Here is a 115,343-nt window from a genome sequence, read left to right as displayed (position 1 = left end):
ACCGCCATTCAAAGTCCTTAAACAGCGACTATTGATCAATCATCCATTCACTAAACTCAAACAGCATGAGCATTCAAAATAGCTCATGCTCGCTCACCTTCTATCGGACATTCGGATGGTAGATTGCTCACTAGAGCATAATTCTCTCCACTGAACACAATAAAATGGACATTACCTACACTATAAATAGGTCACAGATAATGAAATCTTTAACCCTGAAAATAAGTATGGCTGTACTCAGCATGATTCCACTTGTAGCCAAAGCTGAATTAATTGTACTGGCATCGCCTCAAAGTAATGATGCTTATTATGCAAAAATGATTGATGATATTTTCGATTTTCACGTCGATTATGCAAAAAAAATTATTAAAAACGGAGACAACGTCGTTGTACTGACGGACAAACACCTCTACCCCGACTATGTCAAAGCCTTGGGAAAAAAGCATGTGGCAATCGCACCGATGCATGACATTTGGATGCGCGACTTCACCAGTGCCAACCCAGCTCAACCTGTGATGTTCCGCTACACTGCCGCAGGACAAGGTGGTGCTAAAAAAGGTCAGGCCATTTCAGATGAAGTGCAAGACGAATTTAAATACTACAGCCAAAAAGCAGGCTTACAGTTTACGCAAAGCAAACTGTTGAATGATGGCGGAAACTGGGTTGAAGATGGTTATGGCAATGTCGTCCTCAGCACTAAATTTCTAGCGGATAACAAGCTCACCGAAAGCGAAGCCCGCAAAAAATTAATGGCTCAAACAGGTGCAAAGCAGATTGCCTTCATTGAGGCCGATGAACAAGGGGGCTTGGAACATGCCGATGGTGTAGTCAGCTTTGTCGACCAAAATACCTTGGTGATTAACTCTTACCCTGAAGATCCCGACTATGCCAAGCAACTCAAAGCAGATTTAAAGCGCGGCATTCCCAATGTTAAAATTCGTGAAATCATCACCCCTTATGATGGCAGCGAAATTTACGATGAAAAATTTGGTTCTGCATGTGGCTTATACACCAACATGTTAGTCACGCCTGAACGGATTTACTTCCCACAGTTTGGCATTAAAGAGGATGCTGTCGCGTTACAGCAAATTCGTAGCGTAACCAAACGTACTGTTGTTCCTGTACAGTCTTCTAATGTCTGTCATATGGGCGGTGGTGTGCGTTGTATGTCTTGGCAAGTGCGTGGGAAAAATGCGGAATTGTTCTTAAACTATTTAAATAAAATCAGTAAGTAGTACAGCGCTGTTCCCCTATCAAAACATGGGGGGGGGTATGGGAACAACTTGATCCCAAAAGGCAGGTGAAAGAGACTTTCCTCCTGCCTTTTTCAATTTACTTCACTTTCATCTTACGAATCATTTTATACAACGTGCTAGGCGATAAACGAGACACCAGAACCCCCATTTTCTCTTTGCGACCGCCGACTACGATGTATTCTTCACCTTTGAGCAAAGCGCTCACCACCGTTTGCGCAAAAATATCGGGTTCTAAACCATTTTCAATCGCTTCGTCTTGATGACCCTGTGGTTTACCCTCACCATTTAAAGCATTAAACGAGACATTGGTTTTAACAAAGCCCGGGAAAATCACCGATACATCCACGCCCTCATTGGCCACTTCGGCACGCAAGCTATTTGCCCACATATGAATGGCAGCCTTAGCTGCTGAATAGCTGGCACGGTACTGCGTCCCCAATAGCCCCGCAACACTCGAAACAAAGGCAATACGACCTGATTTTTGCGCTAAAAATGTTGGTAGAACAGTTTTGGTTAAGAACACTTGTGAGAAATAATCCACTTCCATAATCGCACGTTCAGTCTGCATGCTGGTGTCAGCAATCAAGGCACGTTGGCTTAAACCCGCATTATTAATTAACCAGTCAATCCGACCTTTTTTCTGTAGCACTTGCTCATAGGCATGACGAACTTGAGCTTCATCGGTAATGTCAGCACAAATGGAAATATGTTGATCTGGATTGAGCAGCCCGACACGAACTTTTTCGAGTTCGTCAAAACGTCTTGCCGTGAGTACCACCTCAGCACCCTGTAAAGCACATTCTTTAGCCAGTGCTTCGCCTAACCCTGAAGATGCCCCCGTAATCCATACTACTTTAGCGTCTAAACTGTTTAACTGTGCCATGTCCTTATTGCCTCATACCGAAGTTTTATTTGCAGATTGATCATTTAAAAAAGTCAGGAAATGATCGAAATATTGACTCATCATCTGCGCATCATAGATACGCCCTAACTTATCAAAACGTTTATAGCCCAACTGGGTCGTTAAGTTAATCACCCCATTTAGTGTTTTATCGACCACCAGATTAAATTTAAGCATTTTTTTAGGTTCACGAACCAGACTGGTCACCCCTTGATCGACAATTTGCGTAAACACCTTCAAAGCTGGAGCAACATAACTGTTATTGCCCTTTTCCATCTGTTCCACACAACCCAAAAGTTCGGAAACTAAGGTTTTTTCGACTGGGTAGCTTAAAAAATGCATGCTCTCGGTGTCATACATCATTTGCTCTAGATAATTCACCATTGGAATTAGACGGTCATTTGAAAAAAAAGACACGGACCACGGCATGTACTTACGTATAGTGTCTACAATGTGCTGAATAATTTTCTCTGACTCCCCATCGCCTGAGGTAGACAAGCGCGCAAGATCGCCAAAGACTTGATCAATCACCTCACAGGAAATATCCGCTAAAACCTCCCCCAAAGGTTTGGCAAGACTTTGGCTTTCGCCAGCATTAAGCTGTTGATGAATGTGAGCAAAACGTTGGTGAGTTTCAGGTTTTAATTTTAATGATATTTGATAAGTCATAGTGATCCCCCCTTTTTTTGATTTTTACTGCGAACAAAGCGCACTCTAGGCTTAGACACATCATAAAGCGCTCCGCATCATGTCGCAATTGCTAGATCAACGCATTTGCTTTACATGCCCCCATTTGCGATTTCTTTGCTACAATAGATGCAATTTTTTATCTACTTTTGAACTGTTTGAACTATGACTGATTCAGCGCAAAATATCGCTACAACTTACGATCCGACCGAGATCGAGAAAAAATGGTACCAAACTTGGGAAGAGCGTGGTTATTTCAAGCCCTCTGAAAAAGGTGAGTCATTTTGTATCATGATTCCGCCGCCAAACGTCACCGGTAGCTTGCACATGGGTCATGGTTTTAACAATGCCATTATGGATGCGTTAACCCGCTACAACCGTATGTCAGGTAAAAACACCTTATGGCAACCAGGTACAGACCATGCGGGTATTGCAACGCAAATGGTGGTTGAGCGTCAGTTGGGTGCTCAAGGTGTCAGCCGCCATGACCTTGGTCGTGAAAAATTCATCGAAAAAATCTGGGAATGGAAAGAGCAATCAGGCGACACCATCACCCGTCAAATCCGTCGTTTAGGGTCATCAGTCGACTGGTCTCGTGAACGCTTCACCATGGATGAAGGTTTGTCGAATGCCGTAAAAGAAGTGTTCGTGAAATTACACGAAGACGGCTTAATCTACCGTGGCAAACGTCTGGTAAACTGGGATCCGAAGCTACAAACTGCGCTTTCTGACCTCGAAGTTGAATCGGATAAAGAAGAAGCAGGTTCCCTGTGGCACTTCAAATATTTTTTTGAAGATAAAAAACTCCGTACCCATGATGGTAAAGACCATATTGTTGTCGCAACCACACGTCCTGAAACATTACTGGGTGATACTGCTGTTGCTGTAGCTCTTGATGATGAACGCTATACGCACCTTGTTGGTCAGAATATTATCCTACCAATTACAGGTCGTGCTGTTCCAATCGTTAAGGATGAATATGTAGATAAAGAATTCGGTACAGGCTGTGTGAAAATCACCCCTGCACATGACTTTAACGACTATGAAGTCGGTAAGCGTTGCGAATTGCCAATCATCAATATCTTCAACAAAAATGCAGAAGTGTTGGCAGAGTTTGAATACATTTCAAAAGCTGGCGAGCAAATTTCTAAAACCATCCCTGCCCCTGCGGACTATATTGGTTTAGAGCGTTTTGAAGCGCGTAAAAAACTGGTTGAACAAGCTGATGCTGAAGGTTGGTTAGATCAAATCCAACCATATACCTTGAAACCACCTCGTGGTGACCGTTCAGGCGTAATCGTTGAGCCACTTTTGACCGATCAATGGTATGTGAAAATTGCACCATTGGCGCAACCTGCCATTGAAGCGGTTCAAGACGGTCGCATCAAGTTTGTTCCTGAGCAGTACAGCAACATGTACATGGCATGGATGAACAACATTCAAGACTGGTGTATCTCTCGCCAACTTTGGTGGGGTCACCGTATCCCTGCTTGGTACGATGCTGAAGGCAACATCTATGTCGGTCGTGACGAAGCTGAAGTCCGTGCGAAAAATAACATCCCTGCTGATGTTACGCTTAGCCAAGACGAAGACGTACTGGATACTTGGTTCTCTTCTGCGCTGTGGACCTTCTCAACTCTTGGTTGGACTGGCGATGCCAAGAAAGATGCGGAAAACTATTTCCTCAATACCTTCCACCCAACTGATGTGTTAGTGACTGGTTTTGACATCATCTTCTTCTGGGTTGCTCGTATGATTATGTTTACGATGCATTTCATGAAGAATGAAGATGGTACGCCACAAGTCCCGTTTAAAACGGTCTATGTTCACGGTCTAGTTCGTGATGGCGAAGGTCAAAAAATGTCGAAGTCTAAGGGCAACGTGCTTGACCCATTAGATTTGATTGACGGTGTAGACCTTGAGACCTTGGTACAAAAACGTACTACAGGTCTGATGAACCCGAAACAAGCGGCGAAGATTGAAAAATCAACCCGTAAAGAGTTCCCAGAAGGCATTCAAGCCTATGGTACAGATGCAGTACGTTTCACCTTCTGTGCACTTGCCAACACCGGCCGTGACATCAAATTCGATATGAAACGTGTTGAAGGCTACCGTAACTTTGCCAACAAAATCTGGAACGCAACCCGTTTCGTGATGATGAACTGTGAAGAGCAAGTGATAGGTACTGAAGTTCGTCAAGACCTTTGGGAATTGCCTGAACAGTGGATCGTGAGCCGTCTGCAAAAAGCAGAAGCTGCGGTACAACAAGCCTTTGCGACTTATCGTTTAGACTTGGCTGCACAAGCGATTTATGAGTTCATTTGGAATGAATACTGTGACTGGTATGTCGAACTGACGAAACCTGTTCTGAATGATGAAAACGTATCGGTTGAACGTAAAGCTGAAGTTCGTCGTGTACTTCTTGCGGTGATGGAAGCATCTTTACGTCTTGCACACCCAATCATGCCGTATTTGACTGAAGAAATTTGGCAAACACTTGCACCGAAACTTGGTATTTCTGGTGAAACCATTATGCTGGCGCAGTACCCTATTGCTAACCCTGAGCGTGTAAACGAACAGGCTGAAGCAGATATGCAATGGCTTCAAGGTTTGATTGGTGCGGTACGTAACATCCGTGGCGAAATGGGCTTAGGTAATGCGCGTTTATTACCGGTGCTTCTTCAAAACACGACAGAAGCTGAGAAAGCACAGATTGCGCGCATTGAACCATTGGTGAAAGCATTGGCAAAAGTTGAAAGCATTACGTTCTTGGCTGATGGTGAGCAACCACCATTGTCTTCATCAAGCGTTGTTGGTCACGCGTCTGTCTTTGTTCCAATGAAAGGTTTAATTGACCCGAAAGCGGAATTGGGGCGTTTACAGAAAGACTTAGACAAAGTGCAAAAGCAGCATGACGTCATTGCAGGCAAACTTTCGAATGAAGGTTTTGTGGCGAAAGCACCTGCGGCTGTAGTTGAAGGTGAAAAAGTAAAACTGGCTGAGTTTGCAGACCAGTTAGTGAAGATTAAAGCGAATATGGAGCAAATTGCTGCGCTTTAATATGTTGATAGTTTGATCTAATTTGTAGTATAAAGGGCTGATTATTCAGCCCTTTATTTTATTATGAGCAAAATTAGTTTTTTATACTATCAGAATAAAAAAATTGAGTTAAAAGAAAGAAATTTGATAATTACAGGGAAAAATGGCTCTGGAAAAACTCGTTTTTTAAGACAATTAGAAGACAACTTAATAAATAATATAAATTTTCAACATCAAGACTTAGAACGTGAAAATTTACTAAAAAATATTAAATATGGTATAGACAACTTCCCTAAGTCTCTAGATTTAAAAACTGAAGAAATTAAAATTTATTATGACTTAAGAAATAAAAATTTGAATGAAAATGATTTCAAAAAAAACTTATCTCAACTTTATTCTATATTTCTTAAAAAATTTAAAAATTTTCAACTAGATAATCAGAACTATATAATTAATACAAATGAGGATTTAAAAAAATCACATAGAGAGGAACTTAATCCTAATAAGATTAGTGAAGAGTATTATTATTACAACAATCCTGAATACATTAAAGATTTTATTAATCGTCTTACCATTTCCATTGATCAGTATCATAAAATATCAAAATTATTTAAAATATCTCCAAATAATTTTAATAAAGAACAAATTTTTATCTTTGATGCTTCTAGAGTACAAAATGATAGATTAATTATGAAAGTCTTCCAAGACTATGAAGATTATCAGTTAAATGAAAATCTCAATAATATTGAAGAGGCATTAGAAGCATATTTAATTGCAAATAAATCAAAACTTATCTTATTCTCCGAGCAACAACCAAAATTAATAAAAATGAATAATGAAGTTAAGAAACTTCTGCATTGGTTTAAAAAAGTAGAAAAAGATCTTAAATTTATATTAGAAAATCCTAATATTAGAATTTCATTTAATCACCAGAGTAATCAAGTTTTACTCATAGATAGTCAAAAAAATTATTTTTTTTCCTTTGACTCTTTATCTTCTGGATTTAGAGCAACTTTTAACATTTACGCTAATTTACTAATGCGTGCACAGATACAAAACTTAGCACCTGAAAATTTAGCAGGTATTGCGATTATTGATGAAATTGACGTTCATTTACATATTTCTCTACAAAAGAAGGTATTACCTTTTTTAATAAAAGCTTTTCCTAAAATTCAATTCATTGTCAGCACCCATTCTCCTTTTGTAATTACATCAACAGATAATGATACTGTTGTTTATGACATTTCAAGTGGTGAATTTTTTGAAGATGATTTAAGCCACTATTCACATGAATCAATAATTAAAGAACTATTTCATGTAAAAAATGAAAATGAAAATCTTAGAGTGCTATCAGATCATCTATTAAAATTCATTGGATCAGAAAATCAAACTCAAGATCTAAATTCAATTCAAAAATTATTAAATGAAATTAATAAAGATTTTGATAAACTTTCTGTAGAACTACAACTTCAATATATGATCGCAAAAGATAAACTTAAAAAGTTAAAACATGGAGATAATTAATCCATGTTTTCAATTATAAGACCAAGTGATTTCCCTAAAAGCTTAACAAAATCAACTAAAGATTACCGTGCAGCCGACGTAGTCGAAGTACTTCAAGAAATATTCTTTTCTAAATGTTATCTATGTGAAAGAAAGGGATTTCCGGACGTAAATATTGAGCACCGTGATCCACACGAAGGTGATCTTGTTAAAAAATATGATTGGTCTAATCTTTTTTACGCATGTGTTCGATGTAATGGTATTAAATCAAATATACATAAGAATATTTTAGATTGTTGCCAAACTTTGGATGTTGCTCAAGCTATAGAGTTGCACTGCCCGATTGTCAATAACGATGGCCATAAAGTAATCGTAAAGATTGGAAATTTAGGTAGTAATCATGAAATTGAATCTACAATTAAACTTCTTGATCTATGTTTTAATGATACGAATACGGCTCTAAAGGGTATTGGTAGGCACACATTAATACAACAGATACAGAGATATCAAACTAAATTATTGATTATCAAAGATGAGCTTTTAGATGACACACTAATATTAACTGCTTCAGAAAAAAATATGAGAATAGATAAGTTAAAGGTTATGTGTGATCCTGAATTTCCTTTTTCAGCATTTTGGAAATGGTATATTACTCGTGATGTCGATTTATCGAAAATTGTAGGTAATGTCTTTTAGTTTACCCTCACCCCAACCCTCTCCCATAGGGAGAGGGAGAAAAGCATTAAAGCACCCCATGCCCCAACAACATTTCTACCCCATTCACCTTTTTCATATGCTTTAACCGTTCTTTTTCCCACTTCAACTGCTGTTTTAGCTCAGTAGCATCCTTATCTATAACCTTATACACATCACTCATTTTGAGCTGTTTGGTATTGATATGACTGCTCAAGTGAAAAGACGCAAAGATCTCCTCTAACTGGCTTTGCAAATTCTGACTCTGTGCTTCCAAAGTCAACTGATAAAACTTCACTTGTTCAGAACTTAAAGCTTTTGAGCTTAAGCCATTATTGGTCTCTAGCTGTAATTGAAGTTTCAGTAAATAAAATAAATCCTGCTCTGCATGGGCTTCATTGACCTTCTGCAAAAGTTCAGTCTTATCTAACTTCTTCGCTTCATCAGGCTCACGGTCTGGGTGAATCATCGCGGTAATTTTTAAATATACGGTTTTCAATGACTGCGCTGCCATTTTGGCTGCTTGCTCACGTTTTTCTTGTTGTTTTAGCTGCTTGGCACGTTCTCGCTCTACTTCATATTGGGCAGAATCATATTCATAATTTTCCCAGTCTACATCCACGTTTTGTTCTACCGTTTCAGCGAGGTCATGATTTTGTATTGAGTTTGCTTTGGCTTTCTTCGCACGTACATGCTCTGCATGCTGCATATAGAAAGTATCAATTTTCTCTACCTGTTCTTTCTGCGCAGAAGTCAGCATCTGAGATTTTTTTAGCATCTTGGCTAAAGCGGCTATTTTGGTGTCAATCTGCGCCAAGTCCGCTTTGCTAAAGGCATCGCTGGCCAAGTGATTCCACACGGTCTCGAGCTGTCTAAATAGAACCGTGTGTAACTCACTATACACAGGTAAAAGCTTGCTGCGCGTATAGTTTTGAATATCAGCTTGCGCATTTTTCCATGCTGCCAGTTCTTGTTTTTGTTGTTCAATACGTTCAATCAAACGATTTAATTTTTTCTGCTGCGGACTGAGTTGAGCCTCTGGCTGAGCCGTCGTTTTTAACGCTGAAGACATAACCCATCCAACCCAGTACAAAGGAGAAATTATAGCGTGATCTTAGCGCACAAGCTGCGCTACTCTCTTTGAGCCAAGTTTAAAATCTGAGTGATTCAAATTTTGAGTGAAAAAATGCCCATCATTCGATGAGCATTTTATTTAGATAAATAGCTTTACCAATAGTTTTCGACCGCAATATTTCCTTCACCACGGCGATTCATAGTCAAACCGCGTGCTTTCAGGGCTTCTTTGGTGTCTTCGACCATTTGCGGATTACCACACAGCATCACATGGCTAGTTTCAGGGTTCAGACTCAAACCGACTGCTTTTTCCAAGTCGCCATTTTCAATCAGTACAGGTAAGCGGTCATGTAGTGGCGCATGCGGATCACGGGTAATAATCGGCACAAATTTAAAGCCTGTATGGCCCTCACCAAAGGTCTCTGCAATTTCTTGAATGCGTGTTGCATAGGCCAGTTCAGAGGCTGTACGTACACTATAAACCAGTGTAATCCTCTCGTATTTCGACCACGTCTCAAAGTCTTGCAACATCGAGATAAAAGGTGCAAGTCCTGTCCCTGTGCCCAGTAACCACAAGTCTTTTGGTAATGGCAACTGATAACGCGCCAAAGTCAAAAAGCCGTACGGGATCTTTTCGAGGTAGATGTCATCATCGACTTTTAAATGTTGTAAATTTGAGGTAAATGCACCTTCAGGCACCACAATCGAGAAAAACTCTAAAGTTTCATCAAAAGGAGAGGACACCACCGAATACGCTCGAACCACCAATTCATCGCCCACTTTGATGCCAATACGGGCAAATTGTCCTGCGGTAAATTTAAAATGTGCAGGACGCGTCATGGTGAAGCTAAAAAGTGTATTGGTCCAACGGTGTACGGATAAAACCTTTTCTAGGCTAAATTTTTCAATTGACATGATTTCAGCGTGGCATCAAAGACGTTGCTCATGTTAGCATGACCACATAATTTGTTAATATTTTTTAAATGTTAAGGCTATATTCATGCGCATGACTTTACGCCAGTTGGCGGTTTTTGTAGCAGTTGCTCAAGAAGGCACAGTAACCAAAGCCAGTGATGCGGTTCGACTCACCCAGAGTGCTGCGAGTATGGCTTTAGCAGATCTAGAGGACGGTTTAGGGGCTCCACTGTTTGACCGTCTAGGTAAGCGTCTTCAACTCAATGATTTGGGTCGTTTCCTACTGCCACAAGCTTTAGAAATTTTGGGTCGCTGTGATGCTTTCGAACAAGCCGCTAAAGGTGAGTTACAAAGCATTGATTTACGTTTGGGTGCAACCCTGACCATCAGTGACTACCTCATGCCTGACCTGATGGCTGACTTCTTACAAATTCAACCTCAAGCCCATTTACAGCTACAAGTCGGGAATACCCGTCAAATGATTGAGGCGGTGAATCAGTTCCAACTAGATTTGGCCTTGATTGAAGGCTCTTGTCACTTGCCACAACTCCAGTGTATTCACTGGCGTGACGATGAATTAGCCGTCTGCTGTGCACCAGACCATCCTTTGGCGCAGTTAAATCGCACATTAACGCCTGAAGACTTTAAATCGGTCGAATGGATCTTGCGTGAAGAAGGTTCAGGTACACGTGAAGTGTTTGATAATGCTATTTTAAAAGACTTGCCTGATGCCAATATCCGTCTGACCTTGGGTCATAATGAAGCGATTTTAAAAATCGTGGCGGGTGGTTTAGGGATGTCATGTATTTCAAAACTGGCAACAGAGCCTTTGCGCGAAAAAGGCCAGTTGGTGGTGCTTGATACGCCGTTTTGGTCTCTCACGCGTCCACTGTTCATGTTGGTGCATCGTCAGAAGTACCAAGGCCCAGGACTCAAAGCCTTTATGAAATTCTGCGAAAAATAAGTAAGTAAAAAGCACCCAAGGGTGCTTTTTTTATTTCCCAAATTGGCGCTCACAAGGCTCACCATCATTGTTCCCATCCATTTGGGTATTTGGACAGTTTCTTAAGAAATAAACCGCTTCTTCATAAGAACGCATTTGGGAGCAATGGGTTCGTCCATCGCATTTAAACTGTCCAGTGCTGACAGGTAAACGACCATTTTGTTTATCAATACTTTCCGTTACACGTTCAGTACGGGGTTGATTGGTCTGATGCAGACCTGCATCTAAATTACGCTTCCCTTGCTCAGATAAGATTTGATCGGGCAACTTTCCTAAAGCTTTACGCTGTTCTTCTACAATCTGTTGCTGCTCGAGCATCAACTGCTCAGCTTTACGCTGCTTTTCTGCACTATAACTTTGATATTTCCCATAGGTCAAAAAGCCCAATACCGCGACGATAATGATGCCAATCACGGTGATGATAGTACTTTTATGCCCTGCCTCATGGTAACGTGGTGAGGCTTGGGTACGTGCTTTTTTCTTATTTGATGATGTCGTGGCTTTGCTTTCTGAGGACAGACCGAGCCGCTGGATATTGCCAGCCTTAAACTTGCCTTGGTCTTCTACAATCATAAACTGAAGTGCTTCGCCAATCTTGGGTTCAATGTTGTGCTGTGGCAAATCTTTGATATGAAAAAACACATCATCAATATCCCCTTCCACCTCAATGAAACCAAAACCACGTGAGGTACTAAAGCTTTTGATTTTTCCTTTCAGAAACATAATCTGCTCTATTCAACTGTATTTTTTGTATTGTAATCAATAAAAAAGAGGCTAAAAAGCCTCTTTGCTTCAAAATACAAAGATTAATCTTTGCACGATTGAACGCTGAATCAACGCTGACTTAGCGTCGAAAATTAGACAATAAATCTGTGGTAATCGATTTATTATGGCTTGAGACTTTCGACTTCTTGGCTTTAGCAGAGTTGTCTTCAACTCGCTCAATTTTAATCGCTTTATTGCGATCGCCATTTTCAACCACATTAAACTTCACGCGTTCATTGCGTTTCGGCTCACCTGAGTCTGCAGGGAAATCCGAGATATGAAAAAATACGTCGCCTTCAGGTGAGGAAATAAAGCCAAAACCTTTGTCAGCGTTATATTGCTTAACTTTTCCTTGATATTGCTCGGCCTTCATAAACAGATCCTAATATGTACACGCTTTGTTGTAGTATATAAAAAAGAGGCTATAAAAGCCTCTTTTTGCTGGGGCTCAATCTTAATCTTTTTGAACTGAACCAAAGATTTTGTCGCCCGCATCACCTAGACCCGGCACGATATAACCATTGGCATTTAAGCCTTGGTCAATTGAAGCCGTGAAAATAGTGACGTCTGGGTGCGCATCCAAAACACGTTTAATGCCTTCAGGCGCTGCAACCAACACCATCACACGAATGTCTTTACAGCCACTTGCTTTCAATACATCAATCGCAGCAACCAATGAAGAACCTGTGGCAAGCATCGGATCGATGATCATCGCTAAACGGTTCTGTACATCTGGAACTAATTTTTTGTAATAAGTACGTGCTTCAAGCGTTTCTTCATCACGTTCTAAACCCAGTACAGACACTTTAGCACTTGGAATCAGGTTTAAGAAACCATCTAGCATGCCAATACCCGCACGTAAAATTGGCACAACCGTGATTTTTTTACCCACAATGCGGTCTACCGTTACTTTACCATTCCAACCATCAATTTCATGGTCGCAAACAGGTAAATCTTTGGTCGCTTCATAGGTCAACAACATGGTCACTTCTTGAGCCAGCTCACGGAAGTTTTTGGTGCTGATATCAGCACGACGAAGAAGACCAAGCTTATGACGAATCAGTGGATGACGAATTTCATGGATAGCCACGGGAGAGCACCTAAAAGGTAAAATAAAATTCCTTACATTATAAAGCTTTTTATCGTGCGATAAAAACAAAAAAGCCCCCAATTGATGGAGGCTTTTTTGTTAAAACGAAACGTTTTTAAAAATTAGTGCTGTTGAGAAAGCATAAAGTGGATTGGAGATAGAATCTCTGACTGAAGTGCTAGCTTGATAATTGGATCTGGATAGATACCAATCACAAGCACTGCTGCCGCAGCTAATAGCACCATAATACCACCCACTTTTTGGCCCCAATGATCGACTGCATCTACACGCGGTACATCTGGTGGTGTCATGTACATAACAACCATCACACGGAGATAGTAGTACAGACCAATACCAGAACCGACGATGATCATCGCAGCAAGGAACCAATGTTGAGTCGTTACCGCAGCCATGACTACAAGGAACTTACCAATGAAGCCCGCTGTCAATGGAATACCTGCAAGCGATAGCATCATCACGGTTAATACAGCAGTCAACACTGGACGACGCCAGAATAGACCACGGTAGTCCGCTAAGCTTTCTGCTTCGTCTACGTTGTTGTATGGGCTAGACATCAATGCAACCGCACCGAACGCACCAATCGTAGTTAACACATAAGTGATCACATAGACCGATACGTTACCAAGGCTTGCATAAGTCATGCTGATTAAACCAATCAACAAGTAACCAAAGTGCGCAATTGAAGAGTATGCCAAGATACGTTTCAAGTTCACTTGTTTCACTGCAAGGAAGTTACCCACCAAGATCGATAACACCGCAATCACGGTTAAGATCGTCACGATTGAGTCAACAAGGATCGCACCTGAAGTAAGAATGTAACGTACAAACAGACCAATCGTCGCTACTTTTGCAGCCGTTGCAAGGAAAGTTGCGATCGGAGTTGGTGCACCTGCATAAACGTCTGGTGTCCATTTGTGGAATGGCGCTAAAGACAGTTTGAATGCCACAGCAAAAACAATCAGGCCTAAACCTAAAAGTACCATTGGCTGTTGGATGTTTTGCATTAACGCTTGAACATTGTCATAGAACGACATTGAACCTGTGTACGCGTAAATATAAGCCATACCCATCAACAACATTGCCGAAGCTGTTGCTGAAAGCACCAAGTACTTCACACCCGCTTCTAAAGACTTAGAGCGCTGGTGTGTATAGGCCAATAAGCCATATACAGGAATCGACATTAACTCAAGGCTAATGAAGAACGATGCATAGTGAGAGCTTGCCACCATTAACATTGCACCAGTCACTGATGACAACATTAAGATATACAGTTCTTCACGGTTATCTTTATAGCTTTCGATATAAGCATGCGACAGAGTACAGCATGCCAAAGCAGCAATTAGAATAATTACTTGGTACAGCAAGGTGAACGCATCCACCATGAACATACCCATCACGTTCGCAGGTTTAAAAGCACCACCGAACATTGTGAATAGTACATATGCTGCTGCAAGGTTTAAGCCCACAACTGATGCTGTTGCAATTAAGTTATGGTTACGCTTAATCGCAGTAAGAATCATCACGACGATCGTTGTTAAAGCAACGATCATCACAGGAGCTAAAGGCATAAGCTCAGAAAATGACATTGTGAAGTTCATGACTTATTGCATCTCCACATTTTCGAGTTGAACAGTTGCTTGACTCGCAACATCAACTACTTCTTGTACAGGAATGTAGCTGTTCGCTAACCACGCCATGCTTGAATTTGAAATATCAAGGAAGCTTTGTGGGTACAAACCAAGCCATAACAGACCGAAAGCACAGATTAACAAGATCACTACTTCACGCGCATTTAAATCTTTCAATGGGTTGTTGTAGTGCGGCTGTTGTTCTTCGTTTGGCGTACCAAACAACGCTTTGTGGATCAGAATCAAGCCATAAAGACCTGCAAATACTAAGCTTACTGCTGCAAGAATAGTAAACACTGGGAATTTTGCATAAGAACCCATCAAGATCAGGAACTCACCAATGAAGTTACCTAGACCTGGAATACCCACAAGCGCCGCCACGAAGAACATGAGGAAGAATGCAAGATATGGGAACTGACCACGCATACCGCCCATCAAACGCATATCACGAGTGTGAACACGCTCGTATACTTGACCACACATAATGAACAATGCAGCAGATGATAGGCCATGTGCCAACATCATGATCATCAAACCTTGGAAGGTTAAGATGTTACCTGCGTAAATCGCAAGTAAAACAAAGCCCATGTGTGAAATTGACGTGTACGCAAGTAAACGTTTCATATCGGTTTGCTGGAAAGCACACCAAGCACCGTAGAAGATACCGATTAAACCGAAAATGATCGCGATGTCTGCAAACTGTGCAGAAGCCGCTGGGAAGAATGGAATCACAAAACGTAGTAAACCATATGCAGCGGTCTTAATTAAGATACCTGCAAGGTCAACCGAACCTGCTGTAGGGGCTTGCGCATGCGCATCTGGTAACCAGCCATGTAATGGGAAAACTGGAAGTTTTACCGCAAAACCGACGAATAAACACAGCATGAATGCAAAAGCAACAGCAGGTAATTCTTTGTCTAAAGTATTGGCTACAGCTAATAAATAGTTGTAATCAAAACCGATCATACCCGTCATCATGTAACCGTAAACCACAAGGCCTAGGATACCGATGAGCATGATAAGACCCGCTACTTGCGTGTAGAGGAAGAATTTGGTTGCAGCATAAACACGTGACTTCCCTTCTGCCCCTTTATGACCCCAAAGTGCGATCAAGAAGTAGATAGGTACAAGCATCATCTCCCAGAAGAAGAAGAACAAGAACATGTCAATCGCTAAGAATACACCGATCACACCACCCAAAGACCATAAAAGGTTTAAGTGGAAGAAACCAACATTCTTTTGAATTTCACCCCAAGAACAGCCGACAGCCAACACACCTAAAAGTGCAGTTAAGCCCACCATTAATAGAGATAGACCATCCACCGCTAAGTGAATGTTAATGCCTAAAGTCTGAATCCATGGCAACATGAATTCAGCAGACCACGATGGTACTTTCGCGCCAAGTTCGTAGTTAAATGTACCTGTCTGCCATAGCGCAACAGTTAAGCCCAAAGTAATGAGCATACCCACTAACGCGATATAACGCGGCAGTTTGTCGTCGAGTTTGTCGACTAACCAACAAATAAAACCAGCAATGAACGGAACTAAGATCAGCGCGGGTAGAATCCAGTTGTTTGTGATTTCCATCTTATTTCCCCACGATCTGAGTGACGATCAAGACCATTAGTAATACAAAGATACCTAATGCCATGCTTGATGCGTAATCACGCAATGAACCCGTTTGACGTGAACTTGTGAAGCTATGACCACCTTTTACAAGTGCGGGCAAGACTAACCACAAACGATCAATTGGATCACGACCTAAAATCTTCGCAATAAGCAAATATGGTTTCACAAAAACGATGTCATAAAGCGCATCGAAGCCCAGTGCATTACGGCAAATGTTTGCAAGACCTGCACCCAATGACGTTTTAGCAAAGCCTTTCACTGCGCTATAAGCAAACGCAAACAAGACCACACCAATCACTAAACCAACCAATGCAATACCCACAGCGGTATATTCTGCGCTGTGCATACCATGTTCTAAAGCTTCAGGAATCACAAATGCTGGAATTTTTGCTGCATTTAAAATGCTTTCCACTGGTGCTTTAAGTGCCGCACCGACGAAAGTTGAAAGTACAGCAAGAATCGCCAAAGGACCCCAGAAGGTAATGCCTTTAATCGCATGATACGGTGTATTTTCTTTACCAAAGAACACAACCCAAATGAGACGGAATGTGTAAATCGACGTTAAGAAAGCACCTGCTACACCCACCCAGTACAATGAGTTATACACTGCGATTGATTCGCCTTGCACCCAAACTGCACCCAAGATCGCATCTTTCGAGAAGAAGCCGACGGTAATGAATGGAATCGCGGCCAATGCACCGCCACCAATCGCGAAACAAGCAAATAGGAATTTGTTCTTGTAGAACAAACCGCCCATCTTGAAGATGTTTTGTTCGTGGTGGTAAGCCAAAATCACTGCACCTGAAGACAAGAACAATAATGCCTTGAAGAATGCGTGAGTCAGCATGTGGAACAGGCCTGCTTGGTAAGCTTCAGCACCCACTGCCATAAACATATAACCCAGCTGACTCATCGTTGAGTAAGCCAAAATACGTTTGATGTCGGTTTGAACCAATGCAGCAAAACCAGCCACTAACAACGTTACCGCACCAGTGATTGAGATAAACATCATCACTTCAGGCGCCATTTCAAACACGGTGTACATACGGCAGCACAGGTAAACACCTGCTGTTACCATCGTTGCAGCGTGGATCAATGCAGATACAGGTGTAGGACCTGCCATTGCATCGGCCAACCATGTTTGTAATGGGATCTGTGCAGATTTACCTGCTGCACCCAAGAACAACATCAGTGCTGTCCAAATGGTTAAAGATGAACTTTGTGTCATCACTGTTGGTGCAGCTGCAACCACTTCCGCAATGTTTAAAGTACCGAACTGTTGGTAAATTAAGAACAAAGCGATCAGTAAGAAAACGTCACCGACACGTGTTACGGTAAATGCTTTAATTGCTGCAAAACCATTTGCAGGGTTTTGGTAGTAGTAACCAATCAGCAAGTAAGAGCATAGACCTACGCCTTCCCAACCTAAGAACAATAACGCTAAGTTATCGCCCAATACGAGCAGCAACATGCTGGCAACGAACAGGTTGAAATAAGAGAAGAAACGCGCGAAGTCTTCTTCACCACGCATATACCATGATGCAAAAATGTGAATCAGGAAACCCACACCCGTCACCATACCCATCATGAGCAGTGATAAACCGTCAAGATGTAAGCTAATGCCTGGGCTTAGGTTACCTACATTGAACCATGTCCAAAGATGTTGAACATAAGTCACTTTGCCATTATTAACAAAGTCTAGACCAGCGATCAAAGCAACCAATGCAGAAAGGCCAACTGCCCCCACACCAATAATGGCAGCGACATTTTCAGGAAGCTTGTTACGACCTGCCGCTAAAAGGACAAAACCAATGAGCGGGAATAATACTGTTAAATATAAAAAACTCATCCGCGCATCTCACTAGCAGCATCCACATCCAAGTGATGGAAGCGATGGTAGAACTGAAGGACGATCGCAAGACCAATACAAGCCTCTGCCGCAGCAAGCGTTAAGATCAGAATAAACATGATTTGTCCGTCTGGTTGTACCCATGCACTACCAGCCAAAACAAACGCAAGCGCAGCTGCGTTCATCATGATTTCAAGGCTCATTAACATAAATAATAGATTGCGTCGCACCATCACACCGTAAAAACCCAGTGCAAAAAGAATGGTTGCAACAATCAAACCATGTTCTAAAGGGATGTTGCCCATTATTGTTTGTCCTCTTCTGCACCTGGTTCACGTTTGCCAAGATGGAATGCTGCAACCAACGCAGCAAGCAATAACATGGCAGCAACTTCAACCAATAATAAATAGTGAGTAAAGAGTGCTTGGCCAACGACTTTTGGACCCACAACTTCAGTACCCATAACAGGGCCAGCCGCTGTGTAGTCAGAGCCGAGCATCCACACCAACACCAAGCCCATTAAGAAGCTCATGAGTGCTGGATATGCCCAAGCAGACGATGTTAACCATTTACGCTCTTGTTCAACGGTGTGTTGACCAAGGTTTAACATCATCACTACGAATACGAATAACACCATGATCGCGCCTGCATAGACGATGATCTCAAGCGCGCCAGCAAATGGCGCACCCACGATCATAAACATGCCTGCAACTGCCAGAAGTGACACGATCAAGCTTAATAAAGCGTGTACAGGATTCGCGTTGGTCACAACACGAATCGTAGAAACGATGGCCACAAGTGCCATCAAATAAAATGGCCACATCATGGTAATAAGCTCCGTACATCAACTGGTGCGCTTTCACGCTGCGCTTGACCTTTGTCTTTTCCAGTTACAGCCATACCTGTTACACGGTAGAAGTTGTAGTCTGGGTATTTACCAGGACCCGAAATGAGTAAGTTTTCTTTCTCATATACCAAGTCTTGACGAACGTATTCACCCAACTCGAAATCTGGTGTCATTTGAATTGCAGTCGTCGGACATGCTTCTTCACACATACCGCAGAAAATACAACGTGAGAAGTTGATACGGAAAAACTCCGGATACCAACGACCATCTTCTTTTTCTGCTTTTTGTAGTGAAATACAGCCAACTGGACATGCAACTGCACATAAGTTACACGCAACACAACGTTCTTCACCATCTGGGTCACGTGTTAACACGATACGACCACGGAAACGTGGTGGAACAATTTGTTCGGCTGGCACTTCTGGGTAAAGAATGGTGTCACGTTTACGTGTCACGTGTGAGAAAACCATCCACAGTGAACGTACGATTGACCCGAACCCAGCTAGAATTTTATACATTTTATTCTCCCTGCCCTTACCACAGAATCACTGCGCCAGTAACTAATAAGTTAACTAACGCTAATGGTAAGCAAATCTTCCAACCAAAGTTCATCACTTGGTCATAACGCGGACGCATAAGTGAACCACGAGCCAAGACAAACATCATCACAAAGAATGCTGTTTTGATAATGAACCAGAATACTGGTGGAATGAACGGAATATCGATGTTAAATGGCGCTAACCAACCACCGAAGAATAGCGTGACGATCAATGCAGAGATCAGAACTACGTTGACGTATTCCGCAACGAAGAACATCCCCCATTTCATACCGCCGTACTCGACGTGGTAACCTTCCGCCAATTCTTGTTCTGCTTCTGGTTGGTCAAATGGGTGACGGTGAGTGACCGCAACACCTGCAACCACGAAGATTAAGAAACCTAAGAACTGTGGAATGACAAACCATACATCTTTTTGTGCTTCTACAATTTCACGCATGTTGAATGAGCCTGCAATTGCAACCACACCCATCAATGAAATACCCAAGAACACTTCATACGAAATGGTTTGAGCTGCAGAACGTAGACCACCAAGCAATGCATATTTGTTATTTGATGACCAACCACCAAACAATACGGCATAGACGGCAATACCTGCCATTGCCATAAAGAACAATAGACCGATGCTCATGTCTGCAACACCTAAGTATGGTGATACAGGAATAACCATGAATGACATCACTGCTGTTGCCATGGCAACAGCAGGAGCTAAACGGAAAGTCAATTTGTCAGCAAACTTTGGTGTCCAGTCTTCTTTGAACATGATTTTCAACATGTCGGCAACGATCTGGAACATCCCCCCAGGACCTACACGGTTCGGACCATAACGGTCTTGCCATAAGCCCAGTAAACGACGCTCAATAAAAGACATCAACGCAGCGATGAGTACTACAACGAGTAAAATCACAATCGCTTGAATGACTGAGTAGGCAATTGGCCAGTTCTCAGCCCAAAGCGGCGTTTGACGGATTAATTCTTGTTGCATGAATTACGCTCCTACCGCGACTGATACAGGCTCAGCAAGTGAAACCGTAGGTGCAAGACCAACTGGATAACCAATATAACCTGTAGGTAAATAATCAATCACTTGAACTGGAAGTACGATCGAAGTCTCACCTGCTTTCACAGTGATTTTTTGACCATCTTGAACATTCAAACGAGTTGCATCTTGCTCACCCACTGCAAAGACCGCTTCAGGAATACGTGATTCCATCGCAGGTGTTTTCACAGTAAATTCACCAGAAGCGAAAATGTGATGCATCGGCACTAAACGGAAGCTTTCAGGGTTTGCAACCACAACTGCTGGAGCAACGAAAGTACGTGCTGGGCGCTTCGCTAAACGATCGAATAAACGCACACCCGAATCACCACCTTTTAAGTGACCACCCACGTTATCTTGGAATTTATTCCAAGCTTGCGGTGAGTTCCAACCTGCTGACCATGCAAATGGTACCAGTGGAGACGGAGTCTGGTTCCCGACATAACCTTCCATAGAGAATGTTAATGCCGAGTCGATATCTGTCGGTTGTTTCGGTTCATGCACGTTTAATGGTGCACGCATAGAGGTACGACCAGAGTAACGACGCGGTTCACGCGCAACTTTCAAACCATGGACACGGAAGCCCGCATCTGGAGCCACATCTTGAATCGCAGCAAGTGCAGGTACGTTTTTCGCAACTGACTCGATGACATCATCAAGTAAGGTCCAAGAAATCGCTTTGCCCTTCACGCCTGTTTCAATGGCATGTAACCAGCGCCAAGATTCTTTAATCGCCAGTTCAGGTTTGTAGTAGCTCGGGTCATACACTTGGTAGAAACGTTGTGCACGGCCTTCTTGAGAGACAACCGTACCATCGCCTTCAGCAAATGACGCAGCAGAAAGTACGATATCCGCTTTCTTCACAGTTTCAGTTTCAGAGTGATCTAAAACAATCACGTCCTTACCAGAAAGTGCTGCTTCAACTTGTACCGCTGGCAAACGACGGAATAGATCATTTTCAACGATCACAACCGTGTCATAGTCTTGCGCAAACGCTTGTTCTAAGCTTTGACCACCGAAGATTGCTAAGCCCATAGAGTTCACTTCAGGAACCGTCAAGGTTAAGCCAGTATTTCCACCAAGGTTTTGCGCAACTTGTGCAGCAGCTTCCATGATGGATGCGTCTTGTAAACTTGTACCTGAAATGATCAGCGGTTTCTTCGCCGCTTTCAATGTATCTGCAATGTTCTGAGCAAATGCTTTCGCATCATCTGCCAGACCAAGAATTGCATCACCCTTCACAGCAGCAGCAACGGCAAAACCTAAACGAGCGATGTCGTTTGGAGAAGCAACCACTTCACCAGCAGCAACATCAGCTAAGCGTGTTTGCGTTGCAGCGAGGATGAAAATCGGTGATTTCGCATCTTGAGCAATACGTTGTAGCGGTTCTGCTAACCAGTCTTGGGTACGACGTTCCGCAGCCATTTCTTTGGCTTTGTTTTTCGCCGCTTGACGAACAGACAACGCCATACGTGGCGCAGTTTGCGTTAAGTCTTCACCCAAAATAAGCACAGCATCATAGCTTTCGATTTCACGCATACCCGGATTATATACACCTTCGGTTTGCATAATCGATGCAGCCAATTCAACCAAGTTTTGCTCTTTTTGAGACATACCTGTTGAATAGTTCTCTTGACCAACTAATTCGCGAAGCGCGAAGTTCGACTCAAGTGATGCACGTGGAGAACCAATACCCAAAACTTTTTTGCCTTGGATATTTGCAATCACGGTATCTAATGCCTGATCTACAGAAACTGTAGTTACTTCAGCACCATCACGGAACTGCGGTTGACGTGGACGATCTGCACGGTTCACATAGCCCGTACCAAAACGACCTTTATCACACAAGAAGTATTGGTTTACTTCGCCGTTGAAACGGTTTTCGACACGACGAAGTTCGCCATAACGCTCACCCGGAGAAATATTACAACCCGAAGAACAGCCTTGGCATACGCTTGGCGCATACTGCATGTCCCACTTACGGTTATAGCGTTCTGAGTGAGTTTTGTCGGTGAATACACCTGTTGGACAGACTTCAGTTAAGTTACCCGAGAATTCAGATTCTAAAGTACCTGACTCAGGACGACCAAAGTAAACACGTGACGCACTTGCATACACACCAAAGTCTGTACCACCCGCATAGTCGTTGTAGTAACGAACACAACGATAACATGCGATACAACGGTTCATTTCATGTGAAATGAATGAGCCCAGCTCTTGGTTGTAGTGCGTACGTTTAGTAAAACGGTAACGACGACGGTCGTGTTGAGTCATCACGGTCATATCTTGTAAATGACAGTGCCCACCTTCTTCACAGACTGGGCAGTCATGTGGGTGATTCGTCATCAAGAACTCAACAATTGACGCACGGAAGTCTTTCGCTTCTTTGTCTTCAATCGAGATGTAGGTATTGTCAGATGCAGGCGTCATACATGACATGACTAAACGACCACGCGTATCTTCAGCGTTCGCGTATTGAGTCACGGCACATTGACGGCAAGAACCGACAGAACCTAAGGATGGATGCCAACAAAAGTACGGGATATCAATACCCAAAGATAAACATGCTTGCAGCAAGTTCTCTGAGCCATTGACTTCGTACGATTTGCCATCGACATGAATTGTAGCCATAGTCGAATTCCTTAAGCTTGTTCTACGTTGCTAGTTTGCGCAGCAGCATTCACTACTTTTGCTTCAAACTCGCCACGGAAATATTTGAGTGCACCCATCAACGGTTCCATTGCACCTGGAGCATGCGCACAGAAAGTCTTACCAATCCAAAGCTTACGAGTAAGTTCTTGTAAGTGATCGATATCTTCTTTCTTACCTGTACCATCTTCCAATGCTTTCAGTGCTTTCACCGCCCACGGTAAACCATCACGACAAGGCGTACAGAAACCACATGACTCACGTGCAAAGAATTCTTCTAAGTTACGTGTCGCTGAAACCATACATTGCGTTTCATCAACCACCATCAGCAAACACGTACCTAAACGTGAACCTGCTTTCATGATGCTCTCAGCATCCATCGGTAGATCAATGTGTTCAGCAGCCAAGAAGTCTGTAGACGCACCACCCGGTAACCATGCTTTAAGCTTCAAGCCATCACGCATACCGCCCGCATAGTCTTCAATGACTTCACGCGCAGTTGTACCAAATGGAAGCTCCCAAAGACCAGGGAATTTCACCTTGCCAGATGCACCATAAATTTTTGTGCCTGGATCTTTCGACTTACCCGCAGATAAGCCGATATACCATTCAGGACCACGCAACATGATTGCTGGTAAGTTATTGTAGGTCTCTACATTGTTAACAATGGTAGGACGACCCCAAGCACCTGCAACTTGTGGGAATGGTGGTTTCGTACGTGGGTTTGCACGGCGACCTTCAAGCGAGTTGATCAATGCGGTTTCTTCACCACAGATATAACGACCCGCACCTGTGTGCACATGCAACTCGAAGTTCCAACCAGTTCCAAGGATGTTTTCACCCAAGTAACCTTTGGCACGAACTTGCTCAAGCGCTTCATTTAAGTAAGCAGCTGCTTCAATGTACTCACCACGAATGAAGATATAACCATGGGTTGCTTCTAGCGTATACGCTGCAATCAACATCCCTTCGATCAATTGGTGAGGAAGTTTTTCCATCAACAAACGGTCTTTGAAGGTCCCTGGTTCCATCTCATCGGCATTACAAATCAGGTAACGTGGACCTGAGTTGTCATTTGGCGCCATCAAAGACCATTTGATCCCTGCTGGGAAGCCTGCACCACCACGGCCTTTTACGGTCGCAGCTTTAATCACTTCAAGCACATCTTTCGGCGGCATGGTGATTGCTTTTTTCAGCCCCGCATAACCTTCAAGCGCTTCGTAAGCATCTGCATTACGAACGTGCTCTTGCTTACTCAAACGCCAAGTTAATGGATGCGTTTCTGGGTTACCTTCGCCATAAATTGGTTTTGGTTCGGTATTCATACATACTTCTCCAATAACTGTTTCACTGAAGAAACTTCAACCAAACCGTGAGTGTCTTCATTCACCATTAAGGTTGGGCCTTTGTCACAGTTACCTAAGCAGCAAATCGGCAGCAAAGTAAAACGACCATCAGCAGTCGTTTGACCAAACTGAATGCCTAACTCGCGCTGAAAAGCTTCTGCTAAAGTTTCCGCACCCATCAAGAAGCACGCGATCGAGTCACAAAGTAAAATGACGTTACGACCCACGGGTTGACGGTAAATACGGTTATAGAAAGTTGCAACACCTTCCAAATCAGCAACACTGATTGTCAATAACTGAGCAATGGCGTTTAGCTGCGCGTCATCTACCCAGCCATTACGGCGTTGTACACACTTCAAAGCATCCAAAGATGCTGCGCGTGGGTACGGGTAGTGACCAATGTGATGTTCAATTTCGTGGATTTCGTCCGTAGTCAAAATCCCTTCAACATTCACGCGTGGCTTTTTATCAGTCAAAATCATCATAATGCGTTTACCCCTTAGCGATCCACGTCAGCCATAACGACGTCAATAGTCGCTAAATAAATGATCAAGTCAGACATTAAGCTGCCGTTAATCACAGAAGGCATTTGCTGTAAATGCGTGAAGGTCGGTGTACGAATACGGGTACGGTAACTCATGGTTGACTTGTCTGAAGTCAAGTAGTAGTTCGACGCACCTTTTACCACTTCCGCCATCACAGATGCTTCACCTGCAGGCATGACTGGACCCCAAGATACGCTTAAGAAGTGCGTAATCAAGGTTTCAATGTCTTGTAAAGTCTTGTCTTTTGGTGGTGGAACAGCCAATGGGTGATCTGCTTTGTACGCACCTGAAGGCATGTTGTCTAAACATTGCTTCACGATTTTGAGTGATTCTTCAATTTCACGGAAGTGAACCATCACACGTGCATAAGCATCGCCTTCGTACTCAAGTGGGATGTCGAAGTCGTAGTTTTCATAGCCACTGTACGGGCGATATTTACGAACGTCAAAATCAATACCTGTTGCACGCAGACCTGTACCAGTCACGCCCCAAGCCAATGCAGATTTTGCATCATATTGAGCTACGTTACGGGTACGACCAATAAATACTGAGTTGCGTAATGCAGCTGTATAGTATTCATTCATACGCTTCGGCATCCAATCTAGGATTTCACGAATCAGATGCTGCCAGTTGTTTGGCAAGTCATGCGCTGTACCACCGATACGGAACCATGCTGGGTGCATACGGTAACCAGTGATTGCTTCAATCGCGTCATAGATTTTTTGACGATCCGCAAACATGTAGAAGACTGGTGTCATACCGCCGGCATCTTGAATCGCAGTACCGATATACAATAAGTGGTTATTGATACGGAACAATTCAGACATCATGACACGGATACATTGTGCGCGGTCAGGTACAGTAATACCCGCCATTTGCTCCACACCCATCACATAAGGCATGTTTTGCGCACAACCACCTAAGTAGTCGACACGGTCGGTATAAGGAATAAATGAATGCCAAGTTTGACGCTCAGCCATCTTTTCCACACCACGGTGGTGATAGCCAATATCAGGCACACAGTCTTTCACTTCTTCACCGTCCAACTGCAAAATGATACGGAAAGCACCGTGCGCAGATGGGTGGTTCGGACCTAAGTTAAGGAACATGAAATCTTCGTCGTCATTTCCGCGCTTCATACCCCAATCTTCAGGTACGAAACGAAGGTGTTCCTGTTCGTAATCCTGCTTCGCTTGGTTCTGCATATACGGTGTATATTCAGTGGCACGTGCAGAGTATTCTTTACGAAGAGGGTGACCTTCCCAATAGGTTGGCAACAAAATACGACGGAGCATTGGATGCCCTTCGAAATTGATCCCGAACATATCGTAAGCTTCACGTTCGTACCAGTTGGCATTTGGCCAAATGTTGGTTGCAGTTGGAAGATTTACATCATTTTCATTCAATGCAACTTTGATACGAATATCACTATTACGCTCAAGCGATAATAAATGATAGAACACAGTAAAGTCAGACGCAGGCAAACCGTCGCGGTGTGTACGTAAACGTTCATCTACCGCAGACAAGTCAAACAACATCACGTATGGACGTGACACTGTACGCAAGAACATTAAAACTTCTTGTACGCGCGCGCGCTCAACCCAGACTGTTGGAAAGTCTTCAAAAGTCGTTTGCACATAGAAGTTCTCGCCAAATTTGGTTTTGAGCTCTTCTACAATTGCAAATGCTGGGCGTGAATCAACTTGCGCTGACTCTGGCATAGCGTTTTCAGTTTCAGCCATTGGCTTGGCTTCCTATTTAATACAAATTCATTCAACCTAAACGACAACTACACCCAGACCGGGTGCATCAAAACAACTGTCGTTTAAATTATTTAATTTCATCCATAGAGCGTAAGTTTTTCACTGCAATACGTTCAGCATTCTTACGGTCACGTTCTGGCATCATCTTTGGCTTATACACTGGCTTAAGATCATCACCAATCACGGCAGAAAGTGGACGGCGCTCTAGTTGAATTTGGTCTTGTAACAACATTAATGCTTGGATTAATGCTTCTGGACGGGGTGGGCAACCTGGAATATAAACATCGACTGGGATGATTTTATCCACACCCTGTACAACTGAATAAATATCGTACATACCGCCAGAGTTTGCACATGCGCCCATTGAAATAACCCACTTCGGTTCCAACATTTGTTCATATAAACGTTGAATAACTGGAGCCATTTTGACGAAACATGTACCTGCAACAATCATCAAGTCAGCCTGACGAGGTGAAGCACGGATTACTTCGGCACCGAAACGCGACAAGTCATGCACGCCTGTTAAAGTCGTTGCATACTCTACGTAGCAGCAAGATGTACCAAAGTTAAACGGCCAAACTGAGTTCTTACGACCCCAGTTCACTGCTGTATGTGCCACGTCCTCTAAACGAGTCATGAACACATTTTTATTCACTTCTTCTTCAAGCGGATCCGTTACGATTTGACGCTCTTGAAGTGGATATTGATCAGCATCCGGATTCGCACGGGTTAATGTATATTTCATCCCGAGTTACTCCTTATCAGACGATTTAGCCGGTGACTTATCTTTCACACGACCAGATGATTGAGCTGGGATTTGACCTGTAGGGTCCATAACCAACTCTTCAATTGAATTAAAGCGAGTGATTTCTGCAAGATTCATATTTGGAGAACCAACTTTAGGTTTAATCCCTGCTGCTTTACGTTTGTCAGAAGGCGACCAGTTAAGCGCACCAGTAGACAATTCATAAACCAAACCAACGAGTAAAACTAAAATAAATACTGCTGCAGTGGTGAAACCCACCCAACCCACTTCACGAACCGATGTAGCCCATGCGTAAAGGTAAAGCGCCTCTAAGTCGAATACGACGAAGAAGATTGCAACCAAATAGAACTTTGCTGACAGGCGGATACGTGCGCCACCAGCACCAACCACACCTGATTCAAATTGCTCTTGCTTTGCACGACCCCATGACTTACCCCCAAGGAGTAATGGGACAGTGAGCATAAAGACGCAAAGAAATGTAACGCCGATCACGAAGGCAATAATTGCCCATTCGTATGGAGTAATGGCACTCATGCGGGGATAACTCCTGGCAGGCCTAATTTATTAACAAAGAATGCATGTATTGGCCTTCAAATACACCAAACACAAAATTAATCCCGCCAATTGTACCCGATTGCTGACGTAAGTTGCTAGCTTATAGACCTTCGTCTTTAGGATGATTTCTCTTCGTTTTTTGAGATTTTTTCGATGAAAGCCCTTTTATTTCGAAACCAATCGCTTTATCTAATAAAACACTACTATTCTATTATTTTTCCAAATTTTGACATTCAAACAAAGCCTATAAAGCATTTTTCAGCCTGATTCCTATAACAATCACACAATCAGCAGTTTAAAAAACTCAGCTCAGCAACCGTAGCATTTTGCTTATTTTAAAAGTACAAAAGTAGATTAAGTCACTCATATTTTTTGTATTTTTTTGCAAATCACTCCAATCAATTAATGCACTTGGCTTTTTCTTGTGCTATTGATAGAGACAACCAACAACAAAGAATAAGGAGCACCACATGAGTCTGGAATTCACCCATAAACCTAACTATTTTTTATTTGCCCAGTTGCTTATTCGCCATGTTGAAACTTATGTTCGTAAACACCCCGATGCCAATAATGCCATCTTTGATTTACGCGACATTTATGAACTTTTTCGCCAAGACAAAGCTTCAGCCACCACCAACCTTGATGGCATTATGAATATTGTGGATGAATATAAAATTGAAACGATTAATGGTGATCAAAAGCTCATTAGCCGTTATGGCATAGACACCCAAAACAACTCGTTATTGATTGACTTTAATGCAGATGCGCTTGAAAGCCTAAAACAAGGCAAGCAGATTATTTCTCCCGATGCCAGCATTCAAGAATAAGTCAGCATGAAAAATAAAAAAGCACCGAAATTCGGTGCTTTTTTAATGCTTAACTTTTTGAATCTGTACTATCTTTAACACTATACTTCTTTTTAGACTTACTAAAGCGATGTGCCGGCCATGTCATGGTAAAACGTGCACCACCGAGACTTGGACTCTGATCGACTTTAACGCTACCACCGAACCAATAGGCAATCCGGCTCACAATCGACAAACCTAAACCATAGCCACCCGATGCTCGAGTCCGACTATCATCCAAACGTGCAAAGGCTTCAAAAACGCGCTCTCGCTCGTCTTCTGGAATACCTGGCCCATCATCTTCAACACAAACATAGGCCATACCACTGTCATTAATACCACCACTGACCAGCACCTGATGGTCGCCATAACGAACCGCATTACCAACCAAGTTCTGCACCACACGGTGTAAATAACGGCGCTCAGCTTCAACTTTCAAGGTTAAAGGAGGAGCATTTAAATGAATTTCTTTTTGGGTCTTTAAAGCTTCCGTCTCAACCACCACCTGATCTAAGACTTCAAACAATACAATGTTTTCAATATCGAGTGAGGGCGTGCCCTGCTCCAACTTGGCATAGGTCATGATTTCATCAATTAAGGTATTTAAAGCCTCAATGTCTTTATCAATCATATCGACTTGCTGAAGACGGTATTCATAATCATCTTCTTCAGCCAGCATTTCCATACCAAAACGAATCCGAGCAACGGGCGTACGAAGCTCGTGCGATACCGCACGCATCAGCTCGCGCTGCGCCTCGATGAGTCGCTGAATATGGTCTGACATGCTGTTATAGCTATTTGCTAGACTGGCCATTTCATCCGTGCCATCGACAGGCAAACGTAGGGTCATATCACCTGCTTTCATACGGTTTAAACCGTAATTGACCTCTCGCAGTTTACGCTGCATCGGCACAAGCAAGCCATACACCCCTAAACTCAGCACAAACAGGCTCAACAAGGTAATCCCTGCTGCGAGCTGAAACGGCATCCAGTTGAAAATAGGTACAGGACCCAATACCAAAACCTTGCTCGGTGAACTTGGTAAAGGTGGAGACACAATAGAAATGGTGGTGCCACGCACAGAGGCACTATCACGATATAAGATCACGCTATGATCTAAACGTAAACGCCCTATCTGCTCCGACTCTAAAGCCAGATTTTGTACTTCTTCAATCTGCACAGGATAAGAGAAATGTTTCTGTACTTTTTCCAAGTACTCTTCTTCTTGACCTGGGTAATACACCAAATAATCTAGGATAAAAATCGGGAGTGCTTTCATTTGCAACTCGCCAATCTTATCTACTTTAATATACAGTAAATGTTTCGGATCATCCTTTAGACCAATAATCAGGTATGCGACTTGTGTCTGCGCATCATAACGCACAGCTGCTTTACGCTCACTGATCCGTTTTAATTCTGCACGACTCAAATCCACCTTATCGGTAGGGATCATATTAATCGGCAGTTCCAGCAAATCTGAAGCATCTGAAATCCAGTCTGCTTTTTGCTGTGCATTGGTCTGACGGGATACACCTTCACTAATAATAAAGGAAATCCCGTCCGTCAAAGACTCGCGATATTCTTGCACTCGCTGATAGTTAATAATTTGCACAAGCAAATATCCCATGAGGGCAACAATAGCGACCAACACTACCAGCCCAGCATAGATACGCAAGAATATACTGTGTTTGAACACTAAAAATGTCCCGTTTTAACGAATCAAATAAACGGCTTAAAGACCATTGGTTTCTTTTACAAATAAGTAGCCTTTACTACGTACCGTTTTAATACGTTTTGGATTTTCAGGATCATCACCAATTTTTGGACGAATACGCGAAATACGCACATCAATTGAACGGTCTTGACCGTCATATTCAATACCACGTAAGCGCTCGAAAATGTCTTCGCGAGAAAGAATGCGACCTGCATTTGAAGCCAACAACCACAATAAGTCGTATTCAGCGCTGGTAAAGTCAACCAACTCACCATTTAAAGTCACTGAACGACCGCCGTTATCGATCACCAGATCATCAAATTCGATACGCTGCGCAACTTCATCTTCTGGCGCTTTGTCAGTACGACGTAATAAAGCACGAATACGTGCAAGTAAAACACGTGGCTGAACTGGTTTTGCCACATAGTCATCTGCACCCATTTCTAGACCAAGCACTTGATCCATATCTTCAGTACGTGCAGTCAACATCAAAATCGGCTGGTGATAATGTGGACGAACTTCACGGCAAATGGTTAAACCATCTGCACCTGGAAGCATCACATCCAACACCACCATATCGGGTTGTTCTGCAATAATACGGCGAATGGCACGGTTACCATCGGGTTCTACCCCAACCTCAAGACCATTACGGATTAGGTATTCTTGAGTTAAGCGAGCTAGGCGCTCATCGTCTTCTACGATTAAAATTTTTGGTAACTTTTCTTCTTGGCTCATGGAGTGCCCCTTTATTTTGACGACTTAACGTATCCTTTAAAATCCAAGGGATACGCTCTGATATATTTTGCAATATACACACGTTTACATTGTAAACAAGATCTTGTTCACCAAACTGATACATCAAAGTAGCATTTTGTTATACATTTTTTTAGCCTCCAAATGAGCGCTTTCTCGCGTTTGCTGTATATCCAACCAAAGCAAAAGAAACGTTTCTTTACAAAATGGCGATTTTTCATACCAAGCCACTGTTTGAACAGTTTATAACTCACTCATTCGTCTGTTTTGAACTTATCCACAATGTTATCTATAAGCACTTAAACCGAGCTTTGTTATGCTATCGCCTTGTCTAATAAGGCTTAATACAAGAATCATAAAAAAGGGATCTTTTTGAGATCTTTTCGAGACCAGATCGATCAAAATATTTAATAAAATGTCAATATTGATCTACCCTGAATTTTCCCGTATCTTGTGTTCAATTAATTTTTAAACCACTAGGTCTTGTGTTTAAACCTCAAACACTGTGGCATAAAAATTGCCCAGTTCAAATGGTCCATAGACATAAAAATAGATGACAAAATGGAGCTATGCTAGCATGAGCGTATCGAATTCAACCCCTGGTCAAATTCAGGTGATTAAACGCACTGGAGATGTTGCCAGCTTTGACGCAGAAAAAATCTCTGTTGCCATTGGTAAGGCATTTTTGGCTGTTGAAGGCCAACAAAGTGCTGACTCAAGCCGCATCCACGATCGTATTTCTCAACTTACCGAGATGGTATTAAATACGTTCAGTCGCCGCCTACCTTCTGGCGGTACAATTCACATCGAAGAAATCCAAGACCAAGTTGAACTTGCGCTGATGCGTACAGGTGAACAGAAAGTTGCTCGTGCGTATGTCATCTACCGCGATCAACGTGCTGGCGCACGTAAACAAGCAGGTGAAAACCATCACCCAACCTTACAAATCACTGACGCGAATGGTCAGCTTCAACCGCTTGACATGCGTAAGCTTGAAGCGACTGTAACAAAAGCGGCTGAAGGTTTAGAAGGCATTAATGTTCAAGCGATCATCGATGAAACCATCAAAAACCTTTACAACGGTGTAAAAGCGTCTGATATCGCAACCACGATGATGATGGCAACACGTACCCGTATCGAACAAGAACCAAACTATACCTACGTGACGGCCCGCCTACTTCGTGATGAATTGGTCGCAACAGGTTTAACTTTCCTTGGTTTGTCTGAAGACACAACTGAAGGTGATGCTTTAGAAACTTTCCTGAAGAAAGGGATTGAGCTAGACCTACTTTCACCAGAGCTTCTTAACTTTGACCTTGCGAAATTGGCCGCAGCGATTCAACCAGAACGCTCAAACCAATTTACGTACTTAGGTCTACAAACATTATTTGATCGTTACTTCATCCACTCAGATGGCGTACGTTTCGAATTGCCACAATTATTCTTTATGCGTGTTTCGATGGGTCTTTCACTCAACGAAGCAAACCGTGAAGAACGTGCAATCGAGTTCTACAACCTATTGTCGAGCTTTGATTACATGGCATCTACGCCTACCCTGTTTAACTCAGGTACGCTACGTCCTCAGTTGTCGAGCTGCTACTTGACCACGATTGATGATGACCTGTATGACATTTATGGCGCTATGCGTGATAACGCAATGTTGTCTAAATGGGCAGGCGGTTTAGGTAATGACTGGACGCCAGTTCGTGCTCTGAACTCGTATATCAAAGGTACAAACGGTAAGTCACAAGGTGTAGTTCCATTCCTTAAAGTGGCGAACGATACTGCTGTTGCGGTAAACCAAGGTGGTAAGCGTAAAGGTGCAGTCTGTGCATACCTTGAAACTTGGCACTTGGACATCGAAGAGTTCCTAGAGTTACGTAAAAACACCGGTGATGACCGTCGCCGTACGCATGACATGAACACGGCAAACTGGGTTCCTGACTTGTTTATGCAACGTGTTTTTGAAGATGCTGAATGGACACTGTTCACGCCGTCTGAAACACCAGACCTACACGACTTAATGGGTGCAGAATTCGCTGAGCGTTATGCACACTATGAAGCAATTGCAAAAGAAACAAACATGTTGCACAAGAAAATCCGTGCAAAAGATTTGTGGCGCAAAATGCTGTCGATGTTGTTTGAAACAGGTCACCCGTGGATCACATTCAAAGACGTATGTAACTTACGTTCACCACAACAACACGTTGGTGTAGTTCACTCTTCTAACTTGTGTACAGAAATCACATTAAACACAAGCAAAGATGAAATTGCGGTATGTAACTTAGGTTCAATCAACCTTGTACAACACGTTCAAGGTGGTGTGTTAGACCGTGAAAAGCTTGCACGTACAGTGAAAACAGCGGTTCGTATGCTCGATAACGTGATCGACATTAACTACTACGCTGTACCTCAAGCGAAAAACTCGAACTTGAAACACCGCCCAGTGGGTATGGGTATCATGGGCTTCCAAGATGCGCTGTATGAAATGCAACTCGCTTATGGTTCTGATGCAGCAGTAGACTTTGCTGATGAATCGATGGAAGTGATCAGCTACTACGCAATTTCAACATCAAGTGATTTGGCTGTTGAACGTGGTACTTATGAGACATTCAAAGGTTCACTGTGGGATCAAGGTATCCTGCCTATTGACTCGCTTGACCTTGTTGCTAAAACACGTCCTGAGCGTATGTTTGAAGTTGACCGCACTCAACGTTTGGACTGGGACACTTTACGTGCCAAAGTTCAAAAAGACGGTATGCGTAACTCGAACGTGATGGCCATTGCACCGACTGCAACCATTTCAAACATTTGTGGTGTGTCTCAGTCGATTGAGCCAACATTCCAAAACTTATATGTAAAATCGAACCTATCAGGTGAATTCACAGTGATCAACCCGTACCTAGTACGTGCGTTGAAAGACCGTGGTCTATGGGACTCTGTGATGGTGAATGATCTGAAACACTTCGAAGGTTCAGTTCAAAAGATTTCTCGTATTCCTGAAGAGCTTAAAGCAATCTTCGCAACGGCATTTGAAGTTGAGCCACGTTGGATTGTGGATGCTGCATCACGTCGTCAAAAATGGATCGATCAAGCGCAGTCTTTAAACCTTTACATCTCTGGTGCAAACGGTAAGAAACTGGACTTGACCTATAAAATGGCTTGGTTACGTGGTCTAAAAACAACGTATTACCTCCGAGCTTTAGGTGCAACTTCTGCTGAGAAATCAACCATTAACACTGGTGCATTGAATGCAGTAAAACCTGCAACTGTAACGGCAGCGCCTGTTGCAGCAGTTGCTCAGGAAGTTAAACCAGAAGTGGTTACTGAAGATGAAGGCTTCGGTCAAGCCGCTCCAGTGCCAATGGCGTGTTCAATTGACAATCCAGACTGTGAGGCTTGTCAGTAATAACCTCCCCTAACCCCTCCTAAAAGGAGGGGAATTACACCAAACTTATTGAGGTGTGAAAGTCCCTCTTTCATAAAGAGGGATTTAGGGAGATTAAAAAATTAAAGACAACCTAGGAAATCACCATGCTCCATATGACACATAACTATATGTTAGGTCTTGCGACCTTGGTGATTTCCTTTGTGGTTTTGTTTTATATGCCCATTGCCTACTTTTGGGTAAAAGCAAACCAAAGCAAAAAGCGAAAGCAAAATAAGTCGTGAGAATCGCGTTCTATGCACAGTTTTAGAACAACGGTTGGCAAAACTTAATTTTGCTTTCACAAATTAAGCGTATAGTAAGACATCTCAGCGTAGCTGGTTGTCGATAAAAGATATAAAGCAACGTAGAGAGAATTGATATGTCTATCCTAAGTTGGGACGATTTCGAAGATGATTCGCAAAAACCGGCTGCACCTGAACACAAGTCTGCGCCCGTCGAACCGCAAAAAGCGGCTAATCCGCAGATGGTATCTGCTGCAGAGCAACCACAGAAGAATGTGGCAACTGCACAACCCGCTTCAACCCCTCGAAGCCGATCAACAAATTCAGCCGATCCGTTGGCAAGAGCATCTAACGCCTTAGAAAGCTTAGATGTTGCTCCAGGTCTAGAAGAACTAGAAATGGGCGCACAACGTGTACAAGTTGACGACAAGGCTATGATTAACTGTCGTGCGGACTTAAACCAACTTGTACCGTTCAAATACGAATGGGCTTGGCAAAAATATCTAGACGGTTGTGCAAACCACTGGATGCCTCAAGAAGTGAACATGAACCATGACATCGCGCTTTGGAAGTCTGAAAATGGCTTAACTGAAGACGAACGTACCATTGTTATGCGCTCACTTGGTTTCTTCTCTACAGCAGACTCATTGGTTGCAAACAACTTGGTCTTGGCGATTTACCGTCACATTACCAACCCTGAATGCCGCCAATACATTTTACGTCAAGCGTTTGAAGAAGCTATTCACACTCACGCTTACCAATACTGTATCGAATCTTTAGGTATGGATGAAGGCGAAGTCTTCAACATGTACCGCGAAGTACCATCAGTCGCACGTAAAGCAGCTTGGGGCTTGAAATATACGCAGTCTTTGTGTGATCCTACTTTCCAAACAGGTACACCTGAAAACGACCAAATTTTGCTTCGCAACTTGATCGCATTCTACTGTGTTCTTGAAGGGATTTTCTTCTACTGTGGTTTCAGCCAAATCTTGTCGATGGGCCGTCGTAACAAAATGAATGGTGTTGCTGAGCAATTCCAATACATCTTACGTGATGAGTCGATGCACTTGAACTTTGGTATCGATATGATTAACCAAATCAAGATCGAAAACCCAAGCTTGTGGACTGCTGAATTCCAAGAAGAAATCATTCAAATGATTCTTGAAGGTACGATGCTTGAAATCGAATATGCGCGTGACACTATGCCACGTGGTGTATTGGGTATGAATGCTGCGATGATGGAAGAATACTTGAAATTCATCTGTAACCGCCGTTTAGCACAGTTGGGCTTACCTGAGCAGTTTGCTGGTGTGAACAACCCATTCCAGTGGATGTCTGAAATGATGGACTTGCGTAAAGAGAAGAACTTCTTCGAAACACGTGTGACAGATTATCAGACTGGTGGTGCGTTGAGCTGGTAAGGTAAAACACTGACGTCACGCAACACATATGTTGTCATAGAAAAAGGCTGCTATTTGCAGCCTTTTTCTATTAGAAACAAATTATCGTAATTCTTTGATCATAGTATTACCTTGTTGATCTAAAGACGTATATTGGCTTCGAGCATAATCAACCAAATCTTTAGGATAGTAAGGTTTATCTCGATAGCTACTATCATCTATTCTTAATATAACAGTAACTGCCGCTGCTTCAAGCGACCAATAGCCTGGGAAAAAACTACTTTTATGCCGGTCATGATAAGGCTCACGTTTGCTAGCACCATACCATTCATCTAAATACTGTGACATCAACTTAGGTCGGTCTTCTTCTTTTGCTGCAAATACTTTATCTAGTTTTCGATAAGGTAGTTGTCTTAAATATACAGCTGAAATTTCACGCTCAGGTAACCATGGTGATACCAACTTATCTAACAAGGCATCTTGTTCGTCATTTTCATAAGCCAAAATATCCAAGATCGTAGGTAAATGTTCAGGTTGACCAAATAGTATCGAAAAACAAACTAATTGTAATGCTTCCCAATAGTCATCCGCAATTAACTCTAAATGTGGAACTAAATGACCATCACACTCGCTACTTTTATGAAAATTAATATGATGCTTTGCATATAACTGCCAATATTCAATAACATTGGGAAAATATTCTGATAACTCTTTTACAGGTAATCCTGCTGAATAGCTGTAAATGATAAGTTCCAATCCTTCTTTTCCAAGTAAATTAGATGCCATCATTAGCTTAGTATAAATAGACTCCAAAGGTAGTTGTTTAGAATTGTTGATTGTTTCTAAAGTTATAGGAATCCCTTCTATTGCCGAAGTTGCCACCATTTCATAATCTTTATACTTTTGATAAGACTCTCTTCTTTGTATTTTCCAATCACTTTCATTGAGTAATCTAATCATCAAAGCTATTCCATCAATACTATGATCTGGTAGTAAAATTATTAGTTGCTGTAAACTAAATAATTTACATTTAGTCTCAATCAGTTTATTCATTAACAACTGCAAAATCTTTGTTATAAAAAAAGAACTTTGTAAGTTCCTTTACATTCATATTAATGTATTAAATCCAAATACCAAATCTTTTCATCCCAAGCATTATTTGGAATCGCTGGCATCACATCACCTTGGTTAAAATGACGTTTCTCCATGTTGTTTGCTGGGCTATACTATTCACCTGATTGAGGGCATATTTCACATGAAAAACAACGTAAACGCTTGTCACCATCCTCAGCATTACCTTGTTGATCTAAAGACGCAATTGACTTCGAGTCATAATCAACCAAGTCCTTTGGATAGTAAGGTTTGAATAGCCATGTGTATCTTGAATAAATCAAGAATCGAGGAACTAAGATCAAAAAGTTTAAAATTCAAATTAATTTTCACCGTCAAACTGCCAGTACACATCCCCCCAATCACTTTCAAAATCAGGGAAAATGTCACCTTGATTAAAAAATCTTCTTGAATTTTTTTTTGCTGTAGTGTACCAATAGCCTGATTGAGGGCAATGCTCTCGACCCCGAACATTATTTGTGAATTGATGATCAATAGGATCGTTAAGTGGATGTTTAATTCTCTCCCATACGTCTCCATTGAATCGAATCAATTTTTTATACGAAAGAACCCATAGAACACCATCTTTTTCCTCTATAGATGTAATTCCTTTAATATCCTTAATAGCATCAACTAATTGATAAATTCCTTCTGAATATATATATAGGCCATCTTCTGATGCGATATATAACTTATCTTTATAGTAAGCGGTAGAATAAAAAGTAGAGTTGATACTTATATTTTTTAGATTTTTAAAACCATCTTTAAAATTACCCATTATTAAAGTTCCATACGCTCCTGAAATTATAATGTTCTCTTTATCTGGACATATTGTAATTCCATATAAAGGAGAAGGAGTTATTCTTTCAATAACATTCCAAGATGACCCATTATAATAGGATATGAAACCTTCATTTTTTTTTATACCACAAATATAAATATCATTAGAATTAAATCCATTTATATCATAAAGATTAACATCAAAGCTCAACTCCAAATCCATATTTAATTCATCTGTTTCTGGTATATTTAATACTTCTTCAGAAAAATCTATTCCTAATGCTCTCCAATCCTCATTATGATTCACGTAAATTTGAGATCCATCGCCACAAACATACAACAAATTATCTATAACTCTAATTCTATTGAATTGCCCTTGGATTTTAGAATCATCAATCGCGCGAATTTTTTGTAGTCGATTTTTATTTTCTTGAAAGATGCCTAAGTCGCCATCTTGCTCAAGTGCAAGCAAAGAAGATACCCCTGAATTTTCAAAAAAGGCTACGGAAATAACTTTCCAACCATCTAAATCTATACCTACCCATTCATTAGATTGGTGTTTATATATGAATGTTTTTGAAAAGAGATCCCAAGTATCTAAGCTATCAAGATTAGAAGTCAGATAAAAATTTGATTGGCTTATAGCACAACCAGTAACAAATGTTATTGATGAATTATTCATTTACTTTAATCTCGAAGTCATTCACTTAATAGGTGATCCAAAAACATTGGGAGGTAGTGTCCTAGCAGTGTTACCCCTTACATCTACTCGTACTCGATAAGTAGGAGCTAATCCTTTTGCCTGATGATAAACACGCAATTGAGTAGCTAGACTTACTGCACTGCATTTTTTTAGCACACTTGCAACAGCTTTAGCACCTGCAATTTCCACTTCAACAAGTGGAGCAGATGCTTCTGGCATATGAATGCCTTTAAGGGCTTTCTCATATATGCTGTATTGCCTATGTATTTTACCATGTTCATTAGTTGCAGTTGGTGTTGCACCTTCAACACATACTACTAAACCCGCACCTTCACTTATTGCATTTGGTAAAGAATTTCTACCTGTCCCTGTTCTAGTACCTAATCTAAAGCATCTATCTGGAACAACATGGTGCCCAGTTTTTCCTAGAGGTTTACATGTATCCGGAGAATATGGCCTTAAGATACATGGGTCATCTAAATTCTTATCCTTGGTTCTTTGTTGATCTGGAATTCTTTCTCTCTGATTATGAGTTGTTGACGTAGATCTTCCTGATTGTACATTTACATCATATCTTCCAGTGGGAATATTTGATCCATTCGCACCAGCCATACCCAATTGAGGCTGAGGTAGTAGTTCTTGAAATTTTCTTTGTACATCATCACAAAGATCCTTAATGTATTTCTTTATCGCATTCTTTGCATTAGTAATCTCAACTTTGAACTTTTCCAAAGCTGATTTCAAACTACCGCGAACTTTATTGATGAAACCGTTAATAGCTTGAATTAAACGATCAATACATTTATTTAATGCATTTAAAGCTGTTTCTCCCATTTTTTGCCATGGTTTAGATCTGAGCCATGCTTCAGGGGCATTGTTCCAAGGGCTTTTTATTTTTAGCTTTTTGAAAGCACTTTCGAAGCCTTCCATAAGCTTTATAATGCTTAGTTTATTCGCTCCTTTAACTTTTACAGCTTTTACAATCGTTTTTATAGCTGAACCAATTTCAGGAATAACTCCAAATGCAGTGAGAGCGAGTGCTTTATAGTTATCCGATGTTTTCCCATTTTCTTTTGAAAGATCAATTAGATTCGCTATCAAATCTCTAACATCACAAACTTGATCAACCACAGGAATCATACTGATTAAGCCACTTACAATGATTTGTGACATCGTAGGATTTTTATTGAAATCACCCTTTAACATTCCCCAAATCCAACTACTTTTATCAATTACAGCCACAGCCATATTATGATTAGTTACACTCTCATTAATCGCTGCCTGACCTTGGTAAAAGAATATTTTTTCCCACCAAGGCATGTTTGGGTCAGGCTTACTCGTATTGTACTCTTTGTATGTAAGATAGTTAGCAGGATTATCTTGAATATGCTGTGCTAGTTTTTCTGCGCCATACCAAAATTGCTGTTGGACGTCATTAGATCTGCTAGCAATTTTGTTCCAAAAGGCTTGATTTTGAGGGTTCTCTGTTGACATTTTAGTCTCTAATTTTCATTCTTTTGGGATGTTTCTAATTCTTGTTGGTGAAACCAATCATCAATTTCATGAGGAGGAAAATCATCTACAGACTGATCTTCTCCATATTGAATTTTGGCTCTACCAGCTGGAACAGCTTTAACAACAGCTTTGCCTTTATCGTCCAATTTACCTTTTCTTCGACTTCCATCTGAAAGCAAAACTTCAAAATCAGCGCCTTTTACAGGTGTGCCATCACTATGTAAATATTCTAGAACTAAGTCGTCCTTTTTGATTTCAGTGAGAGGTAAATGTGGTAAAACATAATTTGTTTTACTTCCCCCCACAAACAAATGCTGTCCCGCCTTAACCTCAAACTTTCCACTAGTTGTTGCAAAGACTCCAGAACTATTAATCTTAAGTTCCGAACCATCAGCGATTAATTTAATTTCTTTAGGGCTTGTAATGTAAATGGCATCTTCAGTTGAAATGATCTGTACACCTTTACGTGCTATCAAATCAGCCCCATCTGCTTGAGCCTGTATTTCAACTTTGCCTTTACCTGCATAGAATTTCGCACCGTCCTGTGCGGCAAACAAACTGATTTTACTTTGTGCATGTGCAAGTAAATTCTTTTGGGTACTAAAATTAATACTGTCCCCTGCACTGTGACCAATTTGACCATCTGCTGAAAGGTGAACATCTTCATTTGTAGTCAGAGCAATCGAATGGGGGGAGGTCAATATCATTAAAGCTTGTTTAAATGCTTTTGCCTTCGCCTCACTTTCTTGTTCAATTTGTTCAATAAACTCTTTTAGATTATCCAGTATTTCTAATGGATCGGTTTGTTGATTTTTAGCAACTTCACTTAAAGCTTTTGAATTACTTAGACTAGATTCGAATTGTGATTTCGTTTCAGAAGCATCAAGATGATGACCATTTGCTGAATCTTGTCGATAGGTAGAAAGTAATAAACCCTGTTTAGCTCTGAGTGCTCCCCACTGGTCAGTACGCAGTTCAAAACCTTCACCTCGCCCTTCACTCGTGTCCGTTTCTTTAGGATGACTCAAATTCCCTAAATTCAGTTGTGTCACACCATGACTACTTTGTAGCTGGGTACTGATCTGACCCGTCGTGTCATCAAAGCGTAGTTGCCCAAAGCCTTCTCCTTGATACTCTTTTGATCTTATTCCTGCCAGTTTTTTGGTATCAGGCAGTTTGCCTGTATTGTCAAATTTGCTTGGATGACGTTGTGCTTCATGGATGCGCCCCACGACAAAGGGTCTGTCGATATTGCCATCAAAGAAGTCGATAACCACGATTTCACCAATACGCGGTAAGAAGCGTGCACCATAACCTTCACCGGCCCAAGGTGTGAGCACATCAACCCAAGCTGAATCTGTGTCATTGTCATTTGAACCTGCACCGCCATCGTGAGTATTGTCTTCACTACGCGTGAACAGGAAACGGACTTTAATACGCCCCCATTCATCCACGTGAATTTCTTCACCACTTGGTCCAACCACTTTCGCACGTTGTGGCGATGCAATAGGGCGTTGTCGCAGCGGATTGTACTCTGGAACAATACTGATATTACGTCGTTGTAAGACGAGGTGATTGGCTTGGCGTTCTTCTTTATTATTTGTTGTAATTTCAACCTGTTGCCAATTGGTTTGTTTCAGCAAAGCTGTGATTTGATCGGTCAAATCTTTAGGTAAATTATTCTGATTATAGAATTTTTTGGATGTGATTAAGAATTCTCTGTCTGAACCACTATGCTGATCAATTTCAGGATGCTCGTTGAGTTCAAACCAGTAACCCACTTGTGCATCTCGTACGGTCGAGGTAGCCATAAATTGCTTGGCTTGTAAGTCGTAATAGTGACCAAGATTTTGATTAAACTTTTCAATCTGACTATTGCCTGATTTGGTCGTTCCATCTTCACCTTTAAGGTCTTGTATCCATGCAGGTGAGAAATGCCACGCCTGCTCTAAACCTAGACTGGCGTTGTCTTGATTATCACTATGTTTGCTTTGAACTGAACCCGCACCTTCTTCTATTTCTAAAGCATTTGCTTGCCAACGTTGAATATGGACAGATGTTGGTTGTATAGAACGCTGTCCGACAAAATTTGTAATCGAATCACTGCTTTCTACAGCACTGCTACGATGGAAGCGAATATTCTGACGCTCTAAACTTTGATATTGAGCGTTGTCATCAATCAGTCTAAGTTTTTGTGGCTGAATGGGTTCACTTGAACTGGACACTTTGAGCTGAGATTCATCAATAAGCCAGTTAATCCCCTCTGAAGAGAGCAGCCTTTGGATAAACTCACTATCCAATTCATTCGCTTGCATAATGAATGGGCGCACATCATATTCTTTGCTTAAACCACTTTTATCCAAAATCAAACTTGAAGCAAATAAGGGACTACGTTGCTGCCACTCGGCAAAAATGGTTTGAACCACATCAACAACAGACTTCGCCATGAAAACTCTAGAATTACGTCGATGCTTCCATAAAGCTGTCGGGTCTTCCACGGTTAAACGATATATAGTTAAAGCGCCATCGCTTGCCCCCACATCCGCCTTGGTGATGATGCCTGAAATACGATTGAGTTCTGATTTATCAGTGACAATATCGACAGCCACCTGACTACCAATAAATTGCTTTAACGGAATATGAGCGGAGGTAGATAAGCAAAGGAGCTGTAACGCTATACCTGCATTCAGCTCATGCGTTCCATCTATGCGCTGAAGGAATACTTGTTCGTTAAGCGAGGTATTGCTGAACTGAATATGTATGGCACGTTTTTGTGCAGTAAGTCCAAGTTGCTCTATTGCAGCATAAATATTATTGGGCATCGTTATTATTAAATTTTAAGTTGTGGCTGATTGTACAAAAGTCTCAAAAAATTTCTTTAATTTTTTGTAACTTTAATAAAATTTTTAAATTTCAGAACCTTTTTTCAATAAATAACCGATCCATCTGTAAGTTTCTATTTTTCTAGTTTTGATATTATCCCACCCATATTCAGCTTAACCCAATTCATTCCTTTATCCACTCTAGAAATATTAAAGTTTTTCAGTTAATACCAGACCACTAAAATTTTATTTTTTTCATACTGGTTTGCAATTTACTCAAACTTCATTTAACCCGCTAACAATTACAGCCTTCTACATAACCCGCAATTCTTGAAGCTGTTGCTTATCAGGATAATATAAGCCACTCCCCCATAGATGATACAGTAGGCTACTACCAATAGCTTATACATAGTAGCAATTGATCTGCTATCGACAGACAGTTTAGATCATCACCTTATGCAGGATAAATACAAGTTAAGTACATCAATTATTATTCGAAAAAAAGACCCAGTTATTCACGACAGATGTTTGAATTGAGATCCAGGCTGCTTATGTATATCAATATATGGCATAGAATTAATTACACAGGAAAGTTGAGAAAATCTGAATACAAAATTATAAAAATAATAGTTTATTATAAGTCATACGTGTGATTTATTGATTATCTCTGAAAATTTCAACGGTTGTATTGGTCAAGAGTTAAATGAAACTTGCAACTTTCCAGATTTGGTATAGCTAAAATTACATTAAGTTATACATAAAAATTAAAAACTGAGTGTGTATATTTTCTTTGAATCATCCTATTTTAGAATATGTTTTAACCTCAATTCTTTTGGCTTTAATTCACATAAAAAACGAATATGATTTAAACCCTACTTTTAAATAGTTTAACGTCAAACCACCCAAGGCTTGATCATAAAAAGCACCATTAGCTCCCCTATGCGCTTGTTTTGGTGCAACTCTAAAACACTTAGAATCACTCAATTAAACTATTTTTTTATTCTCAACAAATTGATTTATAACAATTATAACCAAAGATAAATCAAATTGATTAGATTGGCATAGATTCTGCATTTTTGTATTCCATCATGTATACAAGTTGGAATGCAAAAAATGAGTCAGAACAAATGCATTGGCTGGACACTTCAAGAATGGCAAACCGCTTATCTCAACCAAGATATTCATCTTGAAGATTTAATCGACTATGTAGCGCAATTACCACAACCTGATCATGCATGGATTTCAATTGCTACGACAGAAATACTGTCCCAACAAATTGAAGCCTTAAAGCAAAAAGTAGATCAAGCCACAGAGCTCAGCAAAGAATTACCTTTATATGGTATTCCATTTGCAGTGAAAGATAACATCGACGTTGCTGGTTTTGTCACCACGGCCGCATGCAAAGCCCTGACAACTGTTGCTACACAAGATGCAGAAACCATTCGCCTGCTTAAAAATGCAGGGGCCATTGTTGTAGGAAAAACCAATTTAGACCAATTCGCAACGGGGCTTGTCGGGACACGCTCTCCCTTTGGCGCAGTCAGCAACACGTTTAATGCTGACTATGTCAGTGGTGGCTCTAGCTCTGGTTCAGCCAGTGTTGTTGCTCGTGGCTTGGTACCCTTTGCACTCGGAACAGATACTGCAGGCTCTGGCCGTGTTCCTGCTGCATTTAACAATATTATTGGACTAAAACCGACTAAAGGTCGTTTTTCAAATCGTGGGCTACTCCCCGCCTGTAAAAGTTTGGACTGTATTTCGATTTTCGCATTAACGGTAACAGACGCCGACACCATTGCCCAAACGGTAGAACACTACGATGCGATAGATAGCTATTCACGCCAGCATCCAAAGACTGCACCTGCAAAACTCTCGGCTAAACCACATTTTGCTATTCCCCAAAAACTGGAATTCTTTGGAGATGACCAAGCTAAGTATGCCTTTCAACTGGCTCTAGAACAGTTAAAAGTTCTCGGGGCTGAAATTACTGAAATTGATTTTTCAGCGTTTGAACAATTGGCAGCCCAACTCTATCAAGGCTCATGGGTGGCAGAACGTACGGCGGCGGTTGCCGAATTATTGGCTCAGCAGCCCGAGGTTTTCGATCCGACAGTGCGCACAATCATTCAAAAAGGTCATGATTTTAGTGCAGTTGATGCCTATAACGCAGAGTACTTAAAGCAAGACTTAAGCCGAAAAATTCAAGACACTTTAGTCCAATTTGATGCATTGATTGTTCCCACCTCCCCAACCATTCACACCCTTTCTGAAATGGAACAGTCACCGATTAGCCTGAACTCTGAGTTTGGGACTTATACCAATTTTACCAACCTCGCCAATTTAAGTGCCCTCGCCCTACCTGCGGGTTTCCGCACTGACGGTTTACCTTTCGGTATCAGCCTAATTGCACCTGCATGGTATGACCAAGCCCTGATTGAATTTGGGAAAATTTGGCAGACGCATTTGAACTTAAAGCTGGGTGCCTTAGACCGATATGCATCTATTCCAAAGCTACAGAACACAGTCTCTCCACATCATATCCGTGTTGCGGTGGTTGGCGCACACCTGACAGGAATGCCGTTGAACTTCCAATTGCTCACACGTGATGCTGTGCTTGTAGAAACCACGCATACCGCTGAGCACTATGCCCTGTTTGCACTGAATGGCACGATCCCGCCTAAACCCGGTCTAGCCCGAGTCGATGAACACGGTCAGCAAATCATTGTTGAACTGTGGGATGTACCCACCGCACGCTTTGGAGAGTTTGTCGCAGAGATTCCGACACCACTGGGCATGGGCAATGTCGAACTGGCAGACGGTCGATGGGTTAAAGGTTTCATTTGTGAACCTTATGGCTTAAACGATGCCGAAAATATCAGTCATTTTGGTGGTTGGCGTGCCTATATCCAGCACCGTAACAATTCAAAAGTAGAACAAGCTTAGTCAAATTTAGGAATTTTAAAATGTTTAAAACTGTATTGATTGCAAACCGTGGCGAAATTGCCATACGTGCAATTCGCACTTTAAAAAAACTGGGGATGACCAGTGTAGCGGTATATTCAGACAGTGACCGTTACGCACAACATGTCAAAGACGCGGACATTGCCATTGCTTTAGACGGCTTAAAACCATCCGACACTTATTTAAGCATTGAAAAACTGATTCAAGCCGCACAAAAAACGGGGGCTGAAGCTATTTTCCCAGGCTATGGCTTTTTATCAGAAAGTGCTGAATTTGCAGAGGCTTGTGAGAAAAATAATATTGCCTTTATGGGGCCAACCGCGACACAAATTTTAGAGTTTGGTTTAAAACACCGTGCGCGTGAACTGGCGGCGGCGGCACAGGTTCCTATGACACCGGGTACAGGCTTACTTGAAAGCTTAGATGAGGCAATTTCTGCGGCTACAGAGATTGGTTACCCCATCATGCTGAAAAGCACCGCAGGCGGCGGTGGTATTGGTCTCACCCGCTGTGATAACGAACAAGCCTTAGTTGAAGCTTATGAAAGCGTCAAACGTTTAGGTGCACAATTTTTCAAAGATTCAGGCGTATTTTTAGAGCGTTTTGTTGACCGTGCGCGCCATGTCGAAGTTCAAATCTTTGGTGATGGTCAAGGTCAAGTGGTTGCATTGGGCGAACGCGACTGTTCATTGCAACGTCGTAACCAAAAGGTAGTGGAAGAAACCCCTGCGGCTCATCTGCCCGAAGCCACACGTCAGAAACTACACCAAGCAGCAGTTGAACTCGGCAAATCGGTCAATTACCGCAGCGCAGGTACGGTCGAATTTATTTATGATGCTGCGCGCGATGAATTTTACTTCCTTGAGGTTAATACCCGCCTACAAGTGGAACACCCTGTCACTGAGATGGTGACGGGTTTAGACTTAGTTGAATGCATGCTTAAAGTCGCTGCGGGCGATGCACTGGATTGGACTGCACTTAGCAATATCCAACCGCAAGGTGCGGCGATTGAAGTGCGTATTTATGCAGAAGATCCAGTTAAAAACTTCCAGCCCAGCCCAGGTGTACTGACTGAGGTTTCATTTCCAGAAGACTGCCGCGTCGATACTTGGGTCTCAACAGGAACAGAAATTTCGCAATATTTTGACCCGATGATTGCCAAAATCATCGTACATGCTGACACCCGTGCACAAGCCATTGAGCAACTAAAAAGTGTGCTCTCTCAAACTCGTTTAAATGGTATCAGCACCAATTTAGACTATGCACATAGCGTGATCTCTGATGAACGCTTTGCACAAATGCAAATCTGGACACGCTTGCTAGACAACTTTGACTACGTACCGAATGTGATTGAAGTACTCCAAGCTGGCACGCAAAGCTCAATTCAGGACTTTCCGGGACGTGTTGGCTATTGGGATATCGGTGTACCACCATCGGGTCCTATGGATGACTATGCTTTTCAATTGGCCAATCAAATTGTAGGGAATGATGCTAGCGCAGCAGGTTTTGAGTTCACCCTGCAAGGCCCAAGCCTCAAGTTCCACCAAGACAGTGTGATTGCACTGACAGGTGCGCCATGCCCTGCGCAACTCGATGATAAGCCCGTGACCTTTTGGCAGCCGATTCACATTTGCGCAGGTCAAGTACTCAGCTTAGGACAAGTCGAATCTGGTTGCCGTAGCTATTTAGCCGTTCGTCATGGACTCGATGTCCCCCTATATTTGGGCAGTCGTTCGACTTTTGCTTTAGGTAACTTTGGCGGGCATGCAGGACGCGTGCTTCGTGCAGGTGACATGATCAAACTCGTCAACACAACCCATCCAAATAGCGATACACCTTTAGCCACGCAAGAACCACAGGCTCTATCTCCTGCACTGATTCCAAGCTATGGCAAAGAATGGAAAATTGGGGTGCTGTATGGACCACATGGTGCACCTGACTTTTTTAAACCCGAATATATTGAAGAGTTTTTTGCATCCGAATGGACCGTACACTTTAACTCCAACCGTTTAGGCATCCGACTGTCAGGGCCAACACCAAGCTGGGCACGTGAAAATGGCGGTGAAGCAGGACTCCACCCATCCAATGTCCATGACTGCGAATATGCTATTGGTGCGATTAACTTCACAGGTGACTTCCCAGTAATCCTCGCCAAAGATGGGCCAAGTCTAGGGGGCTTCGTTTGCCCTGTAACCATTGCCAAAGCTGAACTTTGGAAAGTGGGTCAGCTTAAAGCCGATGATAAAATCAGCTTTTATCCTTTAACTGTTGAACAAGCCAATGCCTTAGAACAACAACAAATTGAACGGATCGAAAACTTTGCCGACGCGGCCCTTAATTCTGAGCTGCCAAGCAGTGACATTCTACCATCCGCAATTCTTGCCAGCTTAGAGGCAACTGACATGTCTCCACGCACGGTATACCGCCAAGCGGGTGACAGCTATATATTACTGGAGTACGGTGACAACGTTTTAGACTTGGCGCTACGCTTACGCGTTCATCAGCTCATGCAACTCATTCGCGCAGCCAATATTAAAGGCATATTGGAACTGTCGCCTGGTGTACGCTCGCTGCAAATCAAATACGATGGACTCACGCTTCCACAGCATCAATTGATCGAATTTCTACTCAAGCTTGAACAGCAAATGGGAGATTTAAGCCAAATTAAGATCCCGTCACGGATCATTCATCTCCCAATGGCATTTGAAGACAGTGCAACTTTAGGTGCTGTAGAACGCTATCAAGAAAGTGTCTGTGCCAAAGCACCTTGGCTACCAAACAATGTCGATTTTATTCAACGCATCAATGGTTTAAACAGCCGAGAGCAAGTCAAAGAAATTATTTTCAATGCCCATTACCTCATTTTAGGCCTTGGTGATGTTTATCTCACCGCGCCCTGTGCAGTGCCGATTGACCCACGCCATCGCCTGTTAAGTTCAAAATACAACCCGGCACGTACCTTTACCGCTGAAGGTACCGTAGGCATTGGCGGGATGTATATGTGTATCTACGGTATGGATTCGCCAGGTGGCTACCAATTGGTTGGGCGCACCCTCCCCATTTGGAATAAGTTTAAAAAGAACAAACAGTTTGGCGACAAACAATGGTTCTTAAACTTCTTTGATCAAATCAAATACTTCCCCGTATCTGAGTCAGAGTTAGAGCAATGGCGTGCCGACTTTGAAAATGGTCAAACACAAATTCAAATTGAAGACACTGAATTTGACTATGCCGCGTATTTACAGCTGCTTGAAGATGAAAAAGACAGCATTGCCGAGTTTAGAGCACAGCAACAACAGGCTTTTAGTGCTGAAGTGGGCTTATGGAAAGAAAGTGTGGATCATCAAGAACACCTGTTTGCAGAAGTACATGATGAGACCGACTACAGCGCCTATGCAGCGCTACATGCTTCGATGACAGGTAATATTTGGAAAATATTAGTGGAACAAGGTCAGATTGTGAAAAAAGGTGAAACCATTGCTATTATTGAAGCCATGAAAATGGAATTACCGGTGTACGCTGCGGATGATGGTACTGTCAAAGCCATTATTTGTCGGGCTGGACAAACCGTTCATAGCGGTGAACCTTTGGTTTATATGGAATAGTACATGCCCAATATGACACGTGCAGGTTCAAGTTCAGACAATTTGTCTGAACTTGTTTACCAGCAAATAAAGAACGATATTTTTGATTTCAAATTGATGCCGGGTGAACGTTTTACCGAATCCGAAATCGCCCTGAACTATCAGGTCAGCCGCACGCCTGCACGGCAAGCACTATATCGACTGCAACAAGAAGGCTATGTAGAGGTGGCATTTCGTAGTGGCTGGACTGTCCGTCCGTTGAACTTGCAATACTACGATGAGCTGTATGAGCTACGCATTATGATTGAGCAGTATGCAATTCGAAAGTTATGCAGCAGTGCATCTCAGCCGTCGAAGGAAATGAAACACTTGCACAAGACTTGGATGGTTGCACCTGAGCAGTATCTGTCAAGTTTAAAAGCCATGGCGAAAATTGATGAAGATTTTCACTGTGCATTGGTTCGTGCCATTGGCAATCAAGAAATGATCAAAATTCACCAAGAAGTCAGTGAAAAAATTCGCATTATTCGTCGCCTCGATTTTTCAAAAACAGATCGAATTGAAGCCACCTATGCGGAGCATCAAGCCATTTTGAATTATATAGCACAGCAACAGACGGAGCTTGCCGTTGAAAAGATCAGTGCTCACATTCAACAAAGTCGAGATGAGGTAAAAAAAATTACCTTAGGTATGCTTAGTCAGCATGCTGTTATGAAAGCAAGTCGCTAAGCACTCGATCAGCATTCCACTCTCAAATAAAAAAGGCGCTTCATGCGCCTTTTCTTAAACCTTTGGACTTAAGCCGGAATACGCAGGACTTGGCCTGGGAAAATATCATCTGCATCTTTCAACAACGGACGATTGGCCTCAAAAATTTTATTGTATTGGTTGGCATCACCATAAAATGTTTTGGAAATTTTCGATAAGTTATCCCCCGATTTAACCGTGTAGAACTTACTTTCAGGTTCAGGGCTAGCCACAGTGAGTTGATCATCGACTTGTGCCACATGGTCAATATTACCGACAGCTAAAACAATCTTTTCTTTATCTGCTTGAGTCTGAACTTGCCCTTTCACGGTCGCCAAATCCGTGGTGGAGTTATAGCTGACTGAAAGTCCCGTCACAGGTAAGCCCAATGCTTTGATATGACCCAACAACTTGTTGGCAATTTCTTGAGCAGATGGCTCTGCTGGAGTAGTTGGTGCGGCTTGAGGCTCGGCTGCTGCTGTGTTTTTCTTACCAATGCCTTTAACAAAATCAAAAAGACCCATGTGTATGCTCCATCTTGTTATATCGGTGTTGTTATATTGAATGCTCAAAAATGAGACACCCTTTTTTATACCCAAAAAACACAACAGATTTGGTAGCGAATGGTCACCTTAAGGTAAAGCTTTGTAAGTAACCCGAGTAAATAGCAGATTTTAAAGGTGAGTTAGGCGCTTTGTATTTTTTTGGGGAGGCATAAAAAAGCCACCCAAGTGGGTGGCTTTTCCATTCAGCAAAGCTGAAACAATATGTATTAACCTAGTTTCTTAGAAACGTAGTCAATCGCAGATTGTACAGTTGTGATTTCGTTAGAATCTTCATCTGGGATTGTGATGTCAAAGTCGTTTTCGAAAGACATAACAAGCTCAACAAGGTCTAAAGAGTCAGCACCTAAGTCATCCATGAAAGATGCTTCGTTTTTGATTTCTTCAGCCTTAAGACCAAGTTGTTCTGCAACTGCTTGCTTGATGCGTTGTTCGATATCGCTCACAGGAATTCTCCTCATTGCTTGTGGCGTTTTTAATGCCGTTAGTTTAATTGAATCTTTAAAATTTTGAAAGTTTATCCATCAGCCAATTAGCTCATGTATAGACCACCATTTACATGCATTACCGTACCAGTAATGTAATTTGCTTTGTCTGATGCCAAGAAGCTCACCGCATTTGCAATATCTTGTGGATCACCTAAACGGTTTAAGGCCACTTGATCGCTCATTTTTTTACGGATATCTTCGCTTAATTGCTCAGTCATTTCTGTTGCAATAAAACCAGGCGCTACTGAATTTACAGTGATTTGGCGGCTGCCCATTTCTTTTGCAAGGCTACGGCTAAATGCTTCAATACCAGCTTTCGCTGCTGAATAGTTGGCCTGACCTGGGTTGGCAAAATGCGCAACCACAGAACTAATATTAATAATTCGTCCAAAACGCGCTTTGGTCATACCCTTTAAAACGCGTTTCGACAAACGGTAAACTGCTTTTAAATGGATATTTAAAATGTCATCCCAGTCATCTTCTGACATACGAAGTAACAAATTATCTTTGGTAATCCCAGCATTGTTCACCAAAACCAACACAGGGCCATAGTTTTGTTCAATGTCAGTTACAAGCGCATCAATGGCAGCACCATCACGAACATCGAGCACTTTACCTGCACCGTGTTCACCGAAGCTTGCAGTAAGTTTTTCTGCACCCGACTCAGATGTCGCAGTACCCACAACAAAATAACCGTCTTGAATAAGTTGCTGAGCGATGGCAGCACCGATCCCTCGACTTGCACCTGTCACGAGTGCAATTTTGCGTTCCTGTGTCATGCAATTTTTCCTTCAGCCACTAAAATGGCATTTAGTGCATCTTCCAAGCGTGATTTACTATCGAGTGGAAATGCTTTTTCAATATTAGGTAGACGTTTTGCCAAGTTTGCCAAAACATTGCCTGGACCACACTCTGCAACATATTGGATTCCTTGATCCTGAATAAACTGCATGGTTTTGGTCCACTGTACAGACTCATATAACTGAGCTGTAAGTGCTTGGCGGACTTGTGCTACATCTGTAGCAATTTCCGCGCCCACATTTTGTATTACAGGTATGCTAGGCAGCTCAATGGCAGTTTGTTCCAAAGCTTGTGCGAACTGTTCTGCAGCAGGCTTCATCAATGAACAATGCGATGGAACAGAAACTGGTAATGCAATCGCTTTGCCGCTGTTTTCTTTGGCTAAAGCCATGACTGCTTCAACTGCTGCTTTTTCACCAGCAATCACCACTTGACCCTGAGCATTGTAGTTAGCCGCTTCAACTGAACCTTCAGCTTGACTCGAAACTTGTTGGCATAAAGCAACAACTTGCGCATCATCTAAACCTAAGATTGCTGCCATTGCACCCTTACCTTGAGGTACAGCACTTTGCATTAACTTGCCACGCAAGTTAACCAGCTTGACTGCATCGCCTAAGCTTAGGCTTCCTGATGCAACCAACGCACTGTATTCACCTAGTGAGTGTCCCGCCAAATACTTCGGTGCAACACCACCAAGTTCTAACCATACACGCCACAAAGCAATACTGGCAGTTAACAATACTGGCTGGGTAAATTCAGTTTGGTCTAAACCCTCACCAGATTGTGCAATGTGCCACAAATCGAATCCAACCGCTTTAGAGGCTTCTGCAAATGTTGCTTCAACACTGGCAAATTGTTCTGCCAATTCAGCCAACATGCCAACCTTTTGTGAACCCTGACCGGGAAATACAAAAGCTGTTTTTGTTGCCTGAGCGACTTGATCAAGTTGTTTCGCAGACATAAAAAAGTCCTTTCTTGTCTTTGCTCTCGTTTATGGAGCGAAAATTTAACACTTAATTTAGGTCGATGTAATTGCCAAATACAACAAAAACAGCAGCGATAAAAATTCGACAACAAAAAAAGGGAGCTTTACGCTCCCCTTTTTTCGACTAAGCTTTAAGCTTAATGCTTCGACAATTATTCAGCAGATGCTTTAGCGAATAATTGACGACCACGGTAGATACCATCTTTAGATACATGGTGACGACGGTGAATCTCGCCAGTAGCTTGGTCTACAGTTAATGCATTCTCGGTTAAAGCGTCATGTGAACGGCGCATGTCACGGCGAGAGCGACTTTTACGGTTTTGCTGAACGGCCATGATGGCTCCTTACAAATCGAAAAATATGGATCAGAACAAATTCAGTTGTCTTATACGGAAGAGTATAACACAAAAATTAGTTAAGTTTACCCTTCAAACTTGCCAAAACATCAAACGGATTATCCCGCTTTTCTTCAACAAGTTCTTCAACGGCAGGTTGATGCTTATGTTCACAAGCGTCATGCTTAGCAGACAAAGGCATCAACAATAACAATTCATCTTCTATCAGAGACAGTAAATCAGCCGTCGCAGGTGCATCATAGCTACCTTTCGTCGTTGCTTCACTTTCACCTAAGACGATGAAATCAGCATCCTCATCCAAGCGCTCTATCAGTGACTCATCATCCACTAGAGCTAGATGAAAATCTGAAACGAGTTCAATGTTTACCGTGCCTAAACAGCGCTGGCATTCCATTGGAACGTTCGTTTCAACGTGACCATCTAGCCATACAATACGATGATACGCATCCATTGATAGCTTACAGTCTATGTTAATCAATTGATCATCAATTGATCCAACAGCTTCACGGGCTATACGAGCAAAGCGAGACAATGGCAGTGTTCCTGACCATGTAAAGCCTTGTTCGGCCCATTTAAACGGCTCAATCTGTGCCGGAAAGGTATTTGCTGACATAATTAAGGCGGCAATTCTACAAATTCATCAGTACTCTGTCAAAGATTAAGATACAATTTTGTACTTATTTAGACAGACCATTTGGGTAACTTAAGTCATGCATCTGTTGCAGCCGCAAACAGAAGTGAGTATTTCATCACTTGTGAGCACAATTTCAACTGTCGATTCTGACATTTCAAACCGCCAAGTGCAACTCTCGACGTGGGAGAATTTGTGTACAGAAGCAGAACAAGTTGATTGGCTCATCTTACACTTTAATCGTTGGTTTTCCCACCTGAATGTCAACTTGGTTAAAGGTGATTTTGAACCTGAATATTTTCCCGCTATAGACAGCACCCCTGCGCGTATCCAATTTGCCCATGGTTTTTTTAATAGTGCCTTGCATGAAATCAGCCATTGGAGCATTGCAGGAGACCAACGTCGTCTACTCCCCGACTTAGGCTACTGGTATGCACCCGATGGCCGTACGGCTGAGCAACAAGCTTTATTTGAACAGGTTGAAATTAAACCGCAAGCCATTGAATGGTTATTTGCCACAGCTTTTGGTCGGAAGTTCCGTGTTTCCTTAGACAATCTGACTGGTGAAGGTGGTGACGGCAACTGCTTCAAAGACCATGTTTTCGCTCAAGTTCAGGCTTATTTTTCAGGCCAAGTCCAATTACCGCGCGATGCGAAACACTTCATTGACTGTATTTGCTTATGCACTCGTGCTGGCAAAACATTACAGAGCAATGAATTTCAAAGAGAAATGCTCGACTAAATTTCACACGATTCACATTTTGGTCATTGAACATCAACGAGATAAAGCGCGATAATGTTGAAAAAACCATCAGGAGATAAAAACGATGCTTCATTTAAGAGTCCATCCTGATAACCCTCAAGCACGCTCAATCAGCCAAGCTGTAGAACGGATTCGCGCAGGCGATGTGGTGGTGTATCCGACCGATGCCGCTTATGCCATTGGCTGCCAGATTGGGAATAAAAATGCCATGGAGCGGATTGCTCAAATTCGCGGCCTTGGGGCCAAACATCAATATGCCATCATTTGCGCAGATCTTTCCGATATTGCCACTTATGCTAAAGTGGACAATGCCATGTATCGTTTACTGAAAAACAATACACCAGCCGTGACCACGTTCATTTTGCCTGCAACCAGTGAAGTTCCAAAACGCTTGATGCATCCGAAGAAAAAAACCATTGGTTTACGCATTCCAAGTAACCCTGTATGCCAGATGTTACTCAAAGAGTTGGGTGAACCGCTACTGACCAGTACCTTAATCCTGCCGAATCAAGAAGAACCGCTGGATGATCCCTATGACATTGAAATGCAACTGTCAAAACGAATTGATGTGTTTATCGACAGCGGGCTGGGCACCTTGAGCACCACCAGTATTGTCGACTTATCAGGTGATCACCCTGAAGTGATTCGCCGTGGACTTGGCGATGTCAGTGCATTTGAGTAATGCGATGCATTTATTCGCTAGGGAAACTAAATCTCACATTCTCAAGAGATCAACATGACCCTGTTTACGGCTTTGCTCAATCTCAACCAATTTCCCGAGCAACATAGTTTATATGTGCAGCGTCCTTGGACGCTTGAGTCCGAGACTTTGGTGCAAAGCCCGAGTTCAATCGACTGCATTATGCGGGAAGAGAATCTGTACAGCTATTTCCTGCCGATCACGACCATCCAAAAATACTTCAAATATCTTGAACCCAAGAATCTTTGCCTGCAAGACAGCTGTCAGCGCATCATTGAATTTGCGCTACAAGCACCTGAGTAAATCTTTTCTTTGGCGTCAACTGACATTAACTTGAGCTTCAGCTACTCTCTTCACTCATTCAAACCATCTATCAAATAAAAGCGTTACCCTCACTATTCTAATCTCAATAAATCTGTATCGCCCATCTACCTATCTGCAGCAAATCGATTTTTTTTCAAACCACAGAACTAGGCCCTAAGTATGTTATGTTCTCTTAAACCCACCCCATTTCTGCAAATTTAGCCACGACATCAGCAGATAAAAAGCATCACACAAATAAATACTCTCTATTTATTTACAGCTTTTTTTGTTATTTGGTCGGTGAAATCATGTATTCACGCCGCAATTTGTTTTACACTAAGCCCTATTAAAATTATGTATTTTTTAAATCACCTCTACTTTTTCTCCTTAAGTACTGATTCGAAAAAACATAATCATGCCTTTGAAAATTCGCGTGGCCAATAACTGTAATGAATCAATCCGTCCATAATGCCATGGAAGATCTTCCACAAATCCGTGTTATGGATGAGTGGCATGACTCCATCCCCGAGGATTTATATATTCCTCCAGCTGCATTTGAAATTCTTTTAGAGCATTTTGAAGGACCACTCGACTTTCTGATTTACCTGATTCAAAAAAACGGCTTCGACTTATTACAGTTAGATATTGCCCCGATTGCAGCGCAATACCTGTCTTATATGGATGCCATGAAGTCGCTTAACATTGAGCTGACAGCAGACTATATGGTGATGGCCGCACTCTTAGCTGATTTAAAGTCACGTTTGCTATTGCCAAAAGCACCCAATGCAATCCAAATTGAAAAAGACCCAAAACAAGAGCTGATTGACCGTTTAGAAACTTATCTCCGTATTAAACAAGCGGCTGAACGCTTGGGGCAAATGCCTATATTAGAGCGAGATACCTTCTCAACCAATGTCAGCTTAGGCCAAACTCTAGACAATAATGACGGTCATGATGTGCAACAGCTGCGTGATGCACTGTTCTGCGTGTTTAACCGACCTGAGCCAATCACCCATCAAATTGCACAAGAACCAGTTTTACTTGAAGAACGCATGGCTTTTATTGAAAGCAAAGTCGCTTCAGGTGAGGTTTTAGTTTTTGAATCTTTGCTGCGCCCCATCCAAGGTCGGATGGGCATGGTCGTGACGTTTATGGCCATTTTAGAGTTAACCCGTCAGCAACGTATTCAAATTGTGAGTTCAGGTGTTGAAGCACCACTTTCGATACAAGGAGTCAAAAAATAATGTTAGAACAAACCGCTCCTGTAACGAATGAAGATAACTTGCATGAAGTGTTGATGCAGTTAGAAGCAATTATTTTTGCCAGTGATGCGCCTGTTTCACTTGCGCGATTGAAAGAATCGTTCCAAAATCAATATAGCAAACAAGATTTACGCCAGTTTTTACAACAACTTGCCATGTTACAGCATGGTCGTTCGATTGAACTGATTGAAACTGCTCAAGGTTTTCGTTTTCAAGTTCGAGCAAAATACCGTCAAATCGTTGCACAAACGTGGCCAGAGCGACCAACTCGTCTCTCGCCATCGCTACTCGAAATGTTGGCCGTGGTTGCCTATCATCAACCCGTCACTCGAGCAGATATAGAACAAATTCGAGGAGTCTCAAATAACAGTCAACTGTTACGAACGTTATTTGATTGGAACTGGATTAAAGAATCTGGTTTTCGTGAACTCCCAGGAAGACCTGCGTTGTTAGTTACGACGCCCCAATTTTTAAATGCATTTGGCCTAAATTCTTTAGGTCAGTTGCCTCCCCTGCAGGATGCCAAGGAAGCTTTTATGGCGCTCGATGCGAATGCACCGAAGTCGTAAATAGGTGAACTGTTGATGATAATTTCTAAGGTTATGCTGTCATGAGTGAAAAGTTGCAAAAGGTACTCGCACGAGTTGGTTTGGGTTCTCGCCGTTATATGGAAGAAGTCATTGCCGCTGGTCGTGTGAGTGTCAACGGCCAAGTTGCCCAAGTAGGCGAACGTATTGAACCAGGTGATGAGCTTCGCATCGATGGTCGTAAAGTATCGTTCCAAATTGAAGATGAAATTCGTCGTCGTGTTCTGATTTACTATAAACCAGAAGGCGAAATTTGTTCACGTAGTGATCCTGAGTCACGTCCAACTGTATTTGAGCAATTGCCTGCAATCGCGAATGATCGTTGGGTAATGGTCGGTCGTCTGGATATTAACTCAACAGGTTTACTACTATTTACAAACGATGGTGAGTTGGCGAATCGTCTGATGCACCCATCGAATGAAATCGAACGTGAATATGCTGTGCGTGTTATGGGTGAAGTAACCCCGCAAATTAAAAACAACATGCTCAAAGGCGTGGTGTTGGATGATGGCCCTGCTAAGTTCGAATCATTCTCTGAAATTGGCGGTGAAGGGATTAACCGTTGGTTCCAAGTGGTGGTAAAAGAAGGTCGTAACCGCGAAGTACGTCGTATTTTTGAATCGCAAGGTTTAAAAGTCAGCCGTCTACTCCGTACACGTTATGGCACGGTTATTTTACCGCGCGAACTACGTACAGGTCGTTGGATGGAGTTGGACAAAAACGACATCGACAACTTAACCAAAGCGGTTGAGTTAAAACCACGTCAAGGTACTGGTTTATACGGCATGGCAAAACGTCGTACTGAACGTATGCAAGAAAAACCAATGGCTGCGCGTCGTGGTGGTTTCTTACGTCAACAGCGCCGTGACAATGAAGATGAAGGCCAACAACAAGCGAAGCCAGCTTTCAACCGTGAACGACGTGAAAATCCAAATGGTCATAGCCAACGTCGTCAGGACAATGCACAAACTGGTTATGGTCAACGTGAACCACGCCAAAACTCAGGCTATGCACAACGTGACAGCCGTCCAGAGAACTTTGGCAACAAAGGCACCTATGGTCAACGCGACACGCGTGATGAAAATGCGCCACGTAAACCTTTTGGAAATAAAGGCTTTAAGAAGTTTTAATTTTTAAAGTCAAAATTTGAGCCACTTTCGAGTGGCTCTTTTTATATGTGTTTACGATGCAATAATCACTTTCTATTCTGTAACACGAACAAGCTGCAAACACCTCATAAAAAACGCTCAACCTATTGAGCGTTTTTATTATTACAACAACAACCACCCATTCATGCCACACTTTGCGGAATAGCACTAAGTAAGCGTTTGGTATATTCATGCTGTGGAGACTGGTACAAATCATCCGAATTGGCTATTTCCACTAAATCACCATGATTCATGACCATGATTTGATCTGAAATATATTTCACTACAGACAAGTCATGTGAAATAAAGATATAACTCAGTCCAAATTCATCCTGTAAATCTTGCAGCAAATTCAGTACTTGGGCTTGTACCGAAACATCCAACGCTGAAACAGACTCATCACAAATCAAAATTTCAGGTTTTAAGGTTAAGCAGCGCGCAATGGCAATACGTTGACGCTGTCCGCCTGAAAACTCGTGTGGATAACGATAAAAAGCCTGTGCCGGTAAGCTTACGCGTTCCAACAAGTCCAAAGCCATCTGTTTACGTTCAGCATCATTCGCGCCGATACGATGCACTTGCATCGGCTCCATTAAAATCTGCCCGACAGTAAATCGAGGATTGAGTGATGCATAGGGATTTTGGAAAATGATTTGAATCTTGCGTTGATACCGAGCAAACTCTTTTTCTGACATGGCTAAAATATCTTGACCTTCAAACAGCGCTTTTCCTCCCGTCGCCGCCTGTAAGCGCATCAGCAATAATCCGATGGTGGTTTTCCCAGAACCAGACTCACCCACCAAGCCCAAAGTTTTGCCTTTTGCCAGCTGAAAACTCACGCCTTTGACCGCTTGAAACTCCTCTTTACCGAATAATCCTTTACGACTATAAAATGACTTTTTAAGGTCATGCACATCTAAAATAATCGCTTCTTGGCCTGTTAAGCCTCGTGTCCTTTGTTTAAGTGACTCGACATCGACGGTATGCGTTTCAATATAGTCATCGCCCTTTTGCTGCATAAAATCACTGATCATCGGCAAACGCATGGGACGTTTGGACAGTTGCGGACGGCAGTGCAACAACGCTTTGGTATAGACATCTTGAGGGCGTTCAAGCACATCTTTAACCCAGCCTTGTTCACGAATTTGACCATCTCGCATCACGATCACCTGATCTGCAATTTCTCCGACCAAAGCCAAATCATGGGTAATAAACAGCATCGACATTTGATGCTTCTTCCGCAACGACTCCAGCAAATCTAAAATTTGCTTTTGAATGGTGACATCCAGCGCTGTCGTCGGTTCATCGGCAATCAAGAGTTTTGGTTTACACGCAATTGCCATGGCAATCATAACGCGCTGCTGCTGACCACCCGACAACTGCCCCGGATAAGCATCAATCTTAGTTTCAGGAGATGGAATCCCAACTTCTATCAAGAGTTCCAAAGCACGTACACGCGCCTGCTTACGACTCATGCCCAAATGTAACTGCAAAATTTCGACTATTTGTGAACCTACCGTAAACACAGGATTCAAGGATGACATCGGTTCCTGAAAAATCATGGCAATATCTTTACCACACTTTTTCCGCATATCACGGCGTGGTAAATCGAGTAGGTTTTGCCCCTCAAACAAAATTTTACTGTCCGAAGCAATTTGACTGCTTTCAGGAGGTAGTAGTCCCATAGTCGCTAGCGATGTGACCGATTTACCACTGCCAGACTCCCCAACCAAGGCCACAGTGGTATTCACTGGAATACTAAAACTGATGCCTTTGACCGTTTCAATGTACTGCTTTTCTTCATTTTTAAAGCTGACACGCAAGTTTTCCACCTGAAGTAAGGCTGGCGCTGTCATATAATTGAGTTCAGACATTCTCATGCTCCTATTTCAGTTTCGGGTCTAATGCATCTCGCAGTGCATCGGTAAACATTGAAAATGCAGTGACCAGAACCGCCATTGCTACCGAAGCGGCCGCTAACTGCCACCACTTGCCTAAAATCAGTTCACTCTGCGCTTCATTCAACATGCTGCCCCATGACACCACACCGACAGGGACACCAAAACCAAGGAAGCTCAAAATCACTTCTGACTTAATAAAAGCCACCACTAAAATTGACATTTGAACCAGCGCAATATGACTGACATTGGGAAATATATGCACAAAGATACGTCGGCTATGGCTCACTCCAATCGCTTTTGCCGCAAGCACATATTCCCGTGAAGTATGCTTCATATATTCGGCACGAATTAAACGATATACCCCTGTCCACCCCGTTAAGCCCAAAATCAAAACAATGGATAAAACACCTTTTTGTTGCAGTACTGCGGCAATCGCTAGCACCAAAAGCAAATAAGGAATCGAGATAAAAATGTTATAAAACCAGTTCAAGACATCATCAACCCAGCCGCCAAAGTAGCCCGAAATAGCACCTAAAACTGTGCCAATCACGACAGCAAGAAAAGCTGCAACTAAGCCAACAATAATTGATGTTTCTGCGCCTTTAATGGTTTTCAGTAAAACACTTTGTCCCCATTTGTCGGCACCTAAGATCAGGCTTTGCTTGAGTTCTGCTTGCTGATCTAGTAAATGACCACCCAGCGCTTGATCAATCGCTTTCATATCTTCGGCTAAAGGATCAACAACTCCATAATAATCAATAGCACCACCCACACCCTGTTCAGCAGCAATCTCTGCATTGAGCTCACGAATCACATCTTTCAAAGGATCGGCAGGGTTTTCAGGCACAGCCGCTTCGACTTTTTGCGCTTCGCTTTGCGGGAGTGGCACTACAGCCGCCCCGATAAACGTAGGCGGTGCATAACTCACAGCGACTTCTTTATTCCAGTCTTTTGCAATTAAGCCAGTCGATGACAAAATTAAAAGCACCAAATAAAACAGTACGATTAGGAGAGAAAACATGGCGATTCGATCGCGTTTTAAACGGCGCATGGCGAGTTGCCATAGCCCTGTAGACGCTGTTGTAGGTTCAGCAGTATCTGGTTTTCTTTTAGTGAGAACACTGAGCATAATTCACCTACTTCAACTGTACACGTGGATCGACCCATTTATAAATCAAATCGGCAATCAAGTTGAAAAACATCGTTGCGAGAGCAACGTACACGGTAATGGCTTTAATCACAGGAAAATCACTACGCTCTACTGCAATAATCACTTCACGACCAATGCCCGGAATACCAAAGAAACGCTCAATCAAAAATGCACCAATCAGTAAAGCAGGTAAACTTGCCATCACGTCTGTAATAATTGGAATCGAGGCATTACGTAACACATGCACACCTAAAATGCGCCGTTCGCCAATTCCTTTGGCTCGTGCAGTACGAACATAGTCTTGATTGACTTCATCCAAAACAAAACTACGATACAACCTTAAAGTCGGGGCAATACTGACCACCAACATGATCAAAATAGGCAATAAAGCATACTTAAACAGGTTTTCACTAAAGCTATCGCTCCAGCCTTGGACTGGAAACCAGCTCAGCTGATAGGCAAAGACATACTGAAAAACAATGATATACACCAAAATACTGATCGACATGCCAATCGTACACAGCATCATCACCATACGATCTGTTAAACTGCCGCGCACAGCTGCTACCGCCAAAGCCAACACAATAGAAATGATGGTTTGTAAGATCGTCAGTGGAATGAGCAAAGTCAGTGAAGGCCCGAGTCGTGTCGTGATGATTTGCGATACTGACTCCCCTGTACTCCAACTTAATCCATAATCAAAAGTCAAAATCTGCTTAATGAAAATCCACAGTTGCACATAATAGGGCTGATCGACCCCAAGCTGCTGTCGTATATTTTCAATCTGTTCAGGATTCGACATTTTGCCTGCCAAAATATAGGCAGGGTCGCCACCGACCCAGTTAAACAAGAAGAAAATCAGCAACACCACCCCAAGCATGGTCGGGATCATTTGCCAAATTCGACGAATAATATATGCCAGCATACAAATGCCCCTTATTTCACCCGTTGACCGGTAATTTCATCGAAAAAGGCTTTGTTATCAGGCTCACGACCCAAAAAGTCTTTGACCAATGCTTGGGCAGGTTTTTGACCGCCTTGGGACAAAATGGTTTGACGATAGTGCTGTCCCACTTCAGGATTATTTAAGTTATCACCAAAGGCTGAAAGCATGTCCAACGCCATCACTTCTGACCACATATAACCGTAATACCCTACTTGATACCCTCCCATGATGTGACCAAACTGCCCCGGAAACTCGGTGGTTGGAACATAGCCCAAGGCCGTTGCGCCTTCCATTTTTTCCCAAACCTTTAAGGGCTGAACGTCTAGCGCATCACTACCATGTAGCGCCATGTCATACTGTGCATACAACGTCTGACGAGCATAATGTAAACCACGCCCATAGCTATGCACGGCATTAAGTTTCGTAATCAACGCATCATCCACGCGTGGGCACTCAGGTTTACAATAGTCTGCCACCTTTGACAAAGTCTCTTTACGTCGCGCCCATTCTTCATACATTTGTGACGGTGCTTCGACAAAGTCTCGCTCAACCGAAGTTCCTGACTGAGACGAAAAACGTGTGTTGGATAAAATGCCATGCAGCGCATGACCAAACTCATGTACAAAAGTTTCTAACTCATCGCTATTTAAACCATTGCGGTTAAAGTTAGTGACCAGTGCTGAAATCGGTTTGCGTCCAGTTAGGCTACTGCCGCCATAAACGCCCCACACAGCAGCATGTCCATACTTGCCTTTACGTGGAAATTTATCCATATATAAGCCGCCGAGCAGTTGCCCTGTTTTGGCATCGGTCACATCGTAATATTCCACTTCATCTTGCCAAACCTCGACTTTTACAGGCTTAAACTTGATGCCATACAGGTTTTCAGAAATGGCAAATAGCCAGTCTTGAGAGGCTTGCGTTGGAAAATACTGACGTAGCTGTTCTTGGTCAACCTGATACTTGGCTTTGCGTAATTTTTCACTCCAATATGCTTCGCTCCAACGCTCAATACTGGCTAGCTCAACAGGGATATTCAAACTTTGCGCTTTAAACTCGCGTAGAGTTTGGACTTCCTTTTTCTCTAGGGGTGCCACGGTAGCATGTACATCTGCCAAAAATTTATTCACAGTTTCAGGGTTTTTCGCCATCCGGCTTTGCAGTACCCATTCGGCATAACTAGACTTACCAAACAGTTGTGCTAACTCATAACGTAAGTCCATGGCTTGCTTCAGCAGCGCTAAATTTTTCTCGCCACCACGTCGGGTAAATGCAATTTGATAACGCTTACGTGCGTCATCGTTATCTGCCAACTCCATAAACGGACGATAATCGGGATACTCAAAACCGAGTAAATAATTGCCTTTGTCATTTTTCTTTAGGCCATCGATATAACTTTGTGGCAGGCCTTTTAGCTCATCAGGGCTAAATTCGAGTTTTTCAGGATTATCACGTACATTACGCGCATACTCTTGTTCAATTTTTGCCAGTTCATCAAAAATCGCTTTTAAGCGTGCTTGTTTATCCGCTGAAAGCTGTATCCCTGTTTTTTCAAAACCTTCCAAAATATCTTCACGGAACTTGGCTTCAATGGGATCAGCAATTTTAATTTTCTTAATTTGTTGATATAGCTTTGGATTCTGATAAACATCGGTTTGGAATTGGCTAATTTTAATTTCACAGTCTTCAGCCGCTTTACGCAGTGCTTCATCAGGGTCAACATTGCTATACAGACCAATCGGGCCGTAAAAATCTTCAAATGATGCAAAAATACGATCCCATTCAGCCAATATAGGCGCTACTGCCGTTTCGTTTTTAAGGGGCTTATTTTCAAACGTTTTAAGTTGCTTTTTCACATCCGCAATTTTGGCATTACACATTGCAGGGATGTCTTTGGCTTGAAAGCTGGGTAATGTTTGGCGCTGTGGTGTTTCCGCCAAAGCCATCTGACTCATCCCTAGGCCCAACATGCACAATGCAGTGAATTTAAAATGTTGCTTTTTCATCATGACTCCAGTTTTGTTTAATTTCTATTTCTTCAAATCAATATCGATATACATCCACTCTGCAGGCAGTATGGGATGCTTTTTAAAACCAATCACACGCGGTTGTGCCAAGATATTGCGGTAACGCGCGCCAATCACCTGTACAGGCATATACACTTCCAGCAGGCGTGACATTTTGGCGTAGATTGCATCGCGCTCTGGGCTTGGTGTCATCTTTTGGGCTTGTTCATATAGGCGGTCATATTCAGGAATTTTGACGCAGCCATTGTTGGTGATCTTGATGTTTTTGCCATAAAACAGCTGCATAAAGTTATCTGCATCTGGGTAGTCTGCAATCCATGCTGATGCTTTAAACATGGTTTTACATTGTTTTTCTAATTTCAAAGCTTCAGCAAAAGGCATCGACTTGGTGGTCATTTTGATTTTGATGTTGTCTAGGGTTTTCTTCCAAAACTCGGCCTGTTGTTGACTGCGTAAATTATTGCCCGAAAGCGTCATCTCAATCACCAAAGGTTTCCCATTCGGCTGAGTACGCCAACCATCCGCAGCCACGTTATAGTGATAACGATCTAACAATAAATTTGCTGCTTTGACTGAATAAGGAATACTGCTTCGATAATTGGGATCGTAGCCCACCACACCACTTGGAATCGGCGCTTGCAGTTTTTGCGCATCACCTTTTTGTAAAATATTGATGTAGTTATCGGCTGAAAATGCCATCGCCATGGCACGGCGCAGGGCGATTTTATCTTTACTTAAGCCGCCGACTATTGGGTTTTGCATATTCCAATAATGATAGTCAATAGAGGGATCGGTGATTCGTGACAGCTGTACGCCTTTTTTAACCAATTCAGGTTTTAGTTTTCCATCTTGTAAGGCTTGAACCGTCAGCTCACCATCTAAGGCAAACAAATCCACTTCATCTTTAATAAAGGACAACCATCGCGACTGGCCTTCTTCCATCACCTGAATATCAATCACACCAATTTGCGGCATCTTTTTGCCTTGCATGGCTTTAACGATCTTTTGGTCCTCAGGCGTACTGGCCTTAAAGTTCCAAACAAAACTTCGGAAATCAGGGTTGGACTTTAAAATAATCCGTGAACCTGGCGTCCAACGGCTGAGCATATACGGCCCCGTTCCTATTGGATGCCCCATCACAAACCCAGATTTGTCACGATATTTTTCGATGACTTCCCGTGCAACCGCGCCTGCAGGCTGATGCGCAAGCAGCATTGGAAAGTTCTGATCAGGGCTGGTCAGGCGAATAACCAAGGTATAACGGTCTGGTGTTTGCAAGCCCACGACAGATTGGTCGTAATTGAATTTTCCTGTTTTCTGCGCCTCTTTCAGCAAAGCATCCATCCCTAAGATTCGCCCATCAAGCAACCAACTGTTGGGTGAACGCAAACTCGGATCCATTAAGCGTTTAAAGGTATACACATAATCAGCCGAGGTCAGCTCACGCTTTTTACCTTTAAACACTGGGTCAGCAGCAAAATAAATCCCCTTTTGCAGACGAATGGTATAGGTCAATCCATCCGCGCTCACCTCGGGTAAAGCCGCAGCTGTTCGTGGTACCAATTTCGCAGGTGAGGCCAAATAATCATAGGTAAACAACGTTTCAAAAATCGAACCATTGACATGGGCTGAGTACAAGTCATGCACGCCCGCAGGGTCAAAGCCTGTTTCAGCCACAGGAAAAACATAACGTAAAACTTTTTTCGGGTCGGTAGGGCTTTGCGCAAAACTGGAAACTGAACTACTCAGCAGAATGCTGCCTGCCAAAATTCCCAAACCCCATCGTTTCAATGTCTGATTTAGATCTCTCATTATGTTCTACATCTCAATTATTTTTTTATGGGCTGAATATCCAAATACTGCCAATTGGTATTCATCATCGGATGTGCTTTAAAACCCTGAATCTGTGGATGTAACAACCAATTTCGAATGCGACTGTTATGAATAATCCATGGATTATCGGCTTCAATTTGACGACTAAGTTTTTCATAAAATGGCAAACGCTGAGGCGGTGGGAGTGCCATTGCTTGTGTATAAAGTGCATCATACGCTTTGGACTGGTAGCAACTGAGATTGCCCTGAGCCGAATTGGGCCCATACAGCAGCTGGGCAAAGTTTTCCCCTTCAGGATAATCAGCAATCCAAGCCCCGCCCCAAATCATATATTTACATTGCATCGCTGCTTTTAAATTGTCAGCAAAGTTACTCACCACAAAGTCAGCACGCAGACCAATCGCATCTAAATTTTTCTTCCACAGTTCAGACTGAATCACGGAACTGGAACTATTTTCTGTCATAAACTTGAGCGTTAGAGGCTGACCATTCGGTAGTCGGCGGTAGCCATCTCCCCCCTTTTTATAACCAAAACGATCCAGTAATTTATTCGCCAAGAGCGGGTTATAGGCCACACTACTCCGATAATTCGGATTAAAGCCTTGTACCCCCTCAGGCACCAACATCTCCGACTTCACCGCCTGCCCTTTATACAGTTGTTTAATGGCTTCTGCTTGGTTATAAGCCAGACTAATCGCACGTCTTAATGCAACTTTTTCAAGCCCAAACCCGCCTACTGTAGGGTCTTGCATATTAAACATGGTATAGGTGATTTCAGCGTCTTTATTGGGGAAATGTTGAATACCCTGCTTGACCAGTTCAGGTTTGAGTTGTTTGCCATTTAAAGCCTGTGGTACTGCATTGGAAGTCAGTTTGTCAAAATCGAGTTGGCCTGATTTGAACGCGAGCCAGCGTGATTGTTCTTCTTCAATAATACTGACGCTGACTTTGCCAATTTGCGGCATTTTTTTGCCTTGCATTTCTTTGACCAGACGATTATCCCAACTTGAACCTGTAGATTTAAAGTTCCATGTAAAACCACGATATTTCGGGTTGGCCACCAGTTCAATACGACTCCGCGGTACATATTTACTCAGTTGATAAGGCCCTGTTCCCACGGGATGTTGCGCGATTCGGTCCCCATAAAACTCCACCACTTCCCGCGCTGTTCCACTAAATGTGGCGTAAGCTAAGATATAGGGAAAGTTATAGTCAGGACGGGTCAATGTGATTTGTAGTGTGTATTTATCGAGAGCTTTTAAACCCGAAATCGCGGCATCGTAATTAAACTGGCCTGTTTTCTTGGCTTGAGCAACAGCAGTATCGCCACCGACAATTTTACCCTCTATAAATGAATAGGTCGGTGAGCGGTTTTTCGGGTCCATAATCCGCATCATAGAATAAATATAATCTTGCGCCACCAACTCTCGCGGCTTGCCTTTGAAGGCTGCGTCATCGCTAAAATAAATATTGGGCTGAATTTTAAAGATATAGACTTTGCCCTCTTGTTCTATTTTTGGCATCGACACTGCTGTGTTTGGAACCAATTGAGCGGGGCGTGCCAAATAATCGTATTTTAAAAGTGGTTCAAAAATGGCTTGGGCAATACTACCACTATAAAAATTATAGGTTTTAACCGTATCAAAACCATCATCAGGCGCTTCATAAGCAATATTTAATACTTTGTTTGAATCTGCAGGCGACTTTGCATAGGCAGAAAAGCCAAAACCCATCGCAAGGGATAAAGCAGCAAGCTTCAGTTTTTTTGAATTCAAGTTCATACCTATACACATCTTTTTTTAAGCAAGGTGATCTCATGCCATCCATGTTCAATGTCTGTGTTTTATTTTTAAGACAACACTGACAAAAACTTAAAACATAAACCCATGTTTTATAAATTAAATTTTAATTATCAAAATTTAAAAAACGGTCATGGGCAAATATTCACCCCAGCAACAAAGCGAATATCATGCCATGCCTATTTTTTCTAATTCCTTAGGATGTTGTACCATAAGTCGAAAAATGTTCCATCCAATTTATACGGCCAAGCTTCAAATATAACTTAGGTAAATGATCGATTTCTTTTTGATTAGTGGCCGTAGACAGCAATTTAAACCTGTTCTTTATTCACACCAGATAATGAACGTGATGCCATACAATTATCCCTCTGTCATTGCGCACACTATGTTTTACTTCTTTGATGTCATTTGAATTATTTTTCTAGTCGGTATTCATGAAAAACGTTTTCGTCACTGCAAAATCTTCATTTTTAGTTTGAGCGAAGTTCGACTTGAAACTTTCCAAAATTTAGCAACAGCTCATCCTCCAAGTGCAGCATGATCATGCATGCTTTGGAAGAGGATGAGTTTCATTATTTTTCATATGTAAACAATAAAAGTAAAAAGATTACTTCAATACGGGAATGTCGATCCACAATGCTTGCGGAAAATGTGTCGCCAAATAAGCTTTTAAATAGGTCGCCGTGTCTTTAGAAATGAGTTCATCTTGTGACTCATCATTTAAGTTATAAGCCAAAGCATAAAGCTCTAAACCACGACTTTTCAGTGCTTCTAAACTTAAAATGGTATGATTAATACTACCCAAACGTCCCGAACTCACCAAAATCACAGGCAGTTGCTTGGCTGCAATATAGTCAATACTGAGCAAATCTGTGGTTAAGGGCACCATCAAACCACCCGCACCTTCTAACAACACTACCTCATATTTTTCAGCCAGCTGCTGAGTAGCACGCTCGATTTTTGCAAAATCAATCTCACGACCATCAATTTTAGTCGCTAAATGTGGCGATGCAGGATAACTAAAAATTTCAGGCATGGTCAGCTTACTGTCATCTTCTGGAAACCAGCCCATACCCATAATTTTACGATGCTGTTCAATGTCTTCAGAAACATCAACATTGCCCGTTTGCACTAGCTTTTGGGTAATGGTTTTTTGGCCTTGTTCATTCCAAAGCTTGGCTAAGTAGCCCGTGGTATAGGTTTTCCCAATGCCTGTATCGATTCCACTAATAAAGTAAACTGATCCAGTCATGGCATTCTCCGTGCAATACAATAAATAGGGTGATAACTCAGGCGATAATGAATCTGACCTGATGTATCGAGTTGTGAAAACTGTTGATAATCTTGATAAAAGCGTTCAAGCGAGTGCTTGGTCCAACGAAAGCTAGAGGCAGTTGCCGTGACACCTGTGGCTTTTAAATGTTGCAGTACCTGTTTCGGTGTCGCAAAGTCTAAGTACTCAATCTGTTCAGACAGATGCAGAACTTCAAAGCCTTGGTTCTTCAATTTTACCCGGAGTTGATCGAGGTTGACATAATCTAAACCTTGCCCCGTTAAGGTCTTAATCTCTTGTAAATTCCGCTCACCAAAAGTGGAAAAACAAAACAGCCCTTGTGGAAGCAGACTGTCATTCGCTTTCTGAAAAACAGCATCAAGATTCGTCATCCACTGCAGCGCAGAGGTCGATACGATCAGTTCTAAATAAGCTGGAAAAACAAGCTGTTCAATATCGCCTAATAACCAGTCTATATTTGAATAGCCCTGAAAGTGCTGCTGCACTTCGGCATATAAGTCATTCAGAAGATAGTGTGAAATTTGGAAATCTTTCAGCAGTAAATGGCTTAAATTGCCTGAACCACAACCAATTTCAAACACCCGCTCAAATTGCGTTTTAACGGCATAACGTTGGATTAAATCAAAAAGCTGGCGTGCAATTTGCTTTTGCACAACCGCATGCTCACTGTAGCTTTGCCCTGCCTGAGCAAAGCGCAATGCGACTTGTGCTTTATCAATCTCTAAATTCTTCACGGCTCACTCACAACAACTGAATCAACTGATCTAAATCAGTATGGCGAACTTGAGCGGTCAAGGAAATACGCAGTCTAGAACTATGCTGCGGCACAGTCGGCGGTCGTACAGGCATAATATAAAAACCCGATTGTTGCAAAGCTTTTGCCTTCTCTACCGTTTTGCTTGAATCCCCGATGATCACAGGGACAATTTGAGACGTTGATGGACAATCAAAACCTTTCGCCTGAACTGCTTGCTGTAGACGCTGACTGATACTGTGTAAATGCTGACGTGTATTATTTAACTGCAAGACTTGTTGCAAGATAAAGTTGCTCCACGCCATACAGATCGGCGGTTGTGCCGTACTAAAAATCAATGGGCGCATCGTATTGATGAGATAGTCTCGAATCACAGGGTGACAAATCAGATAGCCACCGATTGAAGCCATAGCCTTACCCAAAGCACCAACTAAAAAGTCGATCTCATCAATCACTTGGTATTGCTCAGCACAGCCCAAGCCTTGCTCACCACGTACGCCAATGCCATGTGCTTCGTCGACATAGAGCATGACTTTTTCAAACTGTTTTTTGATGCGAACCAATTCAGCCAAATCGGTTTCATCACCATCCATACTAAAAATGGACTCCGTCACCACAATGATTCGCTCAAAAGTATCATCGGTATGATACTTCTGTAAAAGTTGAGTCAAATGTGCCAAGTCATTATGGCGATAACGTACCAACTTCGCTGTCGATAAACGAATGCCATCAATCATGCTAGCGTGGATTAATTTATCAGCCAGAATTAGGGTTTTACTGTCCGCTAGCGCAGGTAAAATACCGATATTCATGTGATAGCCGCTGTTGAATACCAAAGCCGATCGACCATGAAAAGCCTGACTTAGACTGGCCTCGAACTGTTCATATTCAGGAAAATTACCCGTCAATAAGCGTGAAGAAGCTGAACTCATCCAACGCTGTGCATTTGGTGTTTCATCGAAAAACTGTTCACGTAATTCTATATTTGCAGCCAATCCTAGATAGTCATTCGATGCCAAATTCAACATCTCATGATCATTGATTCGAATCATCCGCCCTTGCTGCATATTGGACGTGAACTGGCGCAAATTGCCTTGCTGTTTAAGTACATCCAGTTGTGCTGCAAAATGTTCTACATGCTTCATACAACAGGCTCCTGCATCTGCGCTACCACTTCAACCAGTTGCTCAAGTAAGGTCTTGAGTTCCTGTGTGGTAATCACATAAGGGGGCATCACATAGACCAGTTTTCCAAATGGTCGCACCCAAATACCACGGCGGACAAACTCCTGTTGTAAGGTCTTCATATCTACATTAAACGTCAGCTCAACCACACCGATGGCCCCCAATACACGAACCTCGTGTACATATTCAAGTGACTGCAACGGTGTCAAAGCGGTACGAAGTTGTGTTTCAATGCGTTGAATATTGCTTTGCCAATCTTGTGAGATCAGGAGTTCTGTACTTTTCGCCGCCACCGCACACGCCAAGGGATTGGCCATAAACGTTGGACCGTGCATAAACACACCCGCTTCGCCTCGACTGATGGTTTCAGCAATATGCTTTGTGGTTAAGGTTGCAGACAAGGTCATATAGCCGCCTGTCAAACCTTTACCCATACACATAATGTCAGGTTCGACCTGTGCATGCTCCCAAGCAAAGAGTTTCCCCGTACGCCCAAAACCCGTCGCAATTTCATCAAAAATCAGTAAAACGCTGTATTTTTCACACAACAATTTGGCCTGCCGTAAATACTCAGGATGATAAAAACGCATCCCTCCTGCACCCTGAACAATCGGCTCAATAATCAGCGCGGCGATACTTTCATGCTGTGTAGCTAAGGTGTTTTCAAGCTCACAAATGTCCTTCTGATCCCATGCTGCATCAAAGGCCACTTGCGGTGCAGGAACAAAAATACGATTGGGTAAACTTGAGCCAAAAATTTGATGCATTCCTGTGACAGGGTCACAGACCGACATCGCATTCCATGTATCACCATGGTAGCCCGAACGCGGGGTGACAAAATTGGTTTTGTCTTGTTTCCCAAGCGAAGTCCAATATTGAACTGCCATCTTTAACGCCACTTCAACCGCAACAGAACCCGAGTCTGCATAGAAAATTTTATCTAAACTTGGCGGGGTGATTTGCAACAGTAATTTGCCCAGTTGAATGGCTGGATCATGGCTAAAACCACCAAACATAATATGCGACATGTTTTGCAGTTGATCTGTCACAGCCTTGTTCAGTTCAGGATGATTATAACCATGTATGGTGCACCACCACGAAGACATTCCATCAATCAGCTGACGCCCATCTTCTAGTTCAATGGTTGAACCAAAGGCTTTTTTGACTTTAAAGGTGGGGAGCGGATTGGTCATCGAGGTATAAGGATGCCAAATATGTTCTCTATCAAATGCTAAGTCATCCAACTCAGCATCCAATTTGGCATTAATCTCAGTCATCCTTAACTCCATATCGACTACAGTTACAGCAAAATTTCAATTCGACTGATCTTAAACCTGCGCGCATCAAAAAGAAATTGCGATATTCGCCACTCAGCAAATTGTTTAATCCATTTTTTGTAAATATTGGCAGATTTTGTCAGTTACTTCATCGGCATGAAAAACTGGAAGTCCATGTGAACCACTTAAAAGCATCGCATCTAAAAAATTTGTGCCTAAAGCTTTTAAATTATCCAAGACTTTGTAGCTAACTAAAAAATCTTGTTTGGCTAATAGATGGAGTTGATGTCCCGTATAATTTTGTAAGATCTCAACGGTATTTAAATGCTCTAAGCAATTTAGTCCCTGTTTTAACAGATCTAAAGATTGAGGTTGGAGCAAACTTTGCAACTGCAAAAAATCTTGCTTGGTGGTTGCCGTCCCTTGGCATACCATAAATCCAAATTTCTTTAAGGTTGCAATCGCATCTTCTTCGAAGGATTGTTTAAAGTTTTGAAATGTCGCTGGACTCATCGCGGTTGGCCAGTTTTCATGCGCCACAAAGCACGGATTTGAAGCCAAAGTGATTAATACTTTTTGCTGTTGATACTGCTGTTCAACAGCCTCGACCAATAAAGTCGCCAGTTGTCCACCCAAAGACCAACCGATAATGACATCAAAATCTTTGGCTTGTTCAGCATGTTGCTGCAAAACTTGCGCATCCAATCCATTAAAAATATTGATCAGCTCAACCGAATGGCCTTTATGCTGCAGAGCATGAGCCAAAGATTGCAATAACTTGGTTCCACCACCCCAGCCCGTGATGAGTAAGATACGTTGATTCAATGCCGACTCTAAAACTGTAAATTTCAAACAGTATAAAACCTCAGACTCCGTTACAAAGCAAGCCCTTTGAATGAACAGTAAATTTAAATAAATAATTCAAATTTAGACACCAGAATCTCAGCACTTTATTGCCTTAAAATTTGCTAAGATCAATGAAATACATTTCTGGACAGCCTACACAATGAAAATAATGCAAATGGCAACGATTAGCTTAATTTCGCTAGGTAGTTTCTGTGCCATCAATAGCGCCACTTATGCAGCACCGGCTTTTTCAAGCGCTTCATCAGACCAAAAACAATGGGTAGGCAAGCCCGCACCGAGTTTTAAGTTACAAGATCAAAATGCCAAATGGCATGAGCTCAAACAATATCAAGGCAAATGGGTCGTTCTCTATTTTTATCCGAAGGATGACTCACCGGGCTGCACCCAAGAAGCCAATCAGTTTAAAGCACTCTACCCACAATTTAGCAAAAATAATGCGGTGGTCTTAGGCGTAAGTTTGGACGATGTACAGTCACATCAAAAATTTTCTAAAAAGTTGGGGCTGAATTTCCCTATTTTAGCTGATAACAATCATCAACTGGCAAATCAATTAGGTATCGTGCGGAACTTGGGCATCGCGAAAATTGCCAGACGTGAAACCTTTCTGATTGACCCACAAGGTACGGTGGTCTATCACTACAGCAGTGTAAATACCCAAACCCATGCGGGACAAGTATTGGCAGATATTCAAAAATTCTCTAAAAAATAACCCATACAAAAAAGCCTTCGGACATTGATTCGAAGGCTTTTTTGATTACTCAGTATGTAAATGCAAAAGCACCTTTACATAAAACTGGTGGCTAGCATCTCTTACATTTGAGACTGAATGTAGTTTTGCAGACCAATCAACTCGATTAAACGTAATTGTTTTTCTAACCAATAGGTATGGTCTTCTTCGGTATCTGACATTTGTTGACGTAACATGTCACGGGTAATGTAATCACCCTTTTCTTCACACAATTTTACGCCTTGTGCTAATTTTTCACGTACATGATATTCAAGCTTTAAATCGGCTTTTAAGCAAGAAACCACATCTTCACCAATTTCAACGTCATCACGTTGCATATTCGGTGTGCCTTCCAAAAACAAAACACGGCGAATAATCGCATCTGCATGTTGTGCTTCTTCTTGCATTTCATGATCGATACGTTCAAAGATTTTGCTTAAGCCCCAATCTTCATACATACGTGAATGAATGAGATATTGATCGCGTGCAGCCAATTCTCCACCGATCAACATATTTAAGTAGTCTACGACTTCAGGATTGCCACGCATTTCAAAATCTCCATTCTCTAATGCAACTATTATGGACACATTTAATTCACTTTGCAAAAGATAAATTATGTAAGTTTATGATTTTTATAAAATTAAAATGAGAAACATACGCATTTGCAGTATGAATCATCAAAATAATAGTTATAAAAGAAGCCTTTGCAAAACTTCATCTCTTTTACAAAGGCTTTTTAGGCTTAAACAGCCCTGTGCTTCATTTTGTAACCATTAAAAATGCTTCTTATTTCAGCCTTGGAACGGTATTCATTCTTTCACTTGTTCTGAGCAACGGACCAAAGAGAACCCACGTCTGCGGACTGGACTCGGGCCTGAGCTTGACGATAAAAACGGAAAAATAACCCAGAAAAAAGAATAGCAAAGACGTCAATCCACCATAAAGAGGAAGAAGATGACCATAGTCCAATCTCAGGTAAGAGCAGTTCTATAGCAGAAGTCAAAGGCATAAGCAGTAAAACAATCACAATCGACAGCAGTAACGTTGGTAATGCTCGCGCCGCGCCCAGTACAAAGCTAAGCATTAAACTGAAGATAAAAATCGCATAATAGATATACATAAACCATGCGTTGATGCTGTGTAGTTCAGGACTGAATACATAGGCCCAACGCCCGATCAACATACTCATAACAATGCCAAAGACTGTTCCCAAACATGACCCTATGGTTAAGTTTGCGATGAATTGCACATCCTTACGCTGGGCAGGTGGTGCTAAATTTGGATTTTTTTGTCGTTTCACTCGAGATTCAATCCATAACAGATTACCTGAGTAAAATAAAAATGCTCCGCCTAGACCCAAGGCCAAATATAACCAACGGGTAAAATCTCCGCCATAGTTACCAAAGTGCAAACTGAACATCGATCGAATCAGTTGATCTAGACCAGAACTCTGGGTATTTAAATTGGCTGTACTATAAGGTGCAGGCTGATAAGGATTGAAAAACATCACGTCGAAGTTATCACCGCGTAACATCTGATCTGGACTATATAAACTGACGCGTGCCGAAGCCTTGGCGGGTTGGTCTAGATTGTTAAAGCTTACAGACGAGACCTCATAGCCCTGTGCTTGTTGCTGTACCTGTAAGAGTATTTTTTCAACATCCAGTTGAGGAACCGGATCTGCAATCTGCACCGCAGCAGGACGTTCAAACAATGGTTTACCTTTGGTGACCAACTGCCCCAAGCCATCATAAAATAGATCATGAAATGCAAAAACAATCACCGTCACACTAATCAAAATATGAAACGGTAAACTGGTAATGCCAATCACATTATGCGCATCGAGCCAAAAGCGTTTTTTATTCTTACCTTGCCGTATCGCAAAATAGTCTTTGACCAACGTCGGCAAGAGGATGATCAAACCTGTCATGAGCGCCAAAAAATATAAGACGGATACCACGCCCATCACATAAACACCGAGTGTATGGTGCCCAAGCATCCCCGGAATGCCTGCTGTTTCATGCAACTGTTCAATCAACCAACCCAGTTTGGATAAATTTTCTTGTTCAACCTGTAAAGTACCATCTGGTTTCAATGTCGCTAACATCGCGCTTTGATCGGTATCAAAGTCGTGATCATCATGTGCTTGACTTTGCGCAGGTTGCCATTGAATCGGGGCATAATGGAACTCTTTGGAGTTTAAATTGATCTGGAAACTTTTTTGCGCTTCAGGATACTGCTGCTGTACCTGTGACACCAAATCGTTGTACTGATGGAGTTCAACCGTATTTAAACTTTGTTGCGGTGGCGTTGCCCACTTACTCAAATCATGCTGAAACATACTCAGCCCACCTGCAAAAAAGCAAATGAACAAGAGAATGCCTGCGCAAATTCCTACCCACGTATGTAACTCTTTGGCCAGTCGGAGAATATCTGTACGTACCTTCATGCCCTATGCCCCTCTGAGCCAAAATACGAGTGTGTAAGCCACAACATTGAAAAACAGATAAATCACAATGGACTGCCATCCACGTGGAATAAAATAGGCCACAAAAAATAACGGTAGCCAAATCCAAGGAATCGACCACATCCCTAACTGTGGAGCAAGACTACGATACTCAGATTGCAGTCCCCACATTGTGATTAATGCAGCTAAAGCGAAAGCTAGACTAAGTCCAAGAACTGCACCAGCAAAGCTTTTCGTCCACCAGTCAGGTTGTATCTTTTGATCGCGTAGCAACGTCATGCGTCAAAGCCCCATATAATAAAGGAATAAATGGCAGTGCTGACCACAACACCAATGGCATCAGTAACCACATCAACACCGCCACCAGTTTTGGTAATACCGCCAGTAAAAGAACCAATGCCAAAACAAAACCAATCCACCCGACCCAACGATACTTTTTCGCCACAGCCTGTTTAAGAACCGTTTGATTAGGATGGGTCAAATACAGCAGTACAGAGCCACCGCAGCACAGGAGTAAACCGAGAAATTTCATCATTGCTTTCAACTTAAATGAGACAGCATTCAGACATAAAAAAAGCCCAATGCATCGCAATGGGCTGATCATAAAAATTAGAAATCGAAAGTGACGCCAAGTTTATAGGTACGGCCTGCACCCAAAATTGCATAGTTATTGCCAAATACCCCAGACCAATATTTTTCATCGGTTAAGTTATTTACATTGGCTCTAAAGGTAGTATTTACACCGCCAATTTTTGTCGCATATTTAGCCCCCAAATCTACAATCGTATAATCAGGCAGTTCTAACTTATTTGTAGAATCTAAGTACTGCTCGCTAACATAAGAAGCACGACCATTTACACTCAAGCCCTCAACGACAGGTATTTTATAGTCCAGACCTAGCCCCGCAGTAAAATCAGGCGTACCGATTACCGTATTGCCAACTTGAGATACTGTCCCTGATTTCACATATTCAGCATCGATATAAGCTAAGTTCGCCATCAAACTTAAGTCTTCGGTTAGCTGTCCTGCTGTTGAAAGCTCGATACCGCGTGAACGCGTTTTGGCATCATCTGTTGTTATTTGGGTATTACCATTGACGTCAGCTTGAGCAAACACTGTAACCATCGTATCTGGTTTTTCAATTTGATAAAGCGCTAAAGTATTGAGCCATGAACCAGCTTGATATTTTGTACCCACTTCATATTGTTTAGTTTGATATGGAGCAAAGGTTTTACCTTTATTCACATCATTAAGCGTTGAATCTACAGTTTTACCTTCAGACAACCCTTCTACATAGCTTGCGTAAAGTGATAAATCTTCTCCAAAAGGCTTAAGCACAATCCCTAGGCTCGGAGATACTTTATCTGAGTTATATGTAGACCTTGAATAAGGCACTAAAGACTCTGTCGAAATATCTTGATAACGCGCACCTAAAATGACTTGTAATTTATCGTCTAGCATCGACATTTGATCGGTTAAGGTATAGCTGACATAACGGTTATCTGCATATGGCCCAATATATGGCTTGGCTGTTGGCATCTGCCCAGATGCACCTACACTTGGGTCATAAAGATTTGTTGTAAACCCATTCGTCGGTAAGATAAAACCTGATGCTCTATTATTATAGTGCTGCCAATAATTGCGGGTTAAGTAATCCGCACGTAAGCCAAGCGTATGTTGAATGGCACCTGTTTCAAACTTCCCTTCTAGACCAAGATTAGCTGCGACAGCATGTTCTTGGTAACCTACTCGATAATATTGTGAACTTGCTGCACCTGTAGCCGCATTTGTTACAATCATCCGCGTACCAAAAATATGTCCCGCATATTCTTTTTCGTTATAGCCTGCACCAGCAAATACTTTTAAATCAGGACTAAATTTATATTCGCCTGATGCTCCTACATATTGGCTATTTTGTTCACCATGAATATTTTGAAAGAAATTACTATCACCACTCGGCGCATCAATCACTTTTCCAATGGTTCCCATACTCACCATTACAGGTGAACCATTATCCCGCTTGTCTCTCACCGCATAAGCGTCAAAGTTTAGCTTCAACTTGTCTGTTGTATAGTCCAGTGCCACGACACCTGTTGCATTGGAATCATCCATCCCCTCAACGATATGTTCACCTTGTCCATAAGAACCGCTGACACGTACACCAAATTCATTGTTGTCGCCTAAACGTCTTGCAACATCGAAGCCTGACTTATAGTAGCCATCATCTTCATAGCTTGCACTTACACGTGTCAGATCTTGCTTGGCACGTTTGGTTTGTGCCATTACCACGCCACCAACACCACCCGCTGGCGCCATACCAGCAACCAAGGCATTTGGACCTTTAAGTACAGTGACCGAATCAATAATATCGGTCGGAATTCGACCTGTTGGAGCCATGCCATATAGGCCATTGATGTTGTAGTCTTCAAAACCCACGAAGAAACCACGAATCTGAACATTTTCATTTAAATGGCCTGAATTGGTCGTTTCACGAATACTCGGATCATTTTTAAGAACTTCAGAGACCGTCGCTGCTTGGCTATCGATAATGGTTTTGGCGGTATATGTGGTGACACTAAAAGGCGTGTCAATCACAGACTTATTCCCTAAAGCACCTAAGTTAGCATCCTTCGCCAATTTGCCATCGGCATAGCCTTGTTGTGTCTGTGCTTCTGATTTTAAGGCAGGTAAAACTGAAATCTCCTCTGCAAAAGTAAGCTGTAAACAGCCTCCACCCATCATTAAAAGCCCAACAGAGCTTGCAAGAATTTTCTTAGAGAAGGATTTCATTTTAAACAACACTTATTTTTAATGAGAATCATTATTATATGCAAAATAATTATCATTATTTATTGTATTTTATAATTTGACTTATCTATTTGATCTAAAATATAAATTTAAGCTTACTGCGAAAAAATACGTTTTACTCGCTTATTTTCAATACAGTTTGGTGCAATATCATAAAATGACGCATAAGTCAGGCATCTGTTCACCCCATAGGCAAAGACTTTCATGGCATTCACGTTTACACTAAGCCAATACTTAAAACAACAATGGGTAATCTATGACAAACTTAGCAACACAAGCACCAGTACTGGTTACAGGTGCATCGGGTTATATTGCCAGTTGGGTGATTCAAAAATTATTAACCCAAGGGTATACCGTTCATGCCACTGTACGTGACCTGAACAAGACCCAAAGCTTCGCGCATTTATCTAAAATTGCAGACAGCAGTGCTGGAACACTGAAACTCTTTAAAGCCAATTTGCTCGAACCCAATTCCTTTAAAGAAGCGATGCAAGGTTGTGAAATTGTCTTTCATATGGCCTCTCCTTTCGTCGTTACCAACTATAAAGATGCGGTGAAAGACATCATTGAACCTGCTGTTTTGGGTACAGAAAATGTCTTAAACGCCGTTAATGAAACCGAATCCGTTAAACGCGTCATCGTCACTTCGAGTATTGCGTCGACCTATGGTGATGCCATTGATATTTTAAAAACAGACCACAATACTTTTAATGAAAGTCACTGGAACAGCAGCAGTTCTGAGACCCATCAGCCTTATCCATATTCTAAAGTGATGGCTGAGCGTAAAGCTTGGGAAATGGCTGAGGCACAAGATCGTTGGCAGTTGGTATGCATTAACCCTGCGTTGGTCTTTGGTCGTTCATTGACACCAAATACGCAGTCAGGTTCCATTGAGGTCTTACAACAATTTACCAATGGCTTAACACTCGCGGGTGTTCCACCCATGTGGAATGGTGTGGTCGATGTTCAAGATGTTGCTGAAGCGCACTTACAAGCAGCATTCACCCCAGAAGCAACAGGTCGTTACATTGTAAGTGGTGGAACTTTAAGTCTGCTTGAAATCGGTCAATTGCTTAAAGCACATTTTGGTTGGAAGTTTCCATTTCCACGAAATGAACTTCCCAAAGCAGCCTTTAAAGTAATTGGTCCATTCATTGGTTTTAGCCGCGAGTTTGTTGAATTGAATATGGGTTATCCCATTTATTTTGATGCGAACAAGAGCCAAAAAGAATTAGGCTTAGAGTATCGAGATGTCAAAGAAAGCCTCATTGAGCACTTTCAACAATTGCTTGATGACGGTGTCATCAAACAATATATTCCTTGAAAATAAATAAAAAGCATAATACTAGTCAATTTCATAACTGACGAGCATTATGCTTTTTCTAAATTTATGAAGGTATGGGATACACGAAATGTCATCAGCAACTGTTCGAGACAACACTACATTAGAAAAAAAATTGTTTCTGCGACAATTTTATTCATTGATGGCAATGAACGAGTTTTGCTGATGACTAATGCCTTTGGTTACTTTGGGCTAATCCAAAGTAACATACGAACTTCAAGCATTTGATGCTAATACGGTAAGACTCTGCTGTGAACCCCTTCATCATTAAAAGTCGTTTTAGTCGTGCTTTAACTAAATATTATCTGAACCGTATATTTTTGATCCAAATCAAAAATCTAAACCTCTAACTGACCATAATCTTTCATCAGTTGAATAAACTCAGCTTCATTGATCACAGCAATCCCAAGCTTCTCAGCTTTATCTAGCTTTGAACCTGCTTTTTCACCTGCAACGACACACTTGGTTTTACTCGACACACTACCACTCACACGTGCGCCCAGTGCTTGCAAGAGCTGTGTTGCTTCATCACGGCCCATCGTACTGAGTGTCCCTGTCACGACCCAACTTTCACCATTTAAAGGTTGGCGACTTGGTGCCACAGGCGCGTCCCAGTGAATACCTGCCGCCAATAATCGGTCTAAAACTTCAAGGTTATGCGGCGCTTGGAAAAAGTCGACAATCCACTCTGCCGTGATATCCCCAACATCTGGAGTTTTCTTTAAAGCTTCAATGTCTGCGACACGTAGCGCATCTAAAGTTTGGAAAGTATTTGCCAACATACGTGCTGTGGTTTCACCCACCCCACGAATCCCCAGTGCATAAATAAATGCAGCCAAAGTGGTCTTCTTGCTATTTTCAATCGAATCAATCAAGTTCTGAACGGACTTCTCACCCATTTTTTCAATGGTTAATAGTTTTTCTCGGTGCTCGTGTAGGTGATAAATATCAGCCACATCTTTAAGCAAATCAAGATGTAACAATGATTCGACCCAACGATCACCCAAACCTTCAATATCAAGAGCTTTACGTGACACGAAGTGGCGAATTGCCTCAATACGCTGTGCAGCACAATACAAACCACCAGAGCAACGTGCTAAAGCTTCACCTTCGGGCATCACCACAGGCGATTCACACACGGGACATTGGCTCGGGAGTTCAACTTCAGTCGCATCGACAGGACGGAACTCAGGCCACACTTTTTCCACTTTGGGAATCACATCACCACTACGGTAAACACTGACAGTATCGCCAATTCGCACATCTAAACGGTGGATTTCCCCAATATTATGCAAGGTCACATTTGAAACGGTCACGCCGCCCACAGCGACAGGATTCAACCGCGCTACAGGGGTCAATGTACCTGTACGTCCCACTTGCCAGTCAATATTTTCAACCGTGGTAAGCGCAGCCACCGCAGGGAATTTATAAGCCGTTGCCCAACGCGGTTCACGACTTAAAAAACCGAGCTGTTGCTGTTGTTTGAGGCTATTGATCTTAATCACCATGCCGTCAATTTCCACACTCAATTGTGGTCGTTCCGCATTGATTTGTTCATAAACCGCTTGAACTTCTTGAATACTATCACAGACAAAATGACGCTCGCCAACCGCAAAACCAAACTGTTGCAACCACTCTAGACTTTCCGACATGGTGCTTTGACCATGGTTCGGTTCACACTGCGCAATACCATAAGCATAAAATGCGAGTGGACGCGAAGCCGCAATATTCGGGTCTAACTGACGTAGACTCCCCGCTGCGGCATTACGTGGGTTGGCAAAAGTCTTCTCACCTTTGGCTTCGTTTTCGGCATTGAGCTTTTCAAAGCCTGCTTTAGGCATCAAAACTTCGCCACGAACTTCCAGTAGCGTAGGTACTTCGCCCTGATTTGTGGTCAACACCTTCGGCAAGTTCCGAATGGTTTTGACGTTTTGGGTAATGTCTTCCCCTGTTTCACCATCACCACGCGTCACCCCACGCACCAGCACACCTTGTTCATACCACAGTGAGATCGCAAGACCATCAAACTTCAGTTCGACATCGTATTGAATCGTTTGATTCGGCAACCGTTCTTCTGCACGGCGTGCAAAGGCAAACAGTTCTTCCTGATTAAACACATTGCCTAAAGACAGCATCGGTACCACATGGGTCACGCTCGTAAACTTCGCCAAAGGTTTAGCACCGACTTTATTGATCGGGCTATCTGGCTGAATACACTCAGGGTATTGTTCTTCTAAAGCTTTCAACTGATGAAAAAGCTGATCATATTCACTGTCTAAAATGGTCGGCTGATCCATCACATAATAAGCATGATTATGCTGTGCCAAAATTTGGATCAGTTGACGCATTTGCGCAACGACAGTCGAAGTTTGAGTCATAATTTCACCATAAAAAAGGGCGGTCTTTGTTCCGCCCTAAAAATTGTATTTCTACTGTCTATTATAGAAATCGTTACCGTTGCTTTCAATCAGATTAAGCATCGATTGCTTGTCCAGCACGGTAATCAATCGCCAAGTGGCGCCAATGCTCACGCAGTTGTGGCGTGAACTCTTGGTTGTTTTGGTCATAAACCGTTCCATCGATTTCACGGGCAATCAAACGTGAAATACTGTCCATGGTGTCGAAGGCATTTTGGACGTCACGGTGTGGTAAGGCCAAGAAAAATGCCAAGCCTTTAATTGGATCGGTCGACAGATTCTCCAAGTCAAAACCATCCATGCCTGTATCAGTAATTTGCAACACAGAGAACAGCAACTTGGTTCCATCTTCGTTATAACGATGGAAACAGGACATTTCGCCAAAACGTAAACCATACTTCATTAAAACTTTTAAGGTTTTCTCACCAGACAACGCGCGACGTTCAGGATAAACATTCAGGGCAATAAACGACTCTGCTGTGGCTAAGGCACTTTCATCATCAACAATTTTTTGCTCATACAAATGTGCATCTAAAATGCTGCTTTCATCGTCAAACTCTGAAATTTCGGCTTTTTCGACATTAGCATTTAAACTAAATTCAGCTTTATCCGCTTTTGCTTGGTCATCAACAAGCGAGGAGCTTGCGCTTTCAGTCGTTAATGCCGTTGCATCTGCTACAGCATTTTCAGGAGCGACTGAGTCTACTGCTTTATTTTCTACTTCAGCTGACGCATCCAAACTTGGTTCAGTACTGCTGCTTTCGAGCACACTGTCTGCATCCAAAGCTTTCGGTTCGGCTTTTGCAGACAGTGTCTCTTCTACAGAGTTTTCGTTTAAAGTCGGCTCTTTACGTTCAGCCTCTTCAACTGATGCCGATTGCAGTTGATCACGTACGTGACGCGGGATAATCGGTTTTTGACTGTCAGCATCAATATGCAATGCGGACTCAAGTGAAGGTGCTGCATCTGCCGGCTTTCGAAAAATCATTCGAACTCCAAACAGCATAATGATCACTGCTATGACGATACCAATAATTGTTGTGTATTCCATCTTATTAGGCCTCCGCGACTAAACCGTATTCTTTTGCCTGTTCTAAATTTACAGTCACTAACTTTGATGTTCCCGGTTCAGGCATCGTAACACCTAACAAGTCGGTCGCCATCGTCATTGCGAGTTTATTATGGGTAATGTAAATGAATTGCACCTGTTCAGAAAGCTCTTTTACAAGATTACAAAATCTTCCCACGTTCGCATCATCCAAAGGCGCATCAACTTCATCCAAAACACAAAATGGCGATGGGTTGAGACGAAAAATCGCAAACACCAAGGCCAACGCAGTCAGGGCTTTTTCTCCCCCTGAAAGTAGCGCCAATGAACTATTGCGTTTGCCTGGCGGACGGGCCATGAGTTTAACCCCAGACTGCCAGTCATCTTCTAAAGTCAGACTCGCTTCACCGCCATTGAATACTTTCGGGAACAAATCTTGTAGTTCGGTATTGACCCGATCAAAAGTGCTCATGAACAGTTTACGGGTCTCTTGATCAATACTTTTCATTGCAGCACGCAACTGCTCAACAGTATTTTCCAGATCTTGAATTTGATGACTTAACTCTTCAAAGCGTTTTGATACTTCTTCATATTCTTCTGAGGCCGCCAAATTGACTGCGCCCAATTTCTCAAACTCCTGCTGTGCTTTTTCCAAAATCTGTTGATGGCTACTAATATCAATACTCAAACCCACAACAGGTTCAACATTCATTTCTTTGAGCTGTTCAGAATAATGTTGTAAGTCTGACTTTGCCGATTGCCACGCCAAACGTTTCTCTTCTAACTGGGTTCTTAGCTTTTCATCTTGTTGTTGCTGATGATGACGGTGTTCGGTCAAACTCTGCTGACGCTCTTGTACTGCATTCAGCTCAACTTGCCATTCAGACCATGTTTTTTGCAGCTTTTCAGTGATCTGTGCTTGTTCGCTAAACTGGCTTTCTAAGGCTGGTAGCTCAAGTTGTACAGGGTCAATAAACTTTTTGGCCTGCTCCATCTGTGACAATATTTGCTGATACTGCGCTTTTAAGAAAGTACTGTCTTTCTCTAACAGTTCAATCTGCTGTGTGGTTTGCACCGCCTGACGACGCACCATTTCAAGTGCTTGCCAAACCTGCTGTGCCTGCTGCTGGCTATCATCCAGTTGCTCAGTCAAAGACTCCACTTGGAACTGCATGGTTTTGTAGTTTGGCAAATTTTGCTCTAGCTTAATATTCAATGCATGCAGATCAATCTCTAGATCATCTTTTTGCATGGCATCTTCTTCAAGCTGACTGTCTAGCTGCGCCAGTTGATTGGCCAATTGTTGCTTTTGCACTTCAAAGGCTTGGTTGGTGCTTTGCACTTTGGCAATATTCAAATCAATCTGCTGCGTCGCTTGAACTTCTTTTTTCAACAGTTGTTGATCCGCTTTTAACTGCTCATCCACCGCTTGGACTTGAGTACGAAGCTCTGTGGTTTTCGTTTCAAGCTGAGTCAGAAGTCCCGTTTTTTCAGCAAGGGTCTGTTCAATTTCATCTAAACGAATCCGATGGCTTAGCGCACCCTGTCCAGCTTGGCTTGCTTCGTCATAATCCAAACCAATCACCCAGTCCACGCCGACATGGTAACCGTCTAAACTCAGAAGAGACTGACCATCTTTCAATTGCTTTTGCAGCGCTAGGGCTTGTTTTAAGTTGGTGGTCACACCCACCTGCTGCCACAAAGAGGATTGTGGCGATTCAATCCAACTGGCTAGGCTATCGCAACCTGCAATTTCGATCAGCTCAACATGCGGCTGAGGCGTTAACTGACGTGCAACCGCATCGGTGAATGCATCGCTGTTGTCCAAACAATGCGCAGAAAGCCATTTGGCTAAGAATTTTTCGACCAGCGCGGCATGGGTTTTAGCCGCATCTTTAAGCTGCAGCACATGCATCAACTGTGGATGATCACTATTTTTTAAGGCACTGACTTTGACCAACAACTGCTTTAGATGCTTCTGCTCGGCACTTAAGACCTGTATATCTGCTTTGTGCTGATTCAACTCAGTTTGAGCAGCTTGATGTTGGATGCGTAAATCATCCAGCTGCAACTGCACCTCAATGATACTTTGCTCACGTTGTAACTGCTGTGCCTCAGCATCTTGCTTGGCATGTAACAGTTGATCAATCGCATCCAACTGGCTTTGGTTTTGAATTTGCGCCGCTTGCTGCTCTAAAATCTGCTTTTGCTGTTCAAAGCGTAAAATGTTTTTGGCCAACTGTTCACTTTGCGCCAACATTTGCGTTTTTTGTTGCTGCTGTTTTTCAACCAAACTTTTGACTTGTTCAAACTGTTGAAGCAACTGTTGCTGCTGTGCTTTTAAATCCGTTAAACCTTGGCTTTGCTGTTGGTTTTGACTTTCTTGCTGTTGTAACTGTTCGGTATGAAGCTCATTTTGTTCGTGCAAACTTTCCAGTTGCAGCTCGATCAGTTGCATACGTTCTTTGGTTTGCGCCTTCTGCTGTTCAAGCTGTGCCAAAGTGGTGGTGTTTTGCTGGAACAGTGTCTGCTTTTGTTCCAAAGTCATTTTCAGCTCAGCCAGCTTTTTCTCTGCCTGCTGCCACTCACTCTGTAATGGCGTGGACTGCTGAATCAGACGTTGAAATAGCTCACTGGTTGACGTCAAATCATGCTCTAAAGTGGTTAACTCTGAACGCACCAGCTTGAACTGCTCACCTAGATCATTCATGTGCAACGTATATTCTTGTTGTAAACGGCTGCTTTGTTCGCACTGAAAAGATAAAACTTCGACTTTAATTGTACGAATTTGGCTTTCCAGTGTTTTGTACTGAATCGCGGTTTCAGCCTGACGTTTTAAAGTTTTTAACTGTGATCTTAATTCAGAGGCAATATCTTCTAAACGCGATAAATTTTGCGTAGTATGATCCAAATGTAATAAAGTTTCACGGCGACGTGCTTGATAACGCGAAACCCCTGCAGCTTCCTCAATAAACACCCGCATTTCTTCAGGTTTTGCATCGACCAAACGGTTGATCATGCCCTGTTCAATAATCGAATAAGAACGTGGCCCTAAACCTGTACCCAAGAAAATATCGGTAATGTCCCTACGACGGCATTTGGTGCCATTTAAAAAGTATTCAGACTTGCCATCTCGATTAACCTGACGTTTGACCGCCAGTTCGGTATAGGCATTATAGCTACCGCCTAACTTGCCATAAGTGTTGTCAAAACGCAGTTCTACACTGGCGACACTCACGGGTTTACGCTTTGCCGTGCCTGTAAAAATAACATCCTGCATACTACCGCCACGCAGTTGGCGAGCACTGGATTCGCCCATGACCCAGCGAATAGCATCGATCACATTGGATTTGCCACAACCGTTCGGCCCAACGACTGCCGTTCGGTTATCTTTAAAGTGTAATGTAGTACTGTCGGCAAAAGATTTGAAGCCGGAAAGTTTTAAACTGCTTAAACGCATAATATCCTGACTAACGTCGTGAGCGTCTCGCCCACGCAAGTTCAATTTGTTTCATTCGGGTCAGAGATTCCAACACCAAGTTACGTAAGTGTCGACAAAAATCTTCCATAAATAAAGTAGCTTGTTGTGATTTTCTGATTAAAACAGCATCAGTCACCAGTTTAAATAAATCATAAGATTCTTGTAACTCTCTACGCGAAGTATTTAAGGTTAAAAAATAGCTCCGACGTATCGAGGGTAACAGTTCTTTATAAAACTTCATCAAATAGGCATTGCCCACCATTTCATGCTGGCGCGCCAATCCTTCAAAAATCAAATCATAAAATTTTTCGATACTGCCCTGTTTCAGCTGATTCCCCAACTCATCCAATAACAGCTGTAAACGTTCCGCTTCATAGCTACGCCATGTTTCCGCAATGCGTTGCACAATTTGCCCCAACAGCAGACTGCTGGTGTCAAACAAGGCGCGCACTTGTTGAGCCGACATTTCAGAAACGATAGCACCACGGCGCGGGTAGATTTCAATCAGATGTGTGCGTTCAAGAAGTAACAAAGCCTCACGCACCGAGCCGCGACTCACATCCAGTTCAGCGGCAATACGTAATTCTTGTATGCGCTCACCTTCGACCAACTCACCACGAATGATTTGTTCACTGATGTGTTTGGCAATTTGTTCGGACAAACTCTCTGTATCATGTGCTTGCATACTGTTCCTAACTTGTTTTTATAAGATGCAATCCATGGTCTTTAGTGACCTATTTTTAGGTTTTACCCGATCTTAAACGCTAAACACTATGTCATTGTCTAACAATTTTACCGTCTATAATGCCAATCAACAGCAACGCACACAACATTGTCAAAGAAATTAAGAACTAAAACCTTGATAAATAAAATATAAACCGACCACCACCAACAAACCAGCAAAACACTTTTTCAACATCGCAGGCGATAAAAGATGCGCCACTTTTGCCCCAAATTTCGCGGTAATAAAACTCATGACCGCAATCCCGAAAAAGGCATAGACATGAATATAACCAATGGTATTCGGTACATTTACTTCAGCTTGGTGCCCAAACCACATAAAACCTAAAGCTCCAGCCACTGCAATTGGTAAGCCACAAGCCGCAGACGTCGCTACTGCTTTTTGCATAACCACACCATGACGGTTTAAGTACGGCACCGTCAAACTTCCCCCACCAATACCAAAGATCGCAGAAGCTACACCAATGCCAGCACCGACAAATAACTGTTTGCCTGTAGAGGGCAACTGACGCGATGGATCGACCTCAACATGTGCGCCACTAAACATTTTGTACGCCACCCACACCGCAAAAAAACCGATCAGCAGTTGTAAGCCATGTCCTGACATATAGTCTGCAATGCCTGCGCCTAAAAGAGCGCCCATAACTAAACCTGGGGCCAAATTGCGAAACACAGACCACAACACTGCCCCGCGTTTATGATGTGCACTCACTGAACTCATTGACGTGACAATGATGGTCGCCAGTGATGTGCCAACCGCCATATGCATAATGACACTCGGGTCATAGTTCAGGTGAGTAAACACCACATATAAAATCGGGATGATAATGAGTCCACCACCAACCCCAAATAGCCCCGCAGCAAAACCAGCGATTGCGCCAATCAGTAAATATATGATTAACTCCATGATCATTTTTCACTTTTCTCAGATTCATATGGATTTAGAGACACGCCAATTACAACAGCTTCTCGCTGAAGCACAGCAACTTCCTGAAGTTTTATTGCTCAAGCCAGTTACCACATCCACCAATGATGATGTGCGTGAAATTGCGCAAAAAGGGATTCAGAGCATTTTGGTCTGCAGTACACGACAAACTCAAGGTCGTGGACAGCGTCAACGACAATGGGTTTCTCCTGAAGGAAACATCTATTTAAGCACATTGCTACAGACCAAAACACCTATAGATGGGCGCTTGGCTTTAGAAATTGCGTTAAATATCTTGCAAATGCCGAGTTTACAAGGCCTTGCTCTGCAAGTGAAATGGCCGAATGACCTTTACAGTGCTCAAGGTAAATGGGGCGGAATTTTAGTTGAACCACTGTCAAGCCACCAAGCTATTATTGGGGTAGGCATCAACATCAACCAAGTCGAAGATACCCAGCTCGATCAAGCCACCAGCTCACTTGAACAGCTGGGTTTAGCCCAACCAGATCGCATTAGTTTAATGGCAGAACTGTATCTGGCAATTCAACAAGCAGGCCTATGGTTCACCCATAACAGTGCGAATTTGGCTTCTCGTTTCAATCATTACGCAGCCTTTATGCAGCAACAGGTTGAATTTGAACATATGAAAGGTCTGTCTCAAGGCCTATTCTTAGGCATTCAAGATGATGGTGCGGTACAAATTCAGACCACCAATGGTGTTGAAAATTTTTATCAAGGCCGTTTACGCCCAATGATCCCTGTTTAAATGATTGAGCATCATCATGAAAAATTTATGGTTAGATATTGGTAATACTCGTCTGAAGTATTGGATTACGCAGGAAGATCAAATTTTGGAACAGGGGGCTGAGTTACATTTGCAGTCTCCTGCAGATTTGCTTTTAGGTCTAATTCAGCATTTTAAAAACTTAAATATTCAACAGATTGGCGTTTCTTCGGTTCAGGATAAAAAAAATAATGACCGAATCCGTAAATTATTAAAAAGTTTAAATGTACCGATCACCTTTGCCCAAGTACAGGCCAACTATGCAGGCTTACAATGTGGCTATGAACAGCCTGAACAACTCGGAATTGACCGTTGGTTGCAAGTGCTGGCAGTCGCACGCGATCCTGAGCAGAACTATTGTGTCATTAGTTGTGGCACGGCGCTGACCATCGACTTGGCGGATGGTTTGCAGCATTTAGGTGGCTATATTTTACCAAATCTCTACTTACAACGAGACTCGCTGATCCAAAACACCAAAGGCATTAAAATTCCAGATGCGGCTTTTGATGAACTGGGTCCCGGTCGTAATACCATCGACGCAGTACATCATGGGATTTTGCTCGGCTTGGTCAGCACCATTGAAAAAGTCTTGCAACAGTCACCACGCCAACTGATTTTAACTGGCGGTGATGCGCCTGTATTTGCACGCTATTTGGCAGTGTATGCACCATGCATTGAAAATGATTTATTACTTAAAGGGCTGCAATATTATATTCAGCATCAACCCTGAGCCACCGCCTGTTGTTGTAACAAGGGGTTTAAGGTATTGAGCAGTAGCTCAAATTCAGCATAACCATTTTCCCGCATAAAATGCCCTGCACGTTTCACTTCCAATACCTCTGCACTCAAGAAGTGTCCAAAGGTAAGTGCCAAAGGCGGTGGAACATAGGGGTCATTATTGGAAAACATCACCACACGTGAAGCAATGTGAGAGTGGAGTATACCGCTGTCCAACTTCGCTTGCGCAATAAAGCCACTTAATTCAGGCAAGGTTGTTAAAGCCGCTTTAAAGCCCGCAATACAGAAGATCGCTTTGATTCGACGTTCACGCAGTTTACTACTAAGATAATGCAAAGTCGCTAGACACCCCAAACTATGCGCAATGATGATGGTATTTTCATCCAAAGTGGTCATTTGCAGGGCCAAAGCCTGTTGCCACTCTTCGAAATGTGGTGCATCGCTATGCGGGAGCACTAAGCGTTTTACTTCAGCATGCAGATCCATCTGACTGAGTTTTTGACTTAGCCACGGAAACCAATGGTCATTGGGCGATGCTTGATAGCCATGCACAATATAGATATGTTGTTTTGATCTATTCATTTTCAACTTCTTATTATAATGTTTGAAAAGAATAAATTTTACGCAACTTTCAAGCCATAAACAGTGCGTTTTTGTTATTAAGCGACGGTATTGAAAACGCACACAATAATTTCCATAACTCACAAAACAACATAAAAAAAGGCGCTTAATGCGCCTTTTTCTGAAATGGTTAGAAGTAGATTACTTCTTATCGTTCCCACCAAATAATGGTCCCATTCCGCCGCCACCACCAAACTGTTTTTGCATACCGCTTAATGATTTCATCATTTTTGCCATACCCGATGGATTGGCAAATTTCTTCATCATTTTAGCCATTTGCGCATGTTGTTTAATCAACTTATTGACTTCAACGACATCCATACCACAGCCTGCTGCAATGCGCTTTTTACGGCTTGGGTTCATGAGGTCCGGATTACGACGCTCTTTGATGGTCATCGATTGAATAATCGCTTCCATCTTTTTCACTTGCTTTTCAGGGTTCGCTTGCGCCAACGCATCTTGAATCCCTGCATTGCTCATGCCAGGCAACTTATCCAAGAAGCCCATCATGCCGCCCATTTTATTCATTTGCTCAAACTGCATTAGCATATCTTCAAAGTTGAAGCTGCCGCCTTTTTGCAGTTTTTTCGCCATTTTTTCGGCTTTTTCTTTGTCGACTTTACGCTCAAGCTCTTCGACCAAAGAAAGTACGTCACCCATACCCAAAATACGTTGTGCAACACGTTCAGGATGGAATGGCTCTAAGGCATCAAGCTTTTCGCCCATACCTAAGAATTTGATTGGTTTACCTGTGATTGCACGTACTGAAAGCGCCGCACCACCGCGCGCATCACCATCAGTTTTGGTCAGAATCACACCCGTTAATGGCAGTGCATCATTGAAAGCTTTGGCTGTATTTGCCGCATCCTGACCGGTCATTGCATCGACCACGAACAAAGTTTCAGTTGGCTTAATCGCCGCATGAAGCTCTTTGATCTCGTCCATCATTTCATCGTCTACGTGTAAACGACCTGCAGTATCGACAATCAAGACATCCGCAAACTGAATTTTGGCTTGTTCAATTGCACGCGTTGCAATAGTAATCGGTTTTTCGTCAGCACTCGATTCAAAGAAAATCGCACCAACTTCACCTGCAACGGTTTGTAGCTGTTTAATTGCTGCTGGACGGTAAACGTCGGCAGATACCATTGCTACTTTTTTCTTTTGACGTTCTTGTAAGAAGCGAGCAAGTTTTGCAGCCGTTGTTGTTTTACCTGCACCTTGTAAGCCCGCGAGTAAGACCACAACCGGAGGTTTTGCTGCAAGATCAAGGCTTTCATTTGCCTCGCCCATCATTTTTGTTAATTCGTCATGCACGATTTTAACAAATGCTTGGCCCGGCGATAATTGAGTCATGACTTCTTGACCCAACGCCTCTTCCTTAACTTTCGCGATAAATTCACGAGTTACAGGAAGTGCAACATCGGCTTCAAGAAGTGCCATACGTACTTCACGTAGGGTATCTTTAATATTGTCTTCGGTTAGCTGCCCAGAGCCAGTAACATTTCTTAAACTCTGCGTGAGTCGTTCCGTTAAGGTATCAAACATTGCAAAATCCGCTTAAAATTGCTAGTTGCAAAAAAATCTTTCTTAAAATAGAAAATTTATGCATAGAATGCTATAGGATACTGTAGTTCGCACCGAATTTATATAAATGAATATTCATCATCCTGAAAAAGGTTTGACATGATTAGCCTGCCCTTGGTTTACACCATCTTAGCATTAGTCGCTTATACCACCTCTTTTTGGTATTTGTTTCTCAAGTTAATGGCTAAACGTGATCCAAACCATTGGTTTATTGGCATTATTTTAGGCTTAGGCTTATTACTACATGCCACTGTTTTGTACCATGACATGCTCACTCCGATGGGGGTGAATTATGACGTTTTTGTCTTAATGTCATTTACATCAGGGCTCATGCTATTACTCAGCCTACTCTATAGCACTTATCGTCCAATTCTAGCGTTGAACCTGATTGGCATTCCTGTGGCCGCTACAGGACTCATTTTAGGATTTGCCTTTAGTCAGTCCACTCAATTTATTGAACAGCGCTCATTGGGCCTAGATATTCATATTATTTTATCGCTGTCGGCCTATGCGGTGCTACTCATGGCGACCATACAAGCCGTGATTTTATGGTTCCAAGATCGTGAGTTAAAGAACAAACAAAAGAAACGCTTTTGGGTCAACTTACTGCCCTCTTTTCAAGCCATGGAATCTTTACTGTTTGATTTAATTAAAACGGGTTTTATTTTACTGACCGTGGCGTTGGTTTTTGGTTTCTTTACCATCGATAATTTTTTTGCCCAACATCTGGCACATAAAACCGCTTTTAGTATTATTTCTTGGTTTGTGTATGGGGCTTTACTCATCGGACATTACCGTTTTGGTTGGCGAGGTCAAAAAGCTATTCGTTTTACCTTAATTGGATTCTTCTTGTTGGCTGTCGGTTTTATCGGATCTAAGTTTGTATTGGAAATGATTTTAGGTCGATAAAGTCTTTTTTAGTTTTACTAATTACAAACATAGAACATTGCTCGATAAGTAGACCTAGAACGTGATAATTCAGTAGAAAAGCCCAGCTTGAATAAACTGGGCTTTTTAGTAGACCTCAATATTTTGATTTAGAATAAATTATCGAGTGCATTTCGTATTATGTAAATTTTAGAAAAACTTAAATACTTTTTACTGTGTTAAATACGTTGTATGCCGCTTTTATCCGTTCTTCATTTGGGATTCTTTTATTCATTAACATGACTAGCCCAAAGCCTTTTTCAGGAATAAAAAGAACGTAAGTTCCAAAACCATTAGTAGAACCAGTTTTATGAAAAACTTTGGATTTTGACTGACTAATATCCTCTATAACTGGATTTGATTGCATAACAACGCTTTCAGAATTGCTCTCTTGCAAAATTTCTAAAGTAGTCGGATAAGAGAATGTCTTCCACCCAAGCGCCTGAGTCATGTTTCCAAGCTTGAAATAGCCTTTGTGCGTTTCTAAAATAGCTGTCTTTATCTTTGAACTATTTTTTTTCTACATCCAAATTTGAGTTTAAAAAACTCAGCATATCTGGAAGTGTAGATTTAACTCCATATGCTTGAGCATCTAATGCACCAGGATTAACTCGAATAAGATTATTCTTTTGATCATGCCCAAAAGCGTAATGTTCTATCTGTTCCTCTGGAACGTTCACATAAGTGTGTTTTAAATGAAGATTTGGAAAAATCACCTGTTCTAGTAATGATGGGAAAGGGACTTTCATTGATCTTGCTGTTAACTCGCCAAACAATCCAATACTTGGGTTTGAATATTGACGATATTTACCAGAAGGTTTTTTTATATGCCAATTTTGAAAATAGTCTAAAATTTGCTCATCTGTTTTGACATAATCAGGAAATTGTAAAGGTAAATTACCACTAGTATAGGTCGCTAATTCCAGCAAACTCACCTTATCAATTTCTGAATTCTTTAAAGCTGGCCAATATTGACTTGGATGATCTTTAAAAGATAATTTTCCTTGAGTCTTAGCATAAGCACCCGCGGTTGCAGTAAAAAGCTTGCTGACAGAACCCAACTCAAAGATAGTCCGACTATCTACTTTTTTATTATCATTATTAGATTGAAGACCATAATAGTGTTCGTAGTTTTCTCCCTTATAGATGACGCCTATCGCCATTCCTGCCACACCATACTGTTCCATAAGTGGTTTAAATGACTGGTTAACAGCAGTTTCAATATCTTTTTGATTTTCCTCTATTTCATATGCATTTGAATGAATACTACATCCCACAGCTAAGGTAAAGAGACTAGTTTTAAATAATTTTTGGGTTTTAGATAACATTCCTGCTATTAGCCTCAATAATACAAATAACAATGTTCTCACTTATCTAATATATTTTCTGTAATAAATCCTTACCCCTTCTATTTAATGAAGTGGGCGTTATGCGAAATAACATTAAAACTCATCCACGCACTCACAAAAGCCTCACTTAACCAATCGTGCGGGTTGTATTCACATCTACAGGAAGCATCGACTAGTGTATGACAATATTCCCTAACCAATAGCACTGATCGATAAACCTTAAGTACATAAGAAAGATAATAAAATGGATCATTTTTCATCCACCTGCTATACTTGTTAAAATTATTACACCCCCTTCTTCTATTTTAGAGTAACGCCAATGAAGTAAGTCTTATTTTCCGTCAAATCTAATTTATGTGTTTTCTGACGTGCAAAATAAACTTATTTACTACTCTATATCTCTATAAAAATTTATTTTGTATGTCCTGTATAAAGGAGTCTTCAATGACCCAACAGGCCTGTACCGTAAAAAATCTCAGTGTTCAATTTGCTCATGAACCACTTTTTCAGCATTTAAACTTTGAATTGCCCACTGCCCAATGTTCAGCTCTGATCGGACGTAATGGTCAAGGCAAATCAATATTAATGTCCCTACTCACTCAAGTGCACAGACCCAATTATGCGAGTGGCGAAGTGATTTGGCATCTGCCATTTTCCTACTTAAGTCAGCTCGAGCGTTTAAGCAACTGTACGCTTGCCGAAGCCCTTAACATCGCTGATCTGCATGCAAGTTTTCAGCGTATTGAACAATCGACTGCGAGCTTTGAAGACTATGATCGCGTCGAACATGCATGGCATCAACCCACTGAATGGCTGAAATTATTGGAAAGTGCAAACTTACCTACAGATCTATCTAGCTCAGTTTCTCAACTCAGTGAAGGTCAGAAAACTAAACTGGCACTGTGTCGCCTTTTTTTACAAACTGGGCATTATTTACTTCTTGATGAACCCAGTAATCACTTAGACCATGCAAGTCGTGCGTGGTTAAGTCAAAAAATCCTTCAACATCCTGCTGGCTGTTTAGTCATTAGCCACGACCGCACATTGTTAAATCAAATCTCCAATATGTATGTTTTAAATGATTTTGGTTTGCAACACTTCCGTTGCAACTATACCGAGTATCAGTCACACACCGAGCAACAACAGCAGGCACTACAACACAATATCTCGCAAGGGAAACGCGAACTAAAACAATTACAAGTCCAACAGCATGAGCAGCGCATGAAAGCTCAGAAAAGGCAAAAGTCTGGGCAGAAATTACGAAGCTCTGGTTCTCAAGCCAAAATCCTACTCGACTTTAAAAAAGAACGTGCGAGTCAAACCTTATCGGGAGTCGCGCAGCAACAACTTCGCCAAAAGGAACAATCGCAAGATGAGCTCAAAAACAAACAGCAGCAACTAGAACAGATTAAGTCACAAAAGTTTGATTTCCATTTTCAACCTAAACAAACTGGTGAAATGCTTCGTTTAAAAGAAGTGGTTTTAGCAGCACTTTCTATCTCCCCTATTTCTTTTGCCTTACATAGCGGAGAAAAAATCCAACTGCGCGGCCAAAATGGTTCAGGTAAGTCGACCCTACTTCGTGCCATTCAAAATTATAGTCATATTCAATCGGGAGACATTTTCAAGCGAGGAGCATCGTTATATTTAGATCAAAACTTTAGCCTACTGAATCCAGAACTGAATGCGGTAAATAATTTACAGTTATTGAATCCGTCTTTGTCCGATGAGGAGTGTCGGAATCAATTGGGGCAACTTCGAATTCGACGAGATAAGGCTCTGCTTCCAATCTCACTACTCAGTGGCGGTGAACAACTCAAAGTTGCTTTACTAAGTATTAGTCTCGCGGCACAGCCTGTGGACTTGCTGTTACTGGATGAACCCGAAAATCATCTCGACATCGACTCAAGACAACTGTTGGCACAGGCTATTCGCGATTTTACAGGGGCAGTTATTTTAGTTTCGCATGATGAAGCCTTTGTCGAGGAGACACAGATTCAAAACTATTTCGCTTTAACCCAAACGCCTTAGACTAGACAGCGTGATCGGATTTGCGTATAACACCGTTTTTCTATTTGACTGGTGACACCGCTGTGAAACTCATTCTTGCACCGATGGAAGGCTTAACCGACCCCATCATGCGTGATGTGCTCACGTCTGTAGGTAGCTTCGACTGGTGTGTGACCGAGTTTATCCGTGTGACCAATTCGGTCTTACCTGATCATATTTACCACCAGTATTGCCCAGAATTACTCAATGGCGGAAAAACAGCGGCGGGAACACCCGTGCATGTGCAATTTTTGGGCAATGACCCTGAAATGCTAGCTGCCAATGCCATCCGTGCAGTGAAACTCGGTGCACCCGCCATTGATATGAATTTTGGCTGTCCAGCCAAAACCGTGAACCGTCACCGTGGTGGATCGGTGCTTTTAGATGAGCCAGAAGTGGTACATGAACTGGTCAAAGCAGTACGTGATGCGGTTCCTGCACACATTCCTGTTTCTGCGAAAATGCGCTTAGGCTATATGGACAGACATTATATGCTGGACAATGCTCATGCCATTGAAGACGCAGGTGCGGCTTGGGTGACAGTGCATGCACGCACCAAAGCCGATGGCTATACCCCACCCGCTTTTTGGGATCAGCTCCGCCCGATTCGTGAAGCATTGAAGATCAATGTGATTGCCAATGGTGAAATTTGGAACAATGCAGACGCGAAACAGTGTCGATTAGAGTCTGGCTGTGAAGATTTGATGATTGGACGTGGTGCCGTGACCACACCCGATTTGACTCAGTGTATTCGTCAAAATATCGACACACCTTTGCTGACATGGAATGAGCTACTGACCTTACAAATCCGTTTCTTAAACGGCGGGTATAAGAAAGAAATGAATATGGTCGGACGTTATAAGCAATGGCTCGGTATGATGTCTAAACACTATCCTGAAGCCAAAGCCCTCTGGGATGAAGTCAAACGTATCAAGCCGCTGGATGACATTATTCTTAAACTAAATGCAAGCGCGACTTAATCTGTTCGCGCAACGATCGCGACATAAGTGGGTAAGTTCCATGCACCACCCGCAAAGCCTTTGCACTGCTGCGATTGCGCCTGATAACTGAGGACAAAAGCCTTTCCATTCCAAGCCCACTCGGAACGAATACCACAGTCTGCAATACCCCGACCTTTTTGCTCTGAGAAAATTTGCGCCTCACTAAAACTTGAGCCTGATGTGGTGACTTGCTGCTGAATCTTTTGTAATGCTTTGTCCATAACCCAGTAGCCTAGACCTTCATTGTACGCTCCACGCCAGCATGGCACTTGAACCACCACTTGTTCCGCATTCAGCGGATAGACTGAAACCCGATCTTCCTCAAAAAACCGTGCCTCATAGAGATTTGGACAGTCTTGTTCATCTGTTTTTGCTTTTAACTTTTTAAAAAGTTGGTTGGCATTTTTACTGTCCACGGCAAAGTGACTGGCAACCGCAGGGCGATACCCCGTGATGCCAATTTTTGGGATGGCTTTGGGTTGTAAAACATTTTGCTCAGACTGATTGCCTTTTTGATATACCGCATTCGGTGTATTTACACGTTTTTGTATATCATCCATTTTGAGCAAGACTGCATTTGCCCCAGCGGTTGAAATTTGCCATTGCTGTGCTTGGGTCGTAAGACGAATATCTTCTGCGCCCACCAAAGCTTTTAGCAACTGTGCGCTTTGAGCACTGGACAGTTTCGCAGTACTTTTCTTGGCATCAATGGTCAGGCTCCCCAGAGATATTCCTCCTACATTTAAATTGGCTTCAGTATCCTGTGTAAATTCCTCAGCCACTTGAATTTGGCTGAGTACCGCACTGCCTGCACCTGCGGGGCGAGAAATCAGTAATGAAATAGGATGACCAAACTGAGCATCACTTTGATACCCCACCGCGCGGCACATGCCCGTATTATCACAGGCAAGCTCCCAGTCTTTATGCATAAAATAGTTACCCGTTTCAGCATGAGTCAACTGGCTCAAGGCACTCATCAGCAACATACCAATAATGGGACTATTTCGTTTTATAATCTTATTATTCAACATATGCACTCACTCCACTTCAGAGGAATCTTAATTTTGCACTCAAAAACTTCGGCTCTGCACGATACCTATATAATTTAAACAATCTTCAACACGAATCCGTTGTACCTTCGACAACTGATCTAAATCAAACCAAGCATAGGCCGTATGTTCATCACTGAGCCGGATCTCAGCAGATGCAGCTAAATGACATCTAAAAATAAAGGCGTGCGAGGTCACTGCCGAATGAAAGTATACCCCCGATAAATACTCGATCTGAACCTGACAACCCAACTCTTCTTGGCACTCACGCAGTAAAGCCTGATGAATAGTTTCTCCCATATCCAAGGCTCCACCGGGTAGCCCCCAAGCCTGATCGGCATAATTGGCTTTCAGTAATAAAACCTGTCCTACGTCATTGGTCAGCACCGCATGAGAACTCAGTCGGTAAAAGTCTTGAAATGCCATAGATACCTTCTTCTTAAGTTGTTCATGTTGTCATTCAAACATAGCCCACTAAAACTGAGGTAGCTCTATCTGTGCCCAAGCCAACGCTTTAGTCGAATTCAGTCTGGAAAATAAATCGGCTTTGACACTTTAGTTTCAAAGTCCACAGGCACCGAAATATGCTGATGGGCAACCAACCACTCACCTGCCGTTTTTTGAAAACATAGCGTGGTTCTGCACCAAGGAATCTCTGGAGTTGCAACACCACTGGCATGATCCAGTTTAGAATAACAATGTAAAAAAGCTAAACCGTCACGACTAAAAATATTGATATTACGCCTAAACACTTTGATTTCCCCCTGAAAAAATGGGGCATATCGTCTCCACAATTCTTGATAGGCTTGCACACCTTGCAGCTCAAACCCAATATCAAACAAGCTGACATCACTCTGACAAAGACGAATGATATTTTGTACATCCATTTTACAAATGGCATCATCCCATTGTTTGAGTTTGAAGATAATTTCATGCCCTGCATGCTCATCTCCAACTAATCGAAAATCCACATCGCACTCCCACACTATAAATCAAACCGCATAAAAAAACGCGTGCGCCATCCATAGCAAACACGCGGTTTTCTTCAATTCTTAAAACAAGCAAAATATGTAATCTGATCTTAAGTCGTCAAATCCTTAATCGTGGTACTTGAACCATTGTTTTTAACCGACTCAATGCCTTTATCTCGGGATTGCTCACTGGCATAAAACTGACTGGTACCAATAATCTGATGATTGGCAGCCTTTAAGTTAAAATAAGGTTTGCCATTTTTAGCTTCTAAGCGTTCATAACGCGTATCATCGGGGCTATTTTTTTGCACCGACTCAATTCCATTATGTGCTGATGCTTTTGCTTTATACAGTTCACTGGTCAAAATGACCTCGCCATTTCCCGCTTTTAAAACAAAGCGATATTGGCCATCATTTGCCTGACTTACTTCGTACCATCCTGACATAAGCTCACCTATTGTTATTTTAAAGTGATTGTAGATCCACCAAAACTGAATAAAAAAACATCCAATTTCATAAAATATAAATGACTTCTTTTATAAAAAAAAGTGCATTTACTACCAGCCCAAATTTTATTTTTTTAAAATAACAGCGCTATATGAATAACGCATGACAGCCACAAACCGTTTAAATGACACGTGATATCGGCCCAATAAACGGCTTGGCGTTCTTCATAATTTTATGCTTTTAATACCAATTTGCTATAACTGCTTTTTGGCATTTCAATAATTTCTACACAAATTTGTACCGTTAAATCCTGAGGGGCTGTAAAGTTTTGCTGCAATGTTTGGAGTAATTGGCTCGAAATGGCACACTTGGTGGCTTCATCTCGTCCGCTTAATAAAGATACTTTGGCATGCAAATAAGCCTGTGCATCTCCATCTACCCCAATCACAAAATCGGACTGTCGAATGGCACGACTTTTGATGTCATTGCCCGATTGTACAAACTGACCATCCAGCAAAGCTTGGTTTAACGCCAGTAACATCGGCTTAACTTCAAGGGTGTCGATATTGTCTGAATATTCAAGGTGGATATGTGGCATAACGTATTCTTCAACAGTTTTTATCTTTATAGCATGCTGTGCTGGTGTTTCAACGCTTAATGTCTTTTTAGAATGGCTGAAAAAACAAAAACGGAGTCCAATTGACTCCGTTTTAATCTCGAACTGCAAACTCAACAGACTAGGCTTTTTTCACATATTCAGATTTCAGTTTCATCGCACCGACACCGTCGATCTTACAGTCAATGTCATGACCATCTGCGGCATCTGGCAATAAACGAATACTTTTCACTTTAGTTCCGACTTTCACCACCGATGACGAACCTTTAATTTTTAAATCTTTAATCACCGTTACCGTGTCACCGTCAGCAAGTAAGTTGCCGTTGGCATCTTTAATTGTCACCACTTCTTCAGTTGTTTCTCCCTCTTTCCATTCATTTGAACATTCAGGGCAGATCAGCAAGTCACCATCTTCATAGGTATATTCGGACTGGCATTTTGGGCAGTTGGGTAAAGACATAAAAACCTCAAAAATAAAAAAAATAAGCAATTCACATTGCTCAAAACGCCAATATAGCATTTTTCAGATGAAAACAATGCGAATCACATATTTATTTTAAGGCTTTAGCCTTGTCACGGGATGGATAAAATAAAGTCTAGGGAAATATAAATTTTAACTGTAACGGCATCACATCAGCGCTTATTTTTGTTCCAAGCACTGCTTCAAAATCACCACATGGTTATGCTGTTCTTCTTTAGCTGCGGTAAGTAACGTGATCTGTTCACGCACTGCCAGTTGGCGCAAATCATTCAACTCGGCGGGATGTGCTTCCAGTTCTTTCATATAACGGACTTTAAACTCATCCCAATGTGCCACCATGTCTTGGTGATACCATCTCCGCAGCTCATTGGATGGTGTAAGAATTTTTGGCCATTCATCTATTTTTGCCTCAAGTTTTGACACCCCTCGTGGCCACAACCGATCGACCAAAACCCGTTTGCCATCCTCTGCTTCGACAGGCGCATAAATCCGCTTCATGCGTATTGGCATGCAGACCTCCTTTTTATTCTTTTGTGCAACTTATTCTATTGTTCAACAATGACGAAGCACTATTCATCAGGAATGTCTGGATTCACTAAAAAAGCCAAGAGTTGCAACGACTCTTGCCAACCTAGATAACAGCCATCGACAGGAATCACATCGGGCAAACCAGACTGCGTAATATGAACCTCTGTACCGACAGATACTTCTTTAAACTCAACACGCACTTCAATTTTACCTGCAAGTTCAGGCACATCGAACTCATCGGTATAGCGTAATAAACTGTTTTCAACGATTTCATGATAGGTGCCATGAAATGAATGCTGCATGCCTGTACTGAAGTTGGTAAAAAACATGCGATATTGACCACCTTCACGCAGATCGAACTGATCTACATGTGCGGTAAAGCCATGTGGTGCCATCCACTTCACTAAAGCATCTGCGGTGGTAAAAGCACGATAGACGCGCTCGACGGGCGCACTAAATACGCGGTGTAATTGGACGCTATTTGACATGATTTTTCTCGTTCTTTTCAAATATTCAGATTTAGTTTAAAACGCTCAAACCTACATACTGTATTTTTTTTGTGCATGTTTTTTAAACATGCCAAACGGGACCTGTTCGCTTTTCTACCCACCAATAAAAAAAAGCATGTTTTTCAACATGCTTTAAATTTAACCATTTCTTAGGCCTGACCTTGCTCATAGTCCTCATCATCTTCGTCGTCATAGACATAGGCCATACAGCCCCAGCCATCATATTCGCCACCAAACTGCTCTGCAATTTTAGTAAACCATTGTTCTAAGTCGACAATGTCTGAATACTCAGGTTCCATATACACATAGATGGTGATAATCCACTCAGATACGTCACTTTCTTCATCGACAAACAAAGTGATTTTTTGCTCTTCTTGTAATAAATACAGCGCACACTTTTCTGCTTGTGACTGCTCTTGAAAGGCAATCGAATATTCTATTTCATGCGGTTCAGACAGGTCGTCGCCATCCTCAGCCATTTGCCAAAGTACATTTCCGTTATCATCATCTGGATATAATTCATAATCACGTGTCATGCGTATGTCCTTGTTATCTTTTTAGCCAATATATCGTTGGCAAGTGACAAAATAGTGACTTCAACATAGCATATTTTGCTCATTTTTATAGCAGTTACATCTGATTTTTCGAAGGTTGTTTGGACTTTATTTCACGCAGACTTTGCCACGTTATTGTAAAACCCGATGTTCAACTAAAATGTCCGCTTGAAACTGTAAATCACTGCTTTTTAAGCTTTCTAATAAGGCCGCAAATTTAAGCTCTTCTAAGCGTAAAGCCAAATAACTATCTTGTATCTGAGTATGCCCAAAGGCCGCACCATAGTGATTGATGAGAGTAAAGTCATCCTGTAAAGCTTGAATCAAAAGACCAAGATTGTCTTTACTCACACGTTGTAAATAAAAATCTGCTTTCGTATTAAATAACTGTGAAACCAACACCATCACCGATAGTCGTCGATGTTCATCCATAAAGGCACAGGTCACAACGTCGTTTTGCTCAATCGCATGAATCACCTGTTGTCGAACTTTCAGTAAATGACCGGCCGCATCCGTTTTCCCATAGCCTTCGATGAGTTCATCTAATAACTGCTCCGAAGGCAGTTGATAACTCTGGCTGTAGGTTTCAATTTTATGGTGTAGTGCCTTCGATATTTCAGCCAGATGTTGTCGTTCTTCAGCCATGTGAAAAAAAGCACCCAGTTTTTCTCTGGCGCGCTGCATGGTAACTTCTTTGGCTTTACATTCATATTCCGTTAAGAAGTGATGTACTTTTTCGATGCGCTGCCGACATTGTTTGAGCATTTGTTCAGCATCAAATTTGACCGTCTCAGCAAACAATTCAACTTGGTTGTGCCGTTCAATAACATAGTGTTCAACATCAATAATTTCTTGGTAAGGACTCAAGGTTTCGTTGCGTTGTCTGAGTGTTCCAAGCTCAATTCTTAAACTGGTCAGCCGATGTTGTAATTCACTTTGCTGCTGTTCATAAACTTCTAAACTGTTTCGACTGCGCTCTAAATTGCTTTCTAAGGATTCAATCTTCTTTTTTTGGGCAAAGCTGTGTATTTTTTGCCCGCATATAACAGCACACAGCAGGACAAGAATGACAGCGAGTACATAAAGCATGGCCTATCTCCCTACGGGAATGTCATTTTTATTTTAAAGACTCAGCTGTAAGAACACATGAAACTCGAACAGTAAGCCTTGGAACAGACAAACATATTTTCATTCAATTTCAATCAGTCGTGACGATGGCCAAAAAGCCAAACTCAAATGTTAATTTCAATAAAGATAAGCACACTGGATAAAAGTGCACTTACACAACTTACGCTAACGGTTTTTTAAACTGCCCGATATCCCAAATTTTAAGTATTTCTCAAAATATAGGTAAAGTGTGACACAGTTAGAATGGCACACTTCCATGAATCGCGACCGCTTTTCCACTTAAAGGCTGCTGAAAGGCGAGAAAACTGGCATGTAAAGCCATACGTTTTAATGGACTCCGTGTCGGCTCAGGGTGATACAACTTATCCCCTGTAATTGGATGTCCAATATATTGCATATGCACACGGAGCTGATGTGAACGCCCCGTAATCGGGGTCAGTAAAACTCGCGTAATATCAGTCTCAGTATCATAGCTAAGAGTTTGATAAAGCGTTTTTGCAGGCTTCCCCAGTTCAAAATGCACAATCTGTCGTGGTCGATTTTCCCAGTCGGTAATCAGTGGTACTTCAACACTGCCTTCAGCATCCAACTGGCCTTGAACTAAAGCAATATAGTGTTTGTCCACTGTGCGGGCTTGGAACATTTTGCTGACCGCAACTTCGGCATCGCGGTGCTTGGCAAACATTAAAATCCCCGAGGTCGCCATATCTAAACGATGGGTAATTTTGGCATATGGGTACTGAGCTAAAACCCGTAAATAGGCACTGTCTTGGTGTTCTGGTAAACGTCCTGGCACAGACAACAAGCCCGCAGGCTTTTCAATCACCACCAAATCATCGTCTTCATAAACGATCACCAAGTCTTCTTGGGGCGGTGTATAAATAAAGTTGTCATTTAGAGCCATGGGAATAACAGCATACAAAAGCGAGCGCGAAAAATAACAAGCTGTGTTTCTGCTGTCAATCATTCAAGAAATATAGAAAACAGCCTCAATGATATGCATTCATCATCATATATAAAGCAAAATTTTTAGCAGGGCTGATTAGATTGGAAGCTTAAAATAAAATGATGTAAGTGAAACTACAACAGCAGAATTTTTCGATTTCCGCGGGAAATATTAAAATTTATTTTTTGATTTATCTTTTATTCGAGTTCAAATTTTTTAGGGTGTCTGGGAAAACATGTTGTTTACTTCAACTATCATAACTTTGTAAGTGATGATCTTATAGCCTATAAACTTTTGATTTATAGCGTCCTAAGCCGAATCAAGACCTTTTGGGTAAGTACTACTCACGCGTTTTGCGCCACTGGTAGCATGCTACTCTTTTCGATCCCGTCACACCCTTGAGATATAATTTAACAATCCAAGGGCGGGATTGTTTCCCGAAGATAAAGTCTTTTTAGCTATTTTTGGAAAAAAATCTTGGCTTTCAGGTTATCTAAAAAATATTTTCCCAAATGCAGCGTATTTATGATTTTTTTCTCACATAAAAGCGCTTTTCTCAGGATTTTATTTCTTTGCTGTATCACAGATGAGAAATTCAACTTCCTGCACAGACCTGCATCAGCTGAATGAGATTCCCGCAGGTATCATCAAAGACTGCAACTTTGACTTTTCCTGCCCGCATCGGTTCACTGGTAAAGCGCACTCCTAAGTTTTTGAGTCGCTCATATTCCGCATCAAGGTCATCCACTTGAAAAGAAGTATAGGGAATCAGATCTGCTTTGATCGCAGCTTTAAACGGCTGTGCCGCAGGATGTGCATCAGGCTCCAGTAGCAGTTCAACACCCTCTGGACTTTCGGGTGAAACCAAAGTCAGCCAACGATAATCCCCTACAGGTACATCATGTTTGACTTTAAAACCGAGTTTTTCTGTATAAAACTGACAAGCTTTTTCTTGGCTATCGACCATGATGCTGGTGACATATATTTTCATTGTTGTTCCATATTTTTATCAGACTTTTAATGGTTATAGCAGAACTCTAAGCGTTCCAATGTTATCAAATCGCAATTTTTTTAAAGGCTTTTTCACAAACCAAAGCGCCAATTTGTTTGGACACAGTTAGAGCAAATATTTGGATAAATTCGGAGCAATATAAAAGTTTTAAAATGGAAGAAAATATTTGAATGGATGTATCTTTTATCGTGTTGTTTTTATAATTTAGTTTCTAGGGATCAGGAGATAACTTCAACGATTAAAACTGGGTAAGTTCTAAACTTTTGCCTATAAATGGATAATCTATAGCGTCCTAAGCTGAATCGAGACCTTGTGGGTAAGTACGACGCTGATCTGATAGATAACGAGTCGCAAACTACTCTTTTCGATTCCTGTGCCCTTAAACGCTATATTAAGCAAATTGGTGCGGGATGAATTTCCTAAGATCGGCTAATTTCAAGCAATGATGAAAAATATTTCCCTAAATAGAACCAGACTTGATAAAAATATTCATCATGATACTTTAATCATCTATTTCATCGCATAAAAATGAACTTCTATCATTTTTTACACCATCATTCCATAACGCTTAAGTCCCCATATAGCCTTGCAGCCACGTTGCAATAAACCACCATAAACTGATCGCGGACATACCACAGAGTAAATTAGCTAAAACCTTCTGGATATTGCTGAGCTGAGACAGATAGATTTTTCGGTTAATTACATACGCAACCACAGCTAAGGCTCCACCGATTGCACCACCAATCATCACTAAAAACAAAGGCCAGCCTGCCATCAAATGGGCAGCCGGACTCAGCTTAGGTTTCTCTTCAACACTCAAGAGTAGTTCTTTATTTTCCATCTCTTTCCCCCCTATACATGATCAAGTAGTCATGTGACTGATGCATCAGACTCAAGTCACTCATAAAAGTGTATTTTGAAATATAAGTTAGCAAAAACTAAGCCAAGACTATTCAAAACTCAGATCGTCGATGTCCTGAATTTTGCTCAAATACATTGGAGCAACATTCACTTTGCTCCATGTTTCTTTAAATTTAGGGTCGCTATCAGGGTCTTTGTTGAGATTTTCTCTGACCAGCTTCTTAGCGGTGAGAAAATTGACACTGGTTTCACTATTCACATAAGGGCCAAAATTATCGGAGCTGTCATAGCCAATCAAGCGCATATCACGCCCCTCTAAACGGAACTGATAAGCCCAATATCCATAACGGCCATGTGCATAATGTAGTTTTAACAGGCCTTTTTCGATAGAGGGCAACAACTCAGGCGCAAAGTACACACCGCCATCTTCATTTTCTGAAGAAAACAGGGACAAGTTCTGAACGACTTTTTGGTACTGCCCTTTTGCATTCAACAATACAATCACACCACGGCGGTTGCGGTCTAGTTTTCCTCGGTATTCATCGGTGACCCACTGTTTCGGATCTGTACCTTTAACGATTAAAACCACATCTTTCAAGCCATCTTTGTTTAAATCCCCTTGCACGACCTCAAACACCGTATATTTTGCAGGAAGATAAGCTTTGTATTGGCTGCTGGCTTTTTGTCGCTGAATATCCTCTGTGCTTGAATTTTCAGCATATATATTGGCGGATATACCCAACATTGCAGCGAACATTAGAGAAATTTGAATGAACTGTTTTTTCATAGTTTTGTTAATTTTTTAAATAATAAAGTAGGTAAAAGAGCGCGCTAATGAATGCTTCATTTTTGGCATCTGTGCTACAGATTAGCATTTATCAGAAGCCTATTTATAGGATGCTCTACAGTTAAAACAGATGACCATATCAGTGTCATATTTTGATTGCTGCCGTTGAAAACTTTCCGCTAAAGTGACGAAAGACCATTCAAATACGTTTCATCATGAAAACCAAAACTGCCCTGCTGATGCTGTGCCTTGCGCTTTCCCTCAGTGCATGCAAAGTGTTAAAAACACATATCGTTAAAGTCACCAGCTCAACTGAAGCACAGCCAAATGAAGTGTTATTAAAAACAACCAAAGGCTATGTGTACTTATCGACACAGAACATGACAGATAAACAAAAGCACATCCTAAAAAATCTGCGCCCTTTTCAGTGCTTAGAAATTAAAACACCTGAACAGTTTGCCATGCAAAACCGAGTGGTTCGATTTTCTGACTTTAAAATTCGTGCTTTAGTCGAAGCTGACCGAGAGTGTCGAAAAATTAAGGTCACAACCCGAGTTGAAATTCATTAATCTTGTAGTACCTTAAAAATAGAACATCCATCTCCAACAATGAAAAGCTCTGCATAATTTGCAGAGCTTTTTTGTTTTTGATTATTTGAAACAACACTTGTCACAACCTTCTACTTTTTCTCTGGGCCAGTTCATTCTTGCCCGTTTATAAGCCAGCTCATAATTGGCAAAATAACCAATCAGAATTTGATCCTCCGAGCTGGGTAAATCTGCACAGCCTAAGGATGCATTATGAATATGATGGATGCCTTTTTCACTAGGCTGTTCATTTACAATAAATTTTATCATTTACAGTTCCCCGAATAATTTTTATAAAGTTCAACCCCAAATAAACCCATACAAAAAGTATGTATTTATAAAATTAAACGGATGCCGTATGAAAATCAATCATTATTTTAAAAGTGAAACTGACCTCTAAGTCATATCAACCTAAAAGGATTGATGTCCACATAACCGAAAAATTGGCCACTCTATTTTTAAAATTTAGAGACCAAGCAACGCCATAAGAAAACTACTGAAACTATAAGGGTGTGCTGATACTTTCTTGTTTTTTACGTCTAAACCAACGCACGGCCCAGATCGCCAAAATAATGCCCACAATCACCACCAAGACTGGAACCAGTAGTGACAACACGGACAGTAAAACAGCTCCGACCCATTCCACTGTAGACACCAGTGGGTTAGCGACACCGCCTGTCGTCGCGGTTGAAACCCCTCGAACAGCAACGGTACTCATTTGCACGGCGCCTGCTGTTCCCCCACCCACAATAATTGCCGCAGCCCAACTGGCAAACTGCGACATTTCCCCACTGCTGACTGCCATAGTGGTGAGTGTGCCTGCGACCATCGCGGCTGGCGTTGCAATGGTGTCTAAAGCGTTGTCGACCCATGGTATGTAATAGGCTGCGATTTCACAGACGGTTGCAATGGCTAAGGCGATACATACCGATGGCATGGTTAACCATTCAAAACCTTGCATGGGCTCAAACCATCCCATTATTGAAGCAAGGCTCATGACCAAGAGTGGGACAAAGACACGAAAGCCACAGGCCGCACTTAAGCCAATACCGATACAAAGTCCTAATATGGTTTCCATGTGCTTTTCCTGTGTGGCCTAAGTTGGGATGTTTTTATCTTTTTTATAACTTAGCAAAAAGCCCTATCGGGTGATAGGGCTTTTCTTTAAAACAGTGGGTAACTGTTAATTCTTTAGCTTAGGCATTCTTATTGTTAAATTGATTGCCTTGGCATTTGGTACACGGGGGTAAACGATCTGTACCAATTTCTAAGTAGACGCGGTGTCCGCATTGAACACAAAAATAGAAGCCTGTTCCAGGTTTTTCGCCAGCAGTAACCATTTTTGTTCTCCATATGTTTAGAAAATGGTCTTACTAGTATATGCATTTTATGATGGATGTCTATTGATCATTTTGACAAATGATGGCGTCATAAATGTAAGAAATGATGTATTTCAAAAATAGCTAAGCTAAATAAAATTTAGTCATGAAAGTGCTGTCAGTAGCTTATATTGTTGTCTCTAGAGCGTTGAATCATAAGTGCATTCGTTTAAGCTGAGATACATTTGAGTCATGGTATCAGTGCTAACCGCTTCCAAAACCTTTCTTCCAGCAAATAAAAAGCCCTATCTAATGACAGGGCTTGATTCAAAACAGTGGATAACTGTTTGCAGTGTGCCGCTTAGGCAATCTTGTTGTTAAATTGATGGCCAAGGCATTTGGTACACGGGGGTAAACGGTCTGTACCAATTTCTAAATAGGTGCGGTGTCCGCATTGAACACAAAAATAGAAACCTGTTCCAGGTTTTTCACCAGCAGTAACCATCTTTGTTCTCCATGTGTTTTAGAAATGGTGAACAGAGTATAGACAAGCTTTAGCGATTGTAGAGTCTATTTTGTGACCGTATGGGTCAGGAATTTTTCTCCCTATACCCGTTATCAAAAATTAATTTACGCAGCACAATAGATCATTGGAATAACATTAGCTTCTTTTGCAGCATGAGAAAATGAAGACAAAATCCATATTAATTGTATTATATGCCCCTTAACCTTTCCTCCTTTCTTTAATTGATTAAATTCTTTTGCTACATCTCCTTTTGAAAGAAAGCTACAACTTAAAATACATTTTCTATGTAATTTATGATTCTTTAATAAAGCTTCTAAATCAGTCTCAAATGTTGGGGTAGTTTTCCGAATTCTATTAATTTTTGTTTGAACACCAGCTCCTAAGTATTGTTTACTTAAAGAATTTTGAACTTTTTGTATTAGTTGATCTTTTAAAAAAAACATATTACCTAAGTTTTTTATACCTTGCCCAACTACATCATGTAAATTACTAGCTGAGGTTGATACTTTTCCATGTTTAGAATGGATAAAGCTTATACTTGAATCAACTAAATTAAATGTTATGTGATCAGCCCATTCATCACCTAAATCATCACAAAAAATGCACTCATCATTTGAATGCAGATTTTCTACGAATCCAAACATGGAATCACTATCAAAATCAGTATAGGTATCTTTAAAGCTTCCTTTTTCTGAAATAATTTTTTCTATGTTTTTTTGAGGATATAGAAGTTCAAGTATACTATCTAACTCAGAAATTCCAGAACGATCCTCAAAACAATTGTTCATAAAATACATATATTTAGGATTATCAAAAGTTATACTAAATAAGCCTTTTTTGTTTATATAAGTTATAAGATTATCTAACTTATTATTTTCTTCAACTTTTATCTTGCTTAATAAACTTTTAGAGTTAAGTGATAATGTATTTTTATTAGCTTTTAATTTTGAAGTACTTTCAAAGCCAACAATTTCTAAAGAAGAGTTTATTTCAAAAACTTTCTCTAGTTCACTAAATACTTTAGACTGAAAACTATTCGGTAAATCCATAATTTTTTTTGTACGCTTTTTCTTACCAGCATTTACCTCTATTTTCACTAACTCATACTTAAGTTTTAAACTACCATTTAAATAATTATCAACGATTTGATATATATCAATTAGTAATGCAGAAGGTTGTGACTTAGTTAGTACCTCTTTAAGTTGAATCTTTTTAGCAAATAAAGTTAAAAAATCATTTTGACTTGCTGTTTTTAGAAGAAGTATTTGTTGGTTAGCCCACTCTACAATTTCATCAATAGATTGCCTAGCTGAGGATTCAACTACTCTACCAGTACTTGAAATAGATTTTATATTTCCACCCTCTCTCACTTTTATATGAGAAGGAATCGATCTACCAGCTGCATGTGTTGATAAAGTTCCTTTAAGGTTTGCTGCTTCAAAAGATCGATTACGTACTGCTTTATCAGATACAGTCATATTCCTTAGAGACATTTTTTGAAATTCAGCATTATTTCCTAATAACTTACTTAAATCCTGAGTCTCTATTAATTCAAATTTATCTTTTAATATGTGTGAGAAGTTCGAACAACTTTTACTCAATACAACTAAATAATCACCTAGTTCGATTAAAAGAATAAAAGCAAATATTCTATCTTCAATATTATCATCATTAAGAAAATAGACTGGCTTTGTTGTTGGAAAAACCTTAGCCGTTAGCTTATATTCAGTATTTTCAGTTGTAACTTTTATATCTTGAAAAGCCTCAAGTATAAAATCTGAATTTTTCTCTTGGTTTAAAGTAGCCTCATTCAAAACACTAAAAAGAACATTTTCATCCAGAGAATTATTAGTCTTATAAAACTGCACATTCTTCGTTAATTCAAACCTTTCAGGCATATCTGAACCCTATTTTTATAATAAAAAACCCCACTCTAAAGTAGGGCTTTTTTTAAACAATTTCAAATACTTTTAATTAAGCTCTTAATTGCTCTTTATCTGATTGGCTTTCCAAGAAATCCTGCGCAAAGCGTTGTAACACACCACCCGCTTCATATACAGACACTTCTTCTTCAGTATCTAGGCGACAGGTTACAGGCACTTCAACAATTTCACTCTTACCTTCATCCGTCGCACGCTCAATGACTAAAGTTAAAGTCGAACGCGGCGCAATATTACCAATCACGCTATAAAGTTCAGTACCATCTAAACCTAAAGTTTTACGGTCAGTTCCTGCTTTAAACTCAAGCGGTAACACGCCCATACCCACCAAGTTAGTACGGTGAATACGTTCAAAACCTTCTGCCACAATCGCTTCAACACCAGCAAGACGCACACCTTTAGCAGCCCAGTCACGGCTAGAACCCTGACCATAGTCTTTACCTGCAATAATGATCAACGGTTGCTTACGATTCATATATGTTTCAATCGCCTCCCACATACGCATCACTTCGCCTTCAGGCTCAACACGTGCTTTCGAACCTTGTTTGATCGTACCGTCCGCACGAACCACCATTTCATTAAACAATTTCGGATTCGCAAATGTCGCACGTTGTGCCGTCAAGTGGTCACCACGGTGCGTTGCATACGAGTTAAAGTCTTCCTCAGGTACGCCCATTTTATGCAGGTACTCACCCGCTGCCGAATCCATCATAATTGCATTCGATGGTGACAAATGATCCGTGGTGATGTTATCAGGCAAGATCGCAAGCGGACGCATATTTGCCAGTGTACGTGGTGCAGCCAAAGCCCCTTCCCAATACGGCGGACGGCGGATATAGGTACTTTGTGGACGCCAGTCATATAACGGACTTGCCGCTTTTTCCGTTACACCCAAGTCAAACATTGGAATGTAGACTTTACGGAATTGTTCAGGTTTCACCGCTTCTTTAACCAATGCATCAATTTCTGCATCTGATGGCCAAATGTCTTTCAGGTAAATTGGGTTGCCGCCTTTATCTGTACCCAAAGCATCTTTTTCAATGTCAAAACGAATTGTTCCTGCAATCGCATACGCTACAACGAGCGGAGGAGATGCCAAGAATGCTTGTTTTGCATAAGGATGGATACGACCATCGAAGTTACGGTTACCTGAAAGCACCGCTGTTGCATACAAGTCACGGTCAATAATTTCTTGTTGCAGTTTAGGGTCTAACGCACCTGACATACCGTTACAAGTGGTACATGCATAGGCCACGATACCAAAACCAAGTTTCTCTAAATCGTCCAACACACCTGCTTCTTCAAGATATAAAGCAGCAGCTTTAGAACCCGGTGCAAAAGAAGATTTCACCCAAGGCTTACGTGTTAAGCCCAATTCATTGGCTTTACGTGCCAACAAACCTGCTGCAACCGTATTACGTGGGTTTGATGTATTGGTACATGAAGTAATGGCAGCAATAATCACTGCACCATCTGGCATTAAGCCATCGGTACGTTGCTCAACTACACCTGCAATGCCTTTTTCTTTTAAATCCGCAGTAGATACACGTGCATGTGGGTTTGATGGGCCTGCAATATTACGTGTTACTGTTGAAAGATCGAAGCGCAGTACACGTGGGTATTCCGCTTGTTTCATATCCGATGCCCAAAGACCAATTTCTTTGGCATAGTTTTCAACGAGTGCAACTTGCTCAGCTTCACGACCTGTCAGGGTTAAATAATCAA

100 protein-coding genes and 3 pseudogenes (2 of these 103 cut by a window edge) are annotated in these 115,343 nt (G+C 41.9%); 26 read left to right on the top strand and 77 right to left on the bottom strand.

The window, feature by feature from the left end:
- Positions 1–21, top strand: the final stretch of a protein-coding gene (locus tag RR876_RS04015) for a heavy metal-binding domain-containing protein (protein ID WP_332476642.1). 417 nt of this gene lie to the left of the window's left edge; 21 of the gene's 438 nt are visible here — the last part of the coding sequence; the start codon falls outside the window, past its left edge; it ends in the stop codon at positions 19–21.
- Between the two features lie 179 nt (positions 22–200).
- The gene (locus tag RR876_RS04010) at positions 201–1,235 is read left to right on the top strand and encodes an agmatine deiminase family protein (protein ID WP_332476643.1); all 1,035 of its coding nucleotides are present in this window, start codon (positions 201–203) and stop codon (positions 1,233–1,235) included.
- A gap of 97 nt (positions 1,236–1,332) precedes the next feature.
- Here the strand turns inward: RR876_RS04010 and RR876_RS04005 are convergent, their stop codons facing one another.
- Positions 1,333–2,139 (bottom strand): SDR family NAD(P)-dependent oxidoreductase, encoded by an 807-nt coding sequence (locus RR876_RS04005; protein WP_087012671.1) that lies wholly within the window; start codon positions 2,137–2,139, stop codon positions 1,333–1,335.
- 12 nt (positions 2,140–2,151) lie between these two features.
- Positions 2,152–2,826 (bottom strand): hypothetical protein, encoded by a 675-nt coding sequence (locus RR876_RS04000; RefSeq protein WP_332476644.1) that lies wholly within the window; start codon positions 2,824–2,826, stop codon positions 2,152–2,154.
- Positions 2,827–3,009: 183 nt separating this feature from the next.
- On the opposite strand from RR876_RS04000, the gene RR876_RS03995 reads away from it, so the two are divergent.
- The 3 genes from RR876_RS03995 (at position 3,010) to RR876_RS03985 (ending at position 8,082) form a co-directional block, all read left to right on the top strand.
- Positions 3,010–5,904 carry a valine--tRNA ligase gene (locus RR876_RS03995; protein WP_332476645.1) on the top strand — a complete coding sequence of 965 codons (2,895 nt, stop codon included), beginning with the start codon at positions 3,010–3,012 and terminating at the stop codon, positions 5,902–5,904.
- Positions 5,905–5,967: 63 nt separating this feature from the next.
- Positions 5,968–7,407, top strand: a complete 1,440-nt coding sequence (locus tag RR876_RS03990) for an AAA family ATPase (protein WP_332476646.1) — start codon at positions 5,968–5,970, stop codon at positions 7,405–7,407.
- Between the two features lie 3 nt (positions 7,408–7,410).
- A complete protein-coding gene (locus tag RR876_RS03985) occupies positions 7,411–8,082 on the top strand; it encodes an HNH endonuclease (protein ID WP_332476647.1) in 672 nt (223 codons plus the stop codon).
- 46 nt (positions 8,083–8,128) lie between these two features.
- Here RR876_RS03985 and RR876_RS03980 read toward each other — a convergent pair whose 3' ends face one another.
- Together RR876_RS03980 and RR876_RS03975 are read right to left on the bottom strand one after the other, a co-directional pair.
- Positions 8,129–9,151, bottom strand: a complete 1,023-nt coding sequence (locus RR876_RS03980; RefSeq protein ID WP_332476648.1) for a molecular chaperone DnaJ — start codon at positions 9,149–9,151, stop codon at positions 8,129–8,131.
- A 155-nt stretch (positions 9,152–9,306) separates the two neighbouring features.
- Entirely contained in the window at positions 9,307–10,068 is a 762-nt protein-coding gene (locus RR876_RS03975) for a ferredoxin--NADP reductase (protein ID WP_332476649.1), read from the bottom strand.
- Positions 10,069–10,153: 85 nt separating this feature from the next.
- Between RR876_RS03975 and gigC the strand changes: the two genes are divergently transcribed.
- Positions 10,154–11,032 carry a LysR family transcriptional regulator GigC gene (gigC, locus tag RR876_RS03970; protein ID WP_010327351.1) on the top strand — a complete coding sequence of 293 codons (879 nt, stop codon included), beginning with the start codon at positions 10,154–10,156 and terminating at the stop codon, positions 11,030–11,032.
- Positions 11,033–11,062: 30 nt separating this feature from the next.
- On the opposite strand, the gene RR876_RS03965 is transcribed toward gigC, so the two are convergent.
- The 16 genes from RR876_RS03965 to RR876_RS03890 all read right to left on the bottom strand — a co-directional run bounded on the left by RR876_RS03965 (position 11,063) and on the right by RR876_RS03890 (position 28,099).
- On the bottom strand, positions 11,063–11,794 hold the full coding sequence (locus RR876_RS03965; protein WP_332476650.1) for a cold shock domain-containing protein: 732 nt from the start codon (positions 11,792–11,794) through the stop codon (positions 11,063–11,065).
- 121 nt (positions 11,795–11,915) lie between these two features.
- Positions 11,916–12,209: a cold shock domain-containing protein gene (locus RR876_RS03960; protein ID WP_004982899.1), complete on the bottom strand. Its 294-nt coding sequence runs from the start codon at positions 12,207–12,209 to the stop codon at positions 11,916–11,918.
- Between the two features lie 81 nt (positions 12,210–12,290).
- Positions 12,291–12,926, bottom strand: coding sequence for a uracil phosphoribosyltransferase (gene upp, locus RR876_RS03955; RefSeq protein ID WP_058870138.1), 636 nt, complete (start codon positions 12,924–12,926; stop codon positions 12,291–12,293).
- 122 nt (positions 12,927–13,048) lie between these two features.
- Positions 13,049–14,545: an NADH-quinone oxidoreductase subunit NuoN gene (gene nuoN / locus RR876_RS03950; protein WP_332476651.1), complete on the bottom strand. Its 1,497-nt coding sequence runs from the start codon at positions 14,543–14,545 to the stop codon at positions 13,049–13,051.
- Positions 14,546–14,548: 3 nt separating this feature from the next.
- Complete coding sequence (gene nuoM, locus RR876_RS03945; RefSeq protein WP_332476720.1) at positions 14,549–16,156, bottom strand: NADH-quinone oxidoreductase subunit M; 1,608 nt, start codon at positions 16,154–16,156, stop codon at positions 14,549–14,551.
- 7 nt (positions 16,157–16,163) lie between these two features.
- The gene (gene nuoL, locus RR876_RS03940; RefSeq protein ID WP_094148762.1) at positions 16,164–18,053 is read right to left on the bottom strand and encodes an NADH-quinone oxidoreductase subunit L; all 1,890 of its coding nucleotides are present in this window, start codon (positions 18,051–18,053) and stop codon (positions 16,164–16,166) included.
- A complete protein-coding gene (gene nuoK, locus RR876_RS03935; RefSeq protein WP_004695395.1) occupies positions 18,050–18,358 on the bottom strand; it encodes an NADH-quinone oxidoreductase subunit NuoK in 309 nt (102 codons plus the stop codon). The genes nuoL and nuoK overlap by 4 nt, the downstream gene beginning before the upstream one ends.
- Positions 18,358–18,876: an NADH-quinone oxidoreductase subunit J gene (gene nuoJ, locus RR876_RS03930; protein ID WP_171056751.1), complete on the bottom strand. Its 519-nt coding sequence runs from the start codon at positions 18,874–18,876 to the stop codon at positions 18,358–18,360. Before nuoJ ends, nuoK begins: the two co-directional genes overlap by 1 nt.
- Positions 18,876–19,418 (bottom strand): NADH-quinone oxidoreductase subunit NuoI, encoded by a 543-nt coding sequence (gene nuoI, locus RR876_RS03925; protein WP_004651038.1) that lies wholly within the window; start codon positions 19,416–19,418, stop codon positions 18,876–18,878. The genes nuoJ and nuoI overlap by 1 nt, the downstream gene beginning before the upstream one ends.
- Before the next feature lie 16 nt (positions 19,419–19,434).
- Positions 19,435–20,442, bottom strand: coding sequence for an NADH-quinone oxidoreductase subunit NuoH (gene nuoH / locus RR876_RS03920; protein ID WP_004695391.1), 1,008 nt, complete (start codon positions 20,440–20,442; stop codon positions 19,435–19,437).
- Positions 20,443–20,445: 3 nt separating this feature from the next.
- Positions 20,446–23,127 carry an NADH-quinone oxidoreductase subunit NuoG gene (gene nuoG, locus RR876_RS03915; protein ID WP_332476653.1) on the bottom strand — a complete coding sequence of 894 codons (2,682 nt, stop codon included), beginning with the start codon at positions 23,125–23,127 and terminating at the stop codon, positions 20,446–20,448.
- 11 nt (positions 23,128–23,138) lie between these two features.
- Entirely contained in the window at positions 23,139–24,470 is a 1,332-nt protein-coding gene (gene nuoF / locus RR876_RS03910) for an NADH-quinone oxidoreductase subunit NuoF (RefSeq protein ID WP_332481826.1), read from the bottom strand.
- The gene (nuoE, locus tag RR876_RS03905) at positions 24,467–24,976 is read right to left on the bottom strand and encodes an NADH-quinone oxidoreductase subunit NuoE (RefSeq protein WP_004695385.1); all 510 of its coding nucleotides are present in this window, start codon (positions 24,974–24,976) and stop codon (positions 24,467–24,469) included. The genes nuoF and nuoE overlap by 4 nt, the downstream gene beginning before the upstream one ends.
- A 14-nt stretch (positions 24,977–24,990) precedes the next feature.
- Positions 24,991–26,778: an NADH-quinone oxidoreductase subunit C/D gene (gene nuoC / locus RR876_RS03900; RefSeq protein ID WP_078426486.1), complete on the bottom strand. Its 1,788-nt coding sequence runs from the start codon at positions 26,776–26,778 to the stop codon at positions 24,991–24,993.
- A gap of 88 nt (positions 26,779–26,866) precedes the next feature.
- Positions 26,867–27,544, bottom strand: coding sequence for an NADH-quinone oxidoreductase subunit B (locus tag RR876_RS03895; protein WP_004695382.1), 678 nt, complete (start codon positions 27,542–27,544; stop codon positions 26,867–26,869).
- A gap of 6 nt (positions 27,545–27,550) precedes the next feature.
- On the bottom strand, positions 27,551–28,099 hold the full coding sequence (locus RR876_RS03890) for an NADH-quinone oxidoreductase subunit A (RefSeq protein WP_004695380.1): 549 nt from the start codon (positions 28,097–28,099) through the stop codon (positions 27,551–27,553).
- Positions 28,100–28,590: 491 nt separating this feature from the next.
- Between RR876_RS03890 and RR876_RS03885 the strand changes: the two genes are divergently transcribed.
- Complete coding sequence (locus RR876_RS03885; protein WP_004695379.1) at positions 28,591–28,947, top strand: hypothetical protein; 357 nt, start codon at positions 28,591–28,593, stop codon at positions 28,945–28,947.
- Between the two features lie 49 nt (positions 28,948–28,996).
- On the opposite strand, the gene bfmS is transcribed toward RR876_RS03885, so the two are convergent.
- Positions 28,997–30,661, bottom strand: a complete 1,665-nt coding sequence (gene bfmS, locus RR876_RS03880) for a sensor histidine kinase BfmS (RefSeq protein ID WP_332476654.1) — start codon at positions 30,659–30,661, stop codon at positions 28,997–28,999.
- A 36-nt stretch (positions 30,662–30,697) separates the two neighbouring features.
- Positions 30,698–31,414, bottom strand: a complete 717-nt coding sequence (bfmR, locus tag RR876_RS03875; protein ID WP_004695375.1) for a response regulator transcription factor BfmR — start codon at positions 31,412–31,414, stop codon at positions 30,698–30,700.
- A 595-nt stretch (positions 31,415–32,009) separates the two neighbouring features.
- Between bfmR and RR876_RS03870 the strand changes: the two genes are divergently transcribed.
- The gene (locus RR876_RS03870) at positions 32,010–34,841 is read left to right on the top strand and encodes a ribonucleoside-diphosphate reductase subunit alpha (RefSeq protein ID WP_332476655.1); all 2,832 of its coding nucleotides are present in this window, start codon (positions 32,010–32,012) and stop codon (positions 34,839–34,841) included.
- A 400-nt stretch (positions 34,842–35,241) separates the two neighbouring features.
- Complete coding sequence (locus tag RR876_RS03865) at positions 35,242–36,525, top strand: ribonucleotide-diphosphate reductase subunit beta (protein WP_332476656.1); 1,284 nt, start codon at positions 35,242–35,244, stop codon at positions 36,523–36,525.
- Positions 36,526–36,606: 81 nt separating this feature from the next.
- Here the strand turns inward: RR876_RS03865 and RR876_RS03860 are convergent, their stop codons facing one another.
- The 5 genes and pseudogenes from RR876_RS03860 to RR876_RS03840 all read right to left on the bottom strand — a co-directional run bounded on the left by RR876_RS03860 (position 36,607) and on the right by RR876_RS03840 (position 43,434).
- A complete protein-coding gene (locus tag RR876_RS03860; protein ID WP_332476721.1) occupies positions 36,607–37,464 on the bottom strand; it encodes a PoNe immunity protein domain-containing protein in 858 nt (285 codons plus the stop codon).
- 152 nt (positions 37,465–37,616) lie between these two features.
- Positions 37,617–37,880 (bottom strand): annotated as a pseudogene (locus RR876_RS03855) (hypothetical protein); the annotation flags it as partial.
- A gap of 56 nt (positions 37,881–37,936) precedes the next feature.
- A complete protein-coding gene (locus RR876_RS03850) occupies positions 37,937–39,076 on the bottom strand; it encodes a hypothetical protein (protein WP_332481825.1) in 1,140 nt (379 codons plus the stop codon).
- A gap of 21 nt (positions 39,077–39,097) precedes the next feature.
- Entirely contained in the window at positions 39,098–40,591 is a 1,494-nt protein-coding gene (locus tag RR876_RS03845; RefSeq protein WP_332476658.1) for a hypothetical protein, read from the bottom strand.
- An 8-nt stretch (positions 40,592–40,599) separates the two neighbouring features.
- Complete coding sequence (locus RR876_RS03840; RefSeq protein ID WP_332481824.1) at positions 40,600–43,434, bottom strand: type VI secretion system Vgr family protein; 2,835 nt, start codon at positions 43,432–43,434, stop codon at positions 40,600–40,602.
- Positions 43,435–44,547: 1,113 nt separating this feature from the next.
- Between RR876_RS03840 and atzF the strand changes: the two genes are divergently transcribed.
- The 3 genes from atzF to RR876_RS03825 are packed head-to-tail and all read left to right on the top strand — an operon-like array spanning position 44,548 to position 50,708.
- Positions 44,548–46,377, top strand: a complete 1,830-nt coding sequence (atzF, locus tag RR876_RS03835; RefSeq protein ID WP_332476660.1) for an allophanate hydrolase — start codon at positions 44,548–44,550, stop codon at positions 46,375–46,377.
- 20 nt (positions 46,378–46,397) lie between these two features.
- Positions 46,398–50,000, top strand: coding sequence for an urea carboxylase (gene uca, locus RR876_RS03830; protein WP_332476661.1), 3,603 nt, complete (start codon positions 46,398–46,400; stop codon positions 49,998–50,000).
- Between the two features lie 3 nt (positions 50,001–50,003).
- Positions 50,004–50,708, top strand: a complete 705-nt coding sequence (locus RR876_RS03825; RefSeq protein ID WP_332476662.1) for a GntR family transcriptional regulator — start codon at positions 50,004–50,006, stop codon at positions 50,706–50,708.
- Between the two features lie 68 nt (positions 50,709–50,776).
- Here the strand turns inward: RR876_RS03825 and lysM are convergent, their stop codons facing one another.
- The 6 genes from lysM to RR876_RS03795 form a co-directional block, all read right to left on the bottom strand.
- On the bottom strand, positions 50,777–51,250 hold the full coding sequence (gene lysM, locus RR876_RS03820) for a peptidoglycan-binding protein LysM (RefSeq protein WP_332476663.1): 474 nt from the start codon (positions 51,248–51,250) through the stop codon (positions 50,777–50,779).
- A gap of 248 nt (positions 51,251–51,498) precedes the next feature.
- A complete protein-coding gene (gene acpP / locus RR876_RS03815) occupies positions 51,499–51,735 on the bottom strand; it encodes an acyl carrier protein (RefSeq protein ID WP_004695351.1) in 237 nt (78 codons plus the stop codon).
- Positions 51,736–51,821: 86 nt separating this feature from the next.
- Entirely contained in the window at positions 51,822–52,556 is a 735-nt protein-coding gene (gene fabG, locus RR876_RS03810) for a 3-oxoacyl-ACP reductase FabG (protein WP_332476664.1), read from the bottom strand.
- A complete protein-coding gene (gene fabD, locus RR876_RS03805) occupies positions 52,553–53,539 on the bottom strand; it encodes an ACP S-malonyltransferase (RefSeq protein WP_332476665.1) in 987 nt (328 codons plus the stop codon). Before fabD ends, fabG begins: the two co-directional genes overlap by 4 nt.
- Before the next feature lie 176 nt (positions 53,540–53,715).
- Positions 53,716–53,898: a 50S ribosomal protein L32 gene (gene rpmF / locus RR876_RS03800; protein ID WP_004695348.1), complete on the bottom strand. Its 183-nt coding sequence runs from the start codon at positions 53,896–53,898 to the stop codon at positions 53,716–53,718.
- A gap of 76 nt (positions 53,899–53,974) precedes the next feature.
- Positions 53,975–54,532, bottom strand: coding sequence for a YceD family protein (locus RR876_RS03795; RefSeq protein WP_004982945.1), 558 nt, complete (start codon positions 54,530–54,532; stop codon positions 53,975–53,977).
- Between the two features lie 97 nt (positions 54,533–54,629).
- Here RR876_RS03795 and RR876_RS03790 point away from each other — a divergent pair, with 97 nt between their 5' ends.
- From RR876_RS03790 to RR876_RS03765, 6 genes and pseudogenes are all read left to right on the top strand, one after another.
- Positions 54,630–55,292 (top strand): elongation factor P hydroxylase, encoded by a 663-nt coding sequence (locus RR876_RS03790; RefSeq protein WP_332476667.1) that lies wholly within the window; start codon positions 54,630–54,632, stop codon positions 55,290–55,292.
- Between the two features lie 85 nt (positions 55,293–55,377).
- A complete protein-coding gene (locus RR876_RS03785) occupies positions 55,378–55,995 on the top strand; it encodes an L-threonylcarbamoyladenylate synthase (protein WP_004695345.1) in 618 nt (205 codons plus the stop codon).
- A 54-nt stretch (positions 55,996–56,049) separates the two neighbouring features.
- Complete coding sequence (locus tag RR876_RS03780; protein WP_332476669.1) at positions 56,050–56,316, top strand: hypothetical protein; 267 nt, start codon at positions 56,050–56,052, stop codon at positions 56,314–56,316.
- Between the two features lie 449 nt (positions 56,317–56,765).
- Positions 56,766–57,560 (top strand): segregation/condensation protein A, encoded by a 795-nt coding sequence (locus RR876_RS03775; protein WP_005400316.1) that lies wholly within the window; start codon positions 56,766–56,768, stop codon positions 57,558–57,560.
- Positions 57,560–58,147, top strand: a complete 588-nt coding sequence (gene scpB, locus RR876_RS03770) for an SMC-Scp complex subunit ScpB (protein WP_010327370.1) — start codon at positions 57,560–57,562, stop codon at positions 58,145–58,147. Before RR876_RS03775 ends, scpB begins: the two co-directional genes overlap by 1 nt.
- A 41-nt stretch (positions 58,148–58,188) precedes the next feature.
- Positions 58,189–59,040 (top strand): annotated as a pseudogene (locus RR876_RS03765) (pseudouridine synthase); the annotation flags it as partial.
- Between the two features lie 416 nt (positions 59,041–59,456).
- Here the strand turns inward: RR876_RS03765 and RR876_RS03760 are convergent.
- The 11 genes from RR876_RS03760 to RR876_RS03710 form a co-directional block, all read right to left on the bottom strand.
- Entirely contained in the window at positions 59,457–61,187 is a 1,731-nt protein-coding gene (locus RR876_RS03760) for an ABC transporter ATP-binding protein (protein ID WP_332476670.1), read from the bottom strand.
- A gap of 10 nt (positions 61,188–61,197) precedes the next feature.
- A complete protein-coding gene (locus RR876_RS03755) occupies positions 61,198–62,343 on the bottom strand; it encodes an ABC transporter permease (RefSeq protein WP_332476671.1) in 1,146 nt (381 codons plus the stop codon).
- 7 nt (positions 62,344–62,350) lie between these two features.
- Positions 62,351–63,289 carry an ABC transporter permease gene (locus RR876_RS03750; protein WP_004695335.1) on the bottom strand — a complete coding sequence of 313 codons (939 nt, stop codon included), beginning with the start codon at positions 63,287–63,289 and terminating at the stop codon, positions 62,351–62,353.
- 11 nt (positions 63,290–63,300) lie between these two features.
- Complete coding sequence (locus tag RR876_RS03745; protein WP_332637064.1) at positions 63,301–65,316, bottom strand: M3 family metallopeptidase; 2,016 nt, start codon at positions 65,314–65,316, stop codon at positions 63,301–63,303.
- Positions 65,317–65,340: 24 nt separating this feature from the next.
- Positions 65,341–67,149: an ABC transporter substrate-binding protein gene (locus RR876_RS03740; RefSeq protein ID WP_332637063.1), complete on the bottom strand. Its 1,809-nt coding sequence runs from the start codon at positions 67,147–67,149 to the stop codon at positions 65,341–65,343.
- A 17-nt stretch (positions 67,150–67,166) separates the two neighbouring features.
- Positions 67,167–68,951 (bottom strand): ABC transporter substrate-binding protein, encoded by a 1,785-nt coding sequence (locus RR876_RS03735; protein ID WP_332476674.1) that lies wholly within the window; start codon positions 68,949–68,951, stop codon positions 67,167–67,169.
- Between the two features lie 625 nt (positions 68,952–69,576).
- Positions 69,577–70,221, bottom strand: a complete 645-nt coding sequence (bioD, locus tag RR876_RS03730) for a dethiobiotin synthase (RefSeq protein ID WP_168158223.1) — start codon at positions 70,219–70,221, stop codon at positions 69,577–69,579.
- Positions 70,218–70,997, bottom strand: coding sequence for a malonyl-ACP O-methyltransferase BioC (bioC, locus tag RR876_RS03725; protein WP_332481822.1), 780 nt, complete (start codon positions 70,995–70,997; stop codon positions 70,218–70,220). The genes bioD and bioC overlap by 4 nt, the downstream gene beginning before the upstream one ends.
- A gap of 7 nt (positions 70,998–71,004) precedes the next feature.
- On the bottom strand, positions 71,005–72,162 hold the full coding sequence (locus RR876_RS03720; RefSeq protein WP_332476676.1) for an 8-amino-7-oxononanoate synthase: 1,158 nt from the start codon (positions 72,160–72,162) through the stop codon (positions 71,005–71,007).
- Positions 72,159–73,478 (bottom strand): adenosylmethionine--8-amino-7-oxononanoate transaminase, encoded by a 1,320-nt coding sequence (gene bioA, locus RR876_RS03715; RefSeq protein ID WP_332481821.1) that lies wholly within the window; start codon positions 73,476–73,478, stop codon positions 72,159–72,161. Before bioA ends, RR876_RS03720 begins: the two co-directional genes overlap by 4 nt.
- A gap of 105 nt (positions 73,479–73,583) precedes the next feature.
- The gene (locus RR876_RS03710) at positions 73,584–74,330 is read right to left on the bottom strand and encodes a hydrolase (RefSeq protein WP_332476678.1); all 747 of its coding nucleotides are present in this window, start codon (positions 74,328–74,330) and stop codon (positions 73,584–73,586) included.
- Between the two features lie 154 nt (positions 74,331–74,484).
- On the opposite strand from RR876_RS03710, the gene RR876_RS03705 reads away from it, so the two are divergent.
- Positions 74,485–75,054, top strand: a complete 570-nt coding sequence (locus RR876_RS03705; RefSeq protein WP_332476679.1) for a peroxiredoxin — start codon at positions 74,485–74,487, stop codon at positions 75,052–75,054.
- A 101-nt stretch (positions 75,055–75,155) separates the two neighbouring features.
- Here the strand turns inward: RR876_RS03705 and bfr are convergent, their stop codons facing one another.
- From bfr to RR876_RS03680, 5 genes are all read right to left on the bottom strand, one after another.
- A complete protein-coding gene (gene bfr, locus RR876_RS03700; protein ID WP_004695301.1) occupies positions 75,156–75,620 on the bottom strand; it encodes a bacterioferritin in 465 nt (154 codons plus the stop codon).
- A gap of 269 nt (positions 75,621–75,889) precedes the next feature.
- Positions 75,890–77,521, bottom strand: coding sequence for a PepSY-associated TM helix domain-containing protein (locus tag RR876_RS03695; RefSeq protein WP_332476680.1), 1,632 nt, complete (start codon positions 77,519–77,521; stop codon positions 75,890–75,892).
- 3 nt (positions 77,522–77,524) lie between these two features.
- Positions 77,525–77,818, bottom strand: coding sequence for a hypothetical protein (locus RR876_RS03690; protein ID WP_332476681.1), 294 nt, complete (start codon positions 77,816–77,818; stop codon positions 77,525–77,527).
- Complete coding sequence (locus RR876_RS03685) at positions 77,784–78,074, bottom strand: hypothetical protein (RefSeq protein WP_332476682.1); 291 nt, start codon at positions 78,072–78,074, stop codon at positions 77,784–77,786. Before RR876_RS03685 ends, RR876_RS03690 begins: the two co-directional genes overlap by 35 nt.
- Before the next feature lie 74 nt (positions 78,075–78,148).
- Positions 78,149–80,329 (bottom strand): TonB-dependent siderophore receptor, encoded by a 2,181-nt coding sequence (locus RR876_RS03680; RefSeq protein WP_332476683.1) that lies wholly within the window; start codon positions 80,327–80,329, stop codon positions 78,149–78,151.
- Positions 80,330–80,603: 274 nt separating this feature from the next.
- Between RR876_RS03680 and RR876_RS03675 the strand changes: the two genes are divergently transcribed.
- Positions 80,604–81,671, top strand: a complete 1,068-nt coding sequence (locus tag RR876_RS03675) for an aldehyde reductase (protein WP_332476684.1) — start codon at positions 80,604–80,606, stop codon at positions 81,669–81,671.
- A gap of 356 nt (positions 81,672–82,027) precedes the next feature.
- On the opposite strand, the gene ligA is transcribed toward RR876_RS03675, so the two are convergent.
- The 5 genes from ligA to RR876_RS03650 form a co-directional block, all read right to left on the bottom strand.
- A complete protein-coding gene (gene ligA / locus RR876_RS03670) occupies positions 82,028–84,067 on the bottom strand; it encodes an NAD-dependent DNA ligase LigA (protein ID WP_332476685.1) in 2,040 nt (679 codons plus the stop codon).
- Between the two features lie 94 nt (positions 84,068–84,161).
- On the bottom strand, positions 84,162–85,157 hold the full coding sequence (locus RR876_RS03665) for a cell division protein ZipA C-terminal FtsZ-binding domain-containing protein (protein ID WP_332637062.1): 996 nt from the start codon (positions 85,155–85,157) through the stop codon (positions 84,162–84,164).
- A gap of 4 nt (positions 85,158–85,161) precedes the next feature.
- Positions 85,162–88,614, bottom strand: coding sequence for a chromosome segregation protein SMC (gene smc / locus RR876_RS03660; protein ID WP_332476687.1), 3,453 nt, complete (start codon positions 88,612–88,614; stop codon positions 85,162–85,164).
- 10 nt (positions 88,615–88,624) lie between these two features.
- Entirely contained in the window at positions 88,625–89,320 is a 696-nt protein-coding gene (locus RR876_RS03655; RefSeq protein ID WP_332481819.1) for a GntR family transcriptional regulator, read from the bottom strand.
- A gap of 159 nt (positions 89,321–89,479) precedes the next feature.
- Positions 89,480–90,283 (bottom strand): sulfite exporter TauE/SafE family protein, encoded by an 804-nt coding sequence (locus tag RR876_RS03650; protein ID WP_332476688.1) that lies wholly within the window; start codon positions 90,281–90,283, stop codon positions 89,480–89,482.
- A gap of 28 nt (positions 90,284–90,311) precedes the next feature.
- Here RR876_RS03650 and RR876_RS03645 point away from each other — a divergent pair, with 28 nt between their 5' ends.
- Both RR876_RS03645 and RR876_RS03640 read left to right on the top strand, forming a co-directional pair.
- Positions 90,312–91,067: a biotin--[acetyl-CoA-carboxylase] ligase gene (locus RR876_RS03645; RefSeq protein ID WP_332476722.1), complete on the top strand. Its 756-nt coding sequence runs from the start codon at positions 90,312–90,314 to the stop codon at positions 91,065–91,067.
- A gap of 16 nt (positions 91,068–91,083) precedes the next feature.
- A complete protein-coding gene (locus RR876_RS03640; RefSeq protein WP_332476689.1) occupies positions 91,084–91,815 on the top strand; it encodes a type III pantothenate kinase in 732 nt (243 codons plus the stop codon).
- Here the strand turns inward: RR876_RS03640 and RR876_RS03635 are convergent.
- Both RR876_RS03635 and ffh read right to left on the bottom strand, forming a co-directional pair.
- The gene (locus tag RR876_RS03635) at positions 91,806–92,405 is read right to left on the bottom strand and encodes an alpha/beta hydrolase (protein ID WP_332476690.1); all 600 of its coding nucleotides are present in this window, start codon (positions 92,403–92,405) and stop codon (positions 91,806–91,808) included. The genes RR876_RS03640 and RR876_RS03635 overlap by 10 nt on opposite strands.
- A gap of 180 nt (positions 92,406–92,585) precedes the next feature.
- Positions 92,586–93,992 carry a signal recognition particle protein gene (gene ffh, locus RR876_RS03630; protein ID WP_010327404.1) on the bottom strand — a complete coding sequence of 469 codons (1,407 nt, stop codon included), beginning with the start codon at positions 93,990–93,992 and terminating at the stop codon, positions 92,586–92,588.
- Between the two features lie 138 nt (positions 93,993–94,130).
- On the opposite strand from ffh, the gene ccsA reads away from it, so the two are divergent.
- Complete coding sequence (ccsA, locus tag RR876_RS03625; RefSeq protein WP_087528146.1) at positions 94,131–94,940, top strand: cytochrome c biogenesis protein CcsA; 810 nt, start codon at positions 94,131–94,133, stop codon at positions 94,938–94,940.
- Positions 94,941–95,118: 178 nt separating this feature from the next.
- Here ccsA and ampC read toward each other — a convergent pair.
- Positions 95,119–96,286: pseudogene (gene ampC, locus RR876_RS03620) on the bottom strand (class C beta-lactamase).
- A gap of 465 nt (positions 96,287–96,751) precedes the next feature.
- On the opposite strand from ampC, the gene RR876_RS03615 reads away from it, so the two are divergent.
- Positions 96,752–98,338 carry an ATP-binding cassette domain-containing protein gene (locus RR876_RS03615; RefSeq protein WP_332476691.1) on the top strand — a complete coding sequence of 529 codons (1,587 nt, stop codon included), beginning with the start codon at positions 96,752–96,754 and terminating at the stop codon, positions 98,336–98,338.
- A 62-nt stretch (positions 98,339–98,400) separates the two neighbouring features.
- Positions 98,401–99,336: a tRNA-dihydrouridine synthase gene (locus tag RR876_RS03610; RefSeq protein WP_201952309.1), complete on the top strand. Its 936-nt coding sequence runs from the start codon at positions 98,401–98,403 to the stop codon at positions 99,334–99,336.
- On the opposite strand, the gene RR876_RS03605 is transcribed toward RR876_RS03610, so the two are convergent.
- The 14 genes from RR876_RS03605 to RR876_RS03540 all read right to left on the bottom strand — a co-directional run bounded on the left by RR876_RS03605 (position 99,333) and on the right by RR876_RS03540 (position 109,204).
- On the bottom strand, positions 99,333–100,388 hold the full coding sequence (locus RR876_RS03605; RefSeq protein ID WP_332476692.1) for a DUF1176 domain-containing protein: 1,056 nt from the start codon (positions 100,386–100,388) through the stop codon (positions 99,333–99,335). The two genes, RR876_RS03610 and RR876_RS03605, sit on opposite strands and share 4 nt — an antisense overlap.
- A gap of 39 nt (positions 100,389–100,427) precedes the next feature.
- The gene (locus tag RR876_RS03600) at positions 100,428–100,832 is read right to left on the bottom strand and encodes an NUDIX domain-containing protein (RefSeq protein WP_332476693.1); all 405 of its coding nucleotides are present in this window, start codon (positions 100,830–100,832) and stop codon (positions 100,428–100,430) included.
- 98 nt (positions 100,833–100,930) lie between these two features.
- Entirely contained in the window at positions 100,931–101,377 is a 447-nt protein-coding gene (locus RR876_RS03595; RefSeq protein WP_332476694.1) for a nuclear transport factor 2 family protein, read from the bottom strand.
- Positions 101,378–101,487: 110 nt separating this feature from the next.
- Entirely contained in the window at positions 101,488–101,823 is a 336-nt protein-coding gene (locus RR876_RS03590; RefSeq protein WP_004695228.1) for a YegP family protein, read from the bottom strand.
- Between the two features lie 233 nt (positions 101,824–102,056).
- Complete coding sequence (locus tag RR876_RS03585; protein ID WP_332476695.1) at positions 102,057–102,422, bottom strand: 5-carboxymethyl-2-hydroxymuconate Delta-isomerase; 366 nt, start codon at positions 102,420–102,422, stop codon at positions 102,057–102,059.
- Positions 102,423–102,561: 139 nt separating this feature from the next.
- A complete protein-coding gene (locus RR876_RS03580) occupies positions 102,562–102,900 on the bottom strand; it encodes a zinc ribbon domain-containing protein YjdM (protein WP_332476696.1) in 339 nt (112 codons plus the stop codon).
- A 180-nt stretch (positions 102,901–103,080) separates the two neighbouring features.
- Positions 103,081–103,431, bottom strand: coding sequence for a DUF488 family protein (locus RR876_RS03575; RefSeq protein WP_332476697.1), 351 nt, complete (start codon positions 103,429–103,431; stop codon positions 103,081–103,083).
- A 59-nt stretch (positions 103,432–103,490) separates the two neighbouring features.
- The gene (locus RR876_RS03570; RefSeq protein WP_010327413.1) at positions 103,491–103,937 is read right to left on the bottom strand and encodes an SRPBCC family protein; all 447 of its coding nucleotides are present in this window, start codon (positions 103,935–103,937) and stop codon (positions 103,491–103,493) included.
- A gap of 170 nt (positions 103,938–104,107) precedes the next feature.
- Complete coding sequence (locus RR876_RS03565; RefSeq protein WP_004695219.1) at positions 104,108–104,494, bottom strand: ribonuclease E inhibitor RraB; 387 nt, start codon at positions 104,492–104,494, stop codon at positions 104,108–104,110.
- A 150-nt stretch (positions 104,495–104,644) separates the two neighbouring features.
- A complete protein-coding gene (locus tag RR876_RS03560; protein ID WP_332476698.1) occupies positions 104,645–105,601 on the bottom strand; it encodes a DUF4041 domain-containing protein in 957 nt (318 codons plus the stop codon).
- A 277-nt stretch (positions 105,602–105,878) separates the two neighbouring features.
- Complete coding sequence (locus RR876_RS03555; RefSeq protein WP_332476699.1) at positions 105,879–106,544, bottom strand: RluA family pseudouridine synthase; 666 nt, start codon at positions 106,542–106,544, stop codon at positions 105,879–105,881.
- 637 nt (positions 106,545–107,181) lie between these two features.
- Complete coding sequence (locus tag RR876_RS03550; RefSeq protein WP_010327416.1) at positions 107,182–107,577, bottom strand: VOC family protein; 396 nt, start codon at positions 107,575–107,577, stop codon at positions 107,182–107,184.
- A gap of 589 nt (positions 107,578–108,166) precedes the next feature.
- Positions 108,167–108,439, bottom strand: coding sequence for a hypothetical protein (locus RR876_RS03545; protein WP_332476700.1), 273 nt, complete (start codon positions 108,437–108,439; stop codon positions 108,167–108,169).
- A 108-nt stretch (positions 108,440–108,547) separates the two neighbouring features.
- Entirely contained in the window at positions 108,548–109,204 is a 657-nt protein-coding gene (locus RR876_RS03540; protein WP_332476701.1) for a hypothetical protein, read from the bottom strand.
- Between the two features lie 257 nt (positions 109,205–109,461).
- On the opposite strand from RR876_RS03540, the gene RR876_RS03535 reads away from it, so the two are divergent.
- Positions 109,462–109,815 (top strand): hypothetical protein, encoded by a 354-nt coding sequence (locus RR876_RS03535; protein ID WP_332476702.1) that lies wholly within the window; start codon positions 109,462–109,464, stop codon positions 109,813–109,815.
- Between the two features lie 81 nt (positions 109,816–109,896).
- Here the strand turns inward: RR876_RS03535 and RR876_RS03530 are convergent, their stop codons facing one another.
- The 6 genes from RR876_RS03530 to acnD all read right to left on the bottom strand — a co-directional run.
- The gene (locus RR876_RS03530) at positions 109,897–110,103 is read right to left on the bottom strand and encodes a hypothetical protein (protein ID WP_004695205.1); all 207 of its coding nucleotides are present in this window, start codon (positions 110,101–110,103) and stop codon (positions 109,897–109,899) included.
- Positions 110,104–110,335: 232 nt separating this feature from the next.
- Positions 110,336–110,911 carry a DUF4126 domain-containing protein gene (locus RR876_RS03525; RefSeq protein WP_332476703.1) on the bottom strand — a complete coding sequence of 192 codons (576 nt, stop codon included), beginning with the start codon at positions 110,909–110,911 and terminating at the stop codon, positions 110,336–110,338.
- Positions 110,912–111,029: 118 nt separating this feature from the next.
- Positions 111,030–111,173 (bottom strand): zinc ribbon-containing protein, encoded by a 144-nt coding sequence (locus tag RR876_RS03520; RefSeq protein WP_004695201.1) that lies wholly within the window; start codon positions 111,171–111,173, stop codon positions 111,030–111,032.
- 340 nt (positions 111,174–111,513) lie between these two features.
- On the bottom strand, positions 111,514–111,657 hold the full coding sequence (locus tag RR876_RS03515; protein ID WP_332476704.1) for a zinc ribbon-containing protein: 144 nt from the start codon (positions 111,655–111,657) through the stop codon (positions 111,514–111,516).
- A gap of 125 nt (positions 111,658–111,782) precedes the next feature.
- A complete protein-coding gene (locus RR876_RS03510) occupies positions 111,783–113,576 on the bottom strand; it encodes a hypothetical protein (RefSeq protein WP_332476705.1) in 1,794 nt (597 codons plus the stop codon).
- A gap of 76 nt (positions 113,577–113,652) precedes the next feature.
- On the bottom strand, positions 113,653–115,343 hold the 3' portion of the coding sequence (gene acnD / locus RR876_RS03505) for a Fe/S-dependent 2-methylisocitrate dehydratase AcnD (protein ID WP_332476706.1). Its footprint extends 934 nt past the window's final position; 1,691 of the gene's 2,625 nt are visible here — the last part of the coding sequence; its start codon lies beyond the right edge, outside the window; its stop codon occupies positions 113,653–113,655.

The sequence above is a fragment of the Acinetobacter sp. genome (genome assembly GCF_036666595.1).
Classification (GTDB): domain Bacteria; phylum Pseudomonadota; class Gammaproteobacteria; order Pseudomonadales; family Moraxellaceae; genus Acinetobacter.
Note: the sequence above shows the minus strand (reverse complement) of the source record. Positions and strands in the feature narration are given on the sequence as shown.

Coding starts and splice junctions, on each gene's coding strand:
- RR876_RS04010 (WP_332476643.1), top strand. CDS start 201: ATGAAATCTTTAACCCTGAAAATAAGTATGGCTGTACTCAGCATGATT.
- RR876_RS04005 (WP_087012671.1), bottom strand. CDS start 2,139: ATGGCACAGTTAAACAGTTTAGACGCTAAAGTAGTATGGATTACGGGG.
- RR876_RS04000 (WP_332476644.1), bottom strand. CDS start 2,826: ATGACTTATCAAATATCATTAAAATTAAAACCTGAAACTCACCAACGT.
- RR876_RS03995 (WP_332476645.1), top strand. CDS start 3,010: ATGACTGATTCAGCGCAAAATATCGCTACAACTTACGATCCGACCGAG.
- RR876_RS03990 (WP_332476646.1), top strand. CDS start 5,968: ATGAGCAAAATTAGTTTTTTATACTATCAGAATAAAAAAATTGAGTTA.
- RR876_RS03985 (WP_332476647.1), top strand. CDS start 7,411: ATGTTTTCAATTATAAGACCAAGTGATTTCCCTAAAAGCTTAACAAAA.
- RR876_RS03980 (WP_332476648.1), bottom strand. CDS start 9,151: ATGTCTTCAGCGTTAAAAACGACGGCTCAGCCAGAGGCTCAACTCAGT.
- RR876_RS03975 (WP_332476649.1), bottom strand. CDS start 10,068: ATGTCAATTGAAAAATTTAGCCTAGAAAAGGTTTTATCCGTACACCGT.
- gigC (WP_010327351.1), top strand. CDS start 10,154: ATGCGCATGACTTTACGCCAGTTGGCGGTTTTTGTAGCAGTTGCTCAA.
- RR876_RS03965 (WP_332476650.1), bottom strand. CDS start 11,794: ATGTTTCTGAAAGGAAAAATCAAAAGCTTTAGTACCTCACGTGGTTTT.
- RR876_RS03960 (WP_004982899.1), bottom strand. CDS start 12,209: ATGAAGGCCGAGCAATATCAAGGAAAAGTTAAGCAATATAACGCTGAC.
- nuoN (WP_332476651.1), bottom strand. CDS start 14,545: ATGAACTTCACAATGTCATTTTCTGAGCTTATGCCTTTAGCTCCTGTG.
- nuoL (WP_094148762.1), bottom strand. CDS start 18,053: ATGAGTTTTTTATATTTAACAGTATTATTCCCGCTCATTGGTTTTGTC.
- nuoK (WP_004695395.1), bottom strand. CDS start 18,358: ATGGGCAACATCCCTTTAGAACATGGTTTGATTGTTGCAACCATTCTT.
- nuoJ (WP_171056751.1), bottom strand. CDS start 18,876: ATGTGGCCATTTTATTTGATGGCACTTGTGGCCATCGTTTCTACGATT.
- nuoI (WP_004651038.1), bottom strand. CDS start 19,418: ATGTATAAAATTCTAGCTGGGTTCGGGTCAATCGTACGTTCACTGTGG.
- nuoH (WP_004695391.1), bottom strand. CDS start 20,442: ATGCAACAAGAATTAATCCGTCAAACGCCGCTTTGGGCTGAGAACTGG.
- nuoG (WP_332476653.1), bottom strand. CDS start 23,127: ATGGCTACAATTCATGTCGATGGCAAATCGTACGAAGTCAATGGCTCA.
- nuoF (WP_332481826.1), bottom strand. CDS start 24,470: ATGAATACCGAACCAAAACCAATTTATGGCGAAGGTAACCCAGAAACG.
- nuoE (WP_004695385.1), bottom strand. CDS start 24,976: ATGATGATTTTGACTGATAAAAAGCCACGCGTGAATGTTGAAGGGATT.
- nuoC (WP_078426486.1), bottom strand. CDS start 26,778: ATGGCTGAAACTGAAAACGCTATGCCAGAGTCAGCGCAAGTTGATTCA.
- RR876_RS03895 (WP_004695382.1), bottom strand. CDS start 27,544: ATGAAATATACATTAACCCGTGCGAATCCGGATGCTGATCAATATCCA.
- RR876_RS03890 (WP_004695380.1), bottom strand. CDS start 28,099: ATGAGTGCCATTACTCCATACGAATGGGCAATTATTGCCTTCGTGATC.
- RR876_RS03885 (WP_004695379.1), top strand. CDS start 28,591: ATGAGTCTGGAATTCACCCATAAACCTAACTATTTTTTATTTGCCCAG.
- bfmR (WP_004695375.1), bottom strand. CDS start 31,414: ATGAGCCAAGAAGAAAAGTTACCAAAAATTTTAATCGTAGAAGACGAT.
- RR876_RS03870 (WP_332476655.1), top strand. CDS start 32,010: ATGAGCGTATCGAATTCAACCCCTGGTCAAATTCAGGTGATTAAACGC.
- RR876_RS03865 (WP_332476656.1), top strand. CDS start 35,242: ATGTCTATCCTAAGTTGGGACGATTTCGAAGATGATTCGCAAAAACCG.
- RR876_RS03860 (WP_332476721.1), bottom strand. CDS start 37,464: ATGATTAGATTACTCAATGAAAGTGATTGGAAAATACAAAGAAGAGAG.
- RR876_RS03850 (WP_332481825.1), bottom strand. CDS start 39,076: ATGAATAATTCATCAATAACATTTGTTACTGGTTGTGCTATAAGCCAA.
- RR876_RS03845 (WP_332476658.1), bottom strand. CDS start 40,591: ATGTCAACAGAGAACCCTCAAAATCAAGCCTTTTGGAACAAAATTGCT.
- RR876_RS03840 (WP_332481824.1), bottom strand. CDS start 43,434: ATGCCCAATAATATTTATGCTGCAATAGAGCAACTTGGACTTACTGCA.
- atzF (WP_332476660.1), top strand. CDS start 44,548: ATGAGTCAGAACAAATGCATTGGCTGGACACTTCAAGAATGGCAAACC.
- uca (WP_332476661.1), top strand. CDS start 46,398: ATGTTTAAAACTGTATTGATTGCAAACCGTGGCGAAATTGCCATACGT.
- RR876_RS03825 (WP_332476662.1), top strand. CDS start 50,004: ATGCCCAATATGACACGTGCAGGTTCAAGTTCAGACAATTTGTCTGAA.
- lysM (WP_332476663.1), bottom strand. CDS start 51,250: ATGGGTCTTTTTGATTTTGTTAAAGGCATTGGTAAGAAAAACACAGCA.
- fabG (WP_332476664.1), bottom strand. CDS start 52,556: ATGACACAGGAACGCAAAATTGCACTCGTGACAGGTGCAAGTCGAGGG.
- fabD (WP_332476665.1), bottom strand. CDS start 53,539: ATGTCTGCGAAACAACTTGATCAAGTCGCTCAGGCAACAAAAACAGCT.
- rpmF (WP_004695348.1), bottom strand. CDS start 53,898: ATGGCCGTTCAGCAAAACCGTAAAAGTCGCTCTCGCCGTGACATGCGC.
- RR876_RS03795 (WP_004982945.1), bottom strand. CDS start 54,532: ATGTCAGCAAATACCTTTCCGGCACAGATTGAGCCGTTTAAATGGGCC.
- RR876_RS03790 (WP_332476667.1), top strand. CDS start 54,630: ATGCATCTGTTGCAGCCGCAAACAGAAGTGAGTATTTCATCACTTGTG.
- RR876_RS03785 (WP_004695345.1), top strand. CDS start 55,378: ATGCTTCATTTAAGAGTCCATCCTGATAACCCTCAAGCACGCTCAATC.
- RR876_RS03780 (WP_332476669.1), top strand. CDS start 56,050: ATGACCCTGTTTACGGCTTTGCTCAATCTCAACCAATTTCCCGAGCAA.
- RR876_RS03775 (WP_005400316.1), top strand. CDS start 56,766: ATGAATCAATCCGTCCATAATGCCATGGAAGATCTTCCACAAATCCGT.
- scpB (WP_010327370.1), top strand. CDS start 57,560: ATGTTAGAACAAACCGCTCCTGTAACGAATGAAGATAACTTGCATGAA.
- RR876_RS03760 (WP_332476670.1), bottom strand. CDS start 61,187: ATGTCTGAACTCAATTATATGACAGCGCCAGCCTTACTTCAGGTGGAA.
- RR876_RS03755 (WP_332476671.1), bottom strand. CDS start 62,343: ATGCTCAGTGTTCTCACTAAAAGAAAACCAGATACTGCTGAACCTACA.
- RR876_RS03750 (WP_004695335.1), bottom strand. CDS start 63,289: ATGCTGGCATATATTATTCGTCGAATTTGGCAAATGATCCCGACCATG.
- RR876_RS03745 (WP_332637064.1), bottom strand. CDS start 65,316: ATGAAAAAGCAACATTTTAAATTCACTGCATTGTGCATGTTGGGCCTA.
- RR876_RS03740 (WP_332637063.1), bottom strand. CDS start 67,149: ATGAGAGATCTAAATCAGACATTGAAACGATGGGGTTTGGGAATTTTG.
- RR876_RS03735 (WP_332476674.1), bottom strand. CDS start 68,951: ATGAACTTGAATTCAAAAAAACTGAAGCTTGCTGCTTTATCCCTTGCG.
- bioD (WP_168158223.1), bottom strand. CDS start 70,221: ATGACTGGATCAGTTTACTTTATTAGTGGAATCGATACAGGCATTGGG.
- RR876_RS03720 (WP_332476676.1), bottom strand. CDS start 72,162: ATGAAGCATGTAGAACATTTTGCAGCACAACTGGATGTACTTAAACAG.
- bioA (WP_332481821.1), bottom strand. CDS start 73,478: ATGACTGAGATTAATGCCAAATTGGATGCTGAGTTGGATGACTTAGCA.
- RR876_RS03705 (WP_332476679.1), top strand. CDS start 74,485: ATGAAAATAATGCAAATGGCAACGATTAGCTTAATTTCGCTAGGTAGT.
- bfr (WP_004695301.1), bottom strand. CDS start 75,620: ATGCGTGGCAATCCTGAAGTCGTAGACTACTTAAATATGTTGATCGGT.
- RR876_RS03695 (WP_332476680.1), bottom strand. CDS start 77,521: ATGAAGGTACGTACAGATATTCTCCGACTGGCCAAAGAGTTACATACG.
- RR876_RS03690 (WP_332476681.1), bottom strand. CDS start 77,818: ATGACGTTGCTACGCGATCAAAAGATACAACCTGACTGGTGGACGAAA.
- RR876_RS03685 (WP_332476682.1), bottom strand. CDS start 78,074: ATGATGAAATTTCTCGGTTTACTCCTGTGCTGCGGTGGCTCTGTACTG.
- RR876_RS03680 (WP_332476683.1), bottom strand. CDS start 80,329: ATGAAATCCTTCTCTAAGAAAATTCTTGCAAGCTCTGTTGGGCTTTTA.
- RR876_RS03675 (WP_332476684.1), top strand. CDS start 80,604: ATGACAAACTTAGCAACACAAGCACCAGTACTGGTTACAGGTGCATCG.
- ligA (WP_332476685.1), bottom strand. CDS start 84,067: ATGACTCAAACTTCGACTGTCGTTGCGCAAATGCGTCAACTGATCCAA.
- RR876_RS03665 (WP_332637062.1), bottom strand. CDS start 85,157: ATGGAATACACAACAATTATTGGTATCGTCATAGCAGTGATCATTATG.
- smc (WP_332476687.1), bottom strand. CDS start 88,614: ATGCGTTTAAGCAGTTTAAAACTTTCCGGCTTCAAATCTTTTGCCGAC.
- RR876_RS03655 (WP_332481819.1), bottom strand. CDS start 89,320: ATGCAAGCACATGATACAGAGAGTTTGTCCGAACAAATTGCCAAACAC.
- RR876_RS03650 (WP_332476688.1), bottom strand. CDS start 90,283: ATGGAGTTAATCATATATTTACTGATTGGCGCAATCGCTGGTTTTGCT.
- RR876_RS03645 (WP_332476722.1), top strand. CDS start 90,312: ATGGATTTAGAGACACGCCAATTACAACAGCTTCTCGCTGAAGCACAG.
- RR876_RS03640 (WP_332476689.1), top strand. CDS start 91,084: ATGAAAAATTTATGGTTAGATATTGGTAATACTCGTCTGAAGTATTGG.
- RR876_RS03635 (WP_332476690.1), bottom strand. CDS start 92,405: ATGAATAGATCAAAACAACATATCTATATTGTGCATGGCTATCAAGCA.
- ffh (WP_010327404.1), bottom strand. CDS start 93,992: ATGTTTGATACCTTAACGGAACGACTCACGCAGAGTTTAAGAAATGTT.
- ccsA (WP_087528146.1), top strand. CDS start 94,131: ATGATTAGCCTGCCCTTGGTTTACACCATCTTAGCATTAGTCGCTTAT.
- RR876_RS03615 (WP_332476691.1), top strand. CDS start 96,752: ATGACCCAACAGGCCTGTACCGTAAAAAATCTCAGTGTTCAATTTGCT.
- RR876_RS03605 (WP_332476692.1), bottom strand. CDS start 100,388: ATGTTGAATAATAAGATTATAAAACGAAATAGTCCCATTATTGGTATG.
- RR876_RS03600 (WP_332476693.1), bottom strand. CDS start 100,832: ATGGCATTTCAAGACTTTTACCGACTGAGTTCTCATGCGGTGCTGACC.
- RR876_RS03590 (WP_004695228.1), bottom strand. CDS start 101,823: ATGTCAGGATGGTACGAAGTAAGTCAGGCAAATGATGGCCAATATCGC.
- RR876_RS03585 (WP_332476695.1), bottom strand. CDS start 102,422: ATGCCACATATCCACCTTGAATATTCAGACAATATCGACACCCTTGAA.
- RR876_RS03580 (WP_332476696.1), bottom strand. CDS start 102,900: ATGTCTTTACCCAACTGCCCAAAATGCCAGTCCGAATATACCTATGAA.
- RR876_RS03575 (WP_332476697.1), bottom strand. CDS start 103,431: ATGCCAATACGCATGAAGCGGATTTATGCGCCTGTCGAAGCAGAGGAT.
- RR876_RS03570 (WP_010327413.1), bottom strand. CDS start 103,937: ATGTCAAATAGCGTCCAATTACACCGCGTATTTAGTGCGCCCGTCGAG.
- RR876_RS03565 (WP_004695219.1), bottom strand. CDS start 104,494: ATGACACGTGATTATGAATTATATCCAGATGATGATAACGGAAATGTA.
- RR876_RS03560 (WP_332476698.1), bottom strand. CDS start 105,601: ATGCTTTATGTACTCGCTGTCATTCTTGTCCTGCTGTGTGCTGTTATA.
- RR876_RS03555 (WP_332476699.1), bottom strand. CDS start 106,544: ATGGCTCTAAATGACAACTTTATTTATACACCGCCCCAAGAAGACTTG.
- RR876_RS03550 (WP_010327416.1), bottom strand. CDS start 107,577: ATGAAAATATATGTCACCAGCATCATGGTCGATAGCCAAGAAAAAGCT.
- RR876_RS03545 (WP_332476700.1), bottom strand. CDS start 108,439: ATGGAAAATAAAGAACTACTCTTGAGTGTTGAAGAGAAACCTAAGCTG.
- RR876_RS03540 (WP_332476701.1), bottom strand. CDS start 109,204: ATGTTGGGTATATCCGCCAATATATATGCTGAAAATTCAAGCACAGAG.
- RR876_RS03535 (WP_332476702.1), top strand. CDS start 109,462: ATGAAAACCAAAACTGCCCTGCTGATGCTGTGCCTTGCGCTTTCCCTC.
- RR876_RS03530 (WP_004695205.1), bottom strand. CDS start 110,103: ATGATAAAATTTATTGTAAATGAACAGCCTAGTGAAAAAGGCATCCAT.
- RR876_RS03525 (WP_332476703.1), bottom strand. CDS start 110,911: ATGGAAACCATATTAGGACTTTGTATCGGTATTGGCTTAAGTGCGGCC.
- RR876_RS03520 (WP_004695201.1), bottom strand. CDS start 111,173: ATGGTTACTGCTGGCGAAAAACCTGGAACAGGCTTCTATTTTTGTGTT.
- RR876_RS03515 (WP_332476704.1), bottom strand. CDS start 111,657: ATGGTTACTGCTGGTGAAAAACCTGGAACAGGTTTCTATTTTTGTGTT.
- RR876_RS03510 (WP_332476705.1), bottom strand. CDS start 113,576: ATGCCTGAAAGGTTTGAATTAACGAAGAATGTGCAGTTTTATAAGACT.